At 73.3% G+C, this 112,757-nt stretch carries 106 protein-coding genes, 1 pseudogene and 2 riboswitches (2 of these 109 only partly in view); of the genes and pseudogenes, 39 read left to right on the forward strand and 68 right to left on the reverse strand.

What is annotated here, in order from left to right:
* Window positions 1-2,130 carry the 3' portion of an isoleucine--tRNA ligase gene (gene ileS, locus ACSMX9_RS05275; RefSeq protein ID WP_445400347.1) on the forward strand. 1,038 nt of this gene lie to the left of the window's left edge, so 2,130 of the gene's 3,168 nt are visible here — the last part of the coding sequence; its start codon lies beyond the left edge, outside the window; it ends in the stop codon at window positions 2,128-2,130.
* 121 nt (window positions 2,131-2,251) lie between these two features.
* On the opposite strand, the gene ACSMX9_RS05280 is transcribed toward ileS, so the two are convergent.
* The 16 genes from ACSMX9_RS05280 to rsmH all read right to left on the reverse strand — a co-directional run bounded on the left by ACSMX9_RS05280 (window position 2,252) and on the right by rsmH (window position 20,834).
* Window positions 2,252-3,493 (reverse strand): DivIVA domain-containing protein, encoded by a 1,242-nt coding sequence (locus ACSMX9_RS05280; protein WP_445400349.1) that lies wholly within the window; start codon window positions 3,491-3,493, stop codon window positions 2,252-2,254.
* Between the two features lie 68 nt (window positions 3,494-3,561).
* Window positions 3,562-3,840: a YggT family protein gene (locus tag ACSMX9_RS05285; protein ID WP_351242543.1), complete on the reverse strand. Its 279-nt coding sequence runs from the start codon at window positions 3,838-3,840 to the stop codon at window positions 3,562-3,564.
* Window positions 3,841-3,912: 72 nt separating this feature from the next.
* Window positions 3,913-4,563, reverse strand: a complete 651-nt coding sequence (locus ACSMX9_RS05290) for a cell division protein SepF (protein ID WP_351242541.1) — start codon at window positions 4,561-4,563, stop codon at window positions 3,913-3,915.
* A 136-nt stretch (window positions 4,564-4,699) separates the two neighbouring features.
* A complete protein-coding gene (locus tag ACSMX9_RS05295) occupies window positions 4,700-5,419 on the reverse strand; it encodes a YggS family pyridoxal phosphate-dependent enzyme (protein ID WP_445400351.1) in 720 nt (239 codons plus the stop codon).
* 6 nt (window positions 5,420-5,425) lie between these two features.
* A complete protein-coding gene (pgeF, locus tag ACSMX9_RS05300; protein ID WP_445402898.1) occupies window positions 5,426-6,172 on the reverse strand; it encodes a peptidoglycan editing factor PgeF in 747 nt (248 codons plus the stop codon).
* A complete protein-coding gene (gene ftsZ, locus ACSMX9_RS05305) occupies window positions 6,172-7,401 on the reverse strand; it encodes a cell division protein FtsZ (protein WP_445400353.1) in 1,230 nt (409 codons plus the stop codon). The genes pgeF and ftsZ overlap by 1 nt, the downstream gene beginning before the upstream one ends.
* 276 nt (window positions 7,402-7,677) lie before the next feature.
* A complete protein-coding gene (locus tag ACSMX9_RS05310) occupies window positions 7,678-8,511 on the reverse strand; it encodes a cell division protein FtsQ/DivIB (protein WP_445400355.1) in 834 nt (277 codons plus the stop codon).
* Between the two features lie 15 nt (window positions 8,512-8,526).
* Complete coding sequence (murG, locus tag ACSMX9_RS05315; RefSeq protein ID WP_351242535.1) at window positions 8,527-9,621, reverse strand: undecaprenyldiphospho-muramoylpentapeptide beta-N-acetylglucosaminyltransferase; 1,095 nt, start codon at window positions 9,619-9,621, stop codon at window positions 8,527-8,529.
* 6 nt (window positions 9,622-9,627) lie between these two features.
* A complete protein-coding gene (gene ftsW, locus ACSMX9_RS05320; RefSeq protein WP_445402899.1) occupies window positions 9,628-10,986 on the reverse strand; it encodes a putative lipid II flippase FtsW in 1,359 nt (452 codons plus the stop codon).
* A gap of 96 nt (window positions 10,987-11,082) precedes the next feature.
* On the reverse strand, window positions 11,083-12,549 hold the full coding sequence (murD, locus tag ACSMX9_RS05325) for a UDP-N-acetylmuramoyl-L-alanine--D-glutamate ligase (RefSeq protein WP_445400357.1): 1,467 nt from the start codon (window positions 12,547-12,549) through the stop codon (window positions 11,083-11,085).
* Window positions 12,531-13,604, reverse strand: coding sequence for a phospho-N-acetylmuramoyl-pentapeptide-transferase (gene mraY, locus ACSMX9_RS05330; protein WP_445400359.1), 1,074 nt, complete (start codon window positions 13,602-13,604; stop codon window positions 12,531-12,533). Before mraY ends, murD begins: the two co-directional genes overlap by 19 nt.
* Window positions 13,601-15,037 (reverse strand): UDP-N-acetylmuramoyl-tripeptide--D-alanyl-D-alanine ligase, encoded by a 1,437-nt coding sequence (locus tag ACSMX9_RS05335; protein WP_445400361.1) that lies wholly within the window; start codon window positions 15,035-15,037, stop codon window positions 13,601-13,603. The genes mraY and ACSMX9_RS05335 overlap by 4 nt, the downstream gene beginning before the upstream one ends.
* A 4-nt stretch (window positions 15,038-15,041) precedes the next feature.
* Complete coding sequence (locus ACSMX9_RS05340) at window positions 15,042-16,832, reverse strand: UDP-N-acetylmuramoyl-L-alanyl-D-glutamate--2,6-diaminopimelate ligase (RefSeq protein ID WP_445400362.1); 1,791 nt, start codon at window positions 16,830-16,832, stop codon at window positions 15,042-15,044.
* 67 nt (window positions 16,833-16,899) lie between these two features.
* On the reverse strand, window positions 16,900-18,825 hold the full coding sequence (locus tag ACSMX9_RS05345; RefSeq protein WP_445402900.1) for a peptidoglycan D,D-transpeptidase FtsI family protein: 1,926 nt from the start codon (window positions 18,823-18,825) through the stop codon (window positions 16,900-16,902).
* A 382-nt stretch (window positions 18,826-19,207) separates the two neighbouring features.
* On the reverse strand, window positions 19,208-19,849 hold the full coding sequence (locus ACSMX9_RS05350; RefSeq protein WP_445400364.1) for a septum formation initiator family protein: 642 nt from the start codon (window positions 19,847-19,849) through the stop codon (window positions 19,208-19,210).
* Window positions 19,850-19,892: 43 nt separating this feature from the next.
* Complete coding sequence (gene rsmH / locus ACSMX9_RS05355) at window positions 19,893-20,834, reverse strand: 16S rRNA (cytosine(1402)-N(4))-methyltransferase RsmH (RefSeq protein ID WP_445402901.1); 942 nt, start codon at window positions 20,832-20,834, stop codon at window positions 19,893-19,895.
* A 596-nt stretch (window positions 20,835-21,430) separates the two neighbouring features.
* On the opposite strand from rsmH, the gene ACSMX9_RS05360 reads away from it, so the two are divergent.
* From ACSMX9_RS05360 to ACSMX9_RS05375, 4 genes are all read left to right on the forward strand, one after another.
* Window positions 21,431-21,979 carry a beta-class carbonic anhydrase gene (locus ACSMX9_RS05360; protein WP_351242521.1) on the forward strand — a complete coding sequence of 183 codons (549 nt, stop codon included), beginning with the start codon at window positions 21,431-21,433 and terminating at the stop codon, window positions 21,977-21,979.
* A gap of 412 nt (window positions 21,980-22,391) precedes the next feature.
* Entirely contained in the window at window positions 22,392-23,441 is a 1,050-nt protein-coding gene (locus ACSMX9_RS05365; protein WP_445400366.1) for an AAA family ATPase, read from the forward strand.
* Window positions 23,441-24,802 carry a DUF58 domain-containing protein gene (locus tag ACSMX9_RS05370; protein ID WP_366117663.1) on the forward strand — a complete coding sequence of 454 codons (1,362 nt, stop codon included), beginning with the start codon at window positions 23,441-23,443 and terminating at the stop codon, window positions 24,800-24,802. Before ACSMX9_RS05365 ends, ACSMX9_RS05370 begins: the two co-directional genes overlap by 1 nt.
* Window positions 24,799-27,195 (forward strand): transglutaminase TgpA family protein, encoded by a 2,397-nt coding sequence (locus ACSMX9_RS05375; protein WP_445400368.1) that lies wholly within the window; start codon window positions 24,799-24,801, stop codon window positions 27,193-27,195. Before ACSMX9_RS05370 ends, ACSMX9_RS05375 begins: the two co-directional genes overlap by 4 nt.
* A 172-nt stretch (window positions 27,196-27,367) precedes the next feature.
* Here the strand turns inward: ACSMX9_RS05375 and ACSMX9_RS05380 are convergent, their stop codons facing one another.
* The 3 genes from ACSMX9_RS05380 to ACSMX9_RS05390 form a co-directional block, all read right to left on the reverse strand.
* Entirely contained in the window at window positions 27,368-27,772 is a 405-nt protein-coding gene (locus ACSMX9_RS05380; protein WP_351242513.1) for a DUF3040 domain-containing protein, read from the reverse strand.
* A 299-nt stretch (window positions 27,773-28,071) separates the two neighbouring features.
* Window positions 28,072-28,842 (reverse strand): class I SAM-dependent methyltransferase, encoded by a 771-nt coding sequence (locus tag ACSMX9_RS05385; protein WP_445400370.1) that lies wholly within the window; start codon window positions 28,840-28,842, stop codon window positions 28,072-28,074.
* A gap of 142 nt (window positions 28,843-28,984) precedes the next feature.
* Window positions 28,985-29,500, reverse strand: a complete 516-nt coding sequence (locus ACSMX9_RS05390; protein WP_445400372.1) for an SAV_6107 family HEPN domain-containing protein — start codon at window positions 29,498-29,500, stop codon at window positions 28,985-28,987.
* Between the two features lie 151 nt (window positions 29,501-29,651).
* Here ACSMX9_RS05390 and ACSMX9_RS05395 point away from each other — a divergent pair, with 151 nt between their 5' ends.
* Complete coding sequence (locus tag ACSMX9_RS05395; protein WP_445400374.1) at window positions 29,652-30,266, forward strand: TetR/AcrR family transcriptional regulator; 615 nt, start codon at window positions 29,652-29,654, stop codon at window positions 30,264-30,266.
* 300 nt (window positions 30,267-30,566) lie between these two features.
* Window positions 30,567-32,078, forward strand: coding sequence for a phytoene desaturase family protein (locus ACSMX9_RS05400; RefSeq protein ID WP_445400376.1), 1,512 nt, complete (start codon window positions 30,567-30,569; stop codon window positions 32,076-32,078).
* Window positions 32,079-32,100: 22 nt separating this feature from the next.
* Here the strand turns inward: ACSMX9_RS05400 and ACSMX9_RS05405 are convergent, their stop codons facing one another.
* From ACSMX9_RS05405 to ACSMX9_RS05430, 6 genes are all read right to left on the reverse strand, one after another.
* Complete coding sequence (locus ACSMX9_RS05405; RefSeq protein ID WP_445400378.1) at window positions 32,101-32,973, reverse strand: hypothetical protein; 873 nt, start codon at window positions 32,971-32,973, stop codon at window positions 32,101-32,103.
* A 44-nt stretch (window positions 32,974-33,017) separates the two neighbouring features.
* Entirely contained in the window at window positions 33,018-33,938 is a 921-nt protein-coding gene (gene metF / locus ACSMX9_RS05410; RefSeq protein WP_445400380.1) for a methylenetetrahydrofolate reductase [NAD(P)H], read from the reverse strand.
* 173 nt (window positions 33,939-34,111) lie between these two features.
* Window positions 34,112-34,807: a thiamine phosphate synthase gene (thiE, locus tag ACSMX9_RS05415; protein WP_445400382.1), complete on the reverse strand. Its 696-nt coding sequence runs from the start codon at window positions 34,805-34,807 to the stop codon at window positions 34,112-34,114.
* Between the two features lie 129 nt (window positions 34,808-34,936).
* The gene (locus tag ACSMX9_RS05420) at window positions 34,937-35,302 is read right to left on the reverse strand and encodes an Rv2175c family DNA-binding protein (RefSeq protein WP_351242497.1); all 366 of its coding nucleotides are present in this window, start codon (window positions 35,300-35,302) and stop codon (window positions 34,937-34,939) included.
* Between the two features lie 90 nt (window positions 35,303-35,392).
* On the reverse strand, window positions 35,393-36,556 hold the full coding sequence (locus ACSMX9_RS05425) for an NAD(P)/FAD-dependent oxidoreductase (RefSeq protein WP_445402902.1): 1,164 nt from the start codon (window positions 36,554-36,556) through the stop codon (window positions 35,393-35,395).
* 182 nt (window positions 36,557-36,738) lie between these two features.
* The gene (locus ACSMX9_RS05430) at window positions 36,739-37,128 is read right to left on the reverse strand and encodes a hypothetical protein (RefSeq protein WP_351242493.1); all 390 of its coding nucleotides are present in this window, start codon (window positions 37,126-37,128) and stop codon (window positions 36,739-36,741) included.
* Between the two features lie 47 nt (window positions 37,129-37,175).
* A riboswitch (TPP riboswitch) is annotated at window positions 37,176-37,288 on the forward strand.
* On the opposite strand from ACSMX9_RS05430, the gene thiO reads away from it, so the two are divergent.
* The 5 genes from thiO (at window position 37,285) to ACSMX9_RS05455 (ending at window position 42,424) form a co-directional block, all read left to right on the forward strand.
* Entirely contained in the window at window positions 37,285-38,442 is a 1,158-nt protein-coding gene (gene thiO / locus ACSMX9_RS05435; protein WP_445400384.1) for a glycine oxidase ThiO, read from the forward strand. Its footprint overlaps the riboswitch before it by 4 nt.
* Window positions 38,439-38,672 (forward strand): sulfur carrier protein ThiS, encoded by a 234-nt coding sequence (gene thiS / locus ACSMX9_RS05440; protein ID WP_445400386.1) that lies wholly within the window; start codon window positions 38,439-38,441, stop codon window positions 38,670-38,672. The genes thiO and thiS overlap by 4 nt, the downstream gene beginning before the upstream one ends.
* Window positions 38,673-38,675: 3 nt before the next feature.
* Entirely contained in the window at window positions 38,676-39,470 is a 795-nt protein-coding gene (locus ACSMX9_RS05445) for a thiazole synthase (RefSeq protein ID WP_445400388.1), read from the forward strand.
* Window positions 39,471-39,547: 77 nt separating this feature from the next.
* Complete coding sequence (gene pknB / locus ACSMX9_RS05450; protein ID WP_445400390.1) at window positions 39,548-41,491, forward strand: Stk1 family PASTA domain-containing Ser/Thr kinase; 1,944 nt, start codon at window positions 39,548-39,550, stop codon at window positions 41,489-41,491.
* Window positions 41,492-41,539: 48 nt separating this feature from the next.
* Entirely contained in the window at window positions 41,540-42,424 is an 885-nt protein-coding gene (locus ACSMX9_RS05455; protein ID WP_445400392.1) for a deoxyribonuclease IV, read from the forward strand.
* 47 nt (window positions 42,425-42,471) lie between these two features.
* Here ACSMX9_RS05455 and ACSMX9_RS05460 read toward each other — a convergent pair whose 3' ends face one another.
* Window positions 42,472-43,104, reverse strand: coding sequence for a sulfite oxidase-like oxidoreductase (locus tag ACSMX9_RS05460; RefSeq protein ID WP_351242481.1), 633 nt, complete (start codon window positions 43,102-43,104; stop codon window positions 42,472-42,474).
* A gap of 161 nt (window positions 43,105-43,265) precedes the next feature.
* Here ACSMX9_RS05460 and bfr point away from each other — a divergent pair, with 161 nt between their 5' ends.
* Complete coding sequence (bfr, locus tag ACSMX9_RS05465) at window positions 43,266-43,745, forward strand: bacterioferritin (protein ID WP_445400394.1); 480 nt, start codon at window positions 43,266-43,268, stop codon at window positions 43,743-43,745.
* Between the two features lie 34 nt (window positions 43,746-43,779).
* Here bfr and ACSMX9_RS05470 read toward each other — a convergent pair whose 3' ends face one another.
* Entirely contained in the window at window positions 43,780-44,040 is a 261-nt protein-coding gene (locus tag ACSMX9_RS05470; RefSeq protein ID WP_445400396.1) for a (2Fe-2S)-binding protein, read from the reverse strand.
* 188 nt (window positions 44,041-44,228) lie between these two features.
* Window positions 44,229-45,575 carry a class II 3-deoxy-7-phosphoheptulonate synthase gene (locus ACSMX9_RS05475; protein ID WP_351242577.1) on the reverse strand — a complete coding sequence of 449 codons (1,347 nt, stop codon included), beginning with the start codon at window positions 45,573-45,575 and terminating at the stop codon, window positions 44,229-44,231.
* Window positions 45,576-45,745: 170 nt separating this feature from the next.
* Between ACSMX9_RS05475 and ACSMX9_RS05480 the strand changes: the two genes are divergently transcribed.
* Both ACSMX9_RS05480 and ACSMX9_RS05485 read left to right on the forward strand, forming a co-directional pair.
* Window positions 45,746-45,802 carry a trp operon leader peptide gene (locus tag ACSMX9_RS05480; RefSeq protein ID WP_351242575.1) on the forward strand — a complete coding sequence of 19 codons (57 nt, stop codon included), beginning with the start codon at window positions 45,746-45,748 and terminating at the stop codon, window positions 45,800-45,802.
* Window positions 45,803-45,920: 118 nt separating this feature from the next.
* Window positions 45,921-47,858, forward strand: a complete 1,938-nt coding sequence (locus tag ACSMX9_RS05485) for an anthranilate synthase family protein (protein WP_445400398.1) — start codon at window positions 45,921-45,923, stop codon at window positions 47,856-47,858.
* On the opposite strand, the gene ACSMX9_RS05490 is transcribed toward ACSMX9_RS05485, so the two are convergent.
* The 4 genes from ACSMX9_RS05490 to ACSMX9_RS05505 form a co-directional block, all read right to left on the reverse strand.
* Entirely contained in the window at window positions 47,801-48,805 is a 1,005-nt protein-coding gene (locus tag ACSMX9_RS05490; protein WP_445400400.1) for a 2-hydroxyacid dehydrogenase, read from the reverse strand. The genes ACSMX9_RS05485 and ACSMX9_RS05490 overlap by 58 nt on opposite strands.
* Before the next feature lie 293 nt (window positions 48,806-49,098).
* Entirely contained in the window at window positions 49,099-49,767 is a 669-nt protein-coding gene (locus ACSMX9_RS05495) for a response regulator (protein ID WP_445400402.1), read from the reverse strand.
* Window positions 49,764-50,978: a MacS family sensor histidine kinase gene (gene macS / locus ACSMX9_RS05500; protein ID WP_445400404.1), complete on the reverse strand. Its 1,215-nt coding sequence runs from the start codon at window positions 50,976-50,978 to the stop codon at window positions 49,764-49,766. The genes ACSMX9_RS05495 and macS overlap by 4 nt, the downstream gene beginning before the upstream one ends.
* A gap of 147 nt (window positions 50,979-51,125) precedes the next feature.
* Window positions 51,126-51,875, reverse strand: coding sequence for a lysophospholipid acyltransferase family protein (locus ACSMX9_RS05505; RefSeq protein WP_445400406.1), 750 nt, complete (start codon window positions 51,873-51,875; stop codon window positions 51,126-51,128).
* Window positions 51,876-52,054: 179 nt separating this feature from the next.
* Here ACSMX9_RS05505 and ACSMX9_RS05510 point away from each other — a divergent pair, with 179 nt between their 5' ends.
* The 5 genes from ACSMX9_RS05510 (at window position 52,055) to ACSMX9_RS05530 (ending at window position 54,723) form a co-directional block, all read left to right on the forward strand.
* Window positions 52,055-52,834: an alpha/beta hydrolase gene (locus ACSMX9_RS05510; RefSeq protein ID WP_445400408.1), complete on the forward strand. Its 780-nt coding sequence runs from the start codon at window positions 52,055-52,057 to the stop codon at window positions 52,832-52,834.
* The gene (locus tag ACSMX9_RS05515; RefSeq protein WP_445400410.1) at window positions 52,827-53,423 is read left to right on the forward strand and encodes a hypothetical protein; all 597 of its coding nucleotides are present in this window, start codon (window positions 52,827-52,829) and stop codon (window positions 53,421-53,423) included. The genes ACSMX9_RS05510 and ACSMX9_RS05515 overlap by 8 nt, the downstream gene beginning before the upstream one ends.
* 228 nt (window positions 53,424-53,651) lie before the next feature.
* Window positions 53,652-54,014: a DUF2089 domain-containing protein gene (locus tag ACSMX9_RS05520; RefSeq protein WP_351242455.1), complete on the forward strand. Its 363-nt coding sequence runs from the start codon at window positions 53,652-53,654 to the stop codon at window positions 54,012-54,014.
* Entirely contained in the window at window positions 54,011-54,271 is a 261-nt protein-coding gene (locus ACSMX9_RS05525; RefSeq protein WP_445400412.1) for a hypothetical protein, read from the forward strand. Before ACSMX9_RS05520 ends, ACSMX9_RS05525 begins: the two co-directional genes overlap by 4 nt.
* A gap of 17 nt (window positions 54,272-54,288) precedes the next feature.
* On the forward strand, window positions 54,289-54,723 hold the full coding sequence (locus ACSMX9_RS05530; RefSeq protein ID WP_445400414.1) for an SHOCT-like domain-containing protein: 435 nt from the start codon (window positions 54,289-54,291) through the stop codon (window positions 54,721-54,723).
* 64 nt (window positions 54,724-54,787) lie between these two features.
* Here the strand turns inward: ACSMX9_RS05530 and ACSMX9_RS05535 are convergent, their stop codons facing one another.
* The 6 genes from ACSMX9_RS05535 to ACSMX9_RS05560 all read right to left on the reverse strand — a co-directional run bounded on the left by ACSMX9_RS05535 (window position 54,788) and on the right by ACSMX9_RS05560 (window position 59,817).
* The gene (locus ACSMX9_RS05535) at window positions 54,788-55,534 is read right to left on the reverse strand and encodes an endonuclease/exonuclease/phosphatase family protein (protein ID WP_445400415.1); all 747 of its coding nucleotides are present in this window, start codon (window positions 55,532-55,534) and stop codon (window positions 54,788-54,790) included.
* Window positions 55,535-55,623: 89 nt separating this feature from the next.
* Entirely contained in the window at window positions 55,624-56,565 is a 942-nt protein-coding gene (locus tag ACSMX9_RS05540; protein WP_445400417.1) for an ROK family glucokinase, read from the reverse strand.
* A 54-nt stretch (window positions 56,566-56,619) separates the two neighbouring features.
* A complete protein-coding gene (locus ACSMX9_RS05545; RefSeq protein ID WP_351242447.1) occupies window positions 56,620-57,123 on the reverse strand; it encodes a DUF5304 domain-containing protein in 504 nt (167 codons plus the stop codon).
* Between the two features lie 67 nt (window positions 57,124-57,190).
* A complete protein-coding gene (locus tag ACSMX9_RS05550; RefSeq protein ID WP_445400419.1) occupies window positions 57,191-58,381 on the reverse strand; it encodes an ArsA-related P-loop ATPase in 1,191 nt (396 codons plus the stop codon).
* 69 nt (window positions 58,382-58,450) lie between these two features.
* On the reverse strand, window positions 58,451-58,888 hold the full coding sequence (locus ACSMX9_RS05555) for an SRPBCC family protein (RefSeq protein ID WP_366114453.1): 438 nt from the start codon (window positions 58,886-58,888) through the stop codon (window positions 58,451-58,453).
* A 137-nt stretch (window positions 58,889-59,025) separates the two neighbouring features.
* Entirely contained in the window at window positions 59,026-59,817 is a 792-nt protein-coding gene (locus ACSMX9_RS05560) for a metallophosphoesterase family protein (RefSeq protein WP_445400421.1), read from the reverse strand.
* A gap of 332 nt (window positions 59,818-60,149) precedes the next feature.
* Here ACSMX9_RS05560 and ACSMX9_RS05565 point away from each other — a divergent pair, with 332 nt between their 5' ends.
* Complete coding sequence (locus ACSMX9_RS05565; protein ID WP_445400423.1) at window positions 60,150-61,967, forward strand: AMP-dependent synthetase/ligase; 1,818 nt, start codon at window positions 60,150-60,152, stop codon at window positions 61,965-61,967.
* A 6-nt stretch (window positions 61,968-61,973) separates the two neighbouring features.
* Here ACSMX9_RS05565 and ACSMX9_RS05570 read toward each other — a convergent pair whose 3' ends face one another.
* From ACSMX9_RS05570 to ACSMX9_RS05595, 6 genes are all read right to left on the reverse strand, one after another.
* Window positions 61,974-62,876, reverse strand: a complete 903-nt coding sequence (locus ACSMX9_RS05570) for a D-alanyl-D-alanine carboxypeptidase family protein (RefSeq protein WP_445402903.1) — start codon at window positions 62,874-62,876, stop codon at window positions 61,974-61,976.
* A gap of 232 nt (window positions 62,877-63,108) precedes the next feature.
* Complete coding sequence (locus ACSMX9_RS05575) at window positions 63,109-64,359, reverse strand: sensor histidine kinase (protein ID WP_445400425.1); 1,251 nt, start codon at window positions 64,357-64,359, stop codon at window positions 63,109-63,111.
* 5 nt (window positions 64,360-64,364) lie between these two features.
* Window positions 64,365-65,084 (reverse strand): two-component system response regulator CseB, encoded by a 720-nt coding sequence (gene cseB / locus ACSMX9_RS05580; protein WP_445400427.1) that lies wholly within the window; start codon window positions 65,082-65,084, stop codon window positions 64,365-64,367.
* Window positions 65,085-65,151: 67 nt separating this feature from the next.
* Window positions 65,152-66,048, reverse strand: a complete 897-nt coding sequence (locus ACSMX9_RS05585; protein ID WP_445402904.1) for an endonuclease/exonuclease/phosphatase family protein — start codon at window positions 66,046-66,048, stop codon at window positions 65,152-65,154.
* A gap of 263 nt (window positions 66,049-66,311) precedes the next feature.
* The gene (locus ACSMX9_RS05590; protein ID WP_445400429.1) at window positions 66,312-66,968 is read right to left on the reverse strand and encodes a response regulator; all 657 of its coding nucleotides are present in this window, start codon (window positions 66,966-66,968) and stop codon (window positions 66,312-66,314) included.
* A complete protein-coding gene (locus ACSMX9_RS05595; RefSeq protein ID WP_445400431.1) occupies window positions 66,969-68,201 on the reverse strand; it encodes a sensor histidine kinase in 1,233 nt (410 codons plus the stop codon).
* A gap of 113 nt (window positions 68,202-68,314) precedes the next feature.
* Between ACSMX9_RS05595 and ACSMX9_RS05600 the strand changes: the two genes are divergently transcribed.
* Both ACSMX9_RS05600 and ACSMX9_RS05605 read left to right on the forward strand, forming a co-directional pair.
* Window positions 68,315-69,052 carry an ABC transporter ATP-binding protein gene (locus tag ACSMX9_RS05600; protein WP_445400433.1) on the forward strand — a complete coding sequence of 246 codons (738 nt, stop codon included), beginning with the start codon at window positions 68,315-68,317 and terminating at the stop codon, window positions 69,050-69,052.
* Window positions 69,049-69,795, forward strand: coding sequence for an ABC transporter permease (locus ACSMX9_RS05605; protein ID WP_445400435.1), 747 nt, complete (start codon window positions 69,049-69,051; stop codon window positions 69,793-69,795). The genes ACSMX9_RS05600 and ACSMX9_RS05605 overlap by 4 nt, the downstream gene beginning before the upstream one ends.
* Window positions 69,796-69,803: 8 nt before the next feature.
* On the opposite strand, the gene ACSMX9_RS05610 is transcribed toward ACSMX9_RS05605, so the two are convergent.
* From ACSMX9_RS05610 to ACSMX9_RS05635, 6 genes are all read right to left on the reverse strand, one after another.
* Window positions 69,804-70,946: a glycosyltransferase family 4 protein gene (locus tag ACSMX9_RS05610; protein WP_445400437.1), complete on the reverse strand. Its 1,143-nt coding sequence runs from the start codon at window positions 70,944-70,946 to the stop codon at window positions 69,804-69,806.
* 75 nt (window positions 70,947-71,021) lie between these two features.
* Window positions 71,022-72,221 carry a hypothetical protein gene (locus ACSMX9_RS05615; protein WP_445400439.1) on the reverse strand — a complete coding sequence of 400 codons (1,200 nt, stop codon included), beginning with the start codon at window positions 72,219-72,221 and terminating at the stop codon, window positions 71,022-71,024.
* Between the two features lie 21 nt (window positions 72,222-72,242).
* Window positions 72,243-73,274: an NlpC/P60 family protein gene (locus ACSMX9_RS05620; protein WP_445400440.1), complete on the reverse strand. Its 1,032-nt coding sequence runs from the start codon at window positions 73,272-73,274 to the stop codon at window positions 72,243-72,245.
* Window positions 73,275-73,560: 286 nt separating this feature from the next.
* Complete coding sequence (locus tag ACSMX9_RS05625; RefSeq protein ID WP_366114439.1) at window positions 73,561-74,655, reverse strand: C40 family peptidase; 1,095 nt, start codon at window positions 74,653-74,655, stop codon at window positions 73,561-73,563.
* Between the two features lie 303 nt (window positions 74,656-74,958).
* Complete coding sequence (locus tag ACSMX9_RS05630) at window positions 74,959-76,308, reverse strand: NYN domain-containing protein (protein ID WP_445400442.1); 1,350 nt, start codon at window positions 76,306-76,308, stop codon at window positions 74,959-74,961.
* A 42-nt stretch (window positions 76,309-76,350) separates the two neighbouring features.
* Entirely contained in the window at window positions 76,351-76,590 is a 240-nt protein-coding gene (locus ACSMX9_RS05635) for a hypothetical protein (RefSeq protein ID WP_351242411.1), read from the reverse strand.
* A gap of 182 nt (window positions 76,591-76,772) precedes the next feature.
* On the opposite strand from ACSMX9_RS05635, the gene ACSMX9_RS05640 reads away from it, so the two are divergent.
* The 7 genes from ACSMX9_RS05640 (at window position 76,773) to ACSMX9_RS05670 (ending at window position 83,328) form a co-directional block, all read left to right on the forward strand.
* On the forward strand, window positions 76,773-77,567 hold the full coding sequence (locus ACSMX9_RS05640) for a rhomboid family intramembrane serine protease (protein WP_445400444.1): 795 nt from the start codon (window positions 76,773-76,775) through the stop codon (window positions 77,565-77,567).
* Window positions 77,564-77,845 carry an Lrp/AsnC family transcriptional regulator gene (locus ACSMX9_RS05645; protein WP_351242407.1) on the forward strand — a complete coding sequence of 94 codons (282 nt, stop codon included), beginning with the start codon at window positions 77,564-77,566 and terminating at the stop codon, window positions 77,843-77,845. The genes ACSMX9_RS05640 and ACSMX9_RS05645 overlap by 4 nt, the downstream gene beginning before the upstream one ends.
* 119 nt (window positions 77,846-77,964) lie before the next feature.
* Window positions 77,965-78,318 carry a small secreted hydrophilic protein gene (locus ACSMX9_RS05650; protein ID WP_445400446.1) on the forward strand — a complete coding sequence of 118 codons (354 nt, stop codon included), beginning with the start codon at window positions 77,965-77,967 and terminating at the stop codon, window positions 78,316-78,318.
* A complete protein-coding gene (locus tag ACSMX9_RS05655; RefSeq protein ID WP_445400448.1) occupies window positions 78,275-79,789 on the forward strand; it encodes an ATP-binding protein in 1,515 nt (504 codons plus the stop codon). Before ACSMX9_RS05650 ends, ACSMX9_RS05655 begins: the two co-directional genes overlap by 44 nt.
* Window positions 79,786-80,448 (forward strand): response regulator transcription factor, encoded by a 663-nt coding sequence (locus tag ACSMX9_RS05660; RefSeq protein ID WP_351242401.1) that lies wholly within the window; start codon window positions 79,786-79,788, stop codon window positions 80,446-80,448. The genes ACSMX9_RS05655 and ACSMX9_RS05660 overlap by 4 nt, the downstream gene beginning before the upstream one ends.
* Before the next feature lie 198 nt (window positions 80,449-80,646).
* Window positions 80,647-82,041 (forward strand): SLC13 family permease, encoded by a 1,395-nt coding sequence (locus ACSMX9_RS05665; protein WP_445402905.1) that lies wholly within the window; start codon window positions 80,647-80,649, stop codon window positions 82,039-82,041.
* 66 nt (window positions 82,042-82,107) lie between these two features.
* Complete coding sequence (locus tag ACSMX9_RS05670; protein ID WP_445400450.1) at window positions 82,108-83,328, forward strand: glycerate kinase; 1,221 nt, start codon at window positions 82,108-82,110, stop codon at window positions 83,326-83,328.
* Here the strand turns inward: ACSMX9_RS05670 and ACSMX9_RS05675 are convergent.
* The 6 genes from ACSMX9_RS05675 to ctaE all read right to left on the reverse strand — a co-directional run bounded on the left by ACSMX9_RS05675 (window position 83,271) and on the right by ctaE (window position 90,609).
* Window positions 83,271-84,659: an aminotransferase class V-fold PLP-dependent enzyme gene (locus tag ACSMX9_RS05675; RefSeq protein WP_445400452.1), complete on the reverse strand. Its 1,389-nt coding sequence runs from the start codon at window positions 84,657-84,659 to the stop codon at window positions 83,271-83,273. The genes ACSMX9_RS05670 and ACSMX9_RS05675 overlap by 58 nt on opposite strands.
* A 245-nt stretch (window positions 84,660-84,904) precedes the next feature.
* Window positions 84,905-85,021: riboswitch (SAM riboswitch) on the reverse strand.
* 107 nt (window positions 85,022-85,128) lie between these two features.
* On the reverse strand, window positions 85,129-86,193 hold the full coding sequence (trpD, locus tag ACSMX9_RS05680; protein WP_445400454.1) for an anthranilate phosphoribosyltransferase: 1,065 nt from the start codon (window positions 86,191-86,193) through the stop codon (window positions 85,129-85,131).
* A gap of 219 nt (window positions 86,194-86,412) precedes the next feature.
* Entirely contained in the window at window positions 86,413-88,053 is a 1,641-nt protein-coding gene (gene qcrB / locus ACSMX9_RS05685; protein ID WP_445400456.1) for a cytochrome bc1 complex cytochrome b subunit, read from the reverse strand.
* On the reverse strand, window positions 88,050-89,108 hold the full coding sequence (qcrA, locus tag ACSMX9_RS05690) for a cytochrome bc1 complex Rieske iron-sulfur subunit (protein WP_445400458.1): 1,059 nt from the start codon (window positions 89,106-89,108) through the stop codon (window positions 88,050-88,052). Before qcrA ends, qcrB begins: the two co-directional genes overlap by 4 nt.
* Window positions 89,105-89,914, reverse strand: coding sequence for a cytochrome bc1 complex diheme cytochrome c subunit (gene qcrC, locus ACSMX9_RS05695; protein WP_445400460.1), 810 nt, complete (start codon window positions 89,912-89,914; stop codon window positions 89,105-89,107). The genes qcrA and qcrC overlap by 4 nt, the downstream gene beginning before the upstream one ends.
* A gap of 74 nt (window positions 89,915-89,988) precedes the next feature.
* A complete protein-coding gene (ctaE, locus tag ACSMX9_RS05700; protein WP_351242385.1) occupies window positions 89,989-90,609 on the reverse strand; it encodes an aa3-type cytochrome oxidase subunit III in 621 nt (206 codons plus the stop codon).
* Between the two features lie 211 nt (window positions 90,610-90,820).
* On the opposite strand from ctaE, the gene ACSMX9_RS05705 reads away from it, so the two are divergent.
* Window positions 90,821-91,222, forward strand: a complete 402-nt coding sequence (locus ACSMX9_RS05705; RefSeq protein WP_445400462.1) for a hypothetical protein — start codon at window positions 90,821-90,823, stop codon at window positions 91,220-91,222.
* Window positions 91,223-91,261: 39 nt separating this feature from the next.
* Here ACSMX9_RS05705 and ACSMX9_RS05710 read toward each other — a convergent pair whose 3' ends face one another.
* The 4 genes from ACSMX9_RS05710 to ctaC form a co-directional block, all read right to left on the reverse strand.
* The gene (locus ACSMX9_RS05710) at window positions 91,262-92,527 is read right to left on the reverse strand and encodes a L,D-transpeptidase (RefSeq protein WP_351242381.1); all 1,266 of its coding nucleotides are present in this window, start codon (window positions 92,525-92,527) and stop codon (window positions 91,262-91,264) included.
* Between the two features lie 129 nt (window positions 92,528-92,656).
* Entirely contained in the window at window positions 92,657-93,055 is a 399-nt protein-coding gene (locus ACSMX9_RS05715) for a cytochrome c oxidase subunit 4 (protein ID WP_351242379.1), read from the reverse strand.
* A complete protein-coding gene (gene ctaD, locus ACSMX9_RS05720) occupies window positions 93,052-94,800 on the reverse strand; it encodes an aa3-type cytochrome oxidase subunit I (protein ID WP_445402906.1) in 1,749 nt (582 codons plus the stop codon). Before ctaD ends, ACSMX9_RS05715 begins: the two co-directional genes overlap by 4 nt.
* A gap of 2 nt (window positions 94,801-94,802) precedes the next feature.
* Window positions 94,803-95,762, reverse strand: coding sequence for an aa3-type cytochrome oxidase subunit II (gene ctaC / locus ACSMX9_RS05725; RefSeq protein ID WP_351242376.1), 960 nt, complete (start codon window positions 95,760-95,762; stop codon window positions 94,803-94,805).
* Between the two features lie 360 nt (window positions 95,763-96,122).
* Between ctaC and ACSMX9_RS05730 the strand changes: the two genes are divergently transcribed.
* Window positions 96,123-97,508, forward strand: a complete 1,386-nt coding sequence (locus ACSMX9_RS05730) for a cysteine desulfurase/sulfurtransferase TusA family protein (RefSeq protein WP_445400464.1) — start codon at window positions 96,123-96,125, stop codon at window positions 97,506-97,508.
* A 55-nt stretch (window positions 97,509-97,563) separates the two neighbouring features.
* Here ACSMX9_RS05730 and ACSMX9_RS05735 read toward each other — a convergent pair whose 3' ends face one another.
* On the reverse strand, window positions 97,564-98,544 hold the full coding sequence (locus tag ACSMX9_RS05735) for a carbohydrate kinase family protein (protein ID WP_445400466.1): 981 nt from the start codon (window positions 98,542-98,544) through the stop codon (window positions 97,564-97,566).
* Between the two features lie 185 nt (window positions 98,545-98,729).
* Here ACSMX9_RS05735 and ACSMX9_RS05740 point away from each other — a divergent pair, with 185 nt between their 5' ends.
* Both ACSMX9_RS05740 and ACSMX9_RS05745 read left to right on the forward strand, forming a co-directional pair.
* The gene (locus tag ACSMX9_RS05740; RefSeq protein WP_366114424.1) at window positions 98,730-98,948 is read left to right on the forward strand and encodes a hypothetical protein; all 219 of its coding nucleotides are present in this window, start codon (window positions 98,730-98,732) and stop codon (window positions 98,946-98,948) included.
* 143 nt (window positions 98,949-99,091) lie between these two features.
* Window positions 99,092-100,624 (forward strand): hypothetical protein, encoded by a 1,533-nt coding sequence (locus ACSMX9_RS05745; RefSeq protein ID WP_445400468.1) that lies wholly within the window; start codon window positions 99,092-99,094, stop codon window positions 100,622-100,624.
* A 106-nt stretch (window positions 100,625-100,730) separates the two neighbouring features.
* Here the strand turns inward: ACSMX9_RS05745 and erpA are convergent, their stop codons facing one another.
* The gene (gene erpA / locus ACSMX9_RS05750) at window positions 100,731-101,087 is read right to left on the reverse strand and encodes an iron-sulfur cluster insertion protein ErpA (protein ID WP_351242366.1); all 357 of its coding nucleotides are present in this window, start codon (window positions 101,085-101,087) and stop codon (window positions 100,731-100,733) included.
* Window positions 101,088-101,490: 403 nt separating this feature from the next.
* Between erpA and nadA the strand changes: the two genes are divergently transcribed.
* Window positions 101,491-102,669, forward strand: coding sequence for a quinolinate synthase NadA (gene nadA, locus ACSMX9_RS05755; RefSeq protein ID WP_445400470.1), 1,179 nt, complete (start codon window positions 101,491-101,493; stop codon window positions 102,667-102,669).
* Between the two features lie 77 nt (window positions 102,670-102,746).
* On the opposite strand, the gene ACSMX9_RS05760 is transcribed toward nadA, so the two are convergent.
* The 5 genes from ACSMX9_RS05760 to ACSMX9_RS05780 form a co-directional block, all read right to left on the reverse strand.
* The gene (locus tag ACSMX9_RS05760) at window positions 102,747-105,872 is read right to left on the reverse strand and encodes an efflux RND transporter permease subunit (protein ID WP_445400472.1); all 3,126 of its coding nucleotides are present in this window, start codon (window positions 105,870-105,872) and stop codon (window positions 102,747-102,749) included.
* A gap of 210 nt (window positions 105,873-106,082) precedes the next feature.
* On the reverse strand, window positions 106,083-106,760 hold the full coding sequence (locus ACSMX9_RS05765; protein ID WP_351242360.1) for a response regulator transcription factor: 678 nt from the start codon (window positions 106,758-106,760) through the stop codon (window positions 106,083-106,085).
* Window positions 106,757-108,133, reverse strand: coding sequence for a sensor histidine kinase (locus tag ACSMX9_RS05770; protein ID WP_445400474.1), 1,377 nt, complete (start codon window positions 108,131-108,133; stop codon window positions 106,757-106,759). The genes ACSMX9_RS05765 and ACSMX9_RS05770 overlap by 4 nt, the downstream gene beginning before the upstream one ends.
* Window positions 108,133-108,411, reverse strand: a complete 279-nt coding sequence (pspAA, locus tag ACSMX9_RS05775) for a PspA-associated protein PspAA (protein WP_351242358.1) — start codon at window positions 108,409-108,411, stop codon at window positions 108,133-108,135. Before pspAA ends, ACSMX9_RS05770 begins: the two co-directional genes overlap by 1 nt.
* Before the next feature lie 31 nt (window positions 108,412-108,442).
* Window positions 108,443-109,225 carry a PspA/IM30 family protein gene (locus ACSMX9_RS05780; RefSeq protein ID WP_351242357.1) on the reverse strand — a complete coding sequence of 261 codons (783 nt, stop codon included), beginning with the start codon at window positions 109,223-109,225 and terminating at the stop codon, window positions 108,443-108,445.
* 309 nt (window positions 109,226-109,534) lie between these two features.
* On the opposite strand from ACSMX9_RS05780, the gene ACSMX9_RS05785 reads away from it, so the two are divergent.
* The 3 genes from ACSMX9_RS05785 to ACSMX9_RS05795 all read left to right on the forward strand — a co-directional run bounded on the left by ACSMX9_RS05785 (window position 109,535) and on the right by ACSMX9_RS05795 (window position 112,106).
* Complete coding sequence (locus ACSMX9_RS05785; protein WP_351242356.1) at window positions 109,535-110,164, forward strand: DUF3043 domain-containing protein; 630 nt, start codon at window positions 109,535-109,537, stop codon at window positions 110,162-110,164.
* 50 nt (window positions 110,165-110,214) lie between these two features.
* Entirely contained in the window at window positions 110,215-110,967 is a 753-nt protein-coding gene (locus ACSMX9_RS05790; protein ID WP_445400476.1) for a class I SAM-dependent methyltransferase, read from the forward strand.
* A gap of 74 nt (window positions 110,968-111,041) precedes the next feature.
* Window positions 111,042-112,106, forward strand: coding sequence for a S1C family serine protease (locus ACSMX9_RS05795; protein ID WP_445400478.1), 1,065 nt, complete (start codon window positions 111,042-111,044; stop codon window positions 112,104-112,106).
* A 120-nt stretch (window positions 112,107-112,226) separates the two neighbouring features.
* Here ACSMX9_RS05795 and ACSMX9_RS05800 read toward each other — a convergent pair.
* A pseudogene (locus ACSMX9_RS05800) lies at window positions 112,227-112,430 on the reverse strand (hypothetical protein); the annotation flags it as partial.
* 91 nt (window positions 112,431-112,521) lie between these two features.
* Between ACSMX9_RS05800 and ACSMX9_RS05805 the strand changes: the two are divergent.
* Window positions 112,522-112,757, forward strand: the beginning of a protein-coding gene (locus ACSMX9_RS05805) for a bifunctional adenosylcobinamide kinase/adenosylcobinamide-phosphate guanylyltransferase (RefSeq protein ID WP_445400480.1). It continues 973 nt past the right edge of the window; only the first 236 of its 1,209 coding nucleotides appear in the window; it begins with the start codon at window positions 112,522-112,524; its stop codon lies beyond the right edge, outside the window.

Raw genomic sequence — 112,757 nt, forward strand, 5'->3', positions numbered from 1 at the left:
GACCTCAAGGTCTGCCGCGCGTACGGCCTGCCGGTGGTCAACCCGGTGCGTCCGGACGGCACCTTCGAGGAGGGCCTGCCGCTGGTCGGCGGGGTGTTCTTCAAGAAGGCGGACGAGGCGCTGACCCAGGACCTCCAGGACCGCGGCCTGCTCTTCCGGCACATCCCCTACGAGCACAGCTACCCGCACTGCTGGCGCTGCCACACCGCACTGCTCTACTACGCCCAGCCCTCCTGGTACGTGCGGACCACCGCCGTCAAGGACCGGCTGCTGGAGGAGAACGAGCGGACCAACTGGTTCCCGGACTCCATCAAGCACGGCCGCTACGGGGACTGGCTGAACAACAACATCGACTGGGCGCTGTCCCGCAACCGCTACTGGGGCACCCCGCTGCCGATCTGGCGCTGCGAGGAGGGCCACCTCACCTGCGTCGGCTCCCGTGCCGAACTCACCGGGCTCACCGGCACCGACCAGTCGGAGCTGGACCCGCACCGGCCCTTCATCGACGCGGTCACCTTCCCCTGCCCCCGGTGCCGGACCACGGCGACCCGCGTCCCCGAGGTCATCGACGCCTGGTACGACTCGGGTTCGATGCCGTTCGCCCAGTACGGCTACCCGTACCGCAACAAGGAGCTGTTCGAGAGCCGCTACCCGGCCCAGTTCATCTCCGAGGCGATCGACCAGACCCGCGGCTGGTTCTACACGCTGATGGCCGTCGGCACCCTGGTGTTCGACAAGTCCTCGTACGAGAACGTGGTGTGCCTCGGGCACATCCTCGCCGAGGACGGCCGCAAGATGTCCAAGCACCTCGGCAACATCCTGGAGCCGATCCCGCTGATGGACCAGCACGGCGCCGACGCGGTGCGCTGGTTCATGGCCGCCGGCGGTTCGCCCTGGGCCGCCCGCCGGGTGGGCCACGGCACCATCCAGGAAGTGGTCCGCAAGACGCTGCTCACCTACTGGAACACCGTCGCCTTCCAGGCGCTGTACGCCCGTACCGCCGGCTGGGCGCCGTCCGCCGCCGACCCCGCCCCGGCCGAGCGCCCGCTGCTCGACCGCTGGCTGCTGTCCGAACTGCACGCGCTGACCGACCAGGTGACCGGGGCGCTGGACGCCTACGACACCCAGCGGGCCGGCAAGTTGCTGTCGGCGTTCGTCGACGACCTGTCCAACTGGTACGTGCGCCGTTCCCGTCGCCGGTTCTGGCAGGGGGACGCCGCCGCGCTGCGCACCCTGCACGAGGTGATCGAGACCGTCACCCGGCTGATGGCGCCCCTGACCCCGTTCATCACCGAGCGGGTCTGGCAGGACCTGGTGGTCCCGGTGACCCCCGGGGCACCCGCCTCGGTGCACCTGTCCTCGTGGCCGGAGGTGGACGTCGCGGCCATCGACCCGGAGCTCTCCCGGCAGATGGTGCTGGTGCGACGGCTGGTGGAGCTCGGTCGGGCGACCCGTGCCGAGTCCGGGGTGAAGACCCGTCAGCCGCTGTCCCGGGCCCTGGTCGCCGTCAACGGCTTCGCCTCGCTGCCGGTGGAGCTGCACGCGCAGATCACCGAGGAGTTGAACGTCACCTCCCTCGCCGCCCTCTCCGAGGTCGGCGGCTCGCTGGTGGACACCACGGCCAAGGCCAACTTCCGTGCCCTGGGCAAGCGGTTCGGCAAGGGCGTGCAGGCGGTCGCCAAGGCGGTCGCCGAGGCGGACGCGGCGGCGCTGTCCCTGGCGCTGCGCGAGGGGACCGCGTTCGTGGAGGTCGACGGCGAGAAGGTGGACCTCTCCCCGGAGGAGGTCATCATCACGGAGACCCCCCGCGAGGGCTGGTCGGTGGCCTCCGACTCGGGTGCCACCGTCGCCCTCGACCTGGAGATCACCGAGGAGTTGCGCCGGGCCGGGCTGGCCCGGGACGCCATCCGACTGATCCAGGAGGCGCGCAAGAACAGCGGGCTGGACGTGGCGGACCGGATCGCGCTGCGCTGGAACGCCACTGACGAGCAGGTGGCCGGCGCCCTGACGGAGCACGCCGGGCTCATCGCGGACGAGGTGCTCGCCACCGAGTTCGTCCGGGCCGAGCCCGAGGCCCCCGTCTTCACGGACGCCGGGCTGTCGCTGACCTTCGGTCTGCGCAAGGTCTGAGCCGGGACGGGGGCGCGTCCTTCGGGGCGCGCCCCCTTTCGTGCCCCGGAGCACGCAGGGGAAAGGGCGGGGCCCCCGGTGTCACCGGGGGCCCCGCCCTTGCTGTCGGGTCGTCGACCCGTCAGTTGTCGTCCTCGTCGATGAGGAAGCCCCGCATCGGAGAGGGAGCCTGCTGCATCGGCTGCGGCGCCTGCGGCCGGACCGGAGCCATCGGCTGCGTCATCGCGGGCGCCATCTGCTGCTGTCCGCCGTAGGAGGGGCCACCGGGAGCGGGGGCACCGCCCATGGACGGTCCGCCGTAGGCGGGGGCTGCCGCACCCGCGGGCGCCATCGACGGCGTGGGCGACGGCGGCAGCGAAGCGGCGGACGGGGTCCGCGGCGGCGCCAGCGAGTCGTCGGCCTGGGTCTCCAACTGGCGCAGCTGGGACTCCAGGTACGACTTCAGACGGGTGCGGTACTCGCGCTCGAAGCCGCGCAGGTCCTCGACCTTGCGCTCCAGCGTGGCGCGGGCGGACTCCAGGGAGCCCATCGCCACGCGGTGCTTCTCCTGCGCGTCCCGCTCCAACGCGTCGGCCTTGGCGCGGGCATCCCGCTCCAGACCCTCGGCGCGGCTACGGGCCTCGCCGACGATCTTGTTGGCCTCGGAACGGGCCTCCGCGATCGCCTGGTCGGCGGTCTGCTGGGCCAGCGAGAGCACCCGGGCGGCGCTGTCGCCACCAGGAGCCTGCGCGGGCTGTCCCATCTGCGGACCGTGGCCGGGGCCGCCCATCTGCTGCATCGGACCGCCCATGGGGCCGCCCATCTGCTGCATCGGACCGGGCCCCTGCTGCATCGGACCCGGGCCCTGCTGCATCGGGCCGGGACCCTGCTGCTGCATCGGACCCGGACCCTGCTGCATGGGGCCGGGGCCCTGTTGCATCGGACCGGGACCCTGCTGCATGGGGCCGGGACCCTGCTGCTGCATCGGGGCGCCGGGGACCTGCTGCATGGGGGAGCCGGGACCTGCGGGCAGCTGGGGTGCGCCGCTCGGCAACTGCGGGGGGCCGCCCATGGGGCCGCCCATCTGCGGTTGCTGCTGCTGCGGCGGCACCGGCTGCGGTCCCGATATGGCGGCGGGCACCGGACCCGGTCGCTCCTGCTGCTGCTCCGGAGGCTTGCGCATTCCGGCCTGCTGCTGGTTCTGGGCGGCGGCACGGGTGGCCGCGGCCAGCTTGGCGCGCAGGTCCTCGTTCTCGCGGAGCAGGCGGGTCAGTTCGGCTTCGACCTCATCGAGGAAGGCATCGACCTCGTCCTCGTCATAGCCTTCTCGAAGGCGGACGGTCGTGAACTGCTTGTTCCGCACGTCCTCGGGGGTCAATGGCATCTCTTTACCTCAGCGTAGTCGTCGGCGGGATCAACCCCCGCGTCAGCGGGGACCGTCATCGTTCACAGTCACCTCACGACGGAGATCAAGATGTAGACGATGATCATCAGAACGAAGAAGGACAGGTCGAGCGCCACGCCCCCGAGACGCAGGGGTGGGATGAACCGTCGCAACAGCTTGAGCGGTGGATCGGTGAGTGTGTAGGTGGCCTCCAACAGCACCACCATCACCTTGCCCGGCTGCCACGAGCGGGCGAACTGGAAGACGTAGTCCATGACCAACCGGAAGATGAGGACGATGAGGTAACACGTCAGCGCGATGTAGATCACGTCCAAGAACACGTGCATCTCGTGCTTTCCCTCTCCCCTGTTCCGTGCCGGTGTCGTACCGGATTATCGGTCAGCGACCGGTCCCGTGTCTCAGCTCTGGTTGAAGAACCCGCCCTCTGCGATGCGAGCCTTGTCCTCCGCCGTGACGTCGACGTTAGCAGGAGACAACAGGAACACCTTCTGGGTCACGCGCTCAATACTGCCGTGCAGACCGAAGACGAGGCCAGCGGCAAAGTCGACAAGTCGCTTCGCGTCGGTGTCGTCCATCTCGGTCAGGTTCATGATCACCGGCGTACCCTCACGGAAGTGTTCGCCGATGGTACGGGCTTCGTTGTACGTCCGCGGGTGCAGCGTGGTGATCCGGTAGGGCTCCCGCTCGGACACGACCTTGGGCATGATCACCGGTGCGTTCTTCTCCACGTTCTGTCGATCGGGTGTGATGGACGACACGGGCGCGATGCGCGCGGGGCGTGCCGATTCCACCGCGAGTGCGGCGGACTGGGGTACGGGGTCGCGCTGCACCGGGGGTTGCACCACTCGTACCGATTCGTCCCGTTGGGACTGTAGCGGCTCATGACCCTGGTGGGACTGATGCGGCGTGTCGTGCCGCCGACGGTCCCGCTCGGACTCCGGATCCAGTTCGGGTTCGAAGTCGTCGTCGGGGTCGAAACCCCTGCCGTCGTACCCATCGTCCTCCACGAGGCCGAGGTAGACCGCCATCTTGCGCATCGCGCCGGCCATTCTCTTAACCCTCCGCTCTGTGGTGGATCGGCGTGCGGATCGGCTGACGCCTACCAAGTTCCGCGATCCACGTGCCCTTTCCGCCCGATCGGCGGAAAAGACCATATTTTCTACTGTGGTCCGACTCTTGGTGACGTTACCCGAGCCCGGGACGGACTCCGAGTACCGCACTCCCGACGCGCACATGTGTCGCTCCGGCCGCAACGGCCTCTTCGAGGTCCCCGCTCATCCCTGCGGACACCATGTTCGCAGCAGGATGCTCCGAGCGCAGCGCAGTCGACAAATCCATCAACCGCCCGAAAGCGGCGCGTTGCCGTCCGGCGTAGGGACCGCTCAGAGGTGCGACGGTCATCAGCCCGTCCAACCGCAGGCCCTCGGCGGCGGCGAGGAGGTCCGCCAACTCGCGGACCCCGTCCGGCCCGACGCCGCCGCGCTCGCCGCGCGCGCCCTCGTCCGCGTCCAGGGCCACCTGGACCAGGCAGCCGACCTCGCGACCCGTGCGGACCGCCTCCCGGGACAGCGCGGTGACCAGCCGGGCGCGGTCGACGGACTGCACCTCAGCGGCGTAACCCAGCACCGAGCGGACCTTGTTGGTCTGCAACTGTCCGACGAAGTGCCAGGTCAACGGAGTGTCCGCACAGGCGGCGGCCTTGGGCGCGGCGTCCTGGTCCCGGTTCTCCGCCACGTGGCGCACGCCGAGGTCGGCGAGGAGGCGAACGTCACTCGCCGGATAGGTCTTGGTGACGACGACGAGGGTCACCTCCGACCGGTCCCGGCCGGCCGCGGTACAGGCGGCGGTGATACGTTCCTCCACCTTCGCCAGGTTTGCAGCGAGTTGTTCCTTGCGGTCCGTCATGCCCTCTCAGTCCAGCCAGACGTAGCCCGCGAGCCGACCGGTGGTGCGGTCGCGGCGGTACGAGAAGTGGTCGTGCGACTCCCGGGTGCACGCCCCGGAACGCTTCCGATCGCGCACTCCGAGCTGCTCCAACTGGGCGTGCACCCCGGCCACCACGTCAACGGCGGGTGTGCCCCAGGTGGTTTCCGCGTGCGCCGCCGGCACAGCGGCGGCAACCTCGGCGCGCATCGCCTCGGGCACCTCGTAGCACCCCCCGCAGACCGCGGGTCCGGTGCGGGCGAGCAGCCGGGACGGCAGCGCACCGAGTTCGACCATGGCGGCGACGGCCGCCGGCACCACCCCGGCGACCAGGCCGGGACGGCCGGCGTGCGCCGCGGCGACGACCCCGGCGACCGGGTCGGCGAGCAGGACGGGCACGCAGTCGGCGGTCAGGACGGCGAGCGGGAGCCCGCGGCGGGCGGTGACCACGGCGTCAACCCGGGGGGCCGGCGCCTCACCCCGGGGGCCGTCAACCACGGCGACCTCCTTGCCGTGCACCTGGTCCATCCAGATGACGGCGGACGGGTCGAACCCGAGGTGCCCGGCGACGATGCGACGGTTGGCCCGGACCGCGGCGGGGTCGTCGCCGACCGCCCCGCCGAGGTTCAGCCCCTCATACGGAGCGGCGCTCACCCCGCCCCACCGGTCGGTGAAGGCGAAGTGCGCGCCGCTGGTGGTGATCCGGTCCGGGACCACCTCTCCGGATCGTCCTATCACTTGAGGAAGTCCGGTACGTCCAGCTCCTCCGCCGCGCTGTCGTACCGCGCGGGCGGAACCTGCGGGGTGAGGCCCGAACCGGCCGCGGCCGACGCGTAGTCACCCGCGGCCGGGGCGTCCGGGGAACCGACCGGCTCCGGCTTCGCCTGCTCCTCGCGCGGGGTGACGCTGCCGAGGCCGCCGAAGGCGGGGCGGGTGGATTCGGCGGAGCGCACCGGGGCGGGCTCCTCGCGCTTGGCGCTGGCGCTGCCGAGGCCGCCGTGCTGCTTGGCCGGCGGCTGTCCGCCGTCGAAGCCCGCGGCGATCACGGTGACCCGCACCTCGTCGCCGAGGGCGTCGTCGATGACCGCGCCGAAGATGATGTTGGCCTCGGGGTGGGCGGCCTCGCTGACGAGTTGGGCGGCCTCGTTGATCTCGAAGAGGCCGAGGTCGGAGCCGCCGGAGATGGAGAGCAGCACCCCGCGGGCGCCGTCGATGGAGGCTTCGAGCAGCGGCGAGGAGATCGCCATCTCGGCGGCGGCCACCGCGCGGTCGTCGCCGCGGGCGGAGCCGATGCCCATCAGCGCGGAACCCGCCTCGGACATCACGGACTTCACGTCGGCGAAGTCCAGATTGATGAGGCCGGGGGTGGTGATGAGGTCCGTGATGCCCTGGACGCCGGAGAGCAGGACCTGGTCCGCGGACTTGAAGGCGTCGAGGACGCTGACCTGACGGTCCGAGATGGACAGCAGTCGGTCGTTGGGGATGACGATGAGGGTGTCGACCTCTTCGCGGAGCTCCGCGATGCCGTCCTCCGCCTGGTTGGCGCGGCGGCGGCCCTCGAAGGTGAAGGGCCGGGTGACCACGCCGATGGTGAGCGCGCCCAGCGAGCGGGCGATGTTGGCGACGACGGGTGCGCCGCCGGTGCCGGTGCCGCCGCCTTCGCCGGCGGTGACGAAGACCATGTCGGCCCCCTTGAGGACCTCCTCGATCTCTTCGCGGTGGTCTTCGGCGGCCTTGCGGCCGACGGCCGGGTTGGCCCCGGCGCCCAGTCCCCGGGTGAGTTCGCGTCCGACGTCGAGCTTGACGTCGGCGTCGCTCATCAACAACGCCTGCGCGTCGGTGTTGATGGCGATGAACTCGACACCCTTGAGGCCGACCTCGATCATCCGGTTGATGGCATTGACACCACCGCCGCCGACACCGATGACCTTGATGACTGCGAGGTAGTTCTGCGGTGCTGCCACGTCGAGAGCCTCTCGCCTCGATTTACGTGCCGTCGCTCGTCGTGTAGCGCTGCGACGGCTGATGCCGAATGTGGGACGGTCCGAACGCCGACCCGAACCCTAACGTTGAAGTTTAGGGTTACTAGTGTGCCTGTTCCCTGGACTCTTCCGAACAGGACACTAAGTCGACAAGTGGCGCGCGTTCAATGAACACGCCGAACCTCCCGTTTTTCTTTTCACCCTATGTGATCAGCCATAGCGCTGCCCACTCAGGGTGCTGACCTGCGCACTTGTACGTCAACTCACCGCTGACGCGGGGGCGGTGGGAACGCTCACGTCGAAGTGCCGGGCCTTGGGCGCGGCTTTCATCAGCGCGGTGAGGGCGGCGCCCTTCTCCTCACCCAGTTCGGAGCTTCCCCAGTCCACGGTCCGCCCATCGGCCAACTCCAGTGTGATGGAGTCGTAACTGCGCACCTTGACGGTGCGGGTCCGCCCGACGACCGGAGTCGGTACGGCGGCCACCACGTCCACCGCGGCGAGGGTGAGTTCCTCGCCCGCGAAGCGCTGCGGACCGACCGTCCGACGAGGCGTCAATTCCAGCACGGGGATGCCGGACGGCGCACGGTCGACGGTCGCGAAACGTACCGCCTCCTCGTCCACTTCGATGAACTTTCCGCCCTTTTCAACCAGCAGTACGGGTTTCCGTTCGACGATTTTCAGACCGATTCCGCTAGGCCAGGAACGCACCACTTCGATCTGGTCGATCCGGGGCAGCAGGCGGCTGAGACGGGTCTGCACCGCGTCCGTGTCGACCGAGGCCAGCGGGGTACCCAGCGGGACGGCGGCGGCGGTGCGCACCTCGTCGGCGTCCAGGACCTCGACCCCGGAGACGCCCACCTTCTGCACCCGCAGCCACGGCGATCCGTACAACACCCAGACCCCGCCGCCGACGAGGACCACCACCGCCACCGCGGACAGCACCACCGTGCGGACCCGTAGCCGGGGCAGTCGCCCGGTCAGCCGGTGCACCAGCGACCGGAACCGCCCCGACCCCTGCGGGGACGCACCGGACTTGGCAGACTTACCGACAATCGGAGTTGTCCCGCCGTCGGTGCTCTTCGGTCCGGCCACAGCCCCTGCCTTCCGTCACGCCCTGGCGCGTGACGCGATCGCTTCGTACACCATGCCGACGAGCAGGTCGTCGGCGTCCCGGCGGCCGAACTCGGAGGCGGCCCGGGACATCTCGTACAACCGGTGCGGGTCCGCCAGCACCGGCAGGACGTGGCCCTGCACCCACTGCGGGGTCAGTTCCGCGTCGTCGACCAGCAGCCCGCCACCCGCCTTGACCACCGGCTGGGCGTTGAGCCGCTGTTCGCCGTTGCCGATGGGCAGCGGGACGTAGGCGGCGGGGAGTCCGACCGCGGAGAGTTCGGCGACGGTCATCGCGCCCGCGCGGCAGAGCATCATGTCGGCCGCGGCGTACGCGAGGTCCATCCGGTCCACGTACGGTACCGGGATGTAGGGGGGCATCCCGGGCATGTTGTCCACGCGCGGCAGTTCGTTCTTCGGACCGACCGCGTGCAGGATCTGGATGCCGGCCTGCTGGAGGTACGGGGCGGCCTGCTGGACGACCTCGTTGAGCCGACGGGCGCCCTGCGAGCCGCCCGAGACCAGCAGGGTCGGCAGGTTGGGGTCGAGCCCGAACGCGGCCCGGGCCTCCGGGCGCACGGCCGCGCGGTCGAGGGTCGCGATCGAACGGCGCAGCGGGATGCCGATGTAGCGGGCGCCGCGGAGCTTGTTGTCCGGGGTGGAGACCGCGACCTGGGCGGCGTACCGGGAGCCGATCTTGTTGGCCAGTCCGGGGCGGGCGTTGGCCTCGTGGACCACGATGGGAACCCCGCGCCGCTTGGCCGCGAGGTAACCGGGCAGGGCGACGTAGCCGCCGAAGCCGACCACCGCGTCCGCCCGGGTGCGCTCCAGGATCTGCTCCGCGGCCTTGATGGTCCCGCGCAGCCGCCCCGGGACGGTGATCAGCTCGGGGGTGGGCTTGCGGGGCAGCGGCACGGCGGGGATCAGGGCGAGTTCGTAGCCCCGCTCGGGGACGAGCCGGGTCTCCAGGCCGCGCTCGGTGCCCAGCGCCGTGATCCCGACGCTCGGATCCCGCCTGCGCAGGGCGTCCGCCAGGGCGAGCGCGGGCTCGATGTGACCGGCGGTACCTCCGCCGGCGAGTACGACATGCACCGAAATTCACCGCTCTCCGGACGGGCGCGACCTGACGCGCCGTCGCATCGTGTTCCAACTCCGGGGCGCCCGGTCGGTTCCGGACTCCCCTCCCGCGGTCCGCTTGCGGCCCGATGCCCTCTGTCGCACGGCGAGCGCCGCCCGAGCGGCGGGTTCGTTCCGGGCGAAGGCGATCAACAGGCCGATCGCGAACATGGTCGGCAGCAGGGCGGACCTCCCGTAAGAGAACAGCGGGAGCGGAACACCGGCGATCGGCAGCAGGCCGAGCACCGCACCCATGTTGATCACGGCCTGGGCCATGATCCAGGTGATCACGCCACCCGCTGCGTACCTCACGAAGGGGTCCTCCGTGCGTCCGGCCACGCGGATACCCGCATAGCCTAGAGCCGCGAACAACCCCAGGACGGACAGCGTCCCCGCCAACCCCAGTTCCTCACCGGCGATCGCGAAGATGAAGTCCGTGTGCGCCTCGGGAAGTTGACCCCATTTTTCCACACTCGCCCCGAGTCCCGAACCGAACAGTCCGCCGGACGCCAGGGCGTAGATCCCGTGGACGGCCTGCCAGCAGGGGTCGTCCGGGCCGCCCAGCTCCGAGGCGCCGATGCACTGGAGGCGGGCCATCCGGTTCTCGCTGGTCCTGATCAGGACCGCACCGACCACCAGGGCGACCGCCAGCACCCCGGCGAAGAGCCGGGTGGGCGCCCCCGCGAGCCAGAGCAGCCCGAAGAGGATCGCGGTCAGGATGGTCGCGGTGCCCATGTCCCCGCCGAGCATGATCAGTCCGAGGATCATGAAGGCGACCGGCACCAGCGGCACCAGCAGGTGCTTCCACTGGTTCAGCAGTTGCTTGTCGTGCTTGCGGGCCAACAGGTCGGCCCCCCACAGGACCAGCGCCAACTTGCCGAACTCGCTGGGCTGGAGCTGGATGAAGCCGAGCTCGATCCAGTTCTGGTTGCCGTTCACCGCGAACCCGATACCGGGCACCTGCACCAGGACCATGAGGATGATCGCACCGGCCAGGATCGGGTAGGCCAGCGCCCGGTGGAGCTTGATCGGCATCCGGGACGCGATCAGCAGCAGGACGGCACCGACCACGGCGGCCAGCAACTGTTTGCGGAAGAAGAACGAACCCGGCAGCGACAGTTGCAGTGCTCGGATGATGGACGCCGAGTACACCATCACCAGACCGAGCAGCGTCAGCAGGAAGCTGCTGCCGAGGATCAGGTAATAGGCGGTCAGCGGACGGTCCCAGGCCCGGCGGGCCCGGGCGCGCAACCGTCGCAACGGCAACTCGCGCCGGCGCGCGGCGGGCTTCGGCGGCCCGGCCTCCCGCCGGGTCGCCAGCGGCGTCCGGCCGCCGCTCACCACGCCGGGCCCCGACTGCCGGACCGTTTCGGCCGCAACGCACTCACGCGAACCCTCCCAGACCTACGGGCGCCCCGCGTGGCCACGGTGACCGGCTCAGGCGCCGCCGGAGTCGAGTTCACGGACCGCCGCCGCGAACGCGTCCCCGCGCTCGTTGTAGTTGGTGAACATGTCCATGGAGGCACAGGCCGGGGCCAGCAGTACGGTGTCCCCCGCGCGGGCGAGCCCCCGGGCGGCCTCGACCACCTCGGACATCGCCCCAGTGTCGGTCCGGTCCACCTCGACCACGGGCACCTCGGGCGCGTGTCGCGCCAGGGCTTCCCGGATCAGGGCGCGATCGGCGCCCAACAGGACCGCGCCCCGCAGCCGCGGCGCGGCGGAGGCGACGAGTTCGTCGAAGGAGGCGCCCTTGGCGAGGCCGCCCGCGATCCACACCACCGGCTCGTAGGCGGCCAGCGAGGCCTCGGTGGCGTGGGTGTTGGTGGCCTTGGAGTCGTCCACGTACGCGACCCCGTCCACGTCGGCGACGTGGGCGATGCGGTGGGCGTCCGGGCGGAACGCCCGCAGCCCGTCCCGGACCGCCGTCGCGGGCACCCCGAAGGCGCGGGCGAGCGCGGCGGCGGCGAGCGCGTTGGCGACGTTGTGCGGGGCCGGCGGGTTCACGTCGCCGACCTCGGCCAGCTCCTGGGCCTGCCGCTGCCGGTCGGGGACGAAGGCGCGGTCCACCAGGATGCCGTCGACCACGCCGAGTTGGGAGGGGGCCGGCGCCCCGAGGGTGAAGCCCACGGCCCGGCAGCCCTCCTCGACGTCCGCCCCGCGGACCAGGTCCTCGGTGGCCCGGTCGGCGAGGTTGTAGACGCAGGCGACCCGGTTGCCCTCGTAGATCCGGCCCTTGTCGGCGGCGTACGCCTCCATCGAGCCGTGCCAGTCGAGGTGGTCCGGGGCGAGGTTGAGGACGGCTGCCGAGTGGGCGCGCAGCGAGGGCGCCCAGTGCAGCTGGTAGCTGGAGAGTTCGACCGCGAGCACGTCGTACGCCTCGCCCCCGGCGCGCTCCTGGTCCAGGATCACGTCGACGATCGGGGTGCCGATGTTGCCGACCTCGGCGGTGCGCAGGCCGGCCGCGCGCAGGATCGCGCCGAGCATCCGGGTCGTGGTGGTCTTGCCGTTGGTGCCGGTGACGGCGAGCCAGGGGGCGGCGGCCGGGCCGCGCAGTCGCCAGGCCACCTCCACGTCGCCGATCACGTCGACGCCGGCCGCTGCGGCCGCCGCGAAGAGCGGTGCCGAGGGCTTCCAGCCGGGCGAGGTGACCACCAGGTCGGTGCCCTCCGGCAGGGTGTCGGCGTCGCCGAGGCGGACCGTGACGCCCTCGTCGGCCAGGGCCGCGGCCGTCTCCCGCCGGGCCGGCGAGTCCCCGCCGTCGACGACGGTGACGTGCGCGCCGAGGCGGGCCAGGGCGCGGGCGGCGCTGAGGCCGCTCACGCCGAGGCCGGCGACGGTGATGTGCTGCCCCGCGAAGGAGTCGGCGGGGCGCGCCTGGTGCTCGGTCACTTCTCTGCTGCCCATCCGGCGTAGAAGAGGCCGAGTCCGACGATCACGCACATGCCCTGGATGATCCAGAAGCGGACCACCACCAGGACCTCGGACCAGCCCTTGAGTTCGAAGTGGTGCTGGAGCGGTGCCATCCGGAAGACGCGCTTGCCGGTGAGCCGGAAACTGCCGACCTGGATGACGACCGACATGGTGATGAGGACGAACAGGCCGCCGAGCAGCGCGAGCAGGAGCTCGGTGCGGGAGCAGATGGCGAGGCCGGCGAGGGCACCGCCGAGCGCCAGCGAACCGGTGTCGCCCATGAAGATCTTGGCGGGCGAGGTGTTCCACCACAGGAAGCCGAAGCAGGCGCCCATCAGGGCGGCGGCCACCACCGCGAGGTCCAACGGGTCGCGGACCTCGAAGCAGGCTCCCGGGTTGGTCAGGTCGCCCGCGTTGGCACAGGACTCCTGGTACTGCCAGACGCCGATGAAGGTGTACGCGCCGAAGACCATCACGGAGGCGCCGGTGGCGAGGCCGTCGAGGCCGTCGGTGAGGTTCACGCCGTTGGACATGGCGAGGATCATGAACAGCGCCCACACCACGAACAGCACGGGGCCGATGGTCCAGCCGAAGTCCATGATGAACGAGAGCTTGGTGGAGGCCGGCGTGAGGTTGCGGTTGTCGGGGAACTGGAGCGCCAGGACCGCGAAGGCGATGCCGACGATGAGCTGTCCGGCCATCTTGGCCTTGGCCCGCAGACCCAGCGAACGCCGCTTGACGATCTTGATGTAGTCGTCGAGGAAGCCGACCAGGCCCATGCCCGCCATCAGACCGAGCACCAACAGCCCGGAGAGCGTGATGGGCGCTCCGGTGATGAGCTTGCTGAGGAAGTACGCGATGAGCGTCGCCAGGATGAAGGCGATGCCGCCCATGGTCGGGGTGCCGCGCTTGCTGTGGTGCTCGCGCGGGCCGTCGTCGCGGATGTACTGGCCGTAGCCCTTGCGGGCCAACAGCTTGATCAGCAACGGGGTGCCCACGAGCGTCAGGAACAGGCCGATGACGCCGGCGAACAGGATCTGATTCATCATCGGGCGGCGACCTCGCCCTCGCCGCTCGCCTTGTCGTCGAGCAGCGCCAGGGCCACTCGTTCCAGGCCGATCGCCCTGGATGCCTTCACGAGGACGACGTCCCCCGGTCGCAGTTCCCCGCGCAATAGGTCGATCGCCGCCTGTGCGTCGGACACGTGCACCGACTCCTCACCCCACGAACCCTCGTTATAGGCGCCCATGCGCAGCCAGGCCGCTTCCCTGCCCCCGACTGCCACGAGCTTGCTCACGTTGAGCCGGACGGCTAGCCGTCCGATCGCGTCGTGCTCGGCGAGCGCCTCGTCACCGAGCTCGGCCATCGCACCGAGCACCGCCCACGTGCGGCCCCCGCGGTCCCGGGCGCCGCCCCCCATCGCGACCAGCGCGCGCAGGGCGGCCCTCATGGACTCGGGGTTCGCGTTGTAGGCGTCGTTGACCACCGTCACCCCGTCCGGGCGTTCGGTGACCTCCATCCGCCAACGGGAGAGGGTGCCCGCTCCGGAGAGCGCGCGGGCGACCTCGTCCACGGGCATGCCCAGCTCGTGGGCGACGGCCGCCGCGGCAAGCGCGTTCGACACGTGGTGCTCACCGTACAGGCGCAAGGTCACGTCTTCGCACCCGGAGGGTGTGTGAAGCCTGAAGGAGGGCCGTCCGGAGGGGGTCAGCCGAACGTTCTCGGCCCGTACGTCCGCTTCGTCGGATTCCCCGAACAGGAGGACGCGGGCCTTGGTCCGGGCGGCCATCGCGCGGACCAGCGGATCGTCGGCGTTGAGGACGGCGACCCCGCCCTCGGCCGCGGTCGGCAGCGCCTCGACGAGTTCGCCCTTCGCCTCGGCGATCTGCTCCCGCCCGCCGAACTCGCCGAGGTGCGCGGAACCCACGTTCAGCACCAGTCCGATGCGCGGCGGGGTGAGTTCGGTGAGGTAGCGGATGTGGCCGATTCCGCGCGCTCCCATCTCCAGGACGAGGTAGCGCGTGTCGTCGGTGGCGCTCAGCGCGGTGAGCGGCAGCCCGATCTCGTTGTTGAGGGAGCCCGGCGTCCAGACCGTGGGGCCGTGGTGCTGGAGGACCTGGGCGAGGAGGTCCTTGGTGCTGGTCTTGCCGGCGGAGCCGGTGAGGGCGACGAGGGTGGCTCCGAGCCGGTCCACGACGGCCCGGGCGAGGGCGCCGAGCGCCCGCTGGACGTCGTCCACGACGATCGCGGGGACGCCGACCGGACGGGCCGCCAGGACCGCGGCGGCGCCCGCGTCGACCACCCGGGCGGCGAAGTCGTGGCCGTCGACGCGCTCGCCGGCGAAGGCGACGAAGAGGCTGCCGGGAACCACGTCCCGGGAGTCCCGGACGACGGGTCCGGTGACGCGTACCGAGGGGTCCGGTATGTCGTGGGGCTGCCCGCCGACTACGGAGGCGATCTCGGCGAGGGAGAGGGCGATCACGTGTTCATCCCTGGGTCTGCTGGGTCGCTTCGCTGTGCTGGGTGGTGCCGGGCGCCCCGGCGGACGGGGCGGTGCGCCGGGCGGCCCGGGCCGACTCGATGGCGTCCCGCAGCACGTGCCGGTCGTCGAAGGGGCGCACCACGCCGGCGATGTCCTGGCCCTGCTCGTGGCCCTTGCCGGCGACCAGCACGGTGTCACCGGGCGCGGCGAGGGCGACGGCCGCGGCGATCGCCTCGGCCCGGTCCTCGTACACCCGTACCTCGCCGCGCTCGTGGGCGGGCACCGCGGCGGCGCCGCGGAGCATGGCGGCGAGGATGTCGAGGGGGTCCTCGGAGCGGGGGTTGTCGGAGGTCAGCAGGGTGGTGTCGGCGAGTCGGGCGGCGGCGGCGCCCATCGGGGCGCGCTTGGTGGCGTCCCGGTCCCCGCCGCAGCCGAGCACCACGTGCAGCCGGCCCTCGGTGACCTTGCGCAGGGCGCGCAGCACCGACTCGACCGCGTCGGTCTTGTGCGCGTAGTCGACGACGGCCAGGTACGGCTGGCCCGCGTCCACGCGCTCCAGCCGGCCGGGGACTCCGGGCACCGCCGCGATGCCCTCGGCCACGGCGTGCGGGTCGAGGCCGGCGGTGGCCAGGGTGACGATCGCGGCCAGGGTGTTGGCCACGTTGAACGCGCCGGGCAGCGGCGCCCGGGCGTCGACCCGCTCGCCGTGCGGGCCCAGGACGGTGAAGGTGGAGCCGAGCGGGCCGATCTCGACGTCCGCGGCGCGCCAGTCGGCGTCCGGGTGGCCCTCTGCGGAGTAGGTGACCACCGGGACGCCGGCCTCGGTGACGAGTCGTCGGCCGTAGGGGTCGTCGTGGTTGACGACGCCGCGTTTGCTGCGCTGCGGGGTGAACAACCCCGCCTTCGCCCGGAAGTAGTCCTCCATGTCGGAGTGGAACTCCATGTGCTCCGGGCTGAGGTTGGTGAACACCGCGACGTCGAAGACGCAACCGTCGACCCGGCCCAGGACGAGGGCGTGGCTGGAAACCTCCATCGCCACCGCCTCGACGCCCCGTTCGCGCATCACCGCGAACAGCGCCTGGAGGTCGGTGGCCTCGGGGGTGGTGCGTTCGGACTTGACGCGTTCGGCGCCGATCCGCATCTCCACCGTGCCGATGAGTCCGCTCTCGCCGCCGGCCGCCGCGTCCAGGCCGCCCTGCACCAGGTAGGCCGTGGTGGTCTTGCCGGAGGTGCCGGTGATGCCGATCTGGAGGAGTCCTTCGCCGGGGTGCCCGTAGAGGGCGGCGGCGAGGGCGCCCATCCGGGCGCGCGGGTCCTCGACGACGAGGACCGGCAGGCCGGTGGCCCGGGCCCGGTCGGCGCCGGTGGGATCGGTCAGGACGGCCGTGGCCCCGAGGTCGGCGGCCTGGCCGGCGAAGTCGGCGCCGTGCAGGCGGGCTCCGGGCAGGGCGGCGTAGAGGTCGCCGGGGCGGACCGCCCGGGAGTCGTGGGTGATGCCCGTGACCTCTCCCTCGGCGGGGGCCGCGAGGCCCAGCCGATCGGCCAGTTCCGCCAGGGGGGTCGGGGAGACGTGGACCGGTCGCGGCGGTCCCGGGTAGCTCACGGAAGCGCCCTTCTGGGGGAGATGCGGGGGATCGGCGTGTGACACGGCGGTGAGCGTACCCGGCGCACCGTCCTCGGGGCTAAATGGCCGGTTCGCGACGGTCGCGGCGGATGTGCCGGTCGCGGACGCGGGTCCCTGGTGCCGGGCGGGGGTGCCGGGTCGGTTCCCCGGAGAGGGGGTGATCGTTGTCACGGGCGGTTCCTGGTGGCTCTCGGGTGGTGCGGCGGGGCGGGGACGCGGACCGGGGCCGCCGGACCGGTCAGGGCTCGAACGTCACGGGGAGCCGCGCGGGCGGGGTGCCGGTCGGCGGGACCTGAAGGCTCTTCAGGGCGAACTCCATGACCTCCTTGTAGACGGGCCCGCAGATCTGGCCGCCGAAGTAGCTGCCCTTGGTGGCGTTCTGGATCGCGCAGTAGACGGTGACCCGCGGCTGGTCGGCGGGGGCGAACCCGGCGAACGAGGAGGTGTAGCCGCGGTACTTGCCGGTGGCCGGATCGACGCGGTTGGCGGTGCCGGTCTTGCCCGCGACCCGGTAGCCCGGGATGCGGGCCTTGACGCCGGTGCCCTGTTCGTCGTCGACGACCGACTCCAGCATCTGGGAGAGGGTGCGTGCGGTGCGCTCGCTGACCACCCGCGTCTCCTTCGGCGCCGGCGCGGGGACGAACCGGTCGTCGGGGCCCCGGTGGCCGCGCACCACGCTGGGCTCGATGCGGACCCCGCCGTTGGCGATGGTCGAGTAGACCGACGCGGCCTGCATCGCGTTGATGGAGACGCCCTGGCCGAACGGGATCGTGTACTGCTGCGAGGTGGACCACTTGTCGGGGGCGGCGAGGATGCCGGGGGTCTCGCCGGGGAACCCGAGGCCGGTGGGGCTGCCGAGGCCGAACTTGCGCAGGTACGAGTGGAGCACCCGGTTGGCCTGCGGCTGGGTCTTGCCGAGTTGGCCGGTGGCCAGGATGGTGCCGATGTTGCTGGACTTGGCGAGCACGCCGTTCAACGTGAGGTACCAGGTGGGGTGGTCGACGTCGTCCTGGAAGAGCCGGTCGCCGCGGTGCAGCCGGTTGGGGACGGTCACCTTGGTGGACGGGGTCGCGGCGTTCTCCTCCAGCACCGCGGCCATGGACACCACCTTGGCGGTGGAACCCGGCTCGAACGCGTCCTGGAGCGCGGCGTTGCCGAGCGAGGCGGAGCCGGCGGCGGTGAGGTCGCCCGGGTCGAAGCCGGGGGCGTTGGCCATGGCCAGCACCTCGCCGGTGCGGGTGTCCTGGACGATGACGTAACCGCGGTCCGCCTTGGACTTCTTCACCTGCTCGGCGATGGCGTTCTGGGCCGCCCACTGGATGTCCCGGTCGATGGTCAGCTCGACGTCGGAGCCGGGGACGGCCGGGGTCTCGGTGCCGCCCGCGGTGGGGACCTGACGGCCGCCGGACTGGGCGTAGGTGACCTCCCCGTCGCGGCCCGCGAGCCGCTTGTCGAGTTGCTGCTCGATCCCGCCGCCGCCCCGGCCCTCGGCGTTGACGAAGCCGAGGAGGCCGGCCGCGAGGTCGCCGTTGGGGTAGATCCGCTTGCTGGTGGGTTCCTGGAAGACGCCCGCGAGGACGTTGGCCTCCTTGGTGCCCCGGGTGCCCTCCTCCCCACCGGTGGGCGCGCTGGCGCGGACCTTGTCGGCGAGGGTGCTCTTGAGGTCCTTGATCTGGTTCCAGACCTGGGGGGTCTGACGGCGCGCCAGCACCACGTACCGCGTCTTGGGCGTCATGAGCTTCTTGGTGAGCTCGGTGGCGTCCTGTCCGAGGATCGGCGCGAGCAGCGCCGCCGCCTGGGCGGCGGCGTCCGGGATGCCGGTCTCCTCGGGGGTGAACATGAACGGGTCGGCGGTGATGTCGTAGGCGTCGACGCTGGTCGCCAGGGCGACGCCGGCACGGTCGGTGATGCCGCCGCGTTCGGCGGCGACGATCCGGGTGAGGTAGCGGTTGGCCTCGGCCTTGGCGGAGTACTCGCTCGCGTCGACGGCCTGGACCTGGAGCAACCGCACCACGAAGGCGATCATGACCAGGCTCATCGCCACGCTGATCATGCGCAGCCGGGGCCGGGGGCTGCCCAGCCGCAGCGGCTTGGCCGGCCGCGGGCCGCGCGGGGGCGGCCCGGAGCCGTTCGCGCCGGTGCGGGGGCGCCGCGGGGGGCGCACGGTGGCGGCGGGTTCCTCCGCCGTGCCGTGCGCGCGGTCGGTCGCGCCGGCGCGACGGGGTGTGGAGGGGCGGTTGCGGGCGGAGCGGGCGCCGCCGGGGGCGGGGCGGTCCGTGCGCTCGGCCCGCTCGTCCCGGTCGGGGCTCTCGACGCGGTCCGTCCCGCCCCGGTCGGGGCGACCGGGACCCGCCGGTTCGGCCTCGCCGGACGGGCGCCGGTCCCTGTGGGCGGGGCGGTCCGCGCCGTCCTGCCGGGCCCGGTCCGGGCGGGCCGGGCGACGGGGGTCGTGGGAGAGGCGTTCCCCGGGGTCGCGGCGGGGGCGGCGGTCCGGGCGGGAGGGGCCGGGCACCCGGCGTCGCGGGGGTTCCCTGTCGGTCACCGTGTCACCTGCCGGAGGTCGTCGGGTCGGGGCCGGACGGAGCCGGGCTCGCCGTGGGGTCGGACGGGGAGGCCGCGGGCGCCGTGCCGGGCGGGGCCCCCGCCGGTGCGGAGGGCGCGGGCGTGCCGGTCGGCGCGGAGGGCGCGGGCGTGCCGGTCGGCGCGGAGGGCGCGGGCGTGCCGGTCGGCGCGGCGGGGTTGGCCGATGCGCCCGGCGCGGGCGCCGGCGCGGCGGACCCCGTGGTGGTGGGGTCCGGGTCGCGCCCGGCGTTCGGGGAGACTCCCCCGGGCTCGCCGGGGACGCCGCGCACCGTGCCGTCCGGTTCGAGGAAGGCCGGGTTGCCGCCGGGCACCATGCCGAGCTTCCGGGCCCGTTCCCGGAGCGCGCCGGGCTCGGAGTGGGCGTCCACGTCCCGTTGCAGGGCCTGTTCCTCGTCGGTCAGTTCGGTGGTCTCCCGCTTCAGCTCGCTCAGCCGGAAGGACCCCTCGTTGAGCGAGGAGTTCAGCAGCAGCAGGGTGATCAGACCGCCGCCGAGCAGGAGCGTCATCAGCAGGACGAACGGGGTGCGGGCGGCCCGGCTCGGCCCGGCGGGCAGCAGTCGGGCCAGTCGGGCGGCCCGACCGCGCAGTTCCGGTCCTCTGGTCACTCGCCCCTCCCCGGCCGTGCGGCAGGGCCGCTCGCCCCGCGGGTCATCCTGCGTCGTCCTCGCGGATGCGTTCGGCACCGCGCAGCCGGGCCGGCGCGGCCCGCCGGTTCTCGGCGACCTCGGCCTCCGTGGGCAGTTCGGCCCCGCGGGTGAGCAGCCGCAGCCGTGGCTGGTAGCGCTCCGGCACCACGGGCAGCCCGGGGGGGGCGGTGGTGGTGGCGCCCGCCGCGAGGACCTGCTTGACCAGGCGGTCCTCCAGCGAGTGGTAGGACAGGACGGCGATCCGGCCGCCGACCGCGAGGGCGGCGACGGCGGCGGGGACGGCCCGTTCCAGCACCGACAGTTCGCCGTTGACCTCGATGCGCAGCGCCTGGAAGGTGCGCTTGGCGGGGTTGCCCCCGGTGCGCTTCGCGGCCTGCGGGAGCGCCGCGCGGATCACCTCGACCAGCCGGGCGCTGCGGGTGAACGGTTCCTTCTCGCGTTCCCGCACCACGGCGGAGACGATCCGCTTGGCCTGCTTCTCCTCGCCGTAGGCGCGCAGCAGCCGGACGAGTTCGCCCGGCGGGTAGGTGTTGAGGACCTCGGCCGCGCTGATGCCGGTCGTCTGGTCCATGCGCATGTCGAGCGGGGCGTCCTGGGCGTAGGCGAAGCCGCGGTCGGCCTCGTCCAGTTGCATGGAGGAGACCCCGAGGTCGAACAGGACGCCCGCGACCCGGGGGGTGCCGAGGCGGGCGAGGACCTCGGGGAGTTCGTCGTACACGGCGTGGACCAGCGTGGCGCGGTCGCCGAAGCGGGCCAGGCGCTCGCCGGCGAGTCGCAGGGCCTCCTTGTCCCGGTCGAGGCCGACGAGGCGGGCGCCGGGGAACTCGGTGAGCAGGGCCTCGCTGTGTCCGCCGAGGCCCAGGGTGCAGTCGACGACCACGGGGGGCGTGGCCGAGGGGGTGCTCAGGGCCGGGGCCAGCAGGTCCAGGCAGCGCCGCAGCATCACGGGGACGTGGCGGGTGCCCGGGGCGCGCTCCCCCTCGTCGCCGGCGGGGTGGTGCGGGGCGGGCGCCCCGGTCCCCTCGACGTCGGTACCGGTGGCGGTGCCGCCCTCGGATGCGGGGGTGTCCCCTTCGCGCCCTTGCATGTGCCCTCTCAGGTCCGGGCGCGGCGCCCCTGCCGGCGTTCGGACCGTCGCCCGCGGGTGCGTCGGGGAGGGAGGGGCGGCGCGGGTCCGTGACCGGTGCGCCGACCGTCCGGTGCGGGAGAGGCCGAGCCGTACGTGAGCGCTTCGCGCGCGCGGGGAGACCGAATCCGGTCTCCGGTGTGTCCACTGGTGCAGCGGGGAGCGCTCGCGGCCTCCCACTTCGCGTCACTTTAGTCCACCCTGTCGTGCGGTCAATCAACCCGCCTGCGCGTCGCGGACGGGCTCCCCCCGACCTTCACGACTCGTCCATGACAAGGCGGGGCACCCCCGGACCTCACCCGTTCGGCGGGACGTAACCCACACGTGTGGGGTACGTCACAACAAGGCGCAATGACGTTCTTTGTCCACTCCCGTGCCATGCTCCGGGGCCCCCGCCCCACTACGGTCGAACCATGACGACTTCCGCACCCTTCCCGTCAGGCACCGAAGCCGCCATACCGGCCGAGCGGACCGTGACCGACCGGCTGGTCCACGCGAACGCGGACTACGCCTCCGCCTTCACCGACCCGGGCATGGACGCCCGCCCCGTCCTCAAGGTCGCCATCGTGGCCTGCATGGACGCCCGTCTCGACCTGCACGCGGCGCTCGGCCTGGAACTGGGCGACTGCCACACCATCCGCAACGCGGGCGGAGTCGTCACCGACGACGTGATCCGCTCCCTCACCATCAGCCAGCGGGCGCTCGGCACCCGCAGCATCGTGCTCATCCACCACACCGGTTGCGGTCTGGAGACCCTCACCGAGGAGTTCCGCCACGACCTGGAGATGGAGGTCGGACAGCGGCCCGCCTGGGCCGTGGAGGCGTTCCGCGACGTCGACCAGGACGTCCGCCAGTCCATGCAGCGGGTGCGGACCTCTCCGTTCCTGGTGGAGACCGGCGACGTGCGCGGCTTCGTCTTCGACGTCCGCACCGGGCTGCTGCGCGAGATCGACCCGACCTGACCCGGTGGGTGCCGCGCCCGCGCGGCACCCACCCGACCGGATGCGCCCCGCCGTCCGACCGGGCGCGTCCGCCCCCGTCACGGCCGCCCCGCCGAACGGGCGATCCGTCCCGAGGACCGGCCGTGGGCCGCACGAACACCCGGGACGGCCTACGCTGAGACCCTCGGAGCACCACGAGCGGGGGCATACGACGCGACTCCCCGTCCACCCCGTCCGCCGGGCCGCGTTGTCCCTCAGCAGTGACACCGACCGGTGGCGGGCACAAGAATGCGTGGACACGGCGTTGCGGCCCGACCGCGACCCGTGGTGCCCGGGTTTCGGGGTGGGTCGGTCCGCGGCAGCGCGCACCGGCCCTGAATTTGGGGAATCCCCGGCACCGCGAGGCGCCAGGGGGAGGGCCGAGGAGGGCCGGGTGACGACCTATGACGATCGAGCGAGCCTCACGGATCTGACCACCACAGCGGAGCGCGTCCGCGCATCGGTGGAGAGCGTGATCGAGGGCAAGCCGGAGGTCGTACGACTTTCACTGACCGTACTCCTCGCCGAAGGGCACCTGCTCATCGAGGACGTGCCGGGCGTGGGCAAGACCATGCTGGCCAAAGCGCTCGCACGGTCCGTCGACTGCTCCGTGCGCCGCATCCAGTTCACGCCCGACCTGTTGCCCTCGGACATCACCGGGGTGTCGATCTGGGACCAGGAGCGGCGGGACTTCGAGTTCAAACCGGGTGCGATCTTCGCCCAGGTGGTGATCGGGGACGAGATCAACCGGGCCTCCCCGAAGACCCAGTCCGCGCTGCTGGAGTCCATGGAGGAGCGCCAGGTCACCATCGACGGGCACAGCTACGAGCTGCCCGACCCGTTCATGGTGGTGGCCACGCAGAACCCGGTGGAGATGGAGGGCACCTACCCGTTGCCCGAAGCACAGCGGGACCGGTTCATGGCCCGGGTGTCCATCGGCTACCCCAGTCCCGAGGCGGAGTTGGCGATGCTGGGCGTGCACGGCGGCGCCTCCCCGCTGGACGACCTGCAACCGGTGGCCCGCGCGCACGACGTCGCCAAGCTCATCGAGCACGTCCGCACCGTCCACGTCGCCGACACCGTCCGCCGCTACGTGGTCGACCTGGTGGCGGCCACCCGCAACCACCCCGACCTGCGGCTCGGCGCCTCCCCCCGGGCGACGCTGCACCTGCTGCGCGCCACGAAGGCCGCCGCCGCGCTCGCCGGTCGGGAGTACGCGCTGCCGGACGACGTGCAGTCGCTGGCCGCCCCGGTGCTCGCGCACCGGCTGCTGCCCACCCCCCAGGCCCAGTTGAACCGGCGCACCGCCGAGCAGGTGGTGCTGGACATCCTCCAGCGCACCCCCGTGCCGGTCGCACAGCCGGCCGCGGGCGGCGGCTACCCCGGCCGCGGGCCGGGCGCGCCCGTCTTCGGGGAGCGTGCGCCCGGCGCGCGGAGGCTGTGATGACGGCCCCCGGCGATCCGCACCGGGGCGGCCCCCAGCGGGCCCGGGGCGGACCGTGGGCCGCCCTCGGCGGGCTCACCACCCGCGGACGTTCCTTCCTGGCCGCCGGGATCGCCGCCACGGCGTGCGCCTACGTGCTGGGGCAGGGCGACCTGTTGCGGGTCGGGCTGCTGCTGTCCGTGTTGCCTCTGGTGTGCGTGTTGGTGCTGTACCGCACCCACTACCGGGTCGCCAGCAGCCGGGTGCTCACCCCCGCGCGGGTGCCCGCCGGTTCGGAGGCCCGGGTCCAACTGCGGATGGAGAACGTGTCGCGGCTGCCGACCGGACTGTTGATGCTCCAGGACCAGGTGCCCTACGTGCTCGGGCCCCGCCCCCGGTTCATCCTGGACCGGGTGGAGGCCGGCGGCCGGCGCGAGGTGTCCTACCGGGTCCGGTCCGACCTGCGCGGCCGCTACCCCCTGGGCCCCCTCCAACTGCGGCTGGGCGACCCCTTCGGGATGTGCGAGCTGACCCGTTCGTTCACCACCCACGACACTCTCACCGTGGTGCCCCGGGTCGAACAGCTGCCGCCGGTGCGGCTCGGGGGCGCGGCCACCGGGTTCGGCGACGGACGACAGCGTTCGTTGGCCCTCGCCGGCGAGGACGACCTCATCCCGCGCGGCTACCGGTACGGGGACGACCTGCGCCGGGTCCACTGGCGCTCCACCGCCCGCCACGGCGAGCTGATGGTGCGCCGTGAGGAGCAGCCGCAACGCGCCCGCTGCTCGGTCCTGTTGGACACCCGTCGACTCGCCCACGAGGGGGCCGGGCCCGACTCGGCCTTCGAGTGGGCGGTGTCCGGCGCCGCCTCGGTGCTGCTGCACGTGCTGGAACGGGGCCTGTCGGCGCGTCTGCTGACGGACACCGGCGCCTCGGTGCCGGACCAGGGGGGCGACGGATTCGGGGGGTCCGGCCCGTCACCGGAGTCGACCGACACCGGAGGGCTGCTCCTCGACACCCTGGCCGCGGTCGAGCACTCGGACGGGGCGGGACTCTCGCGCGCCCACGACCGGTTGGGCGGCGAACGGGAGGGGCTGCTGGTGGCGTTCCTGGGCGGTCTCGACGAGGAACAGCTCGCGGTGGCCGCCCGGATGCGGCAGCGCGCGGGCACCGCGGTGGCCTTCGTGCTCGACCCGGGGTGGTGGGCCCGTTCGGCCGGCCGCCCCGACGACCGGGGCGAAGGCCGGCTGCGGACCCTGCGCGAGGCGGGCTGGACGGCCCTGGCCGTCACGCCGGGGGCGAGCCTCGCCGAGCTGTGGCGCCGGGCCGACCGGGAGCGCGCCGCAGCGGACGCGGCACCGGGAACGGGAGGATGGTCATGAGCGGCCGATGGCGTCTGGTGCTGTGCGCCTGGTTGGCCACGTTGTCGGCGTCGGCGGCGCTGGTCCCGCTGGTGGACTCGTCCTCCTGGCTGGTCCAGGCCGCGGCGCTGCTCGGGGTGCAGGCGGTGGTGGGCGTGCTGGGCCGGCAGGCCCCGCTCCCCCGGTCGGTGACCCTGCTCGCCCAGGTCCTGGTGACCGTGCTGCTGCTCACCGCGTCCTTCGTCGCGGAACGGGCCCTGCTGGGCTTCGTGCCCGTCCCCGACACGATCACCGCCTTCGCCGAGTTGCTCCGGGACGGCGGCGAGGACGTGGGCCGGTTCGCACCGCCCGCGCCGCTGTCGGACGGGGTGCGGTTGATGCTGGTGAGCGGGGTGCTGCTGATCGGCCTCGCGGTGGACGCGCTCGCCGTGACCTTCCGGGCGGCGGCCCCGGCCGGGTTGCCGCTGCTCACCCTGTACTCGGTCGCCGTGGGGATCGGCGGGGGCGACGCGGGCTGGACCTGGTTCGCGCTCGCCGCCGTCGGCTACCTGCTGCTCCTGCTCGCCGAGGGCCGGGACCGGCTGCTGCGGTGGGGGCGGGTCTTCAGCGGGGCCCCCGCCGCACGCGGCGGTCGGGTCACCGCCGGGTTGGAGAGCGGCCGGACGGTGCCGGTGCGCACCGGCCGTCGGATCGGGGCGATGGCGCTGGGCATCGCCGTGGCCGCGCCGCTGGCCCTGCCCGCCCTGGACGGCGGTCTGCTGGACCGGGACCGCGGCGGCGACGGGGGCGAGCCCGGCGGCGGCACCATCTCCGCGGTGAATCCGCTGGTGTCGCTCCAGAACAGCCTCAACCAGCCCGAGAACCGGGAGGTGCTGCGGTACACCACCGACACCCCCGAACCCCAGGAGCTGTACCTGCGGATCGTCTCCCTCGACGACTTCGACGGCAATGCGTGGAAGCCCTCGGTCCGGGAGATCACGGAGGTGCCCGAGGTGCTGCCGCCGCCCGTGGGCTTGAGCCCGCAGGTCGAGCGCCGCGGGGTCACCACCCGGATCGAGGCGGCCGACTGGTACGCACAGAACTGGCTGCCGATGCCGTTCCCGATGCAGCGGACGGAGATCCCGGGCGACTGGCGCTTCGAACCGGTGGGGCGCACGCTGGTCGGCGACCACGGACAGACCACCCGCGGCGCCCGGTACACGGTGGAGAGCCTGCTCGTCGAACCCACCGCGCAGGACCTGGCGAACGCGCCGGCGCCGCCCCCGGAGTTCGTCCGCGAGTTCACCCGGGTGCCGGACTCCCTGCCGGACGTGGTCGCGGAGGAGGCCCGCCGGGTCACCGCGGGCGCCTCGAACGACTACGAGCGGGCCGTCAAGCTCCAGGACTGGTTCTCGGTCGACGGCGGCTTCACCTACGACACGGAGGTCACGGCGGGGACCGGAGCGGCGGCGATCGCCCGGTTCCTCACCCAGAAGCAGGGCTTCTGCGTGCACTTCTCCTTCTCGATGGCCGCGATGGCCCGCACGCTCGGGATACCGGCCCGGGTCGCCGTGGGCTTCACCCCCGGCTCCCCGGGCACGGACGGCACCGTGTCGGTGGGGCTCAGGGACGCCCACGCCTGGCCCGAGCTGTACTTCGAGGGGGTCGGCTGGACCCGGTTCGAGCCCACGCCGAGCCGGGGCTCGGCCCCGGACTACACCCGGGCCCAGCGCCCCTCGGACACGCCGAGCGCCTCGGCCGCGCCGAGCCGCTCGGCGAGTGCGGCACCCTCGGCCGCGCCCTCCCGCACCGAGACCTGCTCGGTGGAGCAGCGCCGGTTGGACGGCAGCTGCGGGGCCGCCTCGCCCTCCGCCGCGGCCGGTGCCGCGGGAAGCGGCGAGGGTCCGCCCTGGACGGGCCTGCTGATCGGCTTGGGGGTGCTGGTCGCACTGGCGCTGCCGTTCGGGCCCGCCCTGTGGCGGGCCCGGGTGCGGGCGGTACGGCTCGGGTCCTCCCCGGGACGCACGGAGGCGGACGCCGCCGCCCGGGTCCTGGCCGCCTGGCAGGAGCTGGTCGACTCGGCCTGGGACCACGGAATCGCTCCCGATCCCTCCCGCACGCCCCGGGCGGTGGCGGCACGGATCGTCCGCACGGCCGGCTTGGACGGGGCGGCCGGGGCCGCGGCGCACCGGGTGGCCGAGGCCGTCGAGCAGGTGCTGTACGCGCCGGCGCCGCGGGCCGTCGCCGGCCTCGGGGACGAGGTGCGGACGGTGCGCGCGGCACTGGACCGGTCGGTGGGGCGCACGGCCCGGTTGCGGGCCGGGCTGGCGCCCCGGTCCGCGGTGCGGTTGCTGTGGGCGGGCAGCGAACGCTGGACGGCGCTGCGGGTGCGGACGACCGGGGCACTGCCCCGGTGGGCCCTGCTGCGGCGCTGAGCGCGACGGGGTGGGTCGCCGGGCTCGCCGGCGACCCACCGCCTCCCGGGGCGCATGCGAAGGGCGCCCTCCGCATGCGTCGGAGGGCGCCCTGGCGTCTAGGGGGCGCAGGCCGGGGCCGGCGCCGGGCGGATCGGTGGTCGAGGGGTGCCCCAGGGGTGGGACGGTGGGCTCAGCGCCCGCCCTCCTGCTCGTCGCGGCGGCGCTGCCACCGCTGCTCGATGCGGTTCATCATCGACCGGCGCTGCCGGTCCTGCGGCCGGGCGGGATGGGCCCCTGGTACGGAACCGACCTGTTCACCCGGCTTGGGCGCCTTGCGCCATCCGGTGACGGCGAGCACCGCACACCCCAGCATGACGAGGAAGCCGACCACGCTGATCCAGATCTGCTGGGCGACCATTCCGGCCATGAGGAGTGCGATACCCACCAGGAAGCCTGCGGCCGCCTGGTACACCCGGCGTCGGGTGTACGTACGCAGCCCGCTTCCCTCAAGCGCTGTCGCGAACTTCGGATCTTCGGCGTACAGCGCTCGCTCCATCTGCTCGAGCATGCGCTGCTCGTGCTCCGAGAGCGGCACGGAGTCCTCCTCATCGTGCAGTCGCCGGGGCGACCGGGGGGTTCCCTTCAGGATAGGCAGGGAATCGCCCCCGTGAAACCCGCCCCTCTACGCCAATTCGCCAGTCCGAGCCCGTCGTGGCGGATCGGCCCGCTGAGGCGTCCATTCCCCGGCGACCCGTCCGTCATGCCGGACCGTCTCTCTCGATCATACGGCGAGTGCCGGCCGATCGGGTGGTGTGTGGCGTACTGCATCCGCCGCAGCGCCCCTGATCAGGGCGGCAACGGCGACGGGAGGCGGAGCGGGCACGGGGGCGGGGGTCACTCCCCGTCGGGCTCCGGGCGGGCCGCGAGGACGTGCAGCTGGGTCGCCACGGCGTGGAAGGCGTCGAGCTCGGCCACGGCGGCCTCCAGCCGCAGCAGGGCGTCCAGCGCCCCCGGCTCGGTGTCCACCAGGACCCCGGGCACCAGGTCGGCGAAGACGCGCACGCCGTGCACCGCGTCCACCCGGGCACCGGCCGCGTTCACCAGTTCGGCGAGTTGCGCGGCGGTGAAGCGCCGGGGCACCGGGTCGCCCTCGCCCCAACGGCCGTCCGGGTCGTCGAGCGCCCGGTGGGCCTCGGCGAAGTGACCGGCCAGGGCGCGGGCCAGGACCGCGCCGCCGAGGCCGGCCGCCAACAGGCTCAGCACCCCGTCGGGCCGCAGGGCGCCGACCGCGTTGCGGATGCCCTCCGCCGGGTCGTCCACGTACTCCAGGACGCCGTGGCACAGCACGACGTCGTGGCCGTCGCGCTCCACGACGTCGAAGAGTCCGAGGGCGTCGCCCTGGACCCCGGTGACGTGGCCCTCGACCCCGGCTTCGGCGGCCCGCCGCTCCAGGGCGAACAGCGCGTTGGGGCTGGGGTCGACCACGGTCACCCGGTGGCCGAGGCGGGCGACGGGTACGGCGAAGTTGCCGCTGCCGCCTCCGGTGTCCAGGACGTCGAGCACCTCGCGTCCCGTGGTCTTGACCCGCTGGTCGAGGGCGTCCTTCAGCACGTCCCAGACCACGGCGGTTCGGAGGGAGGCGCGGGGGCGCATCGGGTCCGACACTGCAACTGACTCCTCGGCACGGCACCGTCCGGCGGGCGGCGGTAGCGATCGGCGCGCCCCGCCCGTCCGGCCGGGCACGGGCCCGGCCGGCGGGGGAGGCTTTCAGGTCATCCCACCCTATTGCCTCGCCGCCGCGGACGGGTCAGCCCGCGTCCGCCACCGGTGGTGGCGCGGCGGGCCGGGACCGCACCGGGCGCGGCACCAGCATCCGTTCGACCAGCCGCAGGAACACTCCGGCGTCGCGCAGCAGCGCGTCGGCGTCCTGGGGGCGGGCCGCGCCCGTGATCCCGGCTTCGGCCCGGGCCCGGCGGTCGGCGCCGGCGGCGAACAGCGCACTCCATTCGGCCAATTCGGGGGCGACCTCGGGCAGCACCTCCCAGGCGCTGCGTATGGCGGGGCGACGGCGTCCGGGCGGCTCGGGCCGGGCCCGGGCGGCGAGGACGGCCGCCGCGGTGCGCAGGGCGGCGAGGTGGGCGGTGGCGTAGCGCTCGTTGGGGGCGGTGCGGGCGGCGGCCTCGTCCAGTCCGGCGCGGGCCTTGGCCAGCAGGTCGAGGGCGGCGGGCGGGGCACCGGTGCGGCGGGGCACCGGGTGCACGTCGCCGGCGGGGCTGCCGTGGGCACGGTGGTACGGCGCGGCTGCCGCGGAGGAATGGGCCATGACGAACCTCCTGTCGTCCGTGAACGGCACGGATGCCGTTCACCGCCCATCGTGGGGCACCCCTCTGACAACGCGGTCCGACCTGCGGTTCCGCGCCGGGCGGCGCGGCCGGGAAGCGGGCCGGCGGGGCGGGCCTGTGAGAATCGGGGGCATGCGGAGCAGCACTCGACGTCAGGCGACCCGGCAGAAGCTGTACGAGGCCGCCGTGACCCTGATCGCCGAGCAGGGGTTCTCGGCGACGACCGTGGACGAGATCGCCGAGCGGGCGGGGGTGGCCAAGGGAACGGTGTACTACAACTTCGCCACCAAGTCGGTCCTGTTCGAGGAGTTGCTGCGGCACGGCGTGGGTTTGCTCGTCGCCTCGCTGCGGGAGGCCGCCGAGGGCTCCCGGCGGGCGGGCGGGACGAGTGCGGACGCCCTGGACGCGATGGTCCGGGCGGGGTTGGTCTTCGTCGAACGGCACCCGGCGTTCGTGCGGCTGTACGTGGCGGAGCTGTGGCGCACCAACCGGGCCTGGCAGCCCACGTTGACGACGGTCCGGCGGGAGGCGGTGGCCGTGGTCGAGGAGGTGCTGCGGGCCGGGGTCGCGGCGGGTGAGCTGGGTGGGGACGAGGAGCCGCTCGACGTGCCGCTGACCGCGTCGGCGCTGGTCGGCACGGTCCTGGTGGCCGCGCTCGACTGGCGGTCGTTCCAGCCGGAGCGGTCCGTGGACGAGGTGCACGCGGTGCTGTCCCGGTTGCTGCCCGGGCGGGGCGGCGGGCGGTGAACGCTCCTGCGCGGTGCGTGCCGGAGCACGCACCGCGCAGGAGCGCCGCGTGTGCGCGAGCCCGTACCGGACCGGCGGCCCCCGTGTCGCTCGGGCTTCCCCGTGCGCCCCCGTCCCCCGTGGTCCGGGCTCCGGGCACCGCGGCCGGTCCGCCGCCCCGTGTCGGCGGTGCGTCCGCGGTGCCCCGCTCCGTGGGACCCACTCTTCCGGTCCCGTTGCGGCACCCTCATCCGTACGGGTACTCATCCCCCTCTGAGTACCCGTCCCCGGTGCCGCCGGAACGGCGGATACAGTCGCGGCATGGGACGGATCGTGGTGATCGGCGCGGGCATGGGCGCCATGGCGGGCGCCGCACGGCTGGCGGTGGCGGGCCACCGCGTGGTGGTGTGCGAGCGTCGGGAGACCTACGGCGGGGCGCTGGGGCGCTTCGCCCGGGACGGCTTCGGCTTCGACACCGGGCCCGGTCTGTTGCTGCTGCCCGCCGTGCAGCGGGACCTCTTCGTCAAGACCGGCAAGGAGCCGCTGGAGCGGTGCGTCGGGCTCCGCCAGGTGGAGCCGGCGGTGCGGCACCTCTTCGCGGACGGCACCGGGGTGTCCCTGCCGAACTCGTCGCGCGCGGGCGTCCGCGAGGCGCTGGACGAGGGGCTCGGCGGCGGTGCGGGCGAGCGGTGGGCCGCGTTCGTGAACCGGGCCCGGGACGCCTGGGACCGGGCCCGCCGGCCCCTGCTGGAGGAGCCGTTGTGGCCCAACTGGCAGGTGCTCGCCGACCGCGAGCCCTATCCGGCGGAGCCGGTGAAGCGGCTGTGGCGCCGGGACCGCACCGCGAGCACGGTGCGGGAGATCGCCGAGTGGGAGTTGGCGGGCGAGCCACGGCTGCGGGCGCTGCTGGAGAGCCACCCCCTGGAGTGGGGGCTCGATCCGCGGACCGCCCCGGCCGCTGCGGCCGTGCTGCCCTACTTGGAACAGACCTTCGGGGTCTGGTCGGTGGACGGCGGGATGCGCGCGCTGGCCACCGCCGTGTACGAGCGGTGTCGCGCCCGCCGGGTGGAGTTCCGCTTCGGGGCCCCGGTGGCCCGGATCGTGGTGGCCGACGGGCGGGCGGCGGGCGTCGAACTCGGTGACGGGGAGGTGCTGGAGGCGGACCACGTGGTCGCCGGGGTGGCTCCGGCCGTCCTGGACGTGCTGGTGCCCGGTACCGCACTGCGCGCCCCGGACGAGGTGCCGGCGCAGCGCGTCGGCGCGAGCCGGCTGACGGTGTTCCTGGCCCTGCGGGGCGCCCGGCCCGAGGGCACCGCGCACCGGACGGTGGTCCACTCCGTCGATCCGGACGGCGAGGTGGAGGCGCTGTTCGGTACGGTGCCGACGCTGCCCGGGCACCCCACGGTGCAGGTGCTGCGCACGGGCGACCCGGCGGGCGTCCCGGACGCGGAGCACGAGGCGGTGACGTTGACCGCGACCGTCCCCGCGGACGGCGGGACGGCGACGGAAGCGTACGAGCGGGCGGCCGGGCGGATGGCGGAGGCGGCCGAGCGGGCGGTGCCCGGATTGGCGGACCGGCTGCTGTGGCGGGAGGTGCGCACCCCCGTGCAGGTCGCGGCGGACACCGCGGCCCCGGGCGGCGCCGTGCCGGCCCCCGCGCTGGCGGCGGCCGGCGGCCGGTTGCTGCACCAGGCCAACGACACCCGGGTGCCGGGGCTGTTCCTGGTCGGCGGTTGGTCCCACCCGGGCGGCGGGCTGCCGCACGCGGGCATGTCGGGGGCGCTGGTGGCCGGACTCATCGTGGAGGGGCCGGAGTTCCGCGGCTCCCAGTGAGCGCCGGCGGTCGGTCGCCGGATCAGTAGCGGTACGGCTGGCGCTCGTCGTGCTCGGGGTCGTAGGCGCCCTGGTATCCGTCGTACGGCGCCTCGGGGACGGGCGGGAGGCCGTCGGCGGCGGTGATGCGCTGCTGGGGGACCCAGACCCCGCCGGGCGGGGTGTCCTGGTAGCCCTCCCCGACGTAGGGGTCCTGCCCGTAGGTCGGTGCGTACGGGTCGTGGGGGGCGTCGAAGCCGCCGGGCGCCGGGTAGGGGTCGGCGTAGGCGGCGTACTGCTGCGTCCCGGGGTCGTAGGCGCCGCGGTAGGGGTCCTCCGCCGCCGGGTGGGCGGCGTAGCCGAGGTGGGCGGGGTCGGGGCCGAATCCGGGTGCGTGCTCGGGGTGTCGGTCGGCGTACCCGTCGTACCCTTCGTACCCGTCGACGGCCGGGCCGCCGCGGTCGGATGCGGGGCCGTCCGCGTCGAAGACGGGTCCGATGGTGGTGGCGGCGTTGGCGAAGTCCTCCGCGGACGCGGGGCCGGGGGCGTCCGGGAAGCCGGGCACCCGGTCGAAGGTCGCCGTCTCCTCCATCCCGGACACCCGGAGCGTGGGTTCCTGGTGGGTCTGCTCGTGGTTGCGGCGGCGCTTGCTGGCGCCCGGGCGCCCGCCGATCGCCCACCCGGTGGAGAAGCCCTGGCGGAAGGACATGGTCACGTAGGTCTGTCCGATGGCGAAGGCGATCGCGCCGATGCCGATCACCACCACCGAGGGGACGACCACGCCGACGACCACGCCCAGGAAGCCGCAGAAGGCGAGCAACCGCCAACGGAGCCTGGCCTTGTACTGCAGGAGCACCTCGCCCAACAGCCACAACGCGACGATGCCGAACGCGATGTAGAGGACCGCCCAGCCCATGTACGCCCCTCTCGTGCGGTCGGCGCCGTGCGCGTACGACCGGCTCAGGACCGCGTGCGGTGCAGTCCCAGGTTCTCGTGGATTTCCAGCGTCGCGGTCGAGTTGTTCAGCGTGATGAAGTGCAGCCCGGGCACGCCCTCGTCGAGGAGCCTCGCGCAGAACTCGGTCGCGAACGCGATTCCCATGGAGCGTACAGCCGCGGGATCGTCCTTGGCGGAGAGCATCCTCTCTTTCAGCTCCGCGGGGAAGACGGCGGTGCTGAGCTGCCCCAGCCGTTCGAGTTGGCGGATGCTCGTGACGGGCATGACCTCGGGGATGATCGGCGTCCGGCAGCCGGCCGCCTCGACCCGGTCGCGCAGCCGCAGGTAGGCCTCGGGGTCGAAGAACATCTGGGTGATGGCGTAGTCGGCGCCGGCGCGGCACTTGTCGACGAAGTGCCGCACGTCCGCGTCCCAGTCGGGCGAGCGGGGGTGCATCTCCGGGAAGGCGGCGACGCCCACGCAGAAGTCGCCGGACTCCTTGATGAGCCGGACGAGTTCGACGGCGTAGGTGAGGCCCTCGGGGTGCGGGACCCAGTCGCCCATGGGGTCGCCGGGCGGGTCGCCGCGGACGGCGAGCATGTTGCGGATGCCGGCGTCGGCGTACTGGCCGATGATGTTGCGCAGTTCCGCGAGCGAGTGGTTGACGGCGGTCAGGTGGGCGACCGGGGTCAGGGTGGTGTCGGAGGCGATCTGCTCGGTGGCCCGGACCGTGCCCGACCGGGTGGAGCCGCCCGCACCGTAGGTCACCGAGACGAAGCTCGGCGCGACGGCCTCGACGCGGCGCAGCGCGTTCCAGAGGTTCCGCTCGCCCTTGGGGGTCTTGGGCGCCCAGAACTCGAAGGAGTACGTCGTCCTTCCGGATGCGAGCATGTCACGGACCGTGTGCGCACGGTCCGTCCTGGTGGAAGCTGTCCCAAGGGCCATAACGGCAGGTTAGCCAGGCCGGAGCCGTCACCCAACCGGGCGTCCGGCAAAAGCGGCAAATGACGCTCCGCTGTCCATCCCTCGGACACTTTTCGTCTCATCCGTCGTGGGCCGTGGGGCTCGTCCCCCACCGGGCCGTCCACATCGCGGACGGTCCGGCACGGGGAACGGACCTACCGGTCACGCAACCGGCGGGCGAACTCGGCGGCGGCCGCCGCGGGGTCGGACGCCTCGGTGATCGCCCGGACGACCACCACCCGACGGGCGCCCGCGTCGAGGACCTCGTCGAGGGTGCCCAGGTCGATGCCGCCGATGGCGAACCAGGGCCGCTCCGGGCGGGCCGCGGCGGTGCGCCGGACCAGGTCCAGCCCCGGTGCGTGACGGCCCGGCTTGGTCGGGGTGGGCCAGCAGGGGCCGGTGCAGAAGTAGTCGGCGCCCGGCTGCGCGGCCGCCGCCTCCGCCTCCGCCACGGCGTGGGTGGAGCGGCCGATCAGCACGTCCTCGCCGAGGACGGCCCGGGCGGCGGGCACCGGCAGGTCGCCCTGGCCCAGGTGGAGCACGTCGGCCCCGATGGCGTGCGCGACGTCCGCCCGGTCGTTCACCGCGAGGAGCGTGCCGTGGCGACGGCACGCCTCGGCGAAGACCCGGAGGTGGTCGAGTTCCTCGGCGGCCTCCATGCCCTTGTCGCGCAGTTGCACGATGTCGACGCCGGCCCCGAGGACGGCGTCCAGGAACTCCGGCAGGTCGCCCCGACGGGTGCGGGCGTCCGTGCAGAGGTAGAGCCGGGCCGCGGCGAGCCGGGCCCCTCGGGTGCCGCCCGCCGGTGCGGCGTCGGTGGCGGCGGTGGTGGCAGAGGCGGCGGCGCCCATGTGCGGTGTCCCCCCGGGGTGGTGCGGAACGGATCGGGTGGGGTGTGCGGGCCCGACCGCCCGGTCGGGCCCGCACACCGCCGTGCGTGGGCCCGTCGACCGGCGGTCGAGGGGCCCACGCACGGTAGGTCACACGGCGAGCGCCTGCGCCCGGCGCTTCACCTCCGTGCCCCGGTTCTCGCTCAGGGCCTGGGCCGGCGTTCCCGGCAGGCTCGGGTCGGGAGTGAAGAGCCACTCCAGCATCTCTTCGTCGGTGAAGCCGTCGTCCCGCAGGAGCGTGAGGGTACCGCTGAGCCCCTTGACGACCTTGTCGCCGTCGATGAAGGCCGCCGGTACGTGCAGCGCCCTGTTCTCGCCACGGCGCACGGCGATCAGCTGGCCTTCCTTGACCCACTGCCGGACGCGCGTCACCTCCACGCCGGTCACTTCGGCGATGTCGGGGAGGGTGAGCCAGGCGGGGACGAGAGCATCAATCTTTACGTCAATCTCGGTCACGCCCCCAAGCCTGCCACTTCCCCCTGACATCGGAAAAGCGGCCCGCTGCCGGTGCCGCCGACCGGCCCCGCCGCGCACCGCCCGAGCGGGTCAGCGCAGGGCCGACTTCAGGGGCAGTCCGGGGTCCGCCAACAGCGCCGGATCCAGGGCCGCGCCGGACTCGATGAGCTTGCGGCCCTGGGTGAGGTCCCGGGGCCGGCCCACCGACAGCACCGCCACCAGCCGCTCCTCCCGCAGCCAGCACACCGCCCAGGCGGCCCCCGCGGGGTCCCCGCGCCACACCGTGGCGTCGGCGTCGGCGTGGTGGCCCGCGTACTGCACGAAGCGCCCGAACTGCTCGGACCAGAAGTAGGGCACCGGGTCGTAGGGCGCGGGCGCCGCCCCGACGATCCCGGCGGCGACCGTGCGCGGCCCCTGGAGCGCGTTGTCCCAGTGGTGCACCAGCAGGCGCTCCCCGTAGCGGGCGGAGGGGAAGGAGGCGCAGTCCCCGACGGCGTAGACGCCGGGGACGGAGGTCCGCAGGAGGTCGTCGGCGAGCACCTCCCCGTACGCCCCCAGCGCGATCGGGGAGCCGGCGAGCCACCCGGTCGCGGGGCGGGCGCCGACGCCCACCACCACCGCGCCCGCGGGCAGCGCCGTGCCGTCCTCCAGCACCACCGTGCCGGGCTCGACGCGGGCCACCCGGGCGCCGGTGCGCAGGGTGGCGCCGGCCTGGGCGTACCAGTCGGCCATCGGCGCGGCGACCTCGGCGGGCAGCGCGCCGGCGAGCGGCCGGTCGGCGGCCTCCACCACGGTCACCGGGCACCCCGCCTCACGGGCGGCGGTCGCGAACTCGGCGCCGATCCAGCCGGCGCCGACCACGACCACGTCCCGTCCGTCCGCGAGGACCGGCCGCAGCCGTGCGGCGTCGTCGAGGGTGCGCAGCAGGTGCACCCCCGGCACGCCCTCCGTGCCGGGCAGTCGCACCGGCTCGGCGCCGGTCGCGATCACCAGGGTGTCGTAGGGCACCGGGCCGGCCTCGGTGTCCAGGAGGCGTTCCTCGGGACGGAGCCCGGTGACCTCCAGGCCGAGCCGCAGCTCGACGTCGAGGTCCGGGAAGTCGATGTCGAAGGCGGAGTCCTCCGCCTTGCCGAGGAGGACGGCCTTGGAGAGCGGCGGTCGGTCGTAGGGCTGGTGGGGCTCGGCGCCGATCAGCAGCACCGGACCGGTGTAACCCTGTTCGCGCAGGGCGACGGCGGTCTGCACCCCGGCCATCCCCGCACCCGCGATGACGACCCCCGCGGGGGTCGGTTCCGTCGTTCGGTCCGTCGCCGGCTCGCTCACCGCGGCCACCTCGCCATCCTCGTACGCTTCCGCTGCCTGCACTGCGCGCCCGCCGCGGGCCGCACCGGCCCCGCGGGGCCACGATAGACAACCCCCCGGCCGCACCGCGCCGGTCAGGCGGCGTCCGCGAGCTCCTCGACGACGCTCGTCCCGCGTCCGGGGCCGGACTCCCACTCCCAGGTCTCCAGCAGCCGCAGCCGCCCGTCGGGCAGCACCAGCACCTCGGAGGTGCAGCGGCCGCAGGCGGTGGTGCCGTCGGTGCGCAGTTGGACGTAGCGGAAGTCGAGCCGGTCCCCGTCGCGGGTGCCCACGAGGTGGCCGCGGACCACGTCCCCGCCCGCGTACTCGGCCCAGACGACGCCGTCCCGCTCGTGGTACGCGAAGCGGGTGCGGGGGCCGACCTGACCGGGCGCCTGCTCCACGACGGGAGCGAAGACCCGGCCGTCGAGCGCCGGCGCACCCGGGGCGGACGGAGGGACGGGCCGGGGCGTCTGTCGGGGCACGGGGCGGCTCCCTCTACTGGCGTGCGGGGCATCGGGTTAGGGTGGCCAAGGTAACTCGCGGGAGCCCGGACGACCGGGCTGAGAGGGGGGCTGACCGGCCGCCGACCGTACGAACCTGATCCGGGTCATGCCGGCGAAGGGAGGAGCGGGACAGCCATGTCTCGTACAGCGGACGTGTTGGTCGTCGGCGGCGGACTGATCGGTCTGGTGACCGCGTGGCGGGCCGCCCAGCGGGGGTTGGGCACCGCGGTGGTGGACCCCGCGCCGGGCGGCGGCGCCGCCCGGGTGGCGGCCGGGATGCTGGCCGCGGTCAGCGAGCTGCACCCCGGCGAGGAGACCCTGCTGGCCCTCAACACCGCTTCGGCGCAGGCGTATCCGGCGTTCGTCGCCGAACTCTCCGCCGTCACCGGGGCGGACCTCGGCTACCGGCGGTGCGGCACCCTCGCCGTCGCCCTGGACGCGGACGACCGGGCCCAGTTGCGGGAGTTGCACGCCGTGCAGACCGCGGCCGGGCTCAGCTCCGAGTGGCTCAGCGGCCGGGAGTGCCGGCGGCTCGAACCGATGCTCGCGCCGGGGGTGCGGGGTGGCTTGCGGGTCGACGACGACCACCAGATCGACCCCCGCCGGCTCGCCGCCGCCCTGGTCACCGCCTGTGCCGCGGCCGGCGTGGTCTTCCACCGGCAACGGGCCGGGCGGCTGCGGACGGACGGGGAGCGCGCCACGGGCGTGGTGCTCGCCGACGGCACCGCGCTGGCCGCCGGGCGGGTCGTCCTGGCCGCCGGCAGCCTCAGCGGCCGGCTCGCCGGCGTCCCGCAGGAGGTGCTGCCCCCGGTGCGCCCGGTCAAGGGCCAGGTGCTGCGGCTGACCGTGCCCCCGGCGCACGCCCCGTTCCTGAGCCGGACGGTGCGGGCGGTGGTGCGGGGCGGACAGGTGTACCTGGTGCCGCGCGAGAACGGTGAGCTCGTCCTCGGCGCCACCAGCGAGGAACTCGGCTGGGACACCAGCGTCACCGCCGGCGGCGTCTACGAACTGCTGCGGGACGCGCACGAGTTGGTGCCCGGCATCACCGAACTCCCGCTCGTCGAGACCCTGGCCGGCCTGCGGCCCGGCTCCCCCGACAACGCGCCGCTGCTCGGCCCGACCGCGCTGGACGGCCTGTTGCTGGCCACCGGGCACTACCGCAACGGCGTCCTCCTCGCGCCGATCACCGGGGACGTCCTGGCGCACGCCCTGGTGCACGGCGAGCTGCCGCCCGCCGCCCGTCCCTTCTCGCCCCTCCGGTTCGCCCGCCTCCCCCAGGAGCAACCCGTATGACCGTGCCGTCCGCCGCCGGGGCCGCGCCCCTGCGCGTCACCCTCAACGGAGAAGCCCGGGACGTCACGCCCGGGACCACCCTCGACCAGCTGGTCGCCCAGCTCACCGCCGCGCCCGCCGGGGTCGCCGCGGCCCTCAACGAAACGGTCGTGCCGCGCACCGGCTGGCCGCTGACCGCGGTCCGCGACGGCGACCGGGTCGAAGTGCTCACCGCCGTCCAGGGGGGCTGACCGATGGCCGACGACCCGTTCCTGCTCGGTGGCCGCAGCTACGACTCCCGACTGATCATGGGCACCGGGGGCGCCCCCAGCCTGGACGTGCTGGAGCGCTCCCTGGTGGCCTCCGGCACCCAGCTCACCACCGTGGCGATGCGCCGGGTGAACCCGACCACGGCCGGGTCGGTGCTGTCCGTCCTGGAGCGGCTCGGGATCCAGGTGCTGCCCAACACCGCGGGCTGCTTCACCGCGGGCGAGGCGGTGCTCACCGCCCGGCTGGCCCGGGAGGCGCTCGGCACCAGCCTGGTCAAGTTGGAGGTCATCGCCGACGAGCGCACCCTGTTGCCCGATCCGGTGGAGTTGCTGGACGCCGCCGAGATCCTCGTCGACGACGGGTTCACCGTGCTGCCGTACACCAACGACGACCCGGTGCTGGCCCGCAAGCTGGAGGACGTGGGGTGCGCGGCGGTGATGCCCCTGGGCTCGCCCATCGGCTCCGGGCTGGGCATCCGCAACCCGCACAACTTCGAACTGATCGTGGAGCACGCGGGGGTGCCCGTGATCCTGGACGCCGGTGCCGGTACCGCCTCGGACGTGGCTCTCGCCATGGAGCTGGGTTGCGCCGGGGTGATGCTGGCGTCGGCGGTCACCCGGGCGCGGGTGCCGGTGCAGATGGCGCGGGCCATGCGGTACGCGGTCGACGGCGGGCGGCTGGCGTACCGCGCCGGGCGCATCCCCCGGCGCTTCTTCGCACGGGCCAGCTCGCCGACGACGGGGCAGGCCCGGCTGGACCCGGAGCGCCCCGCGTTCTGAGCCGGCGCACGGGCTCGCGGGGGCGCGCACCCACCTGGGCTGCGCGCCCTGCTTCCGCCGGCTCTTAGACTGCCTCCGTGGACACGTCGCTTCAGGACCCGCTGCTCGGGCACGTGCTGGACGCCCGCTACCGGGTGGACGCGAAGATCGCGACGGGCGGCATGGCCACCGTCTACCGGGCCCTGGACATCCGCTTGGACCGGGTGGTCGCCCTGAAGGTCATGCACCCGGCGCTGGCCGTGGACGCGAGCTTCGTGGAGCGGTTCATCCGCGAGGCCAAGTCGGTGGCCCGGCTCTCCCACCCCAACGTGGTCGGCGTCTTCGACCAGGGCGCCCAGGGCGCGTACGTGTACCTGGCGATGGAGTACGTCGCCGGCTGTACCCTGCGGGACGTGCTGCGCGAGCGGGTGGCCCTGCGTCCCGGGGCCGCGCTGGACGTGCTGGAGTCGGTGCTCGCCGCCCTCGGCGCCGCGCACCGGGCGGGCTTCGTCCACCGGGACGTGAAGCCGGAGAACGTCCTGGTCGGGGACGACGGACGGGTCAAGGTGGCCGACTTCGGCCTGGTCCGGGCCGCGGGCAGCGGCACCGGCACGACCGGCACCGTGCTCGGCACCCTGGCCTACCTGGCCCCGGAGCAGGTGGCCGAGGACCCGGCGGCGGACCGGGACTCGGGCGCCCGGGTGGACGTGTACGCCTGCGGGATCGTCCTCTACGAGATGCTCACCGGCCACAAGCCGCACGCCGGGGACTCGGCGGCCTACGTGATCTTCCAGCACGTCCACCAGGACGTGCCGGCACCCTCCGCGGCGGTGCCCGGGCTGCCGGTGGCCCTCGACGAGTTGGTCGCCTCCGCCACCGCCCGCGACCCGCGGCTGCGGCCGGCCGACGCGGTGGAGCTGCTCGCCGCGCTGCGCCTGGCCCGGGACGCCCTCACCCCGGCGCAGTTGGACGCGGCGCCCCCGCAGGCGCGGGAGGCCGCGCCCGGGGGCCGGGACACCTCCGAGGACCGGACCAGCGTCATCCCCCGGGCCCTCGGCACCCCGCCCCCGTCCCCGTCGGACGACCCGGACCGGGGGGTGCAGCGCACCGCGCTGCTCGCCCGGCCGGCGCGGTCCCGCCCGGGCCGGCGCGGGGGGCGTCCGCCGCGGGCGGTACTGGCCGGGGTGGGTGCCCTGCTCGCGGTGGTGCTCGGCATCGGCGTCTGGTACATCAACTCCGGCCAGTTCACCCGGGTCCCGGCCCTGCTCACCCAGACCGAGGCCGACGCCCGTGCCCGGCTCACGGACGCCGGGCTGGACGTCGGGAAGGTCCGCCGGGCGTACAGCGACACCGATCGGCGCGGCACCGTGATCGCCACCGAGCCGGCCGCCGGCGAGCGCATCCGCGGCAACGGGAGCGTCGGGCTGACGGTCTCGCTGGGGCCGCGGACGGTGCGGGTGCCCGACGTCACCGACCGGACGCTGGCCGTGGCCCGCAAGGAGCTGAAGGCGGTCGGACTGGTGCCCGGCATGGTCACCGAGGAGTTCGACGCCTCGGTGCCCCGGGGCGAGGTGATCAGCACCGATCCGGCGCCGGACACTCCGCGGCGGGCGGGGTCGGCGGTCGCGATCACCCTGAGCCGGGGCACCCCGGTCGAGGTGCCCGACGTCAGCGGTCGCCCCCTGGACGAGGCGAGGGAGGCGCTGGCCGCACGGGGGCTGGAGACCGAGGTGGCCTCGGAGCGGGTGCACGCCAAGGTGCCCGCGGGCGAGGTGGCACGGCAGTTCCCACGGGCCGGCTACGAGGCCGCCGAGGGGGAGGCCGTCACCCTGACGCTCTCCGACGGCCCCGAGATGATCGAGGTCCCGGACGTGGTCGGGGACTCGGTGGACGACGCCCGGCAGACCCTGGAGGCCGCCGGGTTCGCGGTGAAGGAGGACCGGGGCATCCTCGGGCTGTTCGGCGACACGGTGCGCGGACAGTCGGTGGACGCGGGCCAGAAGGCGCCCGAGGGCTCGGAGATCACCCTCAGCATCCGCTGAGTCCGCACCGGCGGCCGGTCGGCTCCGGCGGCGTGAAACCCTGGTGGGGTGACTGTCACCCCGCTCCGCAACCCCGTCGGCGGCCATGTCCCGGTCGCCGGCGGCCTGGCCTCCACCGGCCTGGCGTACGCCCGTGAGATGGGCGCCGAAGCCGTTCAGGTCTTCGTCGCCAACCCCCGGGGCTGGGCCACCCCGCCCGGCGATCCGCGCCAGGACGAGGAGTTCCGCACGGCCTGCGCCGCCGCGGGCACGCAGGCGTACGTGCACGCCCCGTACCTCGTCAACGTCGGCTCCCACACCGAGGCGACGGCCCGGTCCTCGGTGGTGTCGCTACGGCACTCGCTGCGCCGGGCCCGGGCGATCGGGGCGCTGGGGGTGGTCGTCCACACCGGTTCGGCGACCGGCGGACGGGAACGGAAGGTGGCCCTGGCGCAGGCGCGGGAGCTGGTGCTTCCGCTGTTGGACGAGCTGACGCACGAGGACGACCCGTTCCTGTTGCTGGAGTCGACGGCCGGGCAGGGCTCCTCGCTCTGCTCGCGGATGGAGGACTTCGGACCGTACTTCGAGGCGCTGGACTCCCATCCGAAGCTGGGCGTCTGCCTGGACACCTGCCACGCCTTCGCCGCGGGACACGACCTGGCCGGCCCGGGCGGGATGGACGAGGCCCTCGACACCCTGGTGCGCACGGTGGGGAGCGGCCGGTTGAAGCTCGTCCACGCCAACGACTCCCAGGCGGACGTGGGCTCGCACCGGGACCGGCACGCCAACATCGGTGCGGGTCGGATCGGTGCGGACCCGTTCCGGGCCCTCCTCGCCCATGCCGCGACCGAGGGCGTTCCGCTGGTGATCGAGACCCCGGGCGGCAAGGACGGGCACACCGACGACGTGGCGCTGTTGAAGCGGCTCAGGACGGGCGGGCGGTCCACCCCCTAGGGGTACGGCGTCGGGTGGTCAGCAGGAACGCCTGCGCACCGGGCCGGTCAGAGTTCGGGGCCCTCGCCCGGTGCCTCCTGGTACGAGTACCGCTGCTCGCGCCAGGGGTCGCCGACGTTGTGGTAACCCCGTTCCTCCCAGAAGCCCCGGCGGTCGGCGGTCATGTACTCGACGCCGCGGACCCACTTGGGCCCCTTCCAGGCGTACAGGTGGGGCACCACGAGACGCAGCGGGAAGCCGTGCTCGGCAGTGAGCAGCTCACCGTCCTTGTGGCTGGCGAAGACGGCCCGCTCGGCACCGAAGTCGGAGAGCCGCATGTTCGCGCTGTAGCCGTACTCCGCCCAGACCATCACATGGGTGACGTCCGGGGCCGGCGGCGCCAGGTCCAGGACGGTACGGGTCAGGACGCCGCCCCACTCGGCCCCCAGCATGCTGAACTTGGTGACGCAGTGCAGATCGGCCACCACCGTGGCGTACGGGAGGGCCGAGAACTCCTCGTGGTTCCAGCACCGCTTCCCCCCGTCGGCGGTCGCGCCGAAGACGCGGAACTCCCAGCGTTCCGGACGAAACCGGGGCACCGGACCGTAGTGCGTGACGGGCCAACCGCGTTGGAGCCGCTGTCCCGGCGGTAGCGGCTGCTGCGCCGCTTGTGGAGATTCGCGACCGACCGGATGACCCATGTATCCATCCTGACAGACCGGGACGAGTGTTCCCGACCAGGTCGGAGCCCACCATCACGAGAACGGGCAACTCCTAGTAAGGAGGCACTTACTGGACGCCCCCCGGGGGCGGTGCGAGGATGCGGCCACCGCACCGATCCCGCTGGGAAGGAGCCTTCGGCATGCAGGGCGACCCCGAGGTCATCGAATTCCTGAACGAACAGCTCACGGGCGAGCTGACGGCGATCAACCAGTACTGGCTGCACTACCGCATCCAGGACAACAACGGCTGGACCAAGCTGGCGAACTACACGCGGTCCGAGTCCATCGACGAGATGAAGCACGCGGACCGGCTCACCGAGCGCATCCTCTTCCTGGACGCGCTGCCCAACTACCAGCGGCTGTTCCACGTCCGGGTGGGGCAGACGGTGACCGAGATGTTCCAGGCCGACCGGCAGGTCGAGATCGAGGCCATCGACCGGCTCAAGCGCGGGATCGACGTGATGCGGGCCAAGGGGGACGTGACCTCGGCACGGATCTTCGAGGACATCCTGGAGGACGAGGAGCACCACATCGACTACCTCGACACCCAGCTGGAACTGATCGAGAAGCTCGGCGAGGCGCTCTACCTGGCCCAACAGATCGAGCAGCCGAGCAGCTGAGCCGCCGCGGCCCGGCCGTCAGCCGCAGAAACGGTCAGGCAGCTTCGTCGAGGTCGGCGACACGCCCGTCGGAACGCGCCCTTCCGATCGTCGCCAGCGCCGGGTCGCCCCGGTCGACCAGCTCGCGGCGGGGGCACGCGCCCCGGCCGAGCAGCGCCTGGATGCGCTTCACACAGGAACCGCAGTCCGTGCCCGCCTTGCACGCGGAGGCGATCTGACGCGGGGTGCACGCCCCGTCCGCCGCGTGCTGTCGCACCTGCGACTCGGTGATGCCGAAGCAGCTGCACACGTACACGCGGTCACCTCCCCGGTGGGGCGCTCGGAGTCCGGGCCGGGCCGGACGGCCCCCCGATCGGTGAGGCTTGCCTAACCTTACCCTCCGCTCCGGGTGGCGCAAAAGGGTCGGACAGCCCGATGGGGCGCGGATCACAGCATCCGCGCCCCATCGGTGCGTTCCGGGAAGATCACCCGTGACCGGGCTCCTCACTGGTCGCGGTACATCTCCGCGACCAGGAAGGCCAGGTCCAGCGACTGGCTGCGGTTGAGCCGCGGGTCGCAGGCCGTCTCGTAGCGCTGGTGCAGGTCGTCGACGAAGATCTCGTCGCCGCCGCCCACGCACTCGGTGACGTCGTCGCCGGTCAGCTCCACGTGGATGCCGCCCGGGTGGGTGCCCAGCCCCTTGTGGACCTCGAAGAAGCCCTTGACCTCGTCGAGCACGTCATCGAAGCGACGGGTCTTGTGCCCGGAGGCCGCCTCGAAGGTGTTGCCGTGCATCGGGTCGGTGACCCAGGCGACGGTGGCACCGGAGGCGGTGACCTTCTCCACCAGGTTCGGCAGCTTGTCGCGGACCTTGTCGGCGCCCATCCGGACGATGAACGTGAGCCGACCGGGCTCGCGGTCCGGGTCCAGACGGTCGATGTAGGTCAGCGCCTCGTCGACGGTGGTCGTCGGGCCCAGCTTGATGCCGATGGGGTTGCTGATCTTCGAGGCGAACTCGATGTGCGCCCCGTCGAGCTGGCGGGTGCGCTCACCGATCCACACCATGTGGCCGGAGGTGTCGTACAGCCGGCCGGTGCGGGAGTCGGTGCGGGTGAGGGCGCCCTCGTAGTCGAGCAGCAGCGCCTCGTGGGAGGCGAAGAACTCGACGGTCTTGAACTCCTCGGGGTCCGTACCGCAGGCCCGCATGAAGTTCAGGGCGTTGTCGATCTCCCGGGCCAGCTGCTCGTAGCGCTGCCCGGACGGGGACGAGCGCACGAAGTCCTGGTTCCAGGCGTGCACCTGGCGCAGGTCCGCGTAACCGCCGGTGGTGAACGCCCGCACCAGGTTCAGCGTGGAGGCGGAGGCGTGGTACATCCGCTTCAGGCGCTGCGGGTCGGGCACCCGCGCCTCTTCGGTGAAGGCGAAGCCGTTCACCGAGTCGCCGCGGTAGGTGGGCAGGGTCACCCCGTCCCGGGTCTCGGTGGGCTTGGAGCGCGGCTTGGAGTACTGGCCCGCGATCCGGCCGACCTTGACCACCGGCACCGACGCCGCGTAGGTGAGGACGGCGCCCATCTGGAGCAGGGTCTTGAGCTTGGCCCGGATCTGGTCGGCGCCCACCGCGTCGAAGGACTCGGCGCAGTCGCCGCCCTGGAGCAGGAACGCCTCGCCCTTGGCCACCGCTCCCAGGCGGGCGCGCAGCTGGTCGCACTCGCCGGCGAACACCAGGGGCGGATAGCTTTCGAGGTCGGCGATCACATCGCGCAGAGCCTCGACGTCCGGGTACTCGGGCTGCTGCGCCGCGGGCAGGTCGCGCCAGGTGGCCCCGGCGACGGGCTGGGTTTCAGCGTTCACGGTCACCCGGACAACATTACGTGCTCGGCGGAGGTGTCCATCTGTCCGCTCATCTTTTGAGACACACCTCGCAGGTGAGCACGGGATCGACCGGCCCGCGAGCCCGGTCGGGGCGTCTCCCGTGCGGGCTCGGACGCCCGCCGGGCCGGGCATCGGGTAGGGTGCCGGGCATGTTCGCGCACTCGACCCGTCACTGGTGGTGGACCGCTCATCCGGCGGCCCACTGACTGCGCGTACCCGAGACCACGCGAAGGCCGCCCGAGGGGCGGCCTTCCGGCGTTTCCGGGGCCGTTCCTCCACCCGACCGCCGGGCCCGCCCGGCGTCCGCAGGGAAGGAACCTCCCCATGACCGACCGCCCCGCCGCCCCCGGGATCCTGAACCGGCTGCTCGACCCGGAGGGCCCGCCGTTCGCACTGCTGCGCCGGCGCACCCCCGGCCGTGACCACGCCACCGTCGAGGTGCTGATCGGCCCCGTCTCCCACCACGAACGGCTCGCCGACATCCCGGACGGGTTGGCCCTGGTCCCGTTCCGGCAGATCCGCGAGCGCGGCTTCGACGTCCGCGACGACGGCACCCCGCTCGCCGTCCTGGTCCCCGAGGAGTCCCACGAGCTGCCCCTGTCCGAGGTGCTGGCGGCGCTGGCCTCGGCCGGCGCGCCGGCGGTGCGGGTGACGGACGGCGGCTTCGACGTGTCCGACGCGCAGTACGCGGCCGTCGTGGAACGGGTGCTGCGGGAGGAGATCGGCCGGGGCGCGGGCGCCAACTTCGTCATCCGGCGCACCTACACCGGCCGGATCGAGGACTTCGGCCGGGGGCACGCCCTGGCCCTGTTCCACCGGCTGCTGGTCGGCGAGGAGGGCGCGTACTGGACCTACGTGGTGCACACCGGGGACCGCACGCTGGTCGGGGCCAGCCCGGAGGTGCACGTGCGGATGAGCGGCGGCACGGTGGTGATGAACCCCATCAGCGGCACCTACCGGTACCCGGTGGGCGGTCCCACCGCGGAGGGGCTGCTGGACTTCCTCGCCGACGGCAAGGAGGTCGAGGAGCTCTCGATGGTGGTGGACGAGGAACTGAAGATGATGTGCACGGTCGGGGACCGGGGCGGGGTGGTGGTGGGGCCGCGGCTGCGCGAGATGTCCCACCTCGCGCACACCGAGTACGAGTTGCGCGGCCGGTCCTCGCTCGGGGTCCGCGAGGTGCTCCGGGAGACGATGTTCGCCGCCACGGTCACCGGCTCGCCGGTGCAGAACGCCTGCCGGGTGATCGAGCGGTACGAGCCGGCCGGCCCGGACGGCTCCGGCCGGGGCTACTACGCGGGGGCGCTCGCCCTGGTCGGGCGGGACGCGGGCGGCGCCCAGACGCTGGACTCGCCGATCCTGATCCGGACCGCGGACATCGCCGCGGACGGCACGCTGAAGGTGCCGGTCGGGGCGACGCTGGTGCGCGGCTCGGACCCGCACGGCGAAGTGGCCGAAACCCATGCCAAGGCGGCCGGGGTGCTCACCGCCCTGGGGGTGCGGAGCGGCCGGGAGGCGTCCGGTGCGCCGCGGACCCCGCTGGCCGACGACCCCCGGGTGCAGGAGGCGCTGGCTTCGCGGCGGGCGGGCCTCGCCCCGTTCTGGCTGCGGATGCAGGAGCGCTCCGAGGCGCTGACGGGGCACGCACTGGTGGTGGACGGGGAGGACACCTTCACGGCCATGCTGGGCCACCTGCTGCGGTCCTCGGGGCTGACGGTGACCGTGCGCCGCTACGACGAGCCGGGGCTGCGCGCGGCGGTCCTCGACCACCCGGGGCCGGTGGTGCTGGGCCCGGGGCCGGGCGACCCCTCGGACCCGACCGATCCCAAGATGCGGCTGCTGCGCGCCCTGGGCGCCGAGCTGATCCGCTCCCACCCGTACGGGGTGCTGGGCGTGTGCCTGGGGCACGAGCTGATCGCCGTGGAGCTGGGGCTCGGCATCGTCCGCAAGGAGGTCCCGTACCAGGGGGCGCAGACCGAGGTCGACCTGTTCGGCCGGACCGAGACGGTCGGCTTCTACAACAGCTTCGTGGCGCACTGCGACGAGGACGCGGCCCGGGAGCTGGCCGCGCACGGGGTGGAGGTCAGCCGGGACGCCCGCGGCGAGGTGCACGCACTGCGCGGGCCCGGCTTCGCGGGCGTCCAGTTCCACCCGGAGTCGGTGCTCACGCTGCGCGGTGCGGCGATCGTGCGGGAGCTGGTCGGTCAGCTGCTCGGGGACGCCGGGACCAGGACGTTCTCGCTGCGGCGGCCGGCGAGGTAGTCGAGCACGTTGGCGGCGGTGGTCTCCACGATCTGGGTGACCGCGTCGGTGGTGTAGTACGCCTGGTGGGAGGTCACCACCACGTGGGGGAACGTGACGAGGCGGGCGAGCACGTCGTCGGGTACGCCTTCCAGCGACTTGTCGAGGAAGAACAGTCCGGCCTCCGCCTCGTACACGTCCAGGCCGACGCCGGTGAACCGGCCCGCGCGCAACTCCTCCACCAGGGCCTTGGTGTCGATGAGTCCGCCGCGGCTGGAGTTGACCAGGATCGCGTCGTCCTTCATCGCCGCCAGGGCCGCCGCGTCGATCAGGTGGTGGGTGGCCGGCAGCAGCGGGACGTGCAGGCTGACCAGGTCGGCCTCGGCGAGCAGCCGGTCCTTGTCGACGTACGCCATGCCGAGGGCGGTGCACCGCGGGTTCTCCACCACGTCCCAGCCCAGCAGCCGCATCCCGAAGCCGTGGGCGATCCGGGCGAACGCCTCGCCGATCTTGCCGGTGCCGATCACCCCGACGGTCCGGCCGTGCAGGTCCCGGCCCATCAGTCCGTCGAGGCGGAAGTCGAAGTCCCGGGTGCGGTTGCTGGCCCGGACGATGCGGCGGTTGACCGCCATCGCCAGCGTCCACGCGAACTCGGCCACCGAGTACGGGGAGTAGGAGGTGACCCGGGCCACGGTCATGCCGAGGCGTTCCGCGACCTGGAGGTCGATGTTGTTGAAGCCGGTGGAGCGCTGGGCGATCATCTGGGTGCCGCCGGCGGCGAGGGTCTGGAGGACCCGAGGCCCGAGGTCGGCGTTGACGCTGCTGGAGACGACCTCGTAGCCGGCGGCGATCGGGGCGGTGTCCTCGTTGAGGAAGACGTCCAGGCACCGCGCCTGGTGCGGGGCCGTGAAGGCGGCCTCGATCAGGGGCTTCTCGTCGGCCTGTACGCCGAAGGCCAGGATCTCCACGGGGTCCCTCCGGGGCGGTGGACGGTCGGTAGCGGTGGGCGAAAGCGTACGGGGCGCCGGCCGGCGGAGGGTCGGGGCGCGGCGGGTCGTCCCCCACCGGCCGATGACTCCCACCGAGAGCCCATATGGACATCTGACCGGAAACGCTCCGGTGGCCGGGCTCGGTGCCCTGCTCGCCGGGGTCGGTACACCGGCTCCGAGCCTGGGAGGACCGCCGCACGGCCCTGCCGGAGGCCCGGTCGACGGCGCTCGCCGCGGCCTCGGCACTGCCGGGCCGGCCGGCCAGGTGACCGTCAGTCGTCCAGTCCGCGCTCTATGGCGTACCGGACCAGCTCCACCCGGTTGTGGAGCTGGAGCTTGCCCAGGGTGTTCTGCACGTGGTTCTGGACGGTGCGGTGCGAGATGACCAGCCGTTCGGCGATCTGCTTGTAGCTGAGGCCCTTGGCGACCAGCCGCAGCACCTCCGTCTCCCGCTCGGTGAGCCGGGGCGCGCCCGGCCGGTCACCGGAGCCGGGCGCCGGTTCGGAGGCGAGGCGGCGGTACTCGCCGAGGACCAGCCCGGCGAGACCCGGCGTGAACACCGCGTCCCCGGCGGCGGTGCGGCGGACCGCCTCGACGAGTTCCTCGGTGGAGGCCGACTTCACCAGGTAGCCGGTGGCTCCCGACTTCACGGCTTCGAGGACGTCGGCGTGCTCCCCGCTCGCGGACAGCACCAGGACCCGGAGCGCGGGGTCGGCCGCGACGACCTCCTTGCAGACCTGGACGCCCGGCTTCACGGGCAGGTTGAGGTCGAGGACCACCACGTCGGGCCTGGTGGCCCGGGCGCGGTGCACCGCCTGTTCGCCGTCGCCCGCGGTGGCCACCACGGTGAAGCCGGCCGCCGCGAGGTCCCGCGCGACCGCGTCCCGCCACATCGGGTGGTCGTCCACCACCATGACCCTGATCGCCGTGTGCTCCGTCATGTCGTCGCCCTCCCCCGGGTGCCGTTCCGCGGCACCCTCAGTTCCACTTCCGTGCCCTGGCCCGGTACGGAGATCAGTTCGGCGGTGCCGCCGAGGTCCCGCAGCCGGCCCCGGATCGACTGGGCCACCCCGAGGCGGCCCTCCCCCTCGGCCCGTTCGAGTCGGCCCGCGGGGATGCCGGGGCCGTCGTCGCGGACCGTCACGACCACCTCGTCCGGTTCGTCCTCCACCAGGATCCACGCCCGGGCGTCCTCGCCCGCGTGCCGGCGCACGTTGTCCATCGCGGCCCCGACCGCCGCCGCGAGTTCCCGGGCCGCGGTCGGCGGCAGCAGCACCGGGGCCCCCGGTTCGGACAGGGTGACCCGGGCACCTGCGTGGCCGCCGAGGAGGGGACGCAGGTCGCAGGGGTCCCGCGGGTCCTCCCCTCCGGCGTCACCGGGGACACCGGGCTCGCCGACGGCCCGCACGAACGCCCCGTCGGCGGCGTCGCCCGAGGCCCGCGAGGGCTGCACCAGCCCCCCGGTGACCAGGGTGCGCAGCGCGCTCTCCTGTTCCCCGGCCATCCGTCCCAGTTCGGCGGCCTCGCCGCCGAGGGCGGTGCCCCGGCGCTGGACCATCGCGAGGACCTGGAGGACGCCGTCGTGGATGTCCCGGGCCAGCCGCTCGCGCTCGCGGGTGGTGGCCTCGATCTCCAGGGCCCGGGCGAGGGTGGCCTCGGAGGCCCGGGCGACCTCGACCACGTAGCCGATGGCGATGGAGGCCACCCACACCAGCAGCACGTTGTGGACGGTGTCCCGGCTGAACCCGCCCCGCTGGACGATGTTGGCGATGCCGACCAGCGCCGAGGCCACCGCCGCCCAGCGCCAGCCACCCTTGAGCGCGAAGGCGAGGACGGCGCCGGCGGTCCATATCGACGGCAGGGTCGGTGCGGCCTCGACGGTCAGCTCCCGGCCGGCGGCGAGCGGGGTGAGCAGGATGCCGGCGAGCGCGAGGGTCAGGTCGACGGCGAGGAACCCCCGGGTGCAGCGGACGGCCCCGGAGACCTTGCCCAGGGTGGCCGCGGTCCAGCCGACGAGGACGACGTGGTAGCCGACGGCGACCTGGGGGCGGGCGTAGGAGTCGTGCATCGACGCGAACACCCCGACCGCGTACAGCGCGGTGAGCACCCGGTAGCCGGTGAGGGCCCGCCACAGCGGCTGCTCGACCGACATCCGGGTCACCTGCCAGCGTCTGGCCGTCCCGCCGCCCACCGTTACCCCCCGGCTTCCCGTTGTGCTGCCGGCCGGCGGCCGGTACTCGATGGTGTCGCTGGCGCTGACGGCCCCCCGGCCGCCCTCGGTTCCCGCGGGCCGTCCGGTTCAGGAGCCGGAGGGCCCCGCGGCGCCTGCGGGCGGTGTGTGCCGGGCGGCCTTCTCGGCCTTCGCCGCCTCGGCGATCTGCCGTTTGGCGGCGGTCGCGTAGATGTCCACGTACTCCTGGCCGGAGAGCTTCATGATCTCGTACATGACCTCGTCGGTGAGCGCCCGCAGCACGAACCGGTCGTGGTCCATGCCCTGGTAGCGGGAGAAGTCCAGGGGCGCGCCGATCCGGATGCCCGGCCGCATCAGCTTGGGCACCACCTTGCCGGGCGGCTGGATCTTCTCGGTGTCGATCATCGCCACCGGGATCACGGGCGCTCCGGTGGCCAGCGCCACCCGGGCGAGGCCGCCCGGCTTGCCGCGGTAGAGGCGCCCGTCGGGCGAGCGGGTGCCCTCGGGGTAGATGCCGAACAGTTCGCCCCGCCGGATCACCTCGATGCCGCTGCGGATGGCGGCCTCGCCGGCGCCGCGCACCCCGGAGCGGTCCACCGGGAGCTGGCCGACGCCCTTGAAGAAGGCCGCGGTCATCCGGCCCTTGACGCCGGGGGTGGTGAAGTACTCGGCCTTGGCGATGAAGGTGACCTTGCGGTCGAGGACCGCCGGCAGGAAGAAGGAGTCCGAGAAGGAGAGGTGGTTGCTCGCGAGGATGGCGGGACCCTCGGCGGGGATGTGCTCGATGCCCTCCACCCAGGGCCTGAAGGCGAGCTTCAGCGGCCCTCCGAGGGAGAACTTCATCGCGCCGTAGATCAACCGAATGCCTCCTGTTTCTGTCGGAGAGACCATAACCCGCCCCGTCCGGAACCGGTCCGACGGCCCTGGTCGGTGTCAGGGCGGTCGCGTACGGTGAGATGTTCCGGCCCGACCGCCGGTTTCCGCGGCGCCCGCCCGTCCGGAGCCCCCCACCCCTCCACACGAACAGGAGACCGAACGTGACGGTCCTCCCCGGCGCCGAGCCGTTCCACCACGAGGGCGGTGACGTCGGTGTGCTCCTCTGCCACGGGTTCACCGGTTCCCCGCACGCCCTGCGACCCTGGGCCGAGTTCCTCGCCGAGCGGGGGCTGACCGTGTCGCTGCCCCTGCTGCCGGGGCACGGCACCCGCTGGGAGGACCTCCGGCCGACCGGTTGGCAGGACTGGTACGCGGCGGTGGAACGGGAACTGCTGGCCCTGCTGGACCGGTGCGCGCGGGTGTTCGTGTGCGGGCTGTCCATGGGCGGGGCGCTGGCCCTGCGCCTCGCGGCCAGACACGGGGAGGCGATCAGCGGGGTCGTGGTGGTCAACCCGGCGATCGCGGTGCACGGCGCGACGGCGAAGGCGCTGCCGCTGGTGCGGCACCTGGCGCCCTCGACCCGGGGGCTGGCCGGGGACATCGCCAAGGAGGGCGTGACCGAGGTCGGCTACGACCGGGTGCCGCTGCACGCGGCGCACTCGGTGCGCCGGTTCTTCCGGACGGTGGACGGGGAACTGCCGCAGGTGACCCAGCCGCTGCTGGTGCTGCACAGCCCGGAGGACCACGTGGTGCCGCCGGCGGACTCACTGCGCGTGCTGGGGCGGGTGTCCTCGACCGACGTCGCCGAGATCCTGCTGGAACACAGCTACCACGTCGCGACGTTGGACAACGATGCGGACCGGATCTTCGCGGAGAGCCATGCGTTCATCGGCCGGCTCGCATCCCGCGCCGACGAGGAAGGGACGACCACCGGTGGCTGAGCACGACCGTGACGAGGGCCGTGAGCCCGAGGACCGCTCCGCGGCGGAACAGCCGGACGGGGCGGCGCCCTGGGACGAGTCGGCGGCCTGGGAAGCGATCGTCGCCGGGTACGGCGAGGAGCCGCCGGACCCGCCAGGGGCGAAGCCGTTCAAGTCGGTGGAGGATCTGGCCCTGTTGGAGGCGGAGCCCAACGACCTCGACGACCGCCCGGCGCGGGGCGGCTTCGCCAACCCGGCGCAGGACAAGCCGCTGGGCGGTTCCGTGGCCTTCGCCCCCGGGGTCGGGCCGCGCGACTACACCCCCGAGGAGGCGTCCGAGGACGACTTCGACGACGGGGACGAGGGGCACTTCGTCCCGCCGGAGCCCCCGCCGCTGCCGGAGGCGGACCCCACCGCGAAGTTCGCCTGGCTCGGCATGCTCGGCGGCCCGGTGCTGCTGTTGTTGGCCGTGCTGCTGGGCTGGGACATGACCTGGTGGTTGGCGACCCTCGCGATCGGCGGTTTCCTCGGCGGTTTCGCCACCCTGGTCGCACGGATGCACGAGGACGGCGAGGAGGACGACGACCCCGGGCGTGGGGCGGTGGTGTAGCCCCGTCCGGCCGCGTGCCCCGCGGCCGGGGAAGAGCCCCCGGTGGGCGACGGAGATCGTGTGATCCCGTCCGCCCGCCGGGGGCTCTGCGCATGTGTCCGGCCGATCGCCATCGGGAGCCACCACGACTCCATGAACCTTGAGAAAATTCATCAATAAGGGTTGCTGGCTCAAGAAAATCAATCTACAAATAAATGTAGGCAAGGTTGCAGACGGAAGGTGCCGACCGTGGACTGGCAGGAACTGACGAACCTGACCCGCGGACAGCCGTTCGTGGTGGAACGGGTCCGCCTCGCGGACGGCGACATCGCGATCGAAGGGCGGTTCGAGCCGCCGCAGCTGGCTCGACTCGACGTCGACGACCAGGTGTTCGTCGCGGCGTTCGTCCGCGCACACGGGTCGATCAAGGAGATGGAGCGGATCTTCGGGGTGAGCTACCCCACGGTCAAGTCCCGGCTGAAGCGGATCGCCGGGCAGCTCGACTTCGTCGACACCGATCCGGCGCCCACGGACGCGGACGTCATCGAGCGACTGCGGCGGGGGGAGATCAGCGCCGAGGAGGCGCTGGCCGAGCTGGAACGGCCGCGGTGATCCCGCGGTCGGTGACGGTGCGCCTGCACCGGCCGGACGGGCGGCGACGCCGGCTGTACGTCCCCGTCCTGCCGGTCCTGCTGGTGCTGTCGCCGTTGGTGCTGCTGGTGGCCCTGGCCGGGGTGGTCGCCTGCCTCGCCACCCGGATCCCCCCGCTGGGCGCGCTGCGCGCGGTGGGCGGGGTGCTGTGGGCGTTGCCCGGCACGCTGTGCGAGCTGGAGTGGGGCCGGACGGCCGTCCGTCTGGACATCAGGTGAATCGGAGGGGAACGACCATGGGGAACGAGCAACGCCGGCGAGTCCTGGACCTGTTGGCCGAGGGCAGGGTCACCGCGGAGGAGGCCGAACGGCTGATCGACGCGCTCGACCGGGAGCGGACCGAACCGCCGTCGAAGACGGCGCCCCGCTCCCCGTCGCGGCCCACGCACCTGCGCGTGGTGGTGAACGCGACGGACGAGGGCGACGGCGAAGGGGCGAGCCGGATCAACATCCGCATCCCGCTCCAACTGCTGCGCGCCGGTGTCCGGATCGCCAGCCTGCTGCCCCCGCAGGCGCTCGCCAAGGTCAATGCGGAGTTGAGCAGGTCGGGGGTGCCGATCGACCTCGCCCAGCTCAAGCCGCAGGACCTGGAGGATCTCATCGACCACCTCGCCGACCTCACCGTCAACATCGACGACTCCGAGGCCGAGGTGCACGTGTTCTGCGAGTGACGCCGTCCGCGGCGGGCCCCGTCCGGCCGGCTGACCGGGCGGGGCCGAGGTCAACGCGCCGGGGCTACCGGCGCGTTGCGGGGAACCTGAGGGTGGCCAGGACCGGCAGGTGGTCCGTGGCGGCCCGGAGGTCGCCGGCGGTGACGCCCGGGAGGTCCTCGGGGACGCCGCACCCCAGCACCTCGACGCCGGGGGTCACGAAGACGGCGTCGATCCGCTGGCGGGGGCCCCTGGCCGGGGAGGTGTGCTCACTCCCCCGCGGCGCGGTGGCCCAACCGTCCTGGAGGGCCCCGGCGAGGCGCCGGAAGGCGGGGCCGTCCGGCCGTTCGTTGATGTCGCCGCCCGCCACGGCGTAGGGGGTGTCGAAGGCGGCGACCCGGTCGAGCAGCAGTCCGGACTGGGCCAGCCGCTCGTCGTCCCGGAGCGAGAGGTGGCAGCTGAGGAACCCGACCCGGACCCCGCCGAAGCGGAGCACGGCGGTGGCGAAGCCGCGACGGTGCAGCCCCGGGGTGAGCGGCAACAGGACGTCCTCGGTGCGCTCCACGGTGGCCCGCAGCGAGCACAGCAGCGCGGGACCGGCGGCGGTGGCCCCGCCGGACAGCACGTACAGGCCGCTGCCCGCGGCGAGCCGGGCCAGCTTCTTGCGCCAGCGGAAGAAGCGGGGGGCCTCCTGGAGGAGGACCACGTCCGGCGCACCGGCCCGGATGACCCGGGCCAGTGCCGCGGTGTCGTCGCGCATCGACCGCACGTTGTAGCTGAGCACCCGCACCGTGGCGGAACCGTCTTCTTCCGCAACCGAGTTGACGTCCATGCCCCCAACGTACGCGGCCCGGCCGGTCGGTCGACACCGACACCCGGGGCGCACGGCTGACGTCGTGCGCCCCGGGTGCCGGGCGGCCGTCAGCCCTGTCGGGCCAGGTCGGCGGCGCCCACCAGGCCGGCCCGGTTGCCCAGCTGGGCGGCCAGCACCTCGGCGTGCGGGCGCCAGTGCGAGCCGACCAGCCGGCGGCGGAAGGAGCGGCGGATGGGGTCGAGGACGAGTTCCCCCTCGTCCGAGACGCCGCCGCCGACGATGAAGGCGGAGGGGTCGAGCAGGGAGGCCAGGTCGGCGAGTCCGGCGCCGACCCAACGGGCCAACTCGCGGAAGGAGTCGACGGCCACCGGGTCGTCGGCGCGGGCCGCGTCGCTGACGTGCTTGCCCTCGATCCCGTCCGGGGTGCCGTCCCCGAGGCCCAGCAGCACCCCGGCGTTCTCGGGGGTGGCCCGGGCCCGCTGCCGGGCGTAGCGCACCAGGGCCCGCCCACTGGCGTACTGCTCCCAGCAGCCCTGGCTGCCGCATCCGCACAGCAGCCCGTCGGGGACCACCCGGACGTGGCCGAACTCCGCGGCGACGCCGAAGCGTCCGCGGCGCAGCTCGTTGCCGATGATGACGCCGCCGCCGATGCCGGTGCCCAGGGTGACGCAGACGACGTCCTCGTGGCCGCGGCCGGCGCCGAAGCGGTACTCGCCCCAGGCGGCGGCGTTGGCGTCGTTCTCCACCACCACGGGCAGTCCGGCGCGCTGCTCGACCTTGTCCTTCAGCGGCTCGTGGCGCCAGTCGATGTTGGGGGCGAAGAGGACGGTGGCCCGTTTGTCGTCGACGTAGCCGGCGGCGCCGATGCCGACCGCCTCGATGTCGTGGCCCTCTGCGGCGCCGGCGACCGCGGTGCAGATCGACTCGACGATGCCGCCGGGGGTGGACGGCGTGGGCACGGTGTGCGTCTCCAGGATCGTGCCCTCTTCGTCGACCACTCCGGCCGCGATCTTCGTCCCGCCGATGTCGACCCCGATGGTCAGTCCCATATGTTCCTCAGCTCGGTCGTGCCCCGCACGGGCCACCGTACCCGAGGGCAGGAGTCAGTCGAGGTCGATCCGGCCGCCCCGGGCGGGGCCCTCGTCCGGGGGGTCCTGCTGGTCACGGGGGTCTTCGGCCTCGGGCGGGGTGCTCGGGGAGGGGGCGTCGCCCCGGGTCCAGCGGGTCTCCTGGGCCGAGACCGCCGAGCGGTAGGCGGCGAGCAGTTCGCCGCCCGCCGCGGCGAGGTGGTCGAAGACGTCCGGATTGCGTTCGATCACCGGTTCCACGGCCTCGCGGGCCTGCTTCACCGCCTGCCGCACGACCCCCGAGGCGGCCGGTCCGAGCAGCGGGCCGGGAAGGTCGGAGAGCTTGTCGGCGACCGCGTCGACCAGCTTGCGCAGCTCCTCGGCGGCGGAGCCGGTCTGCGGGCCGTACCGGGCGCGCCGGCGGTCCCGCTCGGCGGCCAGGTCCTCGGCGCAGGCGGTGGACCAGGCGTCGTCGTCGGGGGCGTCCGGGCCCCCGGCGGGGCCGTCGGGACCGGGTGCGGGGCGCTCGGCTTCGCTCATGTCGGGGTGACTCCTGCGGGAGAAGGTGGCTCGCCCCTTCGACGGTACCCGAACGGCGGCGGGCGTTTCACTTCCTGGGCCACAGGGCGGGGTCGGGGGTGCAGCGCACCCGCAGCGCCCCCTCGCTCAGTCCGGCCCCGGTGACCGTGCAGCGGCGCAGCGCGGAGGGCAGCGGCACGATCCTGCGGAACCGTCCCACGGTGAGGACCAGTTCGTCGCCGCGGCGCAGCAGGTCGAGTTCCCCGCGGACCGCCCCGGGCAGCGGGATCGTCCACACCAGGACGCCGTCGGCGGCCAGCCGGTCCTCGACCGGCCAGTGGACGGGCCGGGGCGGGGCGGCGTCGAGGGGCACGCCGAGTGCGGCGAGGTCGTCGAGGCCGCGGGGCTCGCGCCCCAGGTGCGGCAGCTCGTGCACGGGGGCCGCGGGCCGGGCGGTCCAGTCGTCGAGCGCGGCGCGCTGCTGGGCGAGGGGCCCGGCGAGCCAGGTGCCGGCCGCGTCCCCGTCGAGGGACCGGGGCAGGGTGCGGCTGGCGAGCAGGGCGTCGACCCGCAGGGCGTGCAGGGCGAAGCCGGTGGTGGCGGTGGCCAGGGCGGTGATGGCGGCGGGGCCGGGTTCGGCGACCAGCCGGACGGTGGTGGTGGGGGCCGCCACGACGGCCTCGACGGCGGCGAGTTCGCGGTCCCAGCGGTCGACGGTCTCGTAGAGGCCCTCGGTGGGCAGCGGTATGCCGGCGAGCCGGCCGAGGACGGGGCGCAGCCCGCTGGCCGCGCGGCGTTCGGCGGGCAGCAACCGGCGCAGGTAGCGGCGCAGTTGCGGGGGCAGGGCCAGCAGGGACAGGGCCCGGTCGAGCGGCGGCAGGTCGACCACCACCACGTCCGTGTCGGCGACCTGGGCGCTCTCCCGCAGGGCGCGGAAGACGGCGGCCTCCTCGGCGCCGGGCAGCGGGGTGAGCTCCTCGGCCTCCAGGCGGGCGGCGCCGGCGAGGTCGAGGGCGGGGGCGGCCCACTCCTGGAGGCGCAGCAGGTCGGCGCCGAAGGGCGCAGCGGCGGGGCGCCAAGCGGTGAGGGGCGCGTCCGGGCCCGCGATCCGCACCGGGTCCGGGCCGGTGGGGGTGGCGAGGGCGGCGCCGAGGCCGTCCGCGGGGTCGGCCGACAGGACCAGGGTCCGGTGGCCGGCGCGGGCGGCGGTCAGTGCGGTGGCCGCGGCGGCGGTGCTGCGGCCCGCTCCGCCGGGGCCCGTGACGAGGATCGTTCGCATGTCCGCACGCTAGTACCCGTGCGGGGGCGGTCGTGCGGGCGGCCGGCGGTCGCGGGGCGGGGCGGCGGGTCAGTCGGACTCGACGCGCTTCTTGAGTCCGGCCAGGGCCCGGTCGATGATGACCTTCTCGGCCTTGCGCTTGATCATCCCGAGCATGGGGATCTTGACGTCGACGGTCAGTTGGTAGGTGACCTCGGTGGCCGCGTCGCCGACGTCCTTCAGCAGGTAGGAGCCGTCCAGGGAGCGCAGCATCTGCGACTTCACCAGGGTCCAGCTCACCTCGTGCTCCCCGTGCCAGGTGTAGCCGAGGGTCTGGTCGTCCTTGATCGCGCCCGCGTCCATGACCAGCCGCACCTGTTCGGCGCGGCCCTCCGGGTCGGTGGCCAGCACCTGGGCCTCCTTCACCTCGCCGGTCCAGTCCGGGTAGCGGGCGAAGTCGGCGATCACGGCCATGACGTCGGCCGGAGCGGCCTCGATCCTGATGCTCGAACTGGTGTACTCCGCCATCGCCGTGGCTCCTCCCGATGCGGTCGGTGGGTGCGGGGTGCGCGTGTGCCACGCGCGGGATCAGGGATGAAGGCTACCGCGGAGCGCTGACCGGCCGTTCCCGACCCCGGACCGGCGCGGCCCGGCCGCCGGACGGGTCACCACCGGAGCACCCAGGGCCGTCCGGTGCGGGCGAAGTGCCCGACGTTCACGCACTCCGTGGCGCCGATCCGCATGCGCGGGGCGAGGGGTTGGTGCACATGGCCGAAGAGGGCGTAGCGGGGGCGGGTGCGGCGGATCGCGTCGAGCAGGGCCCGGCTGCCCCGCTCGAAGCGTCGCGGCACCGTGTCGTAGAGCAACTCGGGCACGTCGGGCGGGATGTGACTGCACAGCACGTCCACCTCGCCGAGGGCCTCGACCTTGGCCGCGTACTCCTCCTCGGGGACCTCGTAGGGGGTGCGCAGGTGGCTGGGGAGGCCGCCGCCGACGAAGCCGAAGGTCCGGCCTGCGATCTCCACCCGCTCCCCGTCCAGGACGGTCGTCCCGGGGCGGGCGTACTCGGGCCAGAGGTCCGGCAGGTCGACGTTGCCGTAGGTGGCGTACGTAGGAGTGGGGAGGGCCGCGAACAGTTCTGCGTACTGCTTGCGCACGGCGCCCACCACGACGGTGTCGTGGTCGACGCCCTCCCACAGCCCGCGCGCGAGGGCCCGGGCCTCCGCGAAGCGGCGGGCGGTGCGCAGGGCGATCAGTCGACGGGCGTTGGCCTCGCCGAAGAGTTCGGCGAAGATCCCGCGGGCGGGGTCGGCGTAGTCGAGGAAGAGCAGCAGGTCACCGAGGCAGACGAGGGCGTCGGCACCCTCCCCCGCCCGGGCCAGGTCACGGACGTTGCCGTGCACGTCGCTCACGACGTGGATGCGGGCGTGGCGGGTTCGCGGAGGGACGGCAGCCATGGGGATCACCCTAGGGTGGGCCGGACGAAGGTGGGTAGAGGGTGCCGGACCTGCGGTTACTTCCCAGTCGGAAACAGGGTGGACTACTGTGCGCAAAGGAACGCGCCGGGATGTGACGCAACGAACATCTGGCCGGAACCCTCTATCGGAGGTTCGTACCGGTCGGTAACGTCCGGGCCGTCCTGCCGTGCCACCGCGCTCCGAGCCCGGCGTCCGCGTGCCGCACCCGGTCGCGGAGCCGGTGAGGGACCCGGGGGCACATGCCGAGCCGTGACCGGACCGTCGCAGCGACACACCGTCGTGGCGCCGGCGCCCTATGAGGAGCAGCAGCCTTGCGCGAGTTCAGCCTTCCGGCCCTGTACGAGGTCCCGACGGACGGCAACCTGACGGACATCGTTCGGAGAAACGCCGCCCGGCACTCCGAGGTGGCGGTGATCGCCCGCAAGGCGGACGGCGCCTGGCAGGACGTGACGGCGCGCGAGTTCCTGGCCGAGGTGGAGTCCGCGGCCAAGGGCCTGATCGCAGCCGGGGTGGCCGCCGGGGACCGGGTCGCCCTGATGTCGCGCACCCGCTACGAGTGGACGCTGCTGGACTTCGCGATCTGGAGCGCGGGCGCCGTCAGCGTCCCGGTCTACGAGACCAGCTCGCCGGAGCAGATCGAGTGGATCCTCGCCGATGCCGGTGCGGTGGCCTGCATCGTCGAACAGGACGCGCACGCGGCGGCGGTGGCCTCGGTGCGCGAGCGCCTCCCCCTGCTGCGCCACGTCTGGCAGATCGACCTCGCGGAGCCCGGGGGCAACGGCGCGATCGCGGAGCTCGGGCGGCTCGGCGCCGACCTCGCGGACGGGGACGCGCTCGTCGCCGAGCGGGGTGGCCACGCAAAGGCCGACGACCCCGCCACCATCATCTACACCTCCGGCACCACGGGGCGCCCCAAGGGCTGTGTGCTGACCCACCGCAGCTTCCTCGCCGAGTGCGGCAACGTCGTGGCGCGGCTGCGGCCCCTGTTCCGCACCGGCGAGTGCTCGATCCTGCTGTTCCTCCCGCTGGCGCACGTCTTCGGCCGCATGGTGCAGATCGCGCCGATGATGGCCCCGATCCGGCTGGGCTGCGTACCGGACATCCGTCAGCTCACCGACGAACTCGCCTCCTTCCGGCCCACCTTGATCCTCGGCGTGCCCCGGGTCTTCGAGAAGGTCTACAACGGCGCCCGGGCCAAGGCGCAGGCGGACGGCAAGGGAAAGATCTTCGACCGGGCCGCCGCCACGGCCATCGCCTACAGCCGCGCCCGGGACACCGGCGGCCCCTCCCTGGGGCTGCGGATCAAGCACAAGGTCTTCGACAAGCTCGTCTACGGCAAGCTGCGGGCGGTGCTCGGCGGGCGCGGCGAGTACGCCATCTCGGGCGGCGCCCCGCTCGGCGAGCGGCTCGGACACTTCTTCCGCGGCATCGGCTTCAGCGTGCTGGAGGGGTACGGCCTCACCGAGACCTGCGCGGCCACCACCTTCAACCCGTGGGACCGGCAGAAGATCGGCACGGTGGGGCAGCCGCTGCCCGGTTCGGTGGTCCGCATCGCCGACGACGGCGAGGTGCTGCTGCACGGCGAGCACCTGTTCACCGGGTACTGGAACGACGAGGCCGCGACCGCCGAGGCGCTGCGCGACGGCTGGTTCCACACCGGGGACATCGGCACCCTGGACGAGGACGGCTACCTGCGGATCACCGGCCGCAAGAAGGAGATCATCGTCACCGCCGGCGGCAAGAACGTCGCCCCCGCGGTGATCGAGGACCGCATCCGGGCCCACGCCCTGGTCGCGGAGTGCATGGTGGTCGGCGACGGGCGCCCCTTCGTCGGGGCACTGATCACGCTGGACGAGGAGTTCCTGGGCCGCTGGGCCCGTGCCCACGGCAAGCCCGCCGACGCCACACCCGCCTCGCTGCGCGAGGACCCCGAGCTGCTGGCCGCGATCCAGCGCGCCGTGGACGACGGCAACGCGGCGGTGTCCAAGGCCGAGTCGGTCCGCAAGTTCCGCGTCCTGCCCGGGCAGTTCACCGAGGAGACCGGACATCTGACCCCCTCGCTGAAGCTGAAGCGGAACGTCGTCGCACGGGACTTCGCGGACGAGGTCGAGGCCATCTACCAGCGGTGACGGTCCTCAGCTCCGCCCGGCCACCAGGTCGGGCAGGGCCTCGCGCACCGCGCGGACCAGGTCCTCGCTGACCGCGGTGGCGGCGGCACCGCCGGCGATCGGGTTGCTGCCGGCCCGTTGGCCGAGGACCACCCCGAGGACCAGTCGGGGCACTCCGGCCACCTCCTGGCGCACCGCCCACACCAGGTTCCCGCCGGCCGGCGTGGACGAGCCGGTCTTGAGGCCGATCACCCCGTGCCGTCCCAGCAGCTTGTTGGTGTTGGCCACCCGGACCCCGGGCGCGGTGACCTCCCGGACCGCCACCACCTCGCGGAAGACCGGGTCCTCCATGGCGGCCCGGGCCAGGCGGAGTTGGTCGGCTGCGGTGCTGGTGGTGGTGGCCTCCAGCCCGCTGGGACCGGTGTAGGTGGTGTCGGCGAGGCCGAGTTCCCGGGCGGCGGCGTTCATCTTGGCGACGAAGGCCCGCTCGTCGCCCGCGTCCCAACGGGCCAACAGACGGGCGACGTTGTTGGCGGAACCCACCATCAGGTACTCCAGCAGCTCCCGCTGGCTGTAGGTCCGCCCGGCCTCGACCGGGACGGTCGACTCGGTGCCGGAGTACGACTCGTCGGCGGCCCGCTGGTCGGCGACGATGTCGGCGCCGTCCTCGCCGGGGCGCATCGGGTGCTCCCGGAGCAGGACGTGGGCGGTCATGACCTTGGTGACGCTGGCGATCGGCACCGGGGTCCGGGAGCCCCGGGAGCCGAGGCTGCCCACGCCCTCCACGCTGATGCTGGCCTGCCCCTCGGCGGGCCAGGGCAGGTCCAGCCCGTCGGCCGCCGCGGCCACCGGCGGGGCCCCGGGGGTGCGGGGGGCGGCGGCGGACGGGCCTCCGGTGTCCAGCACCAGCCAGGCGACGGTGCCGGCCATCAGGACGGCCGCGGCGAGCAGGGCCGTCAACAGGGGGCGCCAGACGCCCCGGCGGGACACGCGCGGATGACTGTGGTCGGGGAACACGGAGGACCTCCGGGAAGCGGGCGGTGGGGGTGCGTCGTTCGCACCCCCACAGCCTCGGGGAGGGGGTCTTCCGGGCCGGTTCGACACCGTTTCGGTCACCGCGTGACCGGGTTGCGGTTCCGTTTCGGCCGGGCCGCCGGGCGGTTCAGGCCAGGTCGAGGGTGGCGACCGCGCCGCCGTCCGGGGCGTTGGCGAAGGTGAGCCGGGCCCCGAGCACCCCGGCCTGGCCCCGGGCGACGGTCAGCCCGAGCCCGTGTCCGCGGCCCCGCTCGCTGGCCCCGGTGCGGAACCGCTGCGGCCCGTGCTCCAACAGCTCGGCGGGGAACCCCGGCCCGTGGTCGCGCACGGTGATCCGGGTGCCGGCGACGGTCACCTCGACGGGCTCCGCACCGTGCCGGTGGGCGTTGGCGACCAGGTTGACCACGATCCGTTCCACCCGCCGCGGATCGGTCTCCACCACCGCCGGGTCCCGGAGGGTGACCCGCGGCCGGACGGCCTCCTCCGGGCCGGTGCGCCGCACCACGTCGGCGACGAACTCGCCGAGCGGCACCCGGTCCGGGCGGGCGCGTTCGGCGCCCGCGTCCAGTCGGGAGATCTCCAGCAGGTCCTCGACCAGCGCGGTCAACGCCCGCACCCGGTCCCGGACCAAGGCGGTCGCCTCGTCGTCCTCGCGCAGCAGCCCGGCGGCGGTCGCCAGGCCCATCAGCGGGGTGCGCAGTTCATGGGCGACGTCGGCGGTGAAGCGGCGCTCGTCCTCCAGCTTGCGCTGGAGCGCCGCGGCCATCTCGTCCACGGCCGCGGACATCTCGGTGATCTCGTCGCGAGCCCGGCCCGGTCGGCCGATCCGGGCGTCGAGGTCGCCGTCGGCGATGATCCGGGCGGTGCGCGCCCCGTAGCGCAGCCGCCGGTTGACCGGCTCGGTGGCCAGGGCGGCCAGCGGCACCACCACGGCGAGCGCGGCGAACAGCGAGAAGAGGATGCGCCGGTCCAGGAGTTGACGGTTGCGTTCCTCCCGGCTCATGTCCAACCGGTAGACGAGCATCCGGTCCCCGACGTCGACGGCGCCCCACATCCAGTACCAGTTGGGCGGATCGACGTCGTACCAGAGGCCGACGCCGCCGCCCCGGGAGGTGTCCTCGGCGAGGGAGCGGGCGAGCGGGGCCGGCAGTTCGGCCGGGTCCCACTCGATCACCGGCGGCTTCACCCGTCCGGTGTCTTCGTACTCCTCCTCCGCCTCGACCAGCCGGTCCTTGACCTGGTCGAGCAGCAGCCTCATGGAACGGTCGTGGGCGGCGTCGCGGATCAGCACGCCGACCACCGCGGCGACCGCGCAGCAGGCCGCCGTGGTCAGGGCGGCGATCTTGAAGCGCAGACTGCGGAAGGGGGGCGGGAGCACGGCGGTCAGCCGCGGACGAGCTTGTAGCCGAAGCCGCGGACCGTCTCGATGCGCCCGCTGCCGATCTTCTTCCGCAGCCGCAGCACGCACAGGTCGACGACCCGGGTGTCGCCCTCCCAGCCGTAGTCCCAGACCTCGCGCAGCAGCCGGCGCCGGTCGAGGACCGCACCGGGCGCCGAGACGAACTCCAGCAGCAGCCGCAGTTCGGTGGGGGTCAGCGGGACCGTGCGGCCGTCCACCCGGACCTCCAGGCCGCGGGTGTCCACGCTCAGGTCACCGAAGACCAGGGTGTCCCCGGGCTCCGGCTCGGGCACCGCGTCGGACGGGGCGGGCGGCTGGAAGGCGGCGCGGCGCAGCAGGGTCCGGATGCGGGCCACCAGGACGGCGGTGTCGACCGGTTTGACCACGTAGTCGTCGGCGCCGGCCTCCAGCCCGGCGACCACGTCGAGGGAGTCGCCGCGCGCGGACATCATCAGGATCGGGACGAGGCTCTCCTCCCGGACCCGGCGGCACACCCCGATGCCGTCGAGCTCGGGCAGCATCACGTCGAGGATCAGCAGGTCGTGCCCGCCGCTGCGGAAGGCTTCCAGCCCGGCGAGCCCGTCCGCGGCGACGGCGACCCGGTAGCCGTACCGTTCCAGGGCGAGCTGGACGCCGCGGCGGATGGTGGCGTCGTCCTCCACCAGCAGCACGTTGACGGGGTCCGGGACTCGGGCTGGGGGCACGGCTTCTTCCTGGTCGTACGGTCGGTTCGTCCTACGCATGGTAGCCATCCGGTCGGGGCGGGCGCGGTCACGGCCGGAGGGCGGCGGCCACCGGGAGGTGGTCGCTTCCGGTGGCGGGCAGGGTCCAGGACGCCTGCGGGGCGAGGCCGCGGACCAGGACGTCGTCGATGCGGACCACCGGGAACGCGGCGGGCCAGGTGAAGCCGAAGCCGTCGCCGGCCTCCCGCTGCGCGGAGCGCAACCCGGAGGTGAGCGGTGCCAGTGCCCGGTCCCGATGGGTGCCGTTGAAGTCGCCGAGGACCACGACCCGGTCCAGCGGCTCGGCGCGCACCGCCTCGGCGAGCAACCGGCCCGCCTCGTCGCGGCGTCCGGTGGTGAAGCCGGTGGAGGGGCTGACCCGCACCGAGGCGAGGTGGGCGGCGTACACCGCGACCGGTCCCTTCGGGGTGTGGACGGTGGCCCGCACGGCACGGGTCCACGGCATGATCTCCACCGGGGCGACGTCGGTGAGCCGGTACCGGCTCCACAGCCCGACCCCGCCGTGCACCCGGTGGTACGGGTAGGCGGCCAGTTCACGCACGTAGACCGAGGGGTCCCGGGGCAGTTCCTCCAGGGCGAGCAGATCGGCGCCGGCCGCGGCCAGGGCCCGGGCGGTGCGCACCGGCTCGGGGTTGTCCTCGTCGACGTTGTGGCTGAGCACGGTGAGGGTGCCGGTGCCGCCCCGGGCGCCGGAGCGGTCGGTGAGTTCGCCGGTGAAGAGGGCCGCCCACACCACGGCGGGCAGCAGCGCCGCCGCCGCCCCCCGTCGGGAGCGCAGCCCGAGGGACAGGGCCAGCAGCACCGGCACGCCCAGCCCGACCCAGGGCAGCAGCGTCTGCACCAGGCTGCCCAGGTTGCCGACCCGGTTGGGCAGGTGGGCGTGGAGGACCAGCGGTGCGGTGCAGAGCAGGGCGAGCACGACCAGCCACCCGCCGCGGCGGTCGGGGCGCGCGGCCGGGGACGGTCCGGCGGGCGCCGGGGCGGGGGCCGCCGGCGACGGGGCGGTGTCGGCACTCTTCGGCGGGGAGCCCGGCGGACTGAGCACGGTACGTCCCTTTCGGGTCGGGGTGCACCCGGGACCGGGTGTGCGCCCCAGCCTGCGGGAGGCGGGCTTCCGGCCGGTCTGGGCTCCGCTTCGGGCACCGCGCGGCTGTGTTGCGGACGTGTTTCGACGGCGCCGGTGGCGGGTCAGGGGCGGGCGCCGGGGTGCGCGTCGCGGTGCACCAGCGCGGCCTGCACCCGGTTGACGCAGTCCAGCTTGGTCAGCACCCGGCTCACGTAGGTCTTGATGGTCAGCTCCGTCATCCGCAGCCGGCGGGCGATCTGGGCGTTGGAGAGCCCTTCGGCGACCAGCCCCAGCACCTCCGCCTCGCGGGCGGTGAGCCGGGCCAGGCGGTCGGCCGCGTCCTGGTGGCGGGCGACCCGTTCGACGCCGACCGTGTCCAGCAGCAGCCGGGTCACCCGGGGGGACAGGAAGGCGTCCCCGGCGTGGGCCGCGCGCACCGCCCGGAGCAGCTCCCCCGGTTCGCAGTTCTTGAGCACGTAACCGGCCGCCCCGTGCCCCAGGGCCGCCAGGACGTGGGGCCGGGTGCCGAAGGCCGTCAGCAGCACGCACCGGGTGTCCGGCGCACGGTCGCGGATGCGGGCCGCCGCGTCCAAGCCGCCGAGCACCGGCATGACGACGTCCAGCAGCGCCACGTCCGGCCGGTGGCGCACCACGGCGTCCACGGCGGTGCTGCCGTCGCCCGCGACCCCGATGACCTCGATGTCCGGGGCGGAGCCGAGGACGGTCTCGATGCCGGCCGCGATCAGCGGTTCGTCGTCGGCGATCAACACCCGGATCACTCAGCCCACCCCCACCAGCATGCAGCCGGGCACCAGGACGAACAGCAGGAGGCCGGCGGCGAGGCCCTGGACCGCGAGCCGGACCGGACGCCCGCCCGGCCCACCGGGCCCCGCGGCGGGCTCGGGTCCGTCCTCCTGCCGCGCGGGCAGCATGGCCCAGAGGCGGAAGCCCTCCGGCACCGGGCCGTGGTCGAGCAGCCCGCCGACCCCGTGCACCCGTTCGCGGAGCCCGGCCAGCCCGTGGCCGGCGGTCCCCGCCGGGGACGGGGCCCGGAGCGGGCCCCGGCTGAGGACGGTGAGCAGGGCCGCATCGCCCTCCCACGCCAGGGACACCGTCACGGCCCGGCCGGGGGCGTGCTTGACCGCGTTGGTCAGCCCCTCCTGCACCACCCGGTGGGCGGCCCGCCACCCCTCCTCGGTCAGCTCCGCCGGCTCGCCGGTGCAGGAGAGTTCGACCGGGACGCCGGCCTCGCGGAACTCCGCGGCGAGAGCGGCGAGAGCGGCCGTCCCGGCGTCCCGCGCGGCCGGCGCCGGTTCCTCGTGGCCGCGCAGCGCGCCGACCAGCTCGTGCAGTTCGTCCACCGCGGCCCGGGTGGCGCGCGCCAGGCGGCCGATCGCCTCCCGGTGCTCGGCGGGCGGATCGGCCACCTCCAGGGCGGCGGCCTGCACGGAGACCAGGCCGAGCCGTTGGCCCAGCGCGTCGTGCATGTCCCGGGCGATCCGCAGCCGTTCGGCCAGTCGTTCCCGCTCGGCGAGGAGTTCCTGACGGCGGACGAGTTGTCGGTTGCGCTGGGACAGGGCGGCCACCAGCAGCTCGTGCTGGGCCTGGTGACGGCCGACCAGCAGGGGCATCGCGACGAACACCAGGTAGCCGGTGACGATCGGGGCGGCTCCGGCGCCGGCGGGCGCCACCACCAACTGCGCCGCGAGCCCTCCGCACACCGTGCCCAGGACGACCGCGTCGCCGGCCCGCGTGGCGCAGGCCCGCCCGGCCCGGTAGCCGCTCCACAGCAGCACCGCGTACGCCGCGGAGAGGGCGGCGAAGAGGGCCAGCACGACGGTGAAGACCGCGATCGGCGCCCGCCGGCCGCCGACGGCCAACAGTGCGTACCCGCAGGCCGCGACCCACCAGGGGACCGCCCCCGGATGGGCGGCCAGCACCAGTACGGTGTCCACCGCCGCCACGAGGAGGGCGCCGAGCACACGGAGGACGGCGGAGGGCGGCCGGATCATGGGCAGCAGCGTAGGCCGGAGGGCCGGGCCGGCGCCACGTCCACCAAGGAGGACCGGCCCCGCCCACTTCCGGCGACGGTGCCGGGGCGGGGCCGGCCCCTAGCGTCGATGCCATGATCGACGTACGGAACCTCTCCAAGAGGTACGGGCCCCGGGTCGCGGTCGACGACCTGTCCTTCACCGTCGCCCCGGGTCGGGTGACCGGCTTCGTGGGCCCCAACGGGGCGGGCAAGTCCACCACCTTGCGGATGCTGTTGGGCCTGGACCGGCCCACCTCGGGGCGGGCCATGATCGACGGACGGCCCTACCGGGAGCTGTCCCGGCCGCTGCACCGGATCGGGGCCCTGTTGGACGCCGCCGCCCTGCACGGCGGACGGCGGGCGCGGCACCACCTGTTGTGGCAGGCGCACAGCAACGACATCCCGGCCCGCCGGGTGGACGAGGTGTTGGACCTGGTCGGGCTGGCCGACGCGGGGCACCGGCGCACCGGCGGGTTCTCCCTGGGGATGGCGCAGCGGTTGGGGCTCGCCGGCGCCCTGCTCGGCGATCCCCCGGTGCTGGTCCTGGACGAGCCGGTCAACGGCCTGGACCCGCAGGGCGTCCGCTGGTTGCGGGGGCTGCTCCGGGGCCTGGCCGCCGAGGGCCGCACGGTCCTGGTCTCCAGCCATCTGCTCACCGAGATGGAGCTGACCGCGGACCACCTGCTGGTCATCGGGCGGGGGCGGCTGCTGGCCGACGGTCCGGTCGAGGAGGTGGTCGCCCGGGGCGGCGGAGGTTCGCTGGAGGAGGCCGTGCTGGAGCTGACGGCCGGTGCGGTGGAGTACCGGGGCGGACCGGAGGTGCGGCGATGAGTGCGTTCCGTGCCGAACTGACGAAGATGCGCACCGTGCGGGCGGTCCCGTCGAGCCTGCTCGCCACGGTGGCGGTCGGTGGGGCGGGTGCGGTGGTCTTCGGACGCGCCCTGCGGGGGCAGACCCCCTTCGACCCGATCTTCGCCAGCTACTACGGACTGACCCTGGCCCAGGTGGCGCTGGTGGTGTTCGGGGTGCTCGTCATCGGCGGCGAGTACGCGACGGGCACGGTGCGCACCGCACTGCTCGCGGTCCCCGACCGCGGCCGGTTCCACGCGGCCAAGGCGGCGGCGGTGACGGCGGTGCTGGCGGTGGTCTCGCTGGTCACCGTGGTGGTGGCGTTCGTGGCGGGCCAGTGGGCGCTGGGGCCGCAGGGCGTCGGGTGGGGCGATCCCCATACGTACCGGGCGGCCGTGGGGGCCTGGCTCTACCTGGTGCTCATCGGGCTGTTCGCGTTCGGGGTGGCCACCGTGGTGCGGACCCCGGGCCGGGCGTTGGGGCTGCTGGTGCCCTTGTTGCTGTTGGGTTCGCAGGGGCTCGGCAATGTGCCCCGGGTCCGGACGGTGACGCAGTTCCTCCCGGACGCGGCGGGTTCGTTCATCATGCACATGGCCGGTGTGCCCGAGGACCCGTTCGTCCCCCGCGCCTACGGGCCCTGGCAGGGCACCGGAATCCTGGCCCTGTGGGCGCTCGCCGCGCTCCTCGCCGGGCATCTGGCGCTGCGCCACCGGGACGTGCGCTGACCGGCCGGTCAGAGCAGTTCCCGCAGCCGCTCGGCGAGCAGGTCCCAACGCCAGCGCTCCTCGACCCAGGCCCGGCCGCGCTCCCCCATCCGCCGGCGCAGCTCCGGGTCGTCGAGCAGGGCCACGATCCGGTCTGCGGTCTCCTCGGGCCGTCCGCCCGGCACCACCCAGCCCGTCTCGCCGTCCAACACGGCGTCCGGGGCGCCGCCGGAGTCCCCGGCGATCACGGGGAGCCCGGTGGCCGACGCCTCCAGGTAGACGATCCCGAGCCCTTCGACGTCCAGGCCGCCGCGACGGGTGCGGCAGGGCATCGCGAACACGTCGCCGGCGCCGTAGTGGGCGGGCAGTTCGGACCAGGGCACCGCACCGGTGAAGCGCACCGAGTCGGCCACCCCGGTCGTGGTGGCGAGACGGCGCAGGTCCGGCTCGTAGGGCCCGCCGCCGACCACCAGCAGCACCGCGTCCGGGACGGCGGCCAGCACCCGGGGCATCGCCTCGATCAAGGTGTCCTGGCCCTTGCGGGGCACCAGCCGGGAGACGCAGACCACCACCGGGCGGTCGGCCAGGCCCAGCCGCTCCCGCACCAGGTCGCCGCCCGAGTCGGGATGGAAGGTCTTCTCGTCGACCCCGGGCGGGAGTTGGACCATCCGGCCGGCCGCGGCGGGGGTGAGGGCGCCGGCGATCCGGGAGCGGGTGTACTCGCCGAGGTAGGTGAGGGTGTCGGTGGACTCGCCGATCCGGCGCAGCAGTTGCCGGGCGGCGGGCAGTTGCGCCCAGCCCGCCTCGTGGCCGTGGGTGGTGGCGACCAGGCGCCGGGCGCCGGCGGCGCGCAGCGCGGGCGCCATCAGGCCGAGCGGGGCGGCGGCGCCGAACCACACCGAGGCGCAGTCGTGCTCGCGTAGCAGCCGGGCGGCCCGGCGGGTGACCCGGGGGGTGGGCAGCAGCATGGTGGTGCGGTCGCGGACGACGGTGAAGGGCTGCTCCGCGTCGAAGGCCGCGGTGGCTTCGGCCCCCTCGCGCCCGCGCTTCCAGGTGGAGGCGTAGACGACGATCCGGTCGGGGTCCAGCCGCAGGGCCATGTTGTGCAGGAACGCCTGGATGCCACCGGGGCGGGGCGGGAAGTCGTTCGTGACGATCAGGGTCTTTCGCATCGAGGCCGACAGTACTGGACCCGGCCGGGCGAAGGCGCCCCGACCACCGGCTCGGCCCGGGTCGGCCGTCCGGCATCAACCCAGGTCGCGCAGGAGTCGGGCCCGCCACCGGGCGGTGAACTCCGCGGCCGTCACCCCGAGCACCTCGCCCAGCACCGCCTCGGCGGCCCCCGCGCCGGGCCGGGCGGCGTCGACGGCGCGGTACAGGGCGTTCAACCGGGGCCGGCCCCAGTGGTCGGCGACCAGGCGGCAGGCGAGCCAGGCGCCCTCGTAGGCGCGGGCGAGCCGCTCGGGGTCGTTGCCGAACCCGAAGTCGGCGTCGGTGGGCAGCCGCTCGGGCGCGCGTCCGTCCCGTACCGCCCGGGCCAGGGCGGGCGCCCGCTGCCGCAGGGCGGGGCCGGCGGGTTCGGCCCGGTGGGCCGCCCAGTCCGCGTACCCCTCGGAGAGCCACATCGGGGTCCGTGCCGAGGTGCGGGCGCGGGTCGCCACGTGGGTGGCCTCGTGGGTGAGGACGATCCGGCGGCCGAACGCGCTCAGCTCCCGGTACGCCTCGGGGTTGACGACGATCCGGTCGGCGGGGCCGGGCCCGCGGCGGCCGGTGGTGACCGCGGCGATCCCCCGGTAGCCGGCGGCCGGTTCCCCGAGCAGCGCCGCCATCGCCTCCGGCGAGCCGGGCACCACCACCAGCAGCCGACGCGTCCAGTCCTCGTCCCAGGCCGTGCCGACCTCCTCCACCGCCCGGTCGGCGAGCGCGGCGAGGCGGGTCAGTTCGGTGCGGTGCTCCTCGCCCCGGGCCGTGCCGAGGACCAGGGTGCGGGTGCCGTGCACGACGTCGACCGGTCCGTGGTCCCACAGTCCGGGGCGGGCGCCGGGGGCGGGGCGCTCCGCGGTGACGTGCCAGCGGTCGGGGCCGCGGCGCAGGGCGAGGGTGCGGGCGCTGGTGACGGGTGCCGGGTCGTGGCCGGCGATCCGGTGGTCGAGGTCGGCGCGGAGCGTGGCGCGCTCCCCGGTGGCGTCGGTGCTGACCGAGGTCACCCGGTAGGTCCAGGAGCGGAGCGGCACCCGGGCGAGCCGGGCGGAGAACGGGTCGGCGGGACGTGCGCCCCGGGCCGGGTCGAGGAGTTCCCGGGCGCGCCGGTCGAGCAACCGCTGCGCCCCGGCGGCGTCGAGGGCGGCCGGGGCGCGGGCGGCGCAGCCGAGGGGCGCGGCGAGCAGCGCGAGCCCGGTGGCGCGCAGCACGCCGCGGCGCCGCACGCCCGCTGGTCCTTCCGCCATGCCCCGAGGGTACGGGGCGGGTCAGACCCGGGTGACCGCGGAGACCGGCATCATCCCGACCGGGTCGTAGCGGACCGCGGCACCGGGGTAGGGGGCGTGGATGACCTGGCCGCCGCCCACGTACATGCCGATGTGGCTGGCGTCGCTGCGGTAGGTGACCAGGTCGCCGGGGCGGGCCGCGGAGAGCGGGACCCGGCGGCCGGCGAACCGCTGGGCCTGCGAGGTGCGCGGCAGGGAGACCCCGGCCTGGGCGTAGGACCACTGCATCAGGCCGGAGCAGTCGAAGCCGGCGGGGCCGTTGGCGCCCCACACGTAGGGGCGGCCGAGGGCGGAGCGGGCGGCGGCGAGGGCCGCGGCGGCCCGGGGGGAGGAGGCGTCCGCCCTCGGGGGCGACGGCTGGAGGTCGGTGCGTGCCGAGCGGGAGGCCCGGGCGTGCTCGGCGCGTTCGGCGCGGGTCAGCGAGTTGAGCAGTCGGCGGGCCTCCCGGAGCTTCCGTTCGACGGTGTGCTTGCGGCGGGCCACCTCCGCCCTGCTGCGCTCCAGTTCGGCCAGGGCGCGCACGGCCTCGGCGCGCTCCTGGGCCAGGGTGCGCTGTGCCTGGTGGAGTCGTCGCAGTTCGGCGGTCTGCTGGCTGCCGAGGCGGTCGAGGAGGGCGGCCCGTTCCAGGTAGGAGTCGGGGTCGGCGGAGAGCATCAGTTCCCAACCCGGGGCGATGGTCCCGGAGCGGTACTGGGCGCCGGCGAGGGCGCCGAGCGCCCCGCGGAGGGTGTTGATGCGTTCCTGGCCGCGGGCGACCCGGTCGCGGGCCGCGGTGGCGGTGGCCCGCAGCCGGTCGGTGCGTTCGTCGGCCGCGTTGTACTCCTCGGTGGCCCGTTCGGCTTGGGCCAGCAGTCGGGCGACCTCGGTGCGGGTGTCGGCGGGGTTGTCGCGGGGCGCGGCGCCGGCGGGGGTGGTGACGAGCGCCGCCGCCGCGGTGACCGCGGCGGCGGACAGGACGGTGAGGCGGGTGGTCCGGTCGGGACCGGAGTCCGCTGGGCGACGGTGGGAGCCCACGGGTGGCCGCCCTCCTCTGCTGATCGGCGGTCGGACGTCCCCCTTCGGGCGGGGGAATCGCGCGCCGACAGTAGCGGGGCGTCCCGGTCACGGCCAACGAGCGGCTCGCGCACGGAGCGTGACCGTGGCCCGCCGGTGCAGGTCAGCGGAGTGGCGGGGGTCAGCGGAGGATCATGGATTTCGCCCGATCGGAGGGTTCGGGCGGCGGGGCGGGGCGTCAACGCACGGCCGCCCGCGGGCCGGTTGGGCGCGCGGGCGGCAGCGGGCGGTGCGGCGGTGGACCGCGTCAGACGCGGACGCCGAACATGTACGGCATGTTGTTGATCGACTCGTAGCGCACCACGGCACCGGTGCGCGGGGAGTGCAGGATCTGGCCGTTGCCGGCGTAGAAGCCGACGTGGTGCAGGTCGGAGTAGAAGAACACCAGGTCGCCGACCTGGAGGTCGCTCTGCGAGTTGATCCGGGTGCCGATCTGCGCCTGGGCCTGCGAGGTGCGCGGGATGGTCTGGTTGGCCTGGGCGAAGGACCAGGAGGTGAAGCCGGAGCAGTCGAAGGAGCTGGGGCCGCTGGCGCCGTAGACGTACGGGCTGCCGATCTTGCTCTGGCCGGCCGCGTAGGCGGAGGTGGCCCGGCCCGACACCGGCTTGGCGGCGGAGGAGCCACCGCTCTTCGCCTCGGTGCCGGCGCTCTTCTTCGGCGCGGACTCCTCCTGCGCCTTCAGGGCGGTGCGCTCGCTGGCGCGGCTGGCGCGCTTCTCCTCCTCCTCCAGGGCCGCCTTCTCCGCGGCGGTGAGGGAGTTGAGGAGCTTCTGGGCCTGGGCCAGCTTGCCCTGGACCTCGCCCTTCTTCTTCCCGAGTTCGCTGCGGGTGTCGGCGAGGTCCTTGAGCTTGTCGCCGGCCTCCTGCCGCTGCTGGGCGAGGGAGCGCTGCTTCTCCTGGATGGTGCGCAGCGCCTCGACCTGCTTGCCGCTGAGCTGCTCCAGCGTGGACGCCTTGTCGAGGTAGCTGTCCGGGTCGGCGGAGAGGAAGAGCTGGAGGGAGGGATCGATGCCGCCGCTGCGGTACTGGGCGCTGGCGAGCGAACCGAGACCGGCGCGGAGTTCGTTGACCTCGTCCTGTCCCCGGGCGACCTTGTCCTGGAGGGTGCCGATCTCCTTCTCCAGCTTGCCCTGCTTCTCCTTGGCCCCGTTGTACTTCTCGGTGGCCTTCTCCGCGTCCTGGTAGAGCTTGTCCACCTTGGACTTGACCTCGTCCTTGGTGGGCTTCGCGCTGGGCGCGGCCTGGGCGGTCTGGGAGGTGAGCGCGACGGCCGCCGCGGCGGTCGCGGTGAGCACGGTCACGCGGGCGCGGCTGGGCTGCTTCGGTCGACGGTGGGACGCCACGGGGGCGGTCTCCTTCTTGCCTCAGCCGCCTACCGATTCGCCGGCGGGCGGTGCCCCTCCACCGTCGCTCCCGTTGAGCGATCACCCGAGCGGAGGTTCGACGCCCGACCTTAGTGACCCTCTTGTGATCAGTTCAAATCCTCACCGGAAAAAACTCGCCCCACAGCGACATTCTTTACACACAACTCACAAGCGGTGATCCGGAGCTGACGTTACGTCGCAAGAAAACATGAGGAACGCCACCAAGGGCCATGAACCGAGCGAATCCGACGGAACGGGCCGATGGGGCGTACGGACGGGCCGCTACCCTCGCGACAGCCGCTTGAGGAGCATCACCGAGGCCACCGGGCGCGCCCCCGCCCGGGCGACTCCGTCGGCCACCTCCCGGTCCGTGGAGGCGACGATGACCGGACGGCCCGGCGGCTCGGCGCGCACCAGCTGACGGATCAGCTCGTCCGCGGTCACCCCGGGCTTGGAGAACAGCACCCGCACCCCGCGCGGCGGGGCGAGCAGCACCGGTGCGACGAGTTCGGCGCCGTCGAAGACGCAGGTGACCTCGGCACCGGTCTGGGCCGCGAGTTGGGAGAGCTGGCCGAGCAACCGCAGCCGCTGCTTCTCCAAGGGCATCTGCGGATAGCCGGTCTTGGTGACGTTGTAGCCGTCGACGACCAGATGGGCCTGGGGCAGCCCGAGCAGTTGGTCCAGGATCGCCGGATCGTGCTCGGACAGGGCCCGCGCCGCGATGTCCTTGGGCGTCATCCGCCCCGGCTCCACCGCGTCGACGGTGTCGGCCGGCCGCACCGACACCGGCGGCAGGGCGAGTTCGCGGCGCAGTCCCTGGGCGGATTCGAGGAGGGTGTCCAGGAGCAGTCGCAGCCGCATGTCCTCCACGCTGCGGCCCTCGCGCGCGGCCCGTCGGCTGGCCTCCAGGGCGGCTTCGGTCTCGCCGAGCCGGGACTTGAGGCGGCGGGTCTCGCTCTCGGCCGCGGTGAGCTGGCTCTGCCCCTCGGCCCGGACGTGGTCCATCTCGGCGTGCACCTTGCGCAGCTCGGCCTGGCCGCGCTTGACGTCGCTCAGGGCGCTGCGCAGCTTGCGCTGGGCGGACTCGGCCTCGCGGCGGACGGTGTCGAGCTCGCCGCGCAGCCGTTCCGTCTCGGTGCGGACCTGCTGCCGGGCCTCGGCGAGTTGCTCGCGCAGCCGGTCGAGTTCGGCGCGGGTCTCCTCGTCGGCCCGCTCGGCGTCCGCCCGCTGGGCCTCCTCACCGGCGGCGGCCACCAGCTTGACCCAGCCCACCGGGCGCAGGACGTAGGCCGCGGCGGCCACGTCGAGGGGGTCGGCGGCGGGTGGCGGGGCCCCCGAGTCGAGGGCTTCGGCCAGCTCGGGTTGGGCCCGGCGGAGGAACTCCGCGATGCGTTGGCGGAACAGTGCGTCGCCCTCGACCGCCGCGGCCATCGCGTTGCCCGCGAACTTGGCGCGGCGGCTGGGGGTGAAGCGGACGTACTGGCGCAGTGCGCTCGGCAGCTCGGCCGGGGTGAGCCCGCCGAAGCCGTCCGAGACGATCTGGACGACCCGGCGGCGCACGCCTTCGGGCAGCGGCCGGTCGAGCACCTCGGCCGTGCCGTCGTCCGGCACACCGCCTCCGCTCTCCGTCATCCGTCCACCCCACTAGCCGCTAGCTGTGCGGGGCCGGCTCCGTCAGGAGTCGGCGCCCGGCCTGTCCACGAGTTCCACGTTGTCGAGCGCGTTGCACCATCGGCAACGCACGGACTCGATGGTCTCACTGACGACCTCGCGCTCCTCCACCTTCGGCTGCCCGGCCAGGTCGAGGTGGACGTACTCCACCACCTTCGACGAACGGGTCACGTCGAACCGGGTGAGGTTGCCGCAGAGCGTGCAGCGCCACCGGGTGGTGTCGGTCGGCAGGGGTACCGTCATCGTGAGCGTCACTTTCCGTCGGGTGCCGGGGCCTCGGCGGCGGACCCGATCACTTCCATGGTGCGCCCGTCGCCTGAGCCCGTGTCGCCGTAACCCTACGACCTGGACGGGTGCCACCGCTCGGCCCCCGGCAACGGCGGGGCAACCGTCCGGTTTCGGTCCTGTTCCGCCATGATCTGCTCATGATCGGCTCCCCGGACGCCACGGAGCGACCACAGCGGACCGCGCCCCTGGTGGCGGCGGTCTCGGCGGCACCGGTCACGTACGCGCTGATCGCGGCGTGCACGGCGCTCTTCGTCGGCTCCCCCGCCTCGGGCATCGGTGCGCTGCACGGCGCCGGGGACGCCCTCGCGCTCGCCCAGCGGGACCTGTTCGCACGTTGGGGCGTGGTCCCCGCCGAACTGCTGGCCGGACGGGCCCCCGCGCTGTCGACCCCGGTCACCGCCCTGTTCGTGCACGGCGGCTGGCTCCACCTGCTCGGCAACATGCTGTTCCTCCAGGTCTTCGGGGTGATGGCCGAGAAGCGCCTGGGTTCACCGCGCTACCTCGCGCTGTACGGGGGGTGCGGAGCCCTGGCACTCGTGGGGTACGCGGTGGCGCACGCCGACTCGGCGGTGCCCCTGGTGGGGGCCTCGGGAGCGATCTCGGCGGTGCTCGGGGCCTTCCTGTACCTCTTCCCCGGGGCACGGGTGACCAGTCTGTTCCCGTTCCTGTTCTTCCTGCCGCTGCGACTGCCCGCCTGGGTGGTGCTGCCGTTCTGGGCGGGCCTCCAGTGGCTCGCGGTCGGTCGGGGCGGCGGCGGGAGCGGCGTGGCCCACCTGGCGCACCTGATCGGCTTCGGGCTCGGGGTGCTGTGCTGCTGGGCGGCCCGCGCCCGGGTCGGCCGGGACCGGTGCGGCATCCGAAACGCCCCGATCGCACCCCCGGCTACAGTGACACCACCAGCCGCGGCCCCCGAGGGAGACGACAGACCGTGATCACCGCGATCGTGCTCATCAAGACCAGCGTGGACCGGATCCCCGAGATCGCCGAGGCCGTCGCGGGGCTGGACGGGGTCAGCGAGGTCTTCTCCGTGACCGGCACCTACGACCTGGTCGCCATGGTCCGGGTCCGGGCGCACGAGGACCTCGCCGAGATCATCCCCGGCCGGATCAGCAAGATCCCCGGCGTCGAGGCCACCGACACCCACGTGGCGTTCCGCACCTACTCCCAACACGACCTCGAAGCCGCGTTCGCCATCGGACTGGACTCCTAGGACCCGCCCCGCGCGCCCGCCCACCGCTCCCCCGTCACCGGGATCCACCGGGCCGAGGTGAAGAAGTCTTCATCTTCGACTCATCCAGCGGCGCGGTTCGGTTCGCCACGATCAGTGCCATGGTCTTCACACATCGCATAGCGGCGCTCGCCGCGGTCGTCGCGATCCCCCTGGGGATCGCGGTGACGAGTTACGCACTGACCGACACGCAGGACGACCGCAAGGTGCCGACGAAGGTGGAGTTGGAGAGCGGCTCGCCCGCCTCGCCGAACAGCCCACCCAAGGACGAGACGGTCTCGCCGGCTCCCGTGGACCGGACCCCCACCCCCTCGCGGTCCGGGAAGAACGATTCCGACGACTCCGACGACGGCGCTTCCCCGAGCCCCTCGGCAAGCGCCTCCCCCAGCCCTTCCCCCAGCGGAGACGACGATGACGACGGCCCGGGCGGCGACGACGCCGGTGACGACGGCTGATCCGGTGCGACGCTGGGTGTCCGCCCGGCTGCGCATCCTGCTCTGGCTCCTGCTGGTGATGGCGGTGGCGCTCGGCGCCGTGGCCTTCGCCACCCGTTCGGTGCTCCTGAAGGAGGCCGACGACCGCATCCGCGGACTGCTCGTCCAGGAGACCGCCGAGTTCGCGAACCTCGCCCGACAGGGCGTCGACCCGCGGACCGGCCAGCGCTTCACCGACCCGCAGGCACTGCTGCGGCTGTTCCTGGAGCGCCAGTACGCCGACCCCGACGAGGAGTTGCTGGGACTGACCGAGAAACCCGGGGACCGTCCCCGCAAAATGGTCCAACCCCGGGAGCCCCGGGTGAAGAACCCGTTGGCCAAGGACGAAGGGGCGTTCACCGAGATATTCGAGTCCGAGGATTCGCTGGGCACCCTGCACCGCTCCCGGGGGGAGGTGCGCTGGGCGCGGGTGGACATCGAGGCGGACTCCCGGATGCCGCGGGCCGCGTTCGTGGTGGCCTTCCACCCCGGCGGCGAGCAGAAGAAGGCCGACGACGTCTTCACCATGCTGCTCGCCATCTCCGGGGTGGCACTGCTGATGACCACCGGCATCGGCTGGGCCGTCGCCGGACGCATCCTGCGGCCGGTGCGGCTGATCCGCACCACCGCCGCCCAACTCACCGAACAGGACCTGACCAGGCGCATCCCGGTGCAGGGCCGCGACGACATCGCCGCGCTCGCCGAGACGTTCAACGCCATGCTCGACCGGTTGGAGCGCGCCTTCGCCGCCCAGCGCGAGTTCGTCGACGACGCCGGTCACGAACTGCGCACCCCCATCACCATCGTCCGGGGCCATCTGGAGCTGATGGGCGACGACCCCGCCGAACGCGAGGAGACCGTCCGGATCGTCCTGGAGGAACTGGAGCGGATGAGCCGGATCGTGGAGGACCTGCTGCTGCTCGCCAAGGCCGAGCGGCCCGACTTCGTAGCCCCGGAACCGGTGCAGCTCGGCGAGCTGACCGCCGACGTGTTCGTCAAGGCCCGGGCGCTCGGCGAACGGACCTGGCTGCTCGGCTCGATCGCCGACGCCGAGGTCCGACTCGACGCCCAACGCATCACCCAGGCCATGGTGCAGCTCGCCCAGAACGCGGTGCAGCACACCGTCACCGGCCAGCAGGTCACCATCGGCTCCCGGATCGAGGAGGGGCGGGTCGAGCTGTACGTGGCGGACGGCGGTCCCGGCGTCCAACCCCAGGACGCCCAGGTCATCTTCGAGCGGTTCCGACGGGGCACCGCCCGCCGCGGCGCCCGGGCCACCGGAGCGGGGCTCGGCCTCGCGATCGTCAAGGCCATCGCCGAAGGCCACGGGGGACGGGTCGAACTGCGGACCACCGAGGGCGGCGGCGCCACCTTCGTGCTCGTCTTCGACCTGGATGCCGAAACCATCCTGCTGACCGCCGGCGAGGAGCCCGCTGAGGAGGCCGTGCCGTGAACCGGATACTCATCGTGGAGGACGAGGAACGCATCGCCTCCTTCGTGGAGAAGGGACTGCGCGCCAACGGCTTCGCCACCACCGTCGTCGGCGACGGCGAGGCCGCCTACGAGTACGCCGTCACCGGCGGCTTCGACCTCATCGTGCTCGACATAGGGCTGCCCGGGAAGGACGGCTTCACCGTCCTGCGGCAGCTGCGCGAGGCCCGCGTCTCGGTCCCCGTGATCGTGCTCACCGCCCGGGACTCGGTGCGGGACACCGTCGCCGGACTCGAAGGCGGCGCCGACGACTGGATGACCAAGCCGTTCCGCTTCGAGGAACTGCTCGCCCGGGTCCGGCTGCGGATGCGCACCGCCGCCCGGGCCCCCGAGGTGACGGTGCTGCGCAACGGGGAGCTCAGCCTCGACCTGCGCACCCGCCGGGCCCGCTCCGGACAGCGCACGGTCGACCTGACCGCCCGCGAGTTCGTCCTGCTCGAACTGTTCCTGCGCCACCCCGGACAGGTCCTGTCCCGGGAACAGATCCTGTCCCACGTGTGGGGGTACGACTTCGACCCCGGCTCCAACATCGTGGACGTGTACGTCCGGGCGCTGCGCAAGAAGCTGGGCGCGGACCGGGTGGAGACCGTCCGCGGCATGGGCTACCGGCTGCCCGAGTAGCCGCCGGACTCCGCCGTCCCCCGCCCCGCACGGGGTCACCCACGGTGCGCGCCCGCGCACTCCGGTGGCCCCGTGCAGGCGTCTTCGCCCGCCGGTGCCGGCGGGGCCCGCCTTCCGTGAAGTTCCCTTCATCAACGGCTCATGGAGCACTCACCGCCCGGGTGAAACCTTCTTCATGTGACTGTGAACTACCGGCAAATGGCGACCCTGTGCGTGGCCCTGAGCATCTGTGCGGTGCTCGTGGTACCCGGCAACTTCCCGGGACTGGGCGGCGACGCACGGATCACGCTGGCCGTCTTCGCGCTGGCCACCTGCGCGTGGATCGGCACCCCGATCGACGACACCTACATCGCGCTCGGCGCCGGACTCGCCCTCACCGCCACCGGCGTGATCAGCAGCGACGCGCTGTTCGGCACGCTCGGCGACGACACCGTGTGGCTGCTGATCTGCGCCTTCGTGCTGGCCGCAGCCGTCTCCCGGACCGGACTGGCCGGCCGCGCCGCGGCCTTCCTGGTCAGCGGCGCCCGCAACGTCCGTCAACTCGTGCACCTGACGACGGCCGCCCTGGTGGTGACCGCCTTCGCGGTGCCCGCCACCTCCGGCCGGGCCGCGCTCGCCATGCCGGTCTTCCTGGCCCTGGCCAAGGTCCTCGCCGACCGCAAGCGCCTGGTGGTGATGCTCGCCCTGCTGTTCCCCACGGTGATCCTGCTCTCCGCGGTCGCCACCCTGATCGGCGCGGGCGCGCACCTGATCACCGTGTCCGTGCTGTGGGACGCGGTGGGCCAGCGGATCGGCTTCACCGAATGGCTGCTCATCGGCCTGCCGTTGGCGATCGTCTCCTCCCACCTGGCCGCCGAGGTGGTGCTCTTCACCACCACCAAGCGCGCCGACCGCGAAGGCCCCGTCCAGATCACCGCCGAGGAGATCCAGGAGCACAGCGAGCGGCCCGTCACCGGACCCTGGGAGCCGGCCGAGACCCGCTGCGCCCTGCTGCTCGCCACCGTGATCGCCCTGTGGTGCAGCGAGCCGCTGCACCGGGTGCCGCCCGCCGTGGTGGCCCTGATCGGTGCGGTCGTGGCCTCCTCCCCCGCACTCGGCACGGTGCGGCTGAAGGACGCCCTGAAGACGGTGCCCTGGTCGATGCTGCTGTTCATGGCGGCCACCATGGCCATGGGCCTGGCCCTCTCCGACTCCGGGGCCGCCGCCTGGCTGGTGGGCGGCATCCCGCTGGACCTGCCGCCGTGGCTGTTCCTCGCCGTGGTCATCACCGTGTCCACCGGCGCCCACCTGCTCCTCCAGTCGCGCTCCGCCCGCTCCTCGGTGCTGGTGCCGCTGGTCGTCGCGGCAGCGGCCTCCGCCGGGGTCAACCCGGTGGCCGCGGCCCTCGCCTCCACCGCCGCCGCCGGCTTCTGCCACACCCTGCCGGCCTCGGCCAAGCCCGTCACGCTCTACTCCGACGTGCCCGGCATCCCGACCTACACCCCGGGGGACCTGCTGCGGATGTCCGCCGTGCTGGCTCCGCTCACGGCCGTGCTGGTGCTGCTGTTCGCGGTCGCGGTCTGGCCGCTGCTGGGCGTCCCCCTCACCCCCTGACCGGGGCCTCGGCCCCGCACCCGCGGGCGATCCGCCCGCACACCCTCACCCCCAGGAGTACCCACGATGCTCACCCGATTCGCCGTCGCCCCCAGCGGCTTCAAGGAGTCCCTGTCCGCCGAAGCCGCCGCCGAAGCCATCGCCGCCGGCGTGCGCAGGGTGCTCCCCGACGCCGAGATCGACCTGATACCGCTGGTCGACGGCGGCGAGGGCACCGCCCGCGCCCTGGCCACGGCGTCCGGCGGACGGTTGGTCCCGCTGCGGGCCACCGGCCCCACCGGGGAGCGCATCGGCACCCACTTCGCCCTGCTCGGCGACGCCGAGGGCACCGCCGTGGTGGAGATGGCCGCGGTCGCCGGGCTCTCCCTGGTGCCCCGGGGCCTGCGGGACCCGGGGGCCACCACCACCTACGGCGTCGGCGAGTTGATCCGCGCCGCCCTCGACGCCGGGGCCCGGCACGTCCTCGTCGGCTGCGGCGACTCCGGGACCTCCGACGGCGGCGCGGGCGCCCTCCAGGCGCTCGGTGCGCGACTGCTGGACGCGGACGGCGAGGAACTCCCGCCCGGCGGCGGCGCCCTGTCCCGGCTGGACCGCGTCGACGCCACCGGGCTGGACCCGCGGCTGGCCGAGACCCGCATCCGGGTCGCCTGCAACCCGTACAACGTGCTGTGCGGGGAGCGCGGCGTGGCCCGGGTCTTCGGCCCGCAGAAGGGCGCGACCCCCGAGCAGGTGGAGCAGTTGGCCGCCGCCCTGGAGCACTGGGCCGCCGTCCTCACCCGTGACCTGAAGGTGCCCACCGACCTGTGCCACGGCCGCGGCACCGGAGCCTCCGGCGGGCTCGGCGCCGGACTCGCGGCGCTGGGCGCCGAGTTGCTGCCCCGGTTCGAGGTGCTGCTGGACCGCATCGGGCTCGACGAGCGGCTGGCCCGCGCCGACCTGGTCATCACCGCCGAGGGCGCGCTGGACCACCAGACCCCGCGCGGCAAGGTCCCCGCCGAGGTCGCCCGCCGCGCCAAGCTGCACGACCGCCCGGTGTTGGCGCTGGCCGGCACCCTGGGCGAGGGCGCCCACCGGGTGCGCTCGGTCGGGGTGGACGCCTACGCGTCGATCATGCCCGCGCCGATGGACCTCACCGAGGCGCTCGGCCGGGGCGGCGAGTTGCTCACCGACGCCACCGAACGCGCCCTGCGGATGGTCCAGCTCGGCACCCGGCTGTCCGGGGGCCGTCCTCAGGAGCCGGTGGGCGCCGTCCGGTCCGGCACGCAGCGCCCGTCCTCGGTGCGGTAGCTCCAGCGGGCGCCCTCGACGACGAGTTCCCGCACGGCCCGGACGAACCGGTCCACGTGCTCGTCGGGGGTGCCCGCGCCGAAGCTGACCCGGACCGCGTTCAGCGAACGCTCCCCGGGGGCCGCCTCGGGCGCCCCGCACTCCCCCGGGTCCTGGGGGTCGGTGCCCAACAGGGTGCGCACCAGCGGGTGGGCGCAGAACAGCCCGTCGCGCACCCCGATCCCGTACTCGGCGGAGAGCGCGGCGGCGAAGTGCGAGCTGTTCCAGCCGTCCACCACGAAGGAGAGGACGCCGACCCGGGGCGCGTCGTCCCCGAACAGCGACAGCACCCGCACCTGGGGCACCTCGGCCAAGCCGGCGCGCACCCGGTCGATCAGCTCCTGCTCCCGGGCCACCAGACGGTCGAACCCGGCCTCGGTGAGCGCCGTGCAGGCGGAGGCGATGGCGTAGGCGCCGATCACGTTGGGGGAACCGGCCTCGTGGCGGGCCGCGTCCTGGTGCCACTCCACTTCCACGCCACCGTCGGCCCGGCGCGACACCTTCCGGGAGGCGCCGCCGCCGGCCAGGTACGGCTCGGCTGTGCGCAGCCAGTCCGCGCGCCCGGCGAGCACCCCGGAGCCGAAGGGGGCGTAGAGCTTGTGTCCGGAGAAGGCGATCCAGTCGACGTCCAGGTCCGCCACGTCCACCGGGTGGTGCGGGGCGAGTTGGGCCGCGTCCAGCACGATCCGGGCGCCGTGGGCGTGCGCGGCGGCGGCCAGTTCGCGCACCGGCCACAGCTCCCCGGTGACGTTGGAGGCGCCGGTCACGCAGACCAGCGCCGGCCCGTACGGGTCGCGGTCGGCCAACGCCCGCTCCAGGGTGTCCACCGCCTCGGCGGGGGTGCGCGGCGCGTCCAGGTAGGTGACGCGGGCGTCGCGCCAGGGCAGCAGGGAGGCGTGGTGCTCGGTCTCGAAGACGAACACCTGGCAACCCGCGGGCAGGGCGGCGGCGAGCAGGTTCAGCGAGTCGGTGGTGGAGCGGGTGAACACCACCTGGTCGCCCTCCCGGCAGCCGAGGAACCCGGCGACGGTCCGGCGGGCGTTCTCGAACAGGTCGGTGGAGAGCTGGGAGAGGTAGCCGGCGCCCCGGTGGACGCTGCCGTAGTAGGGGGCGTAGGCGGCGACGTCGTCCCACACCCGCTGGAGGGCGGGGGCGCTGGCGGCGTAGTCGAGCGCCGCGTAGGTCACCTCGCCGCCGGTGACGAGGGGGACGGTCACCTCGCGGCCCAGCACGGGCAGCAGCGGTTCGGCGGCGGTGCAGACGGGCTCGGCGGTGGTGGCACGTGCGGACATGACGGACTCCCGGGTGAGGCAGGGCGCGTCGGAGCCACGCCGGACCGCCGCGCGGCGGGGCGTCGACCGGCACCGGACGGCGGAGCGCACGGACCGGAACGGGACGGGGCGTGGGAGGACGCGGGAAGGGGTGAAGGGACACACCGGACGGGGCGTGCGCGGAGGTGGGGCGCTGCGCCCTATCGCATTCGCTTGCTCACGGAAACCGCTCCCTCGACGACCAGGACCCCTGGAGAGACGCGAGGGGTCCGCGCTTGCCGTAGACCTCGCTGCCTACGACCTGGTCTTCACCCGGGGCACCCCGCCACGGACGGAGGGTTGCCGGACAGCAGGCCGGGGCCGATGCGCTGTCACTCATGACCTGGGATGCATCATGCCAGACGATCGCGCGGGCGCACCACCCCGTCCCGGCGGCGGTGCGCCGCCGGCCGCCCCGCACGAGACGGCCGGTGGGACGGGCGGACGCGGGTCAGGCGTTGCTGACGGCGACCCAGCGCTCCAGGACCCGGTGGGCCGCGCCGGAGTCGATCGACTCGGCGGCCCGCACCAGGCCGGTGCGGATCTGCTCGGTCAACGGTCCGGTGCCGGGCTCCAGCGCCACCAGGGCCGCCGCCGAGTTGAGCAGCACCGCGTCCCGCACCGGGCCGGTCTCCCCCGCGAGCAGCCGGCGGGCCACCTCCGCGTTGTGGGAGGCGTCCGCGCCGCGCAGCGCCTCCACCGGCACCAGGTCGATGCCGACCTCCCGGGGGTCGAAGCGCTGTTCGGCCACCGCGCCGTCGCGCACCGCCCACACCGTGGAGGTGGCGGTGGTGGTCAGTTCGTCCAGGCCGTCGTCGCCGCGGAAGACCAGGGCGGAGGAGCCGCGTTCGGCGAGCACGCCGGCCACCACCGGCGCCATCCGCGCGTCGGCCACCCCGGTGGCCTGCGCCCGGACCCGGGCCGGATTGGTGAGCGGGCCGAGGAAGTTGAAGACGGTGCGGATGCCCAGTTCCTTGCGGGCGGCGCCGACGTGCCGCATGGCCGGGTGGAACTTGGCGGCGAAGCAGAAGGTGATCCCGGCCTCCTCGGCCACCTCCGCCACCCGCTCCGGCGTCAGTTCCAGATTGACGCCCAGCTTCTCCAGCACGTCGGAGGCCCCGCTCGCGGAGGAGGCGGCGCGGTTGCCGTGCTTGACGACCTTGGCCCCGGTCCCGGCGACGACGATCGCGGACATGGTGGAGATGTTGACGGTGCGGGCGTTGTCGCCGCCGGTGCCGACGATGTCCACGCTGGGACCGGGCACCTCGATGGTGCGGGCGTGCCGGTACATGGCGTCGACGAGTCCGGTGAGCTCCTCCACGGTCTCGCCCTTGGCCCGCAGGGCGACGGCGAAGCCGGCGATCTGTGCGTCGGTCGCCTCCCCCTGCATGATCCGGTCCATCGCCCAGGCGGTGGCGTCGGCGCTCTGGTCCGCCCCGGAGAGCAGGGCGGTGAGGACCTCCGGCCAGGAACGGGCCGCCGCGGTGTCGCCTCCGGTGGGGGTCACAGCGCTCATGGGTCGCTCCTGGGTGCGGGCCGTGCGGGGTGCGTACGGCGTACGGGGACGGGGCCGCCCGGCGGGGCGGCCGTCGACGTCGCGGGTCGTGCGGTGTCGTGGTGCCTTTGGATCCACCCTATCGAGGCGCGGAGGACGCGAAGGGCCCCGTCCGTGCAGTGGACGGGGCCCTTCGGGTGGCGACCCGCCGGGGCCCGTGCGGGCCCCGGCGCGGGAGACTCAGTGGTGGCCGTGGCCGCTCTGGATCTCCTTGTACTCCTCGACGCTGGGCTTCTCGATCTGCCCCTGCTCGCCGTAGTAGCCCTTCGACAGACGGGCCCGCAGCTTCTGCACCGGGGAGACCTTGCGCTTCACTCCGTTCTCGTCGACCAGCGGGCCGATCTCGACCGGCTTGTACTGCTCGTGCTGGGTGAGCGTGTGCAGCTGCTCCTGGTTGAGCGGCTCGTGGACCTCGATGAACTCACCGTGCGGCAGGCGCTTGATGATGCCGGACTCGCGTCCGTGCAGCACCTTGTCCCGGTCCCGGCGCTGGAGGCCGAGGCAGATCCGCTTGGTGACGATGAAGGCCACGACCGGCCCCACGAAGAACGCGATGCGCACGAACCAGGTGATCGCGTTGATCGAGAGGTGGAAGTGCGTGGCGACGAGGTCGTTGCCACCGCCGATCAGCATGATCACGTACCAGGTGATCCAGGCGACGCCCACGGCCGTACGGGTCGGAGCGTTGCGCGGACGGTCCAGCAGGTGGTGCTCGCGCTTGTCACCGGTGACCCAGGACTCGATGAACGGGTAGACCGCGATCGCGACCAGCACCAGCGGGAAGACCATCAACGGGATGAACACGCCCAGGACGAGGGTGTGTCCGGCGAAGTTGATCTCCCAACCCGGCATGACGCGGATCAGACCCTCGGAGAAGCCCATGTACCAGTCGGGCTGGGCGCCGGTGCCGACCATGTCGGGTCGGTAGGGGCCGATCGACCAGATGGGGTTCAGGGTGAACATCGCCGAGATGACCGCGATGACGCCGAAGACCAGGAAGAAGAAGCCGCCCGCCTTGGCCATGTAGACCGGCATCAGGGGCATGCCGACGACGTTCTTCTGGGTCCGGCCGGGGCCGGGGAACTGGGTGTGCTTGTGGTACACGACGAGGATCAGGTGGGCCACGATCAGGCCCAGCATGATGCCCGGCAGCAACAGCACGTGCGCGGAGTAGAAGCGCGCCACGAAGTCGTGGCCCGGGAACTCCCCGCCGAAGAGGAAGAACGACAGGTACGTGCCGACGATCGGCACGGAGAGGACCGCGCCCTCCATGAAGCGGACACCGGTGCCCGACAGCAGGTCGTCCGGGAGCGAGTAGCCGGTGAAACCGGTGAACATGCCGAGGACGAACAGCAGGAAGCCGAAGACCCAGTTGACCTCACGCGGCTTGCGGAACGCGCCGGTGAAGAACACGCGCATCATGTGCGCGAACATGCCGGCCAGGAAGATCAGCGCGGCCCAGTGGTGGATCTGCCGGATCAGCAGACCGCCGCGGACCTCGAAGGAGATCTTCATGGTCGAGTTGAACGCCTCGGACACCAACTGGCCCTGGAGCGGGGCGTAGGGGCCGTGGTACTCCACCTCGTTCATCGACGGGTGGAAGAACAGGGTCAGGTAGACACCCGTGAGGATGATGATGATGAAGGCGTAGAGGCAGACCTCACCCAGCATGAAGGACCAGTGGTCCGGGAAGATCTTGCGCATGTTGGCCTTGGCGAGGGAGTAGATCCCCAGCCGGCCGTCCGCCCAGTCGGCGACCCGCTCGCCCGCGGGCGCTTTGCCCCGGCGGGTCTGGGTCTCGGTGGTCGTCGTGGTACTCATCCGCGCTCCCAGAAGGCCGGACCGACAGGCTCGTCGAAGTCGCCGAGCGCCTCGAGGTAACCCTCCTTGTTCACACCGATCCGCAGCTGCGGGAGCGGGTGGCCGGCGGGGCCGAAGATGACCCGGGCGCCGTCGGAGAGGTCGAAGGTGGACTGGTGGCACGGGCACAGCGCGTGGTGCGTCTGCTGCTCGTACAGGCTGATCGGGCAGCCGACGTGGGTGCAAACCTTGGAGTAGGCGACGATCCCGTCGTGCGACCAGGCCAGTTCCTGCTTGTCCTTGATGTCCCCGGGCTGGAGCCGGACGATCATCACGGCGGCCTTGGTGATCTCGACCAGGAAGTCGTGGTCGTGCTCCTCCAGGCCCTCGGGCTTGACGAAGGTCAGCGAACCGACGGCGATGTCCTCGGGGCGCAGCGGCTCGTCGGTGTTCATGTTGACGAGCAGCTTGCCCTTGGCCCACAGGGTGTGGCGGAGCTTGGTGCCGGGCGCCGGGCCCAGACCGCCGAGCAGGACGACGCCGGAGAGCGGGAACAGCGCCAGCGCACCGAACATCGTGTTGCGGATCAGCTTGCGCCGGCCCATGCCGGACTCCTCGGCTCCCTGCCGGAAGTCCGCCATGACCTTCGCCTTGACCTCGGGGGAGGCGGCGATGGGGTGGCGCTCGTCGACCATCTCCACGTCGGACATCAGGGTGCGGGCCCAGTGGACCGCTCCCGCGCCGATGAGGAACAACGACACGCCGAGGGTCAGGCCCAGGGTGAAGTTGAGGGCGTTGGTGTGCCCGATCGGCCACACGTAGATGGACTTGTCGACCGGGATCATCACGTACGCGACGATGAAGCCGATCGTGCCCAGCATCGACAGCACGAACATCAGGGCCACGGTGCGCTCGGACCGCTTGGCGGCCCGCTCGTCGATGTCCTGGATGCGGTGCTCGTGCGGCGGCAGTCCCGGGTCGGCGAACGGGTTCTCCGTGTCCGCGAGGGCTACCGAGCCGTGGGCGTGGTCCTGCGCTGCGGGCAGGTTCTCTTCTGGAATGTCTTGGCTACTCATGACTTCTTGGCCTTTGCGGTCCGAGCGGCGACCCAGATGGCGGTGATGATCAGCGCACCGAGACCGAAGATCCAGGCGAACAGGCCCTCACTGACCGGCCCGAGGCCGCCGAGGGTCAGACCACCCTGGTTGACCGTCTTGTCCCCGTTGACCGCGTTGACGTAGGCGATGATGTCCTTCTTCTCCTTCTCCGGCAGCGTGGTGTCGGGGAAGGAAGGCATGTTCTGCGGCCCGGTCTGCATGGCCTCGTAGAGGTGCTTCGGGCTGACGCCCTCCAGGCTGGGGGCGTACTTGCCCTTGGTGAGGGCACCGCCCTGACCGGTGAAGTTGTGGCACTGCGCGCAGTTGTTGCGGAACAGCTCACCGCCGTTGGCGGCGTCCGCGCCGTCGAGGCTGTACTGGTCCTCGGTGGGCACCTCCGGGCCGGGGCCCATGGTGGAGACGAAGGCCGCGAGCTGGTCGATCTGGGCCTGCGTGTAGACCTTCTTCTTCTTCGGGGCCTGGGCACCCTGGGCCACCATCGGCATCCGGCCGGTACCGACCTGGAAGTCGACGGCGGCGGCGCCGACGCCCGCCAGCGGCGGACCGTCGGAGCTGCCCTGACCGGCCGTGCCGTGGCAGCTGGCGCAGCCGACGGCGTACAGCTTCTTGCCCTCTTCGATGGCGAGGGACTGGGCGGTCTCATCGGCCTGCGCCTTGTCCGCCGGCGCGAACGCGGCGTACAGCCCCCCGGTGGCCGCCAGCGCGAGGAGTAGGACGACGACCGCCGCCAGCGGGTGGCGTCGTCGTGCGGAGAGCTTTTTCACGGATTACCCCGGTGTCAGGATCTTCTGCGTCGATGCTTCTGGTTGTCGGGAGCGGCCCTGGGGGCGCGGCCCGATTACTTGATCAAGTAGATCGTGGCGAAGAGGCCGATCCACACGACATCGACGAAGTGCCAGTAGTAGGACACGACGATCGCGGCGGTCGCCTGCTCGTGGGTGAACCTTCTGGCCGCGTAGGTGCGACCCAGGACCAGGAGGAAGGCGATCAAGCCCCCCGTCACGTGCAGTCCGTGGAAGCCGGTGGTCAGGTAGAACGCGGAGCCGTACGGGTCGGAGGACAGCGAGAGGCCGTACTCCTTCACCAGCTCCGTGTACTCGAAGATCTGACCGCCGATGAAGATCGCACCCATGATGAAGGTCACGATGAACCACATCCGGAGCTTCTTCACGTCCCCGCGCTCGGCGGCGAAAACGCCGAGCTGGCAGGTGAAGGAGGAGAGCACCAGGATCGTGGTGTTCGTCGCCGAGAACGGGAGGTTCAGGGTCGACGCCTGTTCCTTCCAGAAGTCGGGACCGGTCACCGATCGCAGGGTGAAGTACATCGCGAAGAGCGCCGCGAAGAACATCAGCTCGGAACTCAACCAAATGATGGTTCCGACGCTGGTGAGGTTCGGCCGATTGACCGACGGGTGCGCGGGCCCGGTTTCTACTGTCGTTGCTGTCGCCACGACCGACATTATGTCGGTCGCTTATCTCGCCCTCACTCCGGGGGGTGCCGTTCGGTGTGTCCACCCCGTGTGCGCTGCCCGGATGGCCCATCGAAGCGGTGTCCGAACCGGTGTTGACGACGTGTCCGAGCGAGTAGCATCCGCCCCAGCGGTTCCCGTCCCAGGCATCCCACAGCCCCGGGCCCCACGGTCCCGGTGCCCGCACGCACTCGGAGGAACAATGCAGCCGACCGCCACGGTGCTGGTCTACAGCGACGACGCGAACACGCGGGAGCAGGTGCGGCTGGCCGCGGGGCGCCGACCGGCCGCGGACCTGCCGCCCGTCGAGTTCGTCGAGTGCGCCACCCTGCCCGCGGTGCTCAAGGAACTGGACCGGGGCGGCATCGACGTGTGCGTCCTGGACGGGGAGGCGGTGCCCGCGGGCGGCATGGGCGTCTGCCGGCAGATCAAGGACGAGGTGTTCCGCTGCCCGCCGGTGCTGCTGCTGATCGGCCGGCCCCAGGACGCCTGGCTGGCCACCTGGAGCCGCGCCGAGGCCGCGGTGACCCACCCGGTGGAGCCGGTGGAGTTCGCGCAGGCCCTGGCCGGGCTGCTGCGCAGCCGGCTGGCCGTGCAGGCGTAGGAGGTCCCACGGGCTCCGTTCCGGCGCCGCGTCCCCGGCTCAGGTCCGGGGGCGCAGCCGGGCCTGCTGGGCCGGGGGCGGGGTGCGGGGGCCGGCGTCACCGGTGACCGCGCTGCCCTCCTGCCACTCCGTCCAGTCCAGGTTCCAGTCCCCGTACCCGTTGCCGAAGGGCGCCATGTCCTCGCCGTAGCTGTTGACGACCTTGACCAGGTCCCCCGGGCGGACGGTCTCGTAGAACCAGGCCGCGTTGCCGGTGCTCATGCCCACGCAGCCGTGACTGACGTTGGCGGAGCCCTGCGAGCCCACCGACCAGGGTGCGGCGTGCACGTACTCCCCGCTCCAGGTGACGCGGGTGGCGTAGTACACGGGGAGGTCGTAGGACTCCGAGGTGCCCGCGGCGATGCCGATGCTGGTGCCGCGCATCCGGACGAAGTACTCCTTGCCCAGGACCACCTTGATGCCGTTGCGGGTCTCGAAGCCGGGCTTGCCGGTGGTGACCGGGATCGAGTTGATCTGTTCTCCGTTGCGGTACACCGTCATGCGGTGCGCGGAGGCGTCGGCGACCGCGACGATCCGGTCCCCCGTGGTGAAGGTCAGCGGGGCGCTCTCGCCGCCCCACAGCCGGGTCCCCACCTTGATGCCCTCCAGGGCGCTGCGGGCCCGGACGGTGGCGTTGACGGGCCAGTACTCCTTGGGGCGGTAGTGCAGGACCTGGTCGTCGAGCCAGTACCAGGAGCCCTCGACTGCGGGCATCGACTCGACCTTCAGCCCGCGTTCGACCGCGGCACGGGCCTTCTTGTCGGTGACGGGCTCGCTCAGCTCGGCGATGATCGGCTGCCCCACCCCGTAGGTGCCCTCCTCGGGACCGAAGGTGACCGTCAACTCGCGCTTCTTGGCAGGGACTCCCGTCTCGAAGGTGACGACCCTGCGGCCGGGCGAGCCGTCCGCCTTCTCGGTGCTGACCCGGGCCGTGTAGTGGGCGCCCGCGGCCAGGGGGACGGTGGTGCGCCAGCGGGTGCCGTCTGCGGAGAGGGTGCCGGCCACGTACCGGCCGGCGGCGTCGGTGGCGGTGACGTCGGTGATGCGGCCCCCGCCGCCGGGCTTGGCCGTGATCTCCAGCGGCCGGTCGGGGTCGAGCTTGGCACCGCTCGCGGCGGCTCCCAGGACGACCTGGCTCGCCGCGTCGTACGGCGCGGCGGACAGCGGATGGCCGGCGGGCTCGTCACAGGCGGTGGCGCCCGCGAGGAGGGCGACCACCAGCGTCGTGCAGCTCATGACCGTACGCGTGCGCGGTGAGTGGTTCATGGTTGCGAGCCTATGAACGTCCCCCCTGTCAAGCACGGCGGGTGAGCCGTACGGGGGGTGTCGGGGCGTACGACGGGGCCCGGACCTCCGGGTGGAGTGTCCGGGCCCCGTACGGGTGCTCAGTGGGTGCTACTGGTTCTGGTTCTCACCGTGGTAGTACTCGAAGACCCAACCCAGCAGGCCGACCACGAGGATCGGCGCCGAGAAGTAGAGCAGCCACCAGCCGAAGATGACGCCGCAGAAGGCGAACGCGCCGCCCACCGCGAGCGCGAGCGGCTGCCAGCTGTGCGGGCTGAAGAAGCCCACCTCGCCGGCGTCGTCCGCGACGTCGGCCTCCTTGTTGTCCTGTGCGCCCGCATCGACCCGCCGGGCCGTGAAGGCCAGGTAGTAGCCGATCATGATGCACAGGCCGAAGGCCATGAAGAGCGCCGTGGTGCCGACCGGCTCCTTCGACCACACGCCATAGACGATCGCCATGACGAGCACGAAGACGCTCAGCCAGATGAACATCTTGCCCTGGATCTTCACTTGCCGGCCTCCTTGCCGCCAGCCAGCGCCTCACCGGAACCGGGGCCGAGGTGCCCGCCCGCGTTCTCCAGCTGGTCGAGCGCGGCGATCTCCGGGTAATGCAGGTCGAACGCCGGGGATTCGGAACGAATGCGCGGCAGGGTGACGAAGTTGTGCCGGGGCGGCGGGCAGGACGTGGCCCACTCCAGCGAGCGGCCGTAGCCCCAGGGGTCGTCGACCTCGACCTTCTTGCCGTACTTGGCGGTCTTCCAGACGTTGTAGAAGAACGGCAGCATCGACAGCCCGAGCAGGAACGAGCTGATCGTGGAGATCGTGTTCAGGGCGGTGAAGCCGTCCGCGTTCAGGTAGTCCGCGTACCGGCGGGCCATGCCCTCGGCGCCCAGCCAGTGCTGGACCAGGAAGGTGCCGTGGAAGCCGATGAACAGCGTCCAGAAGGTGATCTTGCCGAGGCGCTCGTCGAGCATCTTCCCGGTGAACTTCGGCCACCAGAAGTGGAAGCCGGCGAACATCGCGAAGACCACGGTGCCGAAGATGACGTAGTGGAAGTGCGCGACCACGAAGTACGAGTCGGAGACGTGGAAGTCGAGCGGCGGCGAGGCCAGGATGACACCGGTCAGACCACCGAAGGTGAAGGTGATCAGGAAGCCGATCGCCCAGAGCATCGGGGTCTCGAAGGACAGCGAGCCCTTCCACATCGTTCCGATCCAGTTGAAGAACTTCACGCCGGTCGGGACGGCGATGAGGAACGTCATGAAGGAGAAGAACGGGAGGAGCACGCCACCGGTGACGTACATGTGGTGCGCCCACACCGTGACCGAGAGGCCGGCGATGGCGATCGTCGCGCCGATGAGTCCGGAGTAACCGAACATCGGCTTGCGGCTGAACACCGGCAGGACTTCGGAGATGATGCCGAAGAACGGCAGGGCGATGATGTACACCTCGGGGTGGCCGAAGAACCAGAAGAGGTGTTGCCAGAGCAGTGCGCCGCCGTTGGCCGGATCGAAGATCATCGAGCCGAACTTCCGGTCCGACTCCAGCGCGAAGAGGGCCGCGGCCAGCACCGGGAAGGCGAGCAGGACCAGCACACCGGTCAGCAGCACGTTCCAGGTGAAGATGGGCATGCGGAACATCGTCATGCCGGGCGCGCGCATGCAGATGATCGTGGTGATGAAGTTGACCGAGCCGAGGATCGTGCCGAAGCCGGAGAAGGCCAGACCCATGATCCACATGTCCGCGCCGATGCCCGGCGAGCGGACCGCGTCGGAGAGCGGCGAGTAGGCGAACCAACCGAAGTCCGCGGCACCGTTCGGGGTCAGGAAGCCCGCGACCGCGATGAGCGAACCGAACAGGTAGAGCCAGTAGGCGAACATGTTCAGTCGCGGGAACGCGACGTCGGGGGCACCGATCTGGAGCGGCATGATCCAGTTCGCGAAGCCCGCGAACAGCGGCGTCGCGAACATCAGCAGCATGATCGTGCCGTGCATCGTGAACGCCTGGTTGAACTGTTCGTTCGACATCAGCTGCGTGCCCGGGCGGGCGAGCTCGGCGCGCATGAACAGCGCCATGACGCCGCCGATGATGAAGAAGACGAACGAGGTGACCAGGTACAGGGTACCGATGGTCTTGTGGTCGGTGGTGGTGAGCCACTTGACCACGACGTTGCCGGGCTGCTTGCGACGGACCGGCAACTCGTTCTCGTACGAGTCGTCAGCCACCTTCGCGTCCCGTGAAGGGTCGTTGATGATGCTCACAGTTGGTTCGTCTCCCGGTTCTTCTCCTGCTTCGTCTGCTCGATACCGGCCGGGACGTAACCGGTCTGACCCTTCTCCGCGAGCTGCTTCAGGTGCTCCTGGTACGCCTCGGGAGAGACGACCTTGACGTTGAAGAGCATGCGGGAGTGGTCGGTACCGCAGAGCTCGGCACACTTGCCCATGAAGATCCCCTCCTTGTTGGGGGTGACCTCGAAGGCGTTGGTGTGGCCCGGGATGACGTCCAGCTTCATCAGGAACGGCACCACCCAGAAGGAGTGGATGACGTCGCGCGAGGTGAGGACGAAGCGGACCTTCTCCCCCTTGGGGAGGACGAGGGTCGGGCCGGGGTTGTTGTTCTCCGGGTTCCGGGTGCCGGGGACGCCGAAGTCGTACACGCCGCCCGCGTTGGCCGGGAAGTCCTCCTGGAAGCGGTCCGGGATGGCCGCGAGGTTCTTGTCCTTCTTCGCGTCGCCCGTGGAGCCGGGGACCTGCTCGATGTAGTTGAAGGCCCAGGACCACTGGTAGCCGACCACGTTCACCACGTGGGCGGGCTTGTCGTCCAGCTTCAGGAGCTTCGACTCGTCGCGCGCGGTGAAGTAGAAGAACACCGAGACGATGAGGATCGGAACCACGGTGTACAGGGCCTCAAGCGGCATGTTGTACCGGGTCTGGGGGGGAACTTCGACCTTGGTGCGGCTGCGCCGGTGGAAGAAGACACTCCACAGGATCAGGCCCCACACCAGCACGCCGACGGCGAGCGCGGCGGCCCACGAGCCCTGCCACAAAGAGAGGATGCGGGGCGCCTCCTCGGTGGCCGGGCTCGGCATACCCAGGCGGGGGAAGTCCTTGTATGTGCAACCGGTGGCGGTCGCCAGGACCAGGCCCGCAGTCAGTGCCTGCAGCAGCTTCCGCCGCATCGGGCGCCGCGGCGAGCGGTCGGAGCCGTTGGGACTCACGTAGCGCCTTCCCGAGAGTCTCGCCCGCGCGGTCGGCTGCGGCCTTCTCGCTGGTCGGTCGCCGCCCTGCGGCGGGCAGGGGTTTGGATGTTTATGCGGACCAAACCCTACTGGACGCTATTTGGGGTCGCGCGGGGAGGGTGCCCAACGCGCCGTTCGACTCCCCGAAGGGGTGGTGCGCTGCTGGTCGGAGCCCCGGAGGTCAAGCGGAAGACGCTGTTCCAGGCCGGATCGGAGCGCGGGATCGGCCCCGGGCGCGGCCCTTCTGACGCCCCCTCCGCAAGCCGCCCGCCGACACGGGGCGCCTCCCCCGTTCGGCGGGCGCCCCGGCCCGGTGGGGGCGGGGGTTACGGTACGGGCGTGTCCTACTTCGACGCCGCGTCCTCCGCCCCGCTGCACCCCGTCGCCCGCCAGGCCCTCCTGGCCTCGCTGGACGAGGGGTGGGCCGACCCCGCCCGGCTGTACCGCGAGGGCCGCCGGGTCCGGATGCTCCTGGACGCCGCCCGGGAGGCGGCGGCGGAGGCGGTGGGCTGCCGACCGGACGAGCTGGTGTTCACCCCTTCGGGGACCCGGGCCGTGCACGAGGGGGTGGCCGGGGCCCTGGCCGGCCGGCGACGGGTGGGCGACGGGCTGCTGGTCTCCGCGGTCGAACACTCCTCCGTCCTGCACGCGGCCGAGGTCCACGAGGCCGCGGGCGGCCGGGTGACGACGGTCCCGGTGACCCGGACCGGGGCGGTGCGGGTGGACGCCTATGCCGAGTTGCTCCGCCCGGACACCGCACTGGCCTGCCTCCAGTCCGCCAACCACGAGGTGGGCACCGAGCAGCCGGTGGCGGAGGTCGCCGAGCGGTGCCGGGCGGCCGGGGTGCCGCTGCTGGTGGACGCCGCGCAGTCGCTGGCCTGGGGTGCGGTGCCCGGAGAGTGGTCCCTGCTCACCGGCAGCGCCCACAAGTGGGGCGGCCCGGCGGGCGTGGGGGTGCTGGTGGTGCGCAAGGGGGTGCGGTTCGCCCCGCGCGGGCCGGTGGACGAGCGGGAGTCGGGGCGGGCGCCCGGCTTCGAGAACGTGCCGGCGATCGTGGCAGCCGTCGCCTCGCTGCGGGCGGTGCGGGCCGAGGCCGCCGCGGAGGGCGCCCGGCTGCGGGCGCTGACCGCCCGGCTGCGGGAGCGGGTGGCGGCCGAGGTGCCCGACACCGAGGTGGTGGGGGACCCGGAGCACCGGCTTCCGCACCTGGTCACCTTCTCCTGCCTGTACGTGGACGGCGAGAGCCTGCTGGGCGAGCTGGACCGGGCCGGGTTCTCGGTGTCCTCGGGCTCCTCGTGCACCAGCAGCACCCTGACGCCCAGCCACGTGCTGCGGGCGATGGGGGTGCTCAGCGAGGGCAACGTCCGCGTCTCGCTGCCGGTGGGCACGGACGGGGCGGACGTCGAACGGTTCCTGGCGGTGCTGCCCGGGGTGGTGGAGTCGGTGCGCGGACGGTTGCGCGGGACCGATCCCGACCCGTCCCCGGCCGGCCCGCCGGTGGAGGAGCTGGTGGTGGACGCGTTGGGGAAGCGGTGCCCGCTGCCGGTGATCGAGCTGGCGAAGGTGATCGACCGGGTGCCCGTGGGCGGTGCGGTCGTGGTGCTCGCCGACGACGAGGCGGCCCGGCTTGACATCCCCGCCTGGTGCGAGATGCGGGGACAACGGTACGCGGGCGAGTCCCGCACGGAGCGGGGGTCCTCCTACCGGGTGGTCCGACTGGTGTGAACGGGGTGCGGTGCCGGGCCGGGGCCCGGCACCGCGTCGTTCCCGGGGCCGCCGTTCAGGGGCAGCGGAGGTGCGACCGCACCTCGTTCGCGGCGTCCTCGCCGTACGCCTTGGTGAAGCGGTCCACGAAGTGGACGCGGCGCAGCTGGTACTCCTGGGTGCCGAGGGTCTCGATGACCAGGGTGGCGAGCATGCAACCGACCTGGGCCGCCCGCTCCAGGCCGACGCCCCAGGCGAGGCCGGACAGGAAGCCGGCGCGGAAGGCGTCGCCGACGCCGGTGGGGTCGACCTTGGCCTCCTCCTCGGGCACCCCGACCTCGATGGGGTCGTGTCCGACCCGCTCGATGCGGACGCCGCGGGCGCCGAGGGTGGTGACCCGGTGGCCGACCCGGCCGAGGATCTCCTCGTCGCTCCAGCCGGTCTTGGCCTCGATCAGGCCCTTCTCGTACTCGTTGGAGAAGAGGTACGTGGCGCCGTCCAGCAGGACGCGGATCTCGTCGCCGTTCATCCGGGCGATCTGCTGGGAGAAGTCGGCGGCGAACGGGATGCCGCGACTGCGGCACTCCTCGGTGTGGCGGAGCATGCCCTCCGGGTCGTCGGCGCCGATGAGGACGAGGTCGAGGCCTCCCACCCGGTCGGCCACGGCCTTGAGCTCGATGAGGCGGGCCTCGCTCATGGCGCCGGTGTAGAAGGAGCCGATCTGGTTGTGGTCGGCGTCAGTGGTGACCACGAAGCGGGCGGTGTGCAGCACCTCGGAGATGCGGACCGACTCGGTGTCGACCCCGTGCCGGTCGAGCCAGGCGCGGTACTCGTCGAAGTCGGCACCGGCGGCCCCGACCAGGATCGGCCGTGCACCGAGCTGACCCATGCCGAAGGCGATGTTGGCGCCGACGCCGCCGCGACGGACGTCGAGGGCGTCGACGAGGAAGGAGAGGGAGACCGTGTGCAGTTGATCGGCGACGAGTTGCTCGGCGAACCGTCCGGGGAAGGTCATCAGATGGTCGGTGGCGATGGAGCCGGAGACTGCGATACGCACGGCGGGGCGCTCCTGGGGGAACTGGGGGGCGGCTGGAGGGGCCCGCGTACGGTGCACGGCCCGGGGCCCGAAAGTGAACACTTCACGCTACCCGGTCGTCGCAACGGTCCGAACCACCCGAAAGCCGGAAAATTACCTGATAGTAGGGCTTCTTTCGTGCGGTTCCGGACGCCTACCGTTTCCTCATGGCCGATCTCCCCCTCCCCGACCGCTCCCCCCACGACCTCGAAGGCGGTCTCGCCGCACTCCGCGGCGACTGCGCCCGGATGGCCCCGCACTGGCGACCGGAACCCCGGTCGGCGCCACCGCCGGCGCGGGCGCTGACCGGAGTCGTCGTCCCGCCCTCCGCCGCCCGGCTGCTGGACGCGATGTTCGCCGCCGGGTTCCCGCGCCACGGGGGGTGACACCCGGGAGGGTGACGTCCCGCGTCGGCGGGGAACCGTGCGCCCTCCGCCCGCGTCCCATCGGCGTCCGCCGGCCGGTGGACGAGGGCCAGAACCGCCCGCGCTCCTTCGCGCGGATGCGGCGCAGGCGAAGGAGCGATGCGGTGAGCAGCAACCCAGTCGGCCCGGTCACCCCCGACGACACCGTGCGTCGACGCGCCCCCCGGCGTTCCCGGGTCACCGTCGCCGCCGTCACGACGGCGGTACTGGTCGCAGGCGGCGGCACCTACTGGGCCGTGGCCGCCGGCCAGGGCGGCGGGGCGGACCGGACGGCCGCCTCCGAACGGAACGGCGACCCCCCGCCGTTGGCCTTGGACGACCATCCGGTCCGTGCGGGTTCACCGGGGATCGCGCCCGGGGAGCCCGACCCCTCGGGCGGGCGGTACCGGGCGCGCGGGGCCCTGCCCGAGGGCCCGAAGGCCGCGGCCGTCCACCGGCCGGACGGGCCGGTCGGACGGGACCGGGTCGGCCGGTTGGCGGCGGCCCTCGGGGTGGCGGGCGAGCCGGTGCGCGAGGGCGACGCCTGGCGGGTCGGGACGGCGGAGGCCGGCACCGGCGCCTCCTTGCAGGTCGCCGCGGGCGGGGCCGGGGCGTGGACGTTCACCCGGAACGCGACGGATCCGCACTGCGCGGCGGTGACCCGGTGCGCCACCGAGGAGCAGCCCCGTGCGCCGCGGGTGCCGGGCGGTTCCGCGGAGGTGGAGCCGATCGACGAGTCGGGGGCCAAGGCCGCCGCGGCACCGGTGCTCAAGGCGCTCGGCCACGGCGGCGCGAAGCTGGACGCCCGGCAGCTGATGGGGACGACCCGGGTGGTGAACGCGGCGCCCGTGGTGGACGGCCGACCCACCTTCGGTTGGTCGACGGGGCTGCGGATCGGTCCGGGCGGCGAGGTCGTCGGCGGGAACGGGCAGTTGGCTCCGCTGGCCCGGGGCGCGAGCTACCCGGTGATCAGCGCGGCGAAGGCGCTGGCGCTGTTGAACCGGACGGCCGGACGGCCGGTGGGGATCGGCGGCTGCGCCACCGCGGTGCCGCACCGTGAGGACACCACCGCGTCCTGCCCCGAGGGCGTGAAGGCGCCGGCGGCGAAGCCGCTGCCGGTGACCGGTGCGGAGTTCGGGCTGGCCTCCCAGCTCTCCGGGGGCGCTCCGGTGCTCGTCCCGTCCTGGCTGTTCGAGGTGCGCCCGGAAGGTTCGGACGAGCCGTACACGGTGACCCATCCGGCCGTCGCCCCGGAGCACCTGGTCACGGGCCCCGCCGTACCGCCGGCCGGCCCGAGGACCCCGGCCCCGGGGCTCTCCGTGCCGGCCCCGTCGAAGGGGGCGCCGGTCTCCCGGGACACGGAGGTCGGCTGGTACGAGGTCGCGGGCACCCGGCGGGACCGACTGGTGCTGCACTTCACCGGTGGGGTCTGCGGTACGTACGAGGCGACGGCGCGGGCCCGTGGCGACGAGGTGGTGGTGCGGGTCACGGAGACCGTCGAGGACGGGCGGATGTGCGTGGCCCTGGCGAAGTACTACGAGATGACCGTGGAGCTGGACGGGCCCCTCGGGGACCGGAAGGTCGTGGACGACCGGGGTGCGCCGCTGGCGGACCGGGCTCCGGCGGGCTGGCCGCGGCAGGCGGAGGAGGCCCCCTGACGCGCCGCGGGACGTGAACGCGGTGGTGGCGGTACCCGGACGGGTACCGCCACCACCGCGTTGGGGCGACCGGACGCGCCGCACGGGGCGGCGGGCCGGGCTCGGCTCAGCTGAAGGAGTCGCCGCAGGCGCAGGAGCCCGTGGCGTTCGGGTTGTCGATCGTGAAGCCCTGCTTCTCGATGGTGTCGACGAAGTCGATGGAGGCGCCGACGAGGTAGGGGGCGCTCATGCGGTCGGTGACGACCTTGACCCCGTCGAAGTCCTTGACGACGTCGCCGTCGAGGGACCGCTCGTCGAAGAAGAGCTGGTAGCGCAGGCCGGAGCAGCCGCCGGGCTGTACGGCGACCCGCAGGGCCAGGTCGTCGCGGCCTTCCTGGTCGAGCAGAGCCTTGACCTTCGCCGCGGCGGCGTCGGACAGGATGATGCCGTCGGTGGCGGTCGTGGTCTCGTCCGATACGGACATCTACATCTCTCCCGGGTTGTACGGAGACTGCTTGCCGACGTAACAACCGGCGGGGCTGCGGATTCATTCCGGGCCCGGGTGCGTCTTCGGCATCGCGCCTTGCGCTTCCCATGCTCGCACACGGACCGGCGGGGCGGCCATGCCCGCAGGGGCGCTCCGCCACCGCCCCGGTCAGCGGACCGCGGGGGCGGCGAATTGAGGAACGTCCCTGGTCCGGGGGGTGGCGCGGACCTCGGAGCGAATGCGTCACATTGACACGAGGGCCATCGTCAAACTGACGTGAAGCGGTTATGATAGATAACGTCAAAACGACGAAAAGGGGCCTCCGGAGTCGGGTCAGTCCGCCCGGGGGCCACCTGCGAGCCGCCGGGGGTCAGACCCCGCAGAGAAAGGGTGCGTGATCGTGACCACCGCCCAGCCCCTGGACGTCCAGCCCAGCCCCCTGGCGCTGCTGCTGCTCGGCCGGGAGGCCGATCCACGCAGCGAGCGCGGGGTGGAGTGTCCCGGTGACCTGCCCTCGCCCTCCGACCCGGACCTCGTCGAACGGGCCCGGGCGGCCAAGGAGAAGCTCGGCGACAGGGTCTTCGTCCTCGGGCACCACTACCAGCGCGACGAGGTCATCCAGTTCGCGGACGTCACGGGCGACTCCTTCAAGCTGGCGCGCGACGCCGCGGCCCGGCCCGAGGCCGAGTACATCGTCTTCTGCGGTGTGCACTTCATGGCGGAGTCCGCGGACATCCTGACCGGAGACGACCAGAAGGTGGTCCTGCCGGACCTGGCCGCCGGGTGCTCCATGGCCGACATGGCCACCGCGGAGCAGGTCGCCGAGTGCTGGGACGTGCTGACCGAGGCCGGCATCGCGGAGCGCGTGGTGCCCGTCTCGTACATGAACTCCTCCGCCGACATCAAGGCGTTCACCGGACGGCACGGGGGCACCATCTGCACCTCGTCCAACGCCCGGCGGGCACTGGACTGGGCCTTCTCCCGGGGCGAGCAGGTGCTGTTCCTGCCCGACCAGCACCTGGGGCGCAACACCGCGGTGCGGGACCTGGGGATGTCCCTGGAGGACTGCGTCGTCTACAACCCGCACAAGCCGGGCGGCGGGGTGACCCCGGAGCAGCTGCGGGCCGCCAAGATGATCCTGTGGCGGGGCCACTGCTCGGTGCACGGACGGTTCTCGCTGGAGTCGGTGGCGGACGTCCGGGCCCGGATACCCGGGGTGAACGTGCTGGTGCACCCGGAGTGTCGGCACGAGGTCGTCGCGGCGGCGGACCAGGTGGGGTCGACCGAGTACATCATCAAGGCGCTGGAGGCGGCGCCGGCCGGCTCGAAGTGGGCGATCGGCACCGAGCTGAACCTGGTCCGGAGGCTGGCGAATCGTTTCGCTCCGGAGGGCAAGGAGATAGTCTTCCTCGACAAGACGGTGTGCTTCTGCTCGACCATGAACCGGATCGACCTGCCGCACCTGGTGTGGGCGCTGGAGTCGCTGGCCGAGGGCACCCTGGTCAACCGGATCTCGGTGGACCCGGAGACCGAGCGGTTCGCCAAGCTGGCCCTGGAGCGGATGCTCGCCCTCCCGTAGCCGCCCGCCGCACCGCACGACGGACGACCCCCCGGCCGTTCCCGGCCGAGGGGTCGTCCTGTGCGTCGTCCGACGGGTCAGACGCGGACCGGCTCCGGGGAACCGGCGTCCTCGGACGCCTCCGGGCCGGCCGGGCCGCCGCGCTTGGCCGCGCGCTTGGCCTGCTTGCGCTCCTTGCGGAGCTCGACCATCGCGTACAGCGTCGGGACCAGCAGCAGGGTCAGCAGCGTGGAGCTGATCAGACCGCCGATCACGACCACGGCCAGCGGCTGGGCGATGAACCCGCCCTCACCGGTGACCCCGAGGGCCATCGGGAGCAGGGCGAAGATCGTCGCGAGGGCCGTCATCAGGATCGGGCGCAGCCGGTGCCGGCCGCCCTCGATCACGGCCTCCACGACCCCGTGGCCCCGGGCCCGGTACTGGTTGATCAGGTCGATCAGGACGATCGCGTTGGTGACCACGATGCCGATGAGCATCAGCATGCCGATCAGCGCGGGCACGCCCATCGGGGTGCCGGTGACGATCAGCAGCCCGAGCGCGCCGGTCGCCGCGAACGGGATGGACACCAGCAGGATCAGCGGCTGGACCAGCGACTTGAAGGCCGCCACGAGCAGCATGAACACGATGGCGACGGCCGCGAGCATGGCGAGGGCGAGGGAGGCGAACGCCTCCTCCTGGTCCTCGGAGACCCCGCCGATGGTGGCGGTGGCGCCCTCGGGCAGCTCCAGTTCCTTGAGCTTCGTCTGCAACTCGGTGCCGACCGCGCCGGTGTTGTCGCCGGTGGGACGGGCCGTGACGGTGGCCGAGCGCTGGCCGTCGATGCGGGTCATCGAGACCGGGCCGTCGACGAGTTCGACCTTCGCGAGCTCGCCGAGCCTGGCCGGGCCGACCGGCAGGTCCTTGAGCTCCTGGAGGGTGTCGGCGGGCTTCGCCGAGCGGATCACGATGTCGCGCTCGGTGTCGTCCAGGACGGCCTTGCCCGAGGGGGTGCCGCGCACCGCCTGGGCGACGACCGCACCGAGGGCGGCCTCGTTCAACCCGGCCCGGGCGGCCTTCTCGGTGCCCTTCACGGAGATCCGCGGGACGGACTGCGCCAGGTTGCTCTGCACGTCGGTGACGTCGTCCAGCTTCGCGACCTCGGCACGGACCTGCTCCGACGCCGTGCGCAGCACCTCGGGGTCGGCCGCCTTGACGACCACGCTGAGGTCCTGGGCGCCGAAGCCGTCACCGGCCGAGATGGTGGTGTCGCCGATGTCGGAGAGGCCGCGCAGGCCCTTCTCGATGCGGTCCTGGGTGGCGTCGAAGTCGGCGTCCTCCACCAGGCCGACCTGGTAGGTGGCCTGGTTGGTGTCGGTGCTGCCGCCGAAGGCCGCCATGAAGCCCGAAGAGCCCACGGTGACCTGGTAGTTCTTGACGCCGTCGACGCCGTCGAGCATCTTCTCGACCTTGCGGGCCGCGGCGTCGGAGGCGGCCAGACCGGTGCCCGGGGCGAGTTCCTGCCGGATGGTCAGGACCTCCTGCTCCCCGGGGTCGAGGAAGTTGGTCTTCAACAGCGGGGCCATGCCGAAGGTGGCCAGCAGGACCACCACCGCGATGCCGAGGCTCACCAGACGACGGCGGGTGGCGAACATCAGGACGGGCACGTACGAGCGCTGGAGGCGGCTCTTGGCCTCCTTCTCCTCCGCCTGGCGACGGGCCTGTTCGGCGTCGACCCCCCGGACGGCCTTCGGCGGCCTCAGGAACCAGTACGACAGCACCGGGACCACCGTCAGCGACACCAGCAGCGAGGCGAGCAGGGCCGCCGTGATGGTGAGGCTGAAGGAGGAGAAGAGTGCGCCGACCATGCCGCCGACGAGCCCGATCGGCAGGAACACGGCGACGGTGGTGAGCGTGGAGGAGGTGACCGCGCCCGCGACCTCCTTGACCGCGGTGAGGATGGCCTCCTTGCGCTCCTCGCCGTAGCCGAGGTGCCGCTTGATGTTCTCCAGCACCACGATCGAGTCGTCGACGACCCGGCCGATGGCGATGGTCAGGGCGCCCAGGGTGAGCATGTTGAGCGACAGGTCACGGCTCCACAGCACGATCAGCGCGAGCACCACGGAGAGCGGTATGGACACCGCGGTGACCAGCGTGGAGCGAAGGGAGGCGAGGAAGACGAGGATGACCACGACCGCGAAGAGCAGACCGAGGGCGCCCTCGGTGGTGAGGCCGTCGATCGCCTTGGAGACGGCCGGGCCCTGGTCGCTGACCACGGTCAGTTCGGCGCCCTCGCCGAGGTCGGCGCGGAGGTCGGGCAGGGCCTTCTCGACCGCTTCGGAGATGGCGACCGAGCTGCCGTCCTGGTCCATGGTGACCATGACCGCGAGGCTGGGCTCGCCGTTGGTGCGGGTGAGCGAGTCCGCCTTCGCGGGCTCCTGCTCCACGGTGGCCAGGTCGCCGAGCCGGACCGGCTTCTTGACGCCCTCCCCGGTCACCACCAGGTCCTGGATCTGACGGAGGCTGGTGAAGCCGCCGCCGACCTGGACGGTGCGGTTGGCGCCGCCCTCCTCGAAGGAGCCCGCCGGGACGGTCGCGCCGCCGGCCTGGAGCGCCTGGCCGAGCACCGCCGCGCTCACCCCGGCCGCCGCCATCTCCTTCTCGTCCGGGGTGACGGTGACCTGGAGTTCGCGGACGCCGTCGACGGCGACCTGGCCGACTCCGTCGATCTCCTTCAACTCCGGCAGCACCGTGCGTTCCAGCTGCTCCTTGAGGGCCTGCTGGTCCCGGTCGGCCGAGGCGGCCAGCACGACGGTGGGCATGTCGTCGGTGGAACCGGCGATGACCTGCGGGTCGACGTCGGCCGGCAGCAGCGCGCGGACCCGGTTCACGGCCTGCTGGACGTCGGCGACGATCCGATCGGAGCCGTCGCCGTAGTCGAACTGCGCCATCAGCACGGCGTTGCCCTCGCTGGCGGTCGCCGTGATGCCGGTGATGCCGTCGACGGCCTCGATGCCGTCTTCGAGCGGCTCGACCACCTGCTTCTCGACCACGTCCGGGGAGGCACCCGGGTACGGGGCGATGACGGAGACCATCGGCAGTTCGATGGAGGGCAGGAGCTGCTGCTTGAGTTGGGGGATCGCGAGGGCGCCGAAGACCATCGCGATGATCGACACCAGCCCGACCAGGGCGCGTTGGGCAAGGCTGAATCTCGACAGCCAGGACATGGGTGGAGGCTCTCTTCTGTGGCGGGAACACAGGCCCGCGACGGCGCGCGGGCGCGACGGGAGGCGGCTCTACACCCCCCACCACCACCCTGGCCCACGGCAGGAGGAACGTTCCTCGCTCCCAGGTGCCTTTCCTTATGCCGGGCATACTGCGGGTGTAGTACGCGGGCTACACCTTGCGGGGTAGGAACGCGGGCGTTGCCGCGCGGCTCAGCCGCGGGGCCTCACCAAGCCCGATTCGTAGGCGATGACCACGAGTTGGGCCCGGTCCCGCGCGCCCAGCTTGGCCATGGCCCGGTTCACATGGGTCTTCACGGTGAGCGGCGAGACCTGGAGCCGCTCGGCGATGACGTCGTTGGAGTGGCCGCCCGCGACCTGCACGAGCACCTCGCGTTCCCGGCCGGTGAGCGCCTCCAAGCGCTCCGAGTGCGCGTGCCCGGACGCCCCGGAGTCGTCACCCTGGGCCAGGAACCGCGCGATCAGCCCCTTGGTCGCGGTCGGGGACAGCAGCGACTCCCCGGCGGCGACCAGTCGTATGGCGCCCAGGAGTTCCTCCGGCTCGGAGCCCTTGCCGAGGAAGCCGGAGGCCCCGGCGCGCAGCGACTGCACCACGTACTCGTCGACCTCGAACGTCGTCAGCATCACCACCCGCACCCCGGACAGCTCGGGGTCCCGGCAGATGGCCCGGGTGGCGCTGAGCCCGTCCGTGCCCGGCATGCGGATGTCCATCAGGACCACGTCGGGGCGGGTCCGGGCGGCGGTCCGGACGGCCTCCGCGCCGTCGGACGCCTCCCCCACCACCTCCATGTCGGCCTCGGACTCCACGAGGACCCGGAACGCGCTGCGCAGCAGGGCCTGGTCGTCGACGAGCAGTACCCGGATGGTCACGGCGCCTCCCCCGTCTCCCCCGCGCCGGAGCCGGGGCGGGTGTCGACCGGCAGGATCGCATGGACCCGGAACCCGCCCCCGTACCGGGGACCCGCGGTGAGGACGCCGCCGAGCGCGGTGGCCCGTTCGCGCATGCCCAGCAGGCCGTGGCCGCCGCCCGGGCGGTCGGGGTGCTCCGGCGGGGCGGCGGCTTCGGCCGTGACGGTGGCGTCACGGGAGCCGTCGTCGAGCACGGTGACCTCGATGTGGGGTCCCACCCGCACCACGCTCACCTCGGCGCGGGCCCGGCCCCCCGCGTGCTTGCGCACGTTGGTGAGTGCCTCCTGGACGATCCGGTACGCCGCGAGGTCGACCGCCGCCGGGGGCTTCCCGCCCCGGTCGCCGCGGGCCACCTCCACGGTCAGCCCGGCGTGCCGGAAGGTGTCGACGAGCTCCTCCAGCCGGTCCAGTCCGCTGATGGGCTCGGTGGGGGCCGTGGGGTCGCCGCTCTGGCGCAGCAGCCCGACCGTGGCGCGCAGTTCGTCGAGGGCCGACCGGCTGGCCTCCCGGACGTGGGCCAGCGCCTGGGCCGCCTGGTCGGGCCGCTTGTGCATGAGGTGGGCGGCCACGCCCGCCTGGACGTTGACGAGGGCGATGTGGTGGGCGACCACGTCGTGCAGGTCGCGGGCGATGCGCAGGCGTTCCTCGGCGACCCGTCGACGGGCCTCCTCCTCGCGGGTGCGCTCGGCGCGCTCGGCGCGCTCCCGGATGGCGTGGATGTAGGCCCGGCGACTGCGGACCGCGTCGCCGGCCGCCGCGGCCATGCCCGTCCAGGCGAACACGCCCACGTTCTCCTGGTGGTACCAGGCCAGGGGGCCGGCCACCATGGCCACCCCGGTCAGCGCGGCCATGGTGAGCAGGCCGACGCGCCAGGTGGTGGGCCGGTCGGTGCGGGCGGCGACGGTGTAGAGGGCGAGCACGGCGGTCATCGCCACCGGCGAGCGCGGGGAACTGAGCGGAGAGCTGAACAGCAGCTCGACCTGGGTCAGCGCGACGGTGATCCACAGCACCGGGAGCGGGGCCCGGCGCCGGAACGCCAGGGCGGTGGCCGACAGCGGCATCAGCACCAGGCTGAGCGGATCGGGGGTGCGGGTGTTCCACTCCATGGGGCCGAACCGGGCGTGCGGACCGTACGGGTTGAGCACGGCGAAGCAGAGCATGAACGCCAGCACGACCAGCGCCAGGGCCGCGTCGGCGACCGCGGGGCGGGCCCGGAGGTACCCGCGCACCGCCCTGGCCCGCTCGACGACGGCCGCACCGGGCGACGGGTCCGGAACGGCCCGACCGCGGGCGCGGCCGACCAGCGGTCGGGGTAAGGGGCGGGACGGTGGCATCAGTTGGGAATCAGGCCCTCGTCCGTCAGCAGGGCCCGGATCTCGTCCAGGCCGGCGTCCGGGGAGGGCAGGATCAGCTCGGACGGCTCCAGGGAGTCGTCGGGCAGGGGCGTTCCCACCTCCCGCACCCGGTCGAGGAGGGCGGTGAGCGTCCGCCGGAACCCGGGGGTGTCGCCGCTCTCCAGCTCGGCGAGCAGCTCGTCGTCCAGGGCGTTCAGCTCGGTGATGTGGCTGTCCGCCAGTCGTACCTGGCCCTCCCCCATGATCCTTACGATCATGACGCCCTCCTCGGCGTGTGTGCGGCCGGACCTACTGCTTGTCGAAGCGCGGGGCCTCCCGCTGCGGCTGCTGGTTCCCGGCGCCCTGTTGGCCGCCCTCGATGGCCGTCTGCGGGGCGCTGCCCCCGGCCAGCTCGGCCTTCATCCGCTGGAGTTCCAGCTCCACGTCGGTGCCGCCGGAGATGCGGTCCAGTTCGGCGGCGATGTCGTCCTTGGCGGTGCCGGTCGGGTCGTCGAGCGCGCCCGAGGCCAGCAGTTCGTCGATGGCGCCGGCCCGGGCCTGGAGCTGGGCGGTCTTGTCCTCGGCGCGCTGGATCGCCAGGCCGACGTCGCCCATCTCCTCGGAGATGCCGGTGAACGCCTCGCCGATGCGGGTCTGGGCCTGGGCGGCGGTGTACGTGGCCTTGATGGTCTCCTTCTTGGTGCGGAAGGCGTCGACCTTGGCCTGGAGCCGCTGGGCGGCCAGGGTGAGCTTCTCCTCCTCGCCCTGGAGGGTCTGGTGCTGCGTCTCCAGGTCGCTGACCTGCTGCTGGAGCGCGGCCCGCCGGGAGAGCGCCTCGCGGGCGAGGTCCTCGCGGCCGAGCGCCAGCGCCTTGCGGCCCTGGTCCTCCAGCTTGCTGGACTGGCCCTGGAGCTGGTTGAGCTGGAGCTCCAGGCGCTTGCGGGAGGTGGCGACGTCGGCGACCCCGCGCCGGACCTTCTGGAGCAGCTCCAGCTGCTTCTGGTAGGAGTAGTCGAGGGTCTCGCGCGGGTCCTCGGCCCGGTCAAGGGCCTTGTTCGCCTTCGCGCGGAAGATCATCCCCATACGCTTCATGACACCGCTCATGGGCTTCGCGCGCCCCCTTCTGACGGACTTCGGGCTCAAGCTCCAACAGGTCCCACAGTAAGGGCCCTGCCTCCATTACCGCACTGTTCGGCCGCGGATGCGCTCATCCCCAAGGACGACTGCCGCCGCCGCCGATCCGGCGCGAGGAGGAGGCGTCACCCGGAGAACCGGTCCGCTGACCGTCGGTGCCGTGACGTGCGAACCGCCCGAAAGCGGAACGCACACCTCCTCGCGTCCGGAGTCGTTTCCCGTAGGACGTCCGGTGTTGCCGGATCGTTCCCCGCCGGACTGGGGTCCATGCGCCCCCACCCCGTACCCTTGGGTGTTGTGTTCCGTAGCCGTGCCAAGACAGAGAAGACCGCCACCGCCGAGCAGACGCCGGTAGCCGCGGCCCACCAGCCCCGTGACCCGCAGGCGCCCAAGGGCCGCCCGACGCCCAAGCGGAGCGTCGCGCAGTCCCAGCGCCGCAGCGTGGCGAACACGCCGATGACGCGCAAGGAGGCGTCCAAGCGCAACCGCGACGAGCGGCGTGCCGCGTTGGAGCGGCAGCGCCAGGCGCTCGCCAGCGGCGACGAGCGGTACCTGCCCGCCCGGGACAAGGGCCCCGTGCGGCGCTTCGTCCGCGACTACGTGGACTCGCGCTTCCACATCGCCGAGTTCTTCCTGCCCATGGCCGTGGTCATCCTGGTCCTGAGCATGGTCCGGGTGCCGACGCTCCAGAACGCCGCGCTGCTGCTGTGGATGTTCGTGATCGCGTTGATCCTGCTCGACTCCTCGCTGCTGGTCATCCGGCTGCGCAAGGAGCTGCGCACCCGCTTCGCCGACGTGCCCAAGCGCGGTGCCGTCCCCTACGGTCTGATGCGGACCCTCCAAATGCGTCGGCTCCGACTGCCCAAGCCGCAGGTCAAGCGCGGGGAGCGACCCTGACCCAGGACGTCTCCCTGGGCGCCTTCGACGCCGGGGACGCACTTCCCCCGGTGGGGTTGCCGGACGTGGTGCGCCGCGAACTGGTGGCGCGCCAGTTGGACGAACAGATCACGGCGCGGTTCCGGACCGGCCGACGACTGCGGGTCCTGGACGTGGGCGCGGGCCGTGGCACCCAGGCCCTGCGCCTGGCCCGCGCCGGTCACGCGGTGACGGGGCTGGAACGCGATCCGGCACGCCTCGCGGTGGCCCGCGCGGCGCTGGCCGCGGAGCCGGCGGGCGTCCGGGAACGGGTGCGCCTGCTGGAGGCCGACGGGCGGGACACCGGGGTGCACTTCCGCCCCGGCGGCTTCGACGTGGTGCTCTGCCACGGGCTGTTGATGTACGTGGCGGAGCCCGATCCGGTGGTCGCCGGGCTGGCCCGGATGCTGGCCCCCGGCGGCCTGGTGTCACTGCTGGTGCGCAATGCCGATGCGCTCGCCCTGCGCCCCGGGCTCGCCGGGGACTGGACGGCGGCGCTCGCGGCCTTCGACTCGGCCGTGGGGCGGAACCGGCGCGGGGTGGAGGTCCGGGGCGACCGGCTGGACGCGGTGACCGCGACGCTCGCCGGCATCGGAGCCCCGCTGCGGGCCTGGTACGGGGTGCGGGTGTTCACCGACCGCACCGGTGTGCAGGAGTGGGGGCCCGCCCGGGGCGCCGGAGCCGGTGACCTGGAGTCGCTGTTGGCCGCCGAGGAGCGGGCCGGGCGCACCGACCCGTACCGGGCGGTCGCCGCCTTGCTGCACCTGTGCGGGGTGCGGGGGTAGGGCGGCGCCCGGAGCGGAACCCGAACGGCGGGCTCCGGCGGGTCCACGGGGCGGCCGGGGCACAGACTGCGGGCATGAGCGCATCTCGTACCGCGTGGGCGGGGGTCGTGGTGTCCGTGGGGGCCCTGTTGACGGGCTGTTCCGGGGGCGGCGGTGCACTGCGGGCCTCGGCGGGCACGCCGGTCCCCGAGCGGGCCGCCCCCGCCGCACGATCGGCGGACGCCCTCCAGAGCGACTACGAGGAGGCCATCGCCCACGTGCTGCCGTCCGTGGTGCAGATCCGCGGTCGTCAGGACCTGGGGTCCGGGGTCGTGTACGACGACCGGGGCCACATCGTCACCAACGCCCACGTCATCGGCGACGAGCGGTCCTTCCAGGTCACCACGGCGGGCAGCGAGCAGCCGCTGACCGCCCGGCTGGTGTTCTCCTACCCCGAGCAGGACCTCGCGGTGGTGCGGCTGGACCGGGTGCCCGCGGGGCTGCGGCCGGCCACCTTCGGGGACAGCACCGAGGTGCGGGTGGGGCAGATCGTGCTGGCGATGGGATCGCCGCTGGGCCTGTCCTCCAGCGTGACCGAGGGGATCGTCTCGGCGACCGGGCGCACGGTCAGCGAGAGCACCGACGGCGGCGGGACGGGCGCCACCATCGCCAACATGATCCAGACCTCCGCCTCGATCAACCCGGGCAACAGCGGAGGGGCGCTGGTGGACCTGGAAAACGAGGTCATCGGCATCCCCACGCTCGCCGCCACCGACCCGGCGTTCGGCAACGCCGCGGCGCCCGGCATCGGGTTCGCGATCCCCTCGTCGATGGTGACCACGGTCGCGGACCAGATCATCGCGGACGGGAAGGTCACCGACTCGGGCCGGGCGGCGCTCGGCATCACCGGGCGGACCGTCGTGGACCAGGACCAGCAGCCGGCCGGGGTGGCGGTGGTGTCCGTGACGGACGGCGGCGGGGCCGACGACGCGGGCATCCGCCCCGGCGACGTCCTGACCCGGGTGGCCGACGAACCGGTGCCCACGATCACGGCGCTGGCCGAGGTGCTCGCCGGGGAGAAGCCGGGCGACCGGGTGCCCGTGACGTACCTGCGGGGCGGGGCGGAGACGACCGTGGACGTCACCCTCGGCGAGGTGTGAGCCCGGCCGGGGGCGGCCCGGCCGGGCGGAGCCTCAGGAAGCGGCGGGCCCGGCCCCTGCGGGGGCGTCGGGGGCGGCGTCCCCGTCGGCGGGCTCTGGGGACCCGGCGGGCTCCTCGGGCTCGGCGTGCAGGCTCATCGGACCGTAGATCCGCGTGCCGTCCTCGGAGAGGAACACCTGGTCGGCGCCGCCGGCGAGCAGGTCCCGCCAGTGCTCCCCGATCCAGGTCTCGGCGTCCCCCTGGGTGGTGAACTCCTCCGGTTCCACCGCCGGGGAGACCTCCGTACCATCGGTCTTCTCGAACCGCCACGTCCACGCCGCCATGCGAACCTCCCGAAGGTAGATCACGGTTGTCCGTGCAGCCGGAAGCCTAACCGGGCGGGCGCCCGGCACACCCGCACGGGAAGATCTAGCCGTGGAACTCACTCTGCTCGGTACCGGCGGGCCGGACGGCCTGCCCCGTCCCGACTGCCCCTGCGCGGTCTGCTCCCTCGCCGTGGGGCGGGCGGTGCGCGGCCCCTCGGCGGCGCTCGTGGACGGCACGCTGCTGCTCGACCTGACCCCGGGCGCCGCGTTCGCCGCGGCGCGGGCGGGGCGGACCCTGACCGGGGTGCGCCAGGTGTTGTTGTCGCATCCGCACGACGGGCCGGC

The sequence above is a fragment of the Streptomyces sp. LE64 genome, assembly GCF_052606915.1.

Coding starts and splice junctions, on each gene's coding strand:
- macS (WP_445400404.1), bottom strand. CDS start 50,978: ATGTCGGTCGAGCAGCCGCTGTGGCGGGCCCTCACCGGCTACCGGGTG.
- ACSMX9_RS05540 (WP_445400417.1), bottom strand. CDS start 56,565: ATGGGACTGACCATCGGGGTCGACATCGGCGGGACGAAGATCGCGGCC.
- ACSMX9_RS05390 (WP_445400372.1), bottom strand. CDS start 29,500: ATGGCCCATTCCTCCGCGGCAGCCGCGCCGTACCACCGTGCCCACGGC.
- ACSMX9_RS05395 (WP_445400374.1), top strand. CDS start 29,652: ATGCGGAGCAGCACTCGACGTCAGGCGACCCGGCAGAAGCTGTACGAG.
- ACSMX9_RS05295 (WP_445400351.1), bottom strand. CDS start 5,419: ATGACGGACCGCAAGGAACAACTCGCTGCAAACCTGGCGAAGGTGGAG.
- ACSMX9_RS05425 (WP_445402902.1), bottom strand. CDS start 36,556: ATGGCCGGGGTGCAGACCGCCGTCGCCCTGCGCGAACAGGGTTACACC.
- ACSMX9_RS05665 (WP_445402905.1), top strand. CDS start 80,647: ATGGCGACCCTGTGCGTGGCCCTGAGCATCTGTGCGGTGCTCGTGGTA.
- erpA (WP_351242366.1), bottom strand. CDS start 101,087: ATGTCCGTATCGGACGAGACCACGACCGCCACCGACGGCATCATCCTG.
- ACSMX9_RS05610 (WP_445400437.1), bottom strand. CDS start 70,946: ATGCGAAAGACCCTGATCGTCACGAACGACTTCCCGCCCCGCCCCGGT.
- ACSMX9_RS05280 (WP_445400349.1), bottom strand. CDS start 3,493: ATGCCATTGACCCCCGAGGACGTGCGGAACAAGCAGTTCACGACCGTC.
- ACSMX9_RS05535 (WP_445400415.1), bottom strand. CDS start 55,534: ATGGACGTCAACTCGGTTGCGGAAGAAGACGGTTCCGCCACGGTGCGG.
- ACSMX9_RS05530 (WP_445400414.1), top strand. CDS start 54,289: ATGGGGAACGAGCAACGCCGGCGAGTCCTGGACCTGTTGGCCGAGGGC.
- ACSMX9_RS05555 (WP_366114453.1), bottom strand. CDS start 58,888: ATGGCGGAGTACACCAGTTCGAGCATCAGGATCGAGGCCGCTCCGGCC.
- ctaE (WP_351242385.1), bottom strand. CDS start 90,609: ATGTCGGTCGTGGCGACAGCAACGACAGTAGAAACCGGGCCCGCGCAC.
- ACSMX9_RS05605 (WP_445400435.1), top strand. CDS start 69,049: ATGAGTGCGTTCCGTGCCGAACTGACGAAGATGCGCACCGTGCGGGCG.
- ACSMX9_RS05710 (WP_351242381.1), bottom strand. CDS start 92,527: ATGAACCACTCACCGCGCACGCGTACGGTCATGAGCTGCACGACGCTG.
- qcrB (WP_445400456.1), bottom strand. CDS start 88,053: ATGAGTACCACGACGACCACCGAGACCCAGACCCGCCGGGGCAAAGCG.
- ACSMX9_RS05560 (WP_445400421.1), bottom strand. CDS start 59,817: ATGGCTGCCGTCCCTCCGCGAACCCGCCACGCCCGCATCCACGTCGTG.
- ACSMX9_RS05370 (WP_366117663.1), top strand. CDS start 23,441: ATGACGGCCCCCGGCGATCCGCACCGGGGCGGCCCCCAGCGGGCCCGG.
- ACSMX9_RS05495 (WP_445400402.1), bottom strand. CDS start 49,767: ATGACGGAGCACACGGCGATCAGGGTCATGGTGGTGGACGACCACCCG.
- ACSMX9_RS05400 (WP_445400376.1), top strand. CDS start 30,567: ATGGGACGGATCGTGGTGATCGGCGCGGGCATGGGCGCCATGGCGGGC.
- ACSMX9_RS05595 (WP_445400431.1), bottom strand. CDS start 68,201: ATGATCCGGCCGCCCTCCGCCGTCCTCCGTGTGCTCGGCGCCCTCCTC.
- ACSMX9_RS05550 (WP_445400419.1), bottom strand. CDS start 58,381: ATGCGAACGATCCTCGTCACGGGCCCCGGCGGAGCGGGCCGCAGCACC.
- rsmH (WP_445402901.1), bottom strand. CDS start 20,834: ATGCTGCGGCGCTGCCTGGACCTGCTGGCCCCGGCCCTGAGCACCCCC.
- ACSMX9_RS05545 (WP_351242447.1), bottom strand. CDS start 57,123: ATGAGCGAAGCCGAGCGCCCCGCACCCGGTCCCGACGGCCCCGCCGGG.
- bfr (WP_445400394.1), top strand. CDS start 43,266: ATGCAGGGCGACCCCGAGGTCATCGAATTCCTGAACGAACAGCTCACG.
- ACSMX9_RS05780 (WP_351242357.1), bottom strand. CDS start 109,225: ATGAAGCGTATGGGGATGATCTTCCGCGCGAAGGCGAACAAGGCCCTT.
- ACSMX9_RS05650 (WP_445400446.1), top strand. CDS start 77,965: ATGGTCTTCACACATCGCATAGCGGCGCTCGCCGCGGTCGTCGCGATC.
- pspAA (WP_351242358.1), bottom strand. CDS start 108,411: ATGATCGTAAGGATCATGGGGGAGGGCCAGGTACGACTGGCGGACAGC.
- ACSMX9_RS05740 (WP_366114424.1), top strand. CDS start 98,730: ATGGCCGATCTCCCCCTCCCCGACCGCTCCCCCCACGACCTCGAAGGC.
- ACSMX9_RS05405 (WP_445400378.1), bottom strand. CDS start 32,973: ATGGGCTGGGCGGTCCTCTACATCGCGTTCGGCATCGTCGCGTTGTGG.
- ACSMX9_RS05640 (WP_445400444.1), top strand. CDS start 76,773: ATGATCGGCTCCCCGGACGCCACGGAGCGACCACAGCGGACCGCGCCC.
- ACSMX9_RS05705 (WP_445400462.1), top strand. CDS start 90,821: ATGCAGCCGACCGCCACGGTGCTGGTCTACAGCGACGACGCGAACACG.
- ACSMX9_RS05615 (WP_445400439.1), bottom strand. CDS start 72,221: ATGGCGGAAGGACCAGCGGGCGTGCGGCGCCGCGGCGTGCTGCGCGCC.
- qcrA (WP_445400458.1), bottom strand. CDS start 89,108: ATGAGTAGCCAAGACATTCCAGAAGAGAACCTGCCCGCAGCGCAGGAC.
- trpD (WP_445400454.1), bottom strand. CDS start 86,193: ATGAGCGCTGTGACCCCCACCGGAGGCGACACCGCGGCGGCCCGTTCC.
- ACSMX9_RS05570 (WP_445402903.1), bottom strand. CDS start 62,876: ATGGCCGGCACCGTCGCCTGGCTGGTGCTGGACACCGGAGGCCCGTCC.
- ACSMX9_RS05770 (WP_445400474.1), bottom strand. CDS start 108,133: ATGCCACCGTCCCGCCCCTTACCCCGACCGCTGGTCGGCCGCGCCCGC.
- mraY (WP_445400359.1), bottom strand. CDS start 13,604: ATGATGAATCAGATCCTGTTCGCCGGCGTCATCGGCCTGTTCCTGACG.
- ACSMX9_RS05670 (WP_445400450.1), top strand. CDS start 82,108: ATGCTCACCCGATTCGCCGTCGCCCCCAGCGGCTTCAAGGAGTCCCTG.
- ACSMX9_RS05655 (WP_445400448.1), top strand. CDS start 78,275: ATGACGACGGCCCGGGCGGCGACGACGCCGGTGACGACGGCTGATCCG.
- ACSMX9_RS05285 (WP_351242543.1), bottom strand. CDS start 3,840: ATGCACGTGTTCTTGGACGTGATCTACATCGCGCTGACGTGTTACCTC.
- ACSMX9_RS05630 (WP_445400442.1), bottom strand. CDS start 76,308: ATGACGGAGAGCGGAGGCGGTGTGCCGGACGACGGCACGGCCGAGGTG.
- ACSMX9_RS05460 (WP_351242481.1), bottom strand. CDS start 43,104: ATGGGTCATCCGGTCGGTCGCGAATCTCCACAAGCGGCGCAGCAGCCG.
- ACSMX9_RS05785 (WP_351242356.1), top strand. CDS start 109,535: ATGCGCCCCCACCCCGTACCCTTGGGTGTTGTGTTCCGTAGCCGTGCC.
- thiO (WP_445400384.1), top strand. CDS start 37,285: ATGTCTCGTACAGCGGACGTGTTGGTCGTCGGCGGCGGACTGATCGGT.
- metF (WP_445400380.1), bottom strand. CDS start 33,938: ATGGCCCTTGGGACAGCTTCCACCAGGACGGACCGTGCGCACACGGTC.
- ACSMX9_RS05795 (WP_445400478.1), top strand. CDS start 111,042: ATGAGCGCATCTCGTACCGCGTGGGCGGGGGTCGTGGTGTCCGTGGGG.
- ACSMX9_RS05445 (WP_445400388.1), top strand. CDS start 38,676: ATGGCCGACGACCCGTTCCTGCTCGGTGGCCGCAGCTACGACTCCCGA.
- ACSMX9_RS05760 (WP_445400472.1), bottom strand. CDS start 105,872: ATGTCCTGGCTGTCGAGATTCAGCCTTGCCCAACGCGCCCTGGTCGGG.
- ACSMX9_RS05290 (WP_351242541.1), bottom strand. CDS start 4,563: ATGGCCGGCGCGATGCGCAAGATGGCGGTCTACCTCGGCCTCGTGGAG.
- ACSMX9_RS05360 (WP_351242521.1), top strand. CDS start 21,431: ATGACGACTTCCGCACCCTTCCCGTCAGGCACCGAAGCCGCCATACCG.
- ACSMX9_RS05635 (WP_351242411.1), bottom strand. CDS start 76,590: ATGACGGTACCCCTGCCGACCGACACCACCCGGTGGCGCTGCACGCTC.
- ACSMX9_RS05485 (WP_445400398.1), top strand. CDS start 45,921: ATGACCGACCGCCCCGCCGCCCCCGGGATCCTGAACCGGCTGCTCGAC.
- ACSMX9_RS05600 (WP_445400433.1), top strand. CDS start 68,315: ATGATCGACGTACGGAACCTCTCCAAGAGGTACGGGCCCCGGGTCGCG.
- thiE (WP_445400382.1), bottom strand. CDS start 34,807: ATGGGCGCCGCCGCCTCTGCCACCACCGCCGCCACCGACGCCGCACCG.
- thiS (WP_445400386.1), top strand. CDS start 38,439: ATGACCGTGCCGTCCGCCGCCGGGGCCGCGCCCCTGCGCGTCACCCTC.
- murD (WP_445400357.1), bottom strand. CDS start 12,549: ATGGGCAGCAGAGAAGTGACCGAGCACCAGGCGCGCCCCGCCGACTCC.
- ACSMX9_RS05375 (WP_445400368.1), top strand. CDS start 24,799: ATGAGCGGCCGATGGCGTCTGGTGCTGTGCGCCTGGTTGGCCACGTTG.
- ACSMX9_RS05675 (WP_445400452.1), bottom strand. CDS start 84,659: ATGTCCGCACGTGCCACCACCGCCGAGCCCGTCTGCACCGCCGCCGAA.